Source organism: Pseudomonas peli (genome assembly GCF_900099645.1).
GTDB lineage: Bacteria > Pseudomonadota > Gammaproteobacteria > Pseudomonadales > Pseudomonadaceae > Aquipseudomonas > Aquipseudomonas peli.
This window is the reverse complement of record NZ_FMTL01000003.1, coordinates 1-115,343: the sequence shown is the minus strand read 5'-3', so window position 1 is coordinate 115,343 and position 115,343 is coordinate 1. Positions and strand designations below refer to the sequence as shown.

Here is a 115,343-nt window from a genome sequence, read left to right as displayed (position 1 = left end):
CTTGAAACAAATACAGCGCCATCAGATCAACGGCGTTGCCGTTATTCGCGCAGTAAACCCCTGTTTCAGTGGGCTGCAGCGGTGTTTGTGTGCAAAAAATGCAACACCCTGTACCTGCTGTAGGCAGCGAAAGTGTAGCCATCCAGATAGCTGACTACGGGGTCAACATGCATCCGGCGCGCACTCTAGACGGCCGGTCTCGGGAGGTAACGTATTTTACGACCAGTTGCCGCCGAAGCCTTGACGGTCTTTTTCGCCAACAACCTGACAGGCTGTTGTCTATTTCAGGCCATGGGTCAAAGCATAAGCGTGTGCCTCGCGCACCAGCCAATCCCGCAAGAGCATAAGGGCTGCTGACTCCAACTTGCGCTCCGGAATCATCAGGTAATACGCCTTGTCCGTCGGCAGACTGAGTGGCGCAGCAATCACCAAGCGCCCCTCATCCAACTCACGGCGAATCAGAAACGGCGGTATCAGCGCCACACCCATCTCATGCATGGCCGCCTGGGCCAACATGGAGAACAGCTCATAACGCGGCCCGGTCATATCGCGCACGTTACTCACCCCCTGGGCATTGAACCACTGGCGCCAAGCGTAGGGCCGCGTGGTCTGCTGCAGCAGCGGCAGACTGGCGATCTGCTCGACACTGAGCGCCGCCTGCCCCGCCAGCAAGGCAGGGCTGCACACCGGCATCGGGTTTTCGCTCATCAGCAGGTGGGCCTGGGTACCGGACCAATCGCCATCACCGAAGTACACCGCCGCGTCGAACTCGGTATCGGCAAACAGAAAGGGCCGCGTGCGGTTGGTCAGGTTGACCGTGATCTCGGGATGCAGGCGCTGAAAATCCTTCAAACGCGGTAGCAACCATTGCGTGCCGAAGGTCGGCACCACCGCCAGTTCGATGCTCATCGCGCCCTGCTGGCCCATCACCGCCAGGGTGTCGCGCTCCACGGCATCAAGCTGACCGGCCACGCGCCGCGCATAGGACTGCCCCGCCTCCGTCAGCACCACGCCACGGCGCGAACGGCGGAACAGCTCGATGTTAAGGAAAGCCTCCAGCGCGGCTATCTGCCGGCACACAGCGCCCTGAGTCAGGCTCAGTTCCTGCGCCGCCTTGGTAAAACTCTGGTGCCGAGCAGCGGACTCGAACGCGATAAGGGCGGCGGTGCTGGGAATCTTGCGGCGCATCTGTGCGTCACCCTCACTTTGATCGGTTAAATAGGCCGACTAAAGCTATCCTGAAGTGAGCAAATTGCACAACTGCGTGCGCAATACTCGTTTGCCTGCCTGCCACAAGCGGCCTAGGATCAATCCACTCACCGGCGAGCGCAGCGCGGCTGCGCAGATACCCGCCCTATCACTGTCTGATTTCGAGGTTTTCGCGATGGCCAAGGCAAGCTTCAACTGGATCGACCCGCTGCTGCTCGACCAGCAACTGACCGAAGAAGAGCGCATGGTGCGTGACAGCGCCCAGCAGTTTGCCGCCGACAAGCTGGCCCCGCGCGTACTTGAAGCCTTCCGCCATGAGCAGACCGACCCGAAAATCTTCCGTGAAATGGGCGATACCGGCCTGCTCGGCGCCACCATCCCCGCTGAGTACGGCGGCAGCGGCCTGAACTACGTGTGCTACGGCCTGATTGCCCGCGAAGTCGAGCGCATCGACTCCGGCTACCGCTCGATGATGAGCGTGCAGTCGTCGCTGGTGATGGTGCCGATCTATGAATTCGGCAACGAAGCGACCAAGCAGAAGTACCTGCCCAAACTGGCCAGCGGCGAATACATCGGCTGCTTCGGCCTCACCGAGCCGGATCACGGCTCCGACCCAGGCTCAATGATCACCCGCGCGAAGAAGGTCGACGGCGGCTACCGCCTGACCGGCGCGAAGATGTGGATCACCAACAGCCCAATCGCCGATGTGTTTGTGGTCTGGGCCAAGGATGACGCGGGCGAGATTCGCGGCTTTGTCCTGGAAAAAGGCTGGCAGGGCCTGAGCACTCCGGCGATTCACGGCAAGGTTGGCCTGCGTGCGTCGATCACCGGTGAAATCGTCATGGACAACGTGTTCTGCCCGGAAGAAAACGCCTTCCCCGACGTGCGTGGCCTGAAAGGCCCGTTCACCTGCCTCAACTCCGCCCGTTACGGCATCAGCTGGGGCGCGCTGGGTGCGGCCGAGTTCTGCTGGCACACCGCCCGTCAGTACACCCTCGACCGCAAGCAGTTCGGCCGCCCGCTGGCGCAAACCCAGCTGATCCAGAAGAAACTCGCCGACATGCAGACCGAGATCACCATGGCCCTGCAAGGCTGCCTGCGCCTGGGCCGGATGAAGGACGAAGGCACCGCTGCGGTGGAAATCACCTCGATGATGAAACGCAACAGCTGCGGCAAGTCCCTGGATATCGCGCGCATGGCCCGCGACATGCTCGGCGGCAACGGCATCAGCGACGAGTACGGCGTGGCCCGCCACCTGGTCAACCTGGAAGTGGTCAACACCTATGAAGGCACCCACGACGTCCACGCGCTGATCCTCGGCCGCGCGCAGACCGGCCTGCAGGCGTTCTTCTAAACCGCTTCGGAGGATGGGTTAACCGCGCAGCGGCGTAACCCATCACTCGGCCGATGGGTATCGCTGCGCTCAACCTGCACGGCCCGACCCATCCTACGTTTCCACTTTCGAGATATCCCTATGCCCGGCGCACTCTCGCATATCCGCGTACTCGACCTGTCCCGCGTACTCGCCGGGCCCTGGGCCGGGCAGATTCTCGGTGACCTCGGTGCCGAGGTGATCAAGGTCGAGCGCCCCGGCAGCGGCGACGACACCCGCCATTGGGGCCCGCCCTATGTGAAAGATGCCGAAGGCAATGACTCGCGCGAGGCGGCCTACTTCCAGAGCGCCAACCGTAACAAACAGTCGGTGACCCTGGATTTCACCCAGCCCGAAGGCCAGCGCCTGGTGCGTGAGCTGGTGCAGAACTGCGACGTGCTGCTGGAGAACTTCAAGGTCGGTGGCCTGGCGGCTTACGGTCTCGATTACACCTCACTGAAAGCCATCAACCCACGGCTGATCTACTGCTCCATCACAGGCTTCGGGCAAAACGGGCCCTACGCCAAGCGAGCAGGTTATGACTTTATGATCCAGGGCCTCGGCGGGCTGATGAGCCTGACCGGCAAGCCCGACGGCGAGGAGGGCGCCGGCCCCATAAAGGTCGGCGTCGCCCTCACCGATATTCTCACCGGCCTGTACGCCACGGTCGGCGTGCTGGCGGCACTCAACCAACGTGAACAATCCGGCCTCGGTCAGCATATCGACGTCGCACTGCTCGACGTGCAGGTGGCCTGCCTGGCCAATCAGGCGATGAACTACCTGAACACCGGCGTCGCGCCCAAACGCCTGGGCAACGCTCACCCGAATATCGTGCCTTATCAGGATTTCCCCTCGGCCGACGGCAACTTCATTATCGCCGTGGGTAACGACGGACAATTCCGCAAGCTGTGCGAGGTTGCCGGCCTGACGGCGCTGGCCGATGACCCGCGTTTTTCTTCAAACAAGGCGCGTGTCGCCCATCGCGTCGAGCTGATCCCACTGCTGCGTCAGGCCACGGTGTTCAAGACCACTGCCGAATGGGTGACGCTGCTGGAAGCCGCCGGCGTACCGTGTGGGCCGATCAACGACCTGGCCCAGGTATTCGCCGACCCACAAGTACAAGCGCGCGGCCTACGCCTCGACCTGCCCAACAGCCTGGGCAGCAGCACCCCGCAGGTCGCCAGCCCGCTGCGCCTGTCCGAGACCCCGGTGGAATACCGCAACGCACCACCCCTGCTCGGCGAACATACCGAGCAGGTACTCACCCGACACCTGGGCCTAAGCCCGGAACAGATAGCCACCTTGCGTGAAGCTGGGGTGCTGTAGAGCGCGCTAACCCGGCTGCCCATCCACGCGCGAAGTGCAGAACATCACCGCGTAGTAGCGTACGAACAGGGCAAAGGCCGCGATCCACAACAGGCTGGAAAGCCCCAGTCCAGCAGCGGGCGCAAACGGCACCAGCAGCACCCGTGCCAAAACCGCCAGCTGAAGACTGGCAAACGCCCAGCCCATCGCGACCGGCGGCTGCAACGGCCGACCGGTATGCCCAAGGCTGACCCGCGCCAGCATCGCCAGAATCGCCCCGCCGACCGTGCCTAATGCCATGGCGTGATAGGCCAAGCTGGCATTGCTCAGCCAGCCGGCATGCCAGGTCGCCAGGGCCAGTAACGCCAGCGGCAACCAGGCATAGGCCAGATGCAATGACCAGAGCAGCGGTACGCGCCAGATCCCGGCGTCGTACCAGTGCCATAAACGCACACCATGCAGCGCAACCAGAGCCAGCAACAGCGGCAGCAGCCATAGCGACGGTTGCAATGCCAAGCCGCTGGCAAACAGCAGCGCCAGGCTTAGCGACAACAGCAGCACCAGCAGATCCAGGCGCGGCCGCGGTGCAGCAGGCTCCGCTCGATTAAGGCCACGTTGGGTAAAGAACGGAATCACCCGCCCACCGATGATGCTCACCAGCGCAGCAATCAGCCACAACCCGGCCAATGCACCGCGCCGCTGCACAGCGTCTTCACCCAGCGCCAGCCCATACAGCAGCAGCCACTCGCAGCTAGCCATCAGCAACAGCACAACCACCAGCGGGTAGTTGCGCCACTGGCGCACCGTCCATAGTTGCCGTCCCAGCAACAACGCCAGCAGCGGTAGAAAGGGCAATTGCAGCGCCAGCAACAGTGGCAACGGCGCACCGAACAGCCAGGCCAGTCGCGCCAGCAACCACAAGCCGAACAACGCCGCCAGCGGCCAACCGCTCAGGCCTGGCCGCCCCGTCCAGTTCTGCACGGCGGTGAGCAGAAAGCCGGCAATGATCGCCACTGCAAAACCGAACGGCAGTTCATGCCGATGCCAAGCCAAGCTACCGCCCACCGGCTGCCAACCCGGCAGATAGCCCAGTAATGCCGCCGCCCACAGACCGATTGCCAGCACGGCAAACAGCGCGCCACCGAGAAAGAACGGGCGAAAACCCAGCCGCCACAGTGGCGCAATGGCCAGTTCCTGCTGGCGATCACGCAACTGCACAGCAGGGCTCCTGTTGCGTGCGCAGATGTTGCTGCGCGGCCAGGCGCAGCACATAACCGAGCTTAAGCAGGCCTGGGCCAATGATCGTCAGCGCGTGCGCCGTAACCAGGCTGCCCATGCTCAGCTGCGCCTCCAGGCCATAGGCGCCCAGCAGGCCGCTAAGCAAAAGCAGCACGCCGGCCAGCAGCATGCGGTTCGCCAGTTGCAATGCCCGCGATGGGCAGGATAGATACGCCAACATAATCACCTCCTAGGCCGCGTTATTAACTGTCCAGCGCGCTGGCCGGACCAAAGAACTCGTAATGACTCTGCGCCGCCGGCACGCCGAGGCTGTGCAGATGCCGTTTGACCTGTGCCATAAACGGCTTGGGGCCGAGGAAGTAGGCATCCAGATCACGCTGCTCAGGCAGCCATTGCTCCAACTGCTCGAGGCTGAGCAAGCCTTCGGCATCACCCTGATCGCCTGCACGCGGCTCGCTATAGCACACGTAATGGCGCAGCTGCGGACGCTCAGCACGCTGCGCATCGACCCAGTCACGGAAGGCATGCACACCGGCGTGACGCGCGCAGTGGATAAAGTGAATATCGCGGCCCGTGTCGCGCGCCGCTTCCAGCATGCTCAGCGCCGGAGTGATACCGACGCCAGCGGTGATCAGCACCAGCGGCTTGGCCGACTCGCGCAGGACGAAATTCCCCGCTGGGGCGAACAGCTCCAGGCTGTCGCCGACCTGCAGCTGGTCATGCAGGTAATTGGAGACCTTGCCGCCGACCTCGCGCTTCACGCTGATGCGGTACTCGCGGCCATTGCTCAAGGCCGACAGCGAGTAGTTGCGGCGCTGCTCGCCACCGTCCAGCAGCAGGCGCAGGCCGATGTACTGGCCGGGCTGGAATGCCGCCAGCGCGCCACCGTCGGCCGGCACCAGGTACAGCGAGACGATCTCCTCGCTCTCCTGCACCTTGCGGCTCAGGCGGAAACTGCGCGCCCCGCGCCAGCCACCCTCGGCAGTGGCGTTGGCGCTATACGCGGCCTCTTCGGCACCGATGAGGATGTCCGCCAGTTGCCCATAAGCCACGGCCCAGGCCTCGATCACCGCATCGGTGGCGATCTCTTCACCAAGCACTTCACGAATCGCCCGCAACAGGCAGCTGCCGACAATCGGGTAATGCTCGGGCAGGATCTGCAGCGACACATGCTTGTTGACGATCTGCCCAACCAACGGCCCCAGCGCCTCCAACCGGTCGATATGCCGGGCGTACATCAGCACCGCATTGGCCAGGGCCCGCTGTTGGCCGCCGCTGGCCTGGTGCGCCTGATTGAACAGCGCGCGCACCTCGGGGTACTCGCTCAGCATCATCTGGTAGAAGTGCCGAGTCAGTGCTTCACCGCCACTTTCCAGCAGCGGTACGGTGGCTTTGATCAGGGCGTTTTGGGCAGGGGTCAACATAGGGCTTCCTCGTCAGGGCGACACGCTGCACTTGCGCAGCGCTTCGGTTCATATCACCCTGACTACTACAGGAAGCGTGCCAATTATTTTTAATATATAAATCATAGACTTATAAATACTTGTGTCTTTATGACAGCAAGCATTCCGAGTCTTAATGACAACTAGTGTGTCCTTATGACAGCAAATCCACTGCTTACCGCCCTGATTCCCCTGGTCGCCGATCTGTCCCGCGAACTGCCAGAAGCCGAGCGCTATCGCCGCCTGCTACAGGCGCTGCGGCAGCTGCTGCCGTGCGACGCCGTGGCGCTGCTCAAGCTCGACGGCGATGTGCTGATTCCGCTGGCCGTTGAAGGGCTGAGCGCCGACACTCTCGGCCGGCGCTTCAAGCTCGACGAACACCCGCGCCTGCAGGCGCTGCTGGCGCAACGCGGGCCGACCCGCTTTGCCACCGACTGCGAGATGCCCGATCCCTATGACGGTCTGGTCGACGGCCATCGCGGCCACCTGCCCGTGCATGACTGCCTCGGCTGTCCGCTGTATGTGCAGGACCAGCCCTGGGGTCTGCTGACCCTCGACTCGCTCGATCCGGCGAGCTTCGGCCGGGTCGATCTCGACAACCTGCAGGCTTTCGCCAGCCTGGCCGCTGCTACCGTGATGGCCAGCGAACGGATCAACGCACTGCTGCAACGCGCTGAGGATCAGCACCAGTTGGCCGAGGCTTATAAGCAGGCCGCCGTCCAGCAACGCCCGCGTGAACTGATCGGCCAGAGCGCCGTGCACAAACGACTGGCGGCGGAGATTACGCTGGTCGGCAACAGTGAACTGAGCGTGCTGATCAGCGGTGAAACTGGGGTCGGCAAGGAGCTAGTTGCCGAAGCCCTGCACGCCGCATCCCCGCGCGCAGCCAAGCCGCTGATCAGCCTCAACTGCGCGGCGCTGCCCGATAACCTGGTGGAAAGCGAACTGTTCGGCCACGTGCGCGGGTCCTTTACCGGCGCGCACAACGAGCGCCGCGGCAAGTTCGAACTGGCCGATGGCGGCAGCCTGTTTCTCGATGAAATCGGCGAGCTGCCGCTGGCCGCGCAAGCCAAGCTGCTGCGCGTGCTGCAGAGCGGCCAGCTGCAACGGGTCGGTGCCGATCAGGAGCAGCGGGTCAACGTACGCGTGCTGGCCGCCAGCAACCGCGACCTGGCCGAGGAGGTGCGCGCCGGGCGTTTTCGCGCCGACCTCTACCACCGCCTCAGCGTCTACCCGCTGAAAGTGCCGGCGCTGCGCGAACGCGGCCGTGATGTACTGCTGCTGGCCGGCTACTTCCTCGAAGAAAACCGTGCCCGCCTGGGCCTACGCAGCCTGCGCCTGACGGCCGACGCTCAGGCCAGCCTGCTGGCGTACAACTGGCCGGGTAACGTGCGCGAACTCGAACACCTGATCGGCCGCGCCGCGCTCAAGGCACTGGCCGGCTGCAGCGAGCGCCCACGCATCCTCAGCATTGACAGCACCCATCTGGACTTGCCGAGCAGCCAGCCAACAGCAGCACCTGCGACTCAACGCACAGCAGAGCCACACAGCCAACTGCTGCTGCGCGAAGCCCTCGACGCCTACCAGAAACAGCTGATCAGCCAGGCGCTGGAGCGCCATCAACACAAATGGGCCCCCGCCGCCCGCGAGCTGGGCATCGACCGCGCCAACCTGATCCGCCTGGCCAAGCGCCTGGGCCTGTCCCATTAATCGCCCAGCAGCCGTCAGTGAGTCCCACAACGGCCGTTTGGTGGCTAATCTTGAGGGAGTGGCACACGTTCAGCACGCTGATGCTGCAACCCAGCGCCATCAATAGGTAAATGCAATTTGCTGCCCACACACCACGGGTAGCTAATGGCCAGTATTTAGCGACTTCCTTTGGAAAGCCCCATGGCCGACGAAGCCAAACCAGACCGTATCAAAGTTGACGCTGCGCAACTGACCATCGGCATGTACGTGGTGGAGCTGGACCGGCCCTGGACAGACACCACCTTCCTCTTTCAAGGCTTTCGCATCCGCCAGCAGCTGGACATACGCCTGCTGCAGGAAGTCTGCAGCTACGTCTGGGTGGATGCTCGGCAATCTGTAACGGTACACGATCAGGTCACGGCCAATATCGCCCAGCCCGAAGCCCTGCAACCGGCCATCGCCAAGGTCGATTTCAACCTGGAAATGCTCCAGGCCGCTCCCACCTGGAGCGCTGCACGCGACGAGTCGTTGCGAATTCTGCAAGCGGTCAAGCTCGGCCAGGAGCTGGATGTTGAAGCGGTCAAAGCTGTCATCAAAGACTGTGTTGAAAGCATCCTGCGCAACCCGGCGGCGATGCTCTGGCTGGCGCGCATCAAGAACAGCGACGAATACACCGCCGAGCACTCGCTGCGTGTGTCCATCCTTTCGATTGCCCTGGCCAAGGAACTGGGTCTGCCGGTCTATCAGCTTGAGCAAATCGGCGTATGCGGCATGCTCCACGATGTCGGCAAGATCAAGGTGCCCAACGAAATCCTCAACAAACCCGGCGCGCTGACCGCCGAAGAGCTGTGCATCATGCAGAGCCATGCCGCCGAGGGCCGCAAACTGCTGATGAGTAACCAGCAGGTCACTGCCGCCACCGTCGACGTCGCCTACTCGCACCATGAACGCCTGGATGGACAGGGTTACCCACGCGGCCTGGATGCCAGCAAGATCCCTTATTTCGCCAAGATCATCGCGGTGGCCGACAGCTATGACGCGATCAACAGCGACCGCGTGTACAGCAAGGGCAAATCCAGCCTGGAGTCACTGCGCATCCTGCTGGAAGCGGTCAACAGCCATTTCGACGAAGAGATTGTGGGCTGCTTTATCCGCATGGTCGGCATCTACCCGCCAGGGGAAATCGTCGAGCTGACCAATGGCGAAGTCGGCATCATCATCGGCTGCCCACCTGGCAACAAACTCAAACCCAGGGTACTGCGCGTGCTCGACGGGCAGAAGCAACCCTGCAAGGAAAGCATCATAGACCTGGGCAAAACCGCCAAGGACCCCAGCGGCAAACCCTACCGCATCCATGAGGTGCATAGCAGCGGCGCCTTTGGCATTGATATAGAGGCATACCGACGCAAAGGCTTGGTGATCCCAAACACACTCTGAGAGTCGCCACGGTATCGCCGGGCGTCGCTCATCACAGCCACTGAGCAACTGCTGCCTGCGGCTCGACAGTTCTTCGTGCATGTTCTAGCGTCGCAGCTTCCACACTCTGCCAATGGTTTCTATGCGCCCGATTCTGCTCGCTATGTTTGCCCTCTTGCTGCCGATGATGGCGGCCGCCACTGAACCCACAAACGTCATCTACCTGACGGCTTTCGCGGTGGACAATCCGGCAGACAGCCAACAGCGTGAGCGTGCGGCGCAGTTAGATGAGGCGCTCCTTCGGGCGCTGCAGGCTCGCCAGATTCAGGTCAAGCCCGTCAGCCAGCAGGCGGCATTGCCGACCCACGGCTGGTTAGTGCAAGGGCAAGTGTCCAGCGAAGCCGGTCGGCGCCTGGTACGCACGGTTGTTGGCTTCGGCGCAGGTGCCAGCAATGTTGAAGCGCATGTCTGGATCAGTGACCTTGCCGCCGAAAAACAGCAGCAACTGGCAGCCCAGGACCGCTCCAAACGCCTGCCGGGTGCGCTGGTTACGCGCAACCCTCAGCTGGCAGCGGCAAAATTCCTGCTGGAACGTCGTGCACTGAACCGCAACATTGATGAAGTGGCGGCCGATCTGGCGGACGACATCAACAAAGCATTGGCCAACGCGCACTGAGTGGCAGGCCCAGGGCGGTTCTGCCAACAAGCCTCTGCAAACGGCCTCAGCTCTCGAAGCACTGAACGCCTGTGGTGCCTGGATTCAGCACATCGACAGAACGCGCGCCACATCAGGCAATGGCGTGCAGCGATTGAGCAGACGGATCGATATGGCCAAACAATGAACCGATCTTTCAACATCGGATCACTGGCAGGGCTCAAAAGACGGCAGCGCGCATAATCGTTCAGGCAAAAAAAGGGCCTAGGTTTTCACCTAAGCCCTTGCTTTATATGGCGCACCAGGCGGGATTCGAACCCACGACCCCTGCCTTCGGAGGGCAGTACTCTATCCAGCTGAGCTACTGGTGCAGCGCGGGCGCAATCATACGCATGTCGCTGGCGGGCGTCCATGCTGCTGCCTTGTTCGTGATTCTGCACGCTAAGCGACCGCCAGCTGTTAATTCGTATAAATCCCTTGAATAAGGGCAATATTCCGTTAATTTTTTCGAACAGGCTATTGCCCTTTACCCCTCTTGACCCTAGGATTCGTTTGAGATTTCAAACGCTCTTGCTGAAATTGTGCGCGGCGCACCCCATGCCCGCCCACGGCCAGCACCAGCCCTACAGATTAGGCCCAGCTGCGCTGCAGTACGGCACATTCGATGACACGTACCGATGCCAGGGTGTCGGAATTTAGGAGACTGCCATGCAACTGAAAGACACCCAGCTGTTCCGTCAGCAGGCTTATATCGACGGCACTTGGCTGGACGCCGACAACGGCCAGACCATCAAGGTCAACAACCCGGCCACCGGCGAAATCATCGGTACCGTACCGAAAATGGGCGCAGCGGAAACCCGTCGCGCCATCGAAGCCGCCGACCGTGCGCTGCCAGCCTGGCGTGCCCTGACCGCCAAAGAACGCTCGAATAAACTGCGCCGCTGGTTTGAACTGCTGATCGAGAACCAGGACGACCTCGGCCGCCTGATGACTCTGGAGCAGGGCAAGCCGCTGGCCGAAGCCAAGGGCGAGATTGCCTACGCTGCATCCTTTATTGAGTGGTTCGCCGAAGAAGCCAAGCGCGTGTATGGCGACGTGATCCCTGGCCACCAGCCGGACAAGCGCCTGATCGTGATCAAGCAGCCGATCGGCGTCACTGCCGCCATCACCCCGTGGAACTTCCCGGCGGCGATGATCACCCGTAAAGCCGGCCCGGCCCTGGCCGCCGGTTGCACCATGGTGATCAAGCCGGCCTCGCAGACGCCGTTCTCCGCCCTGGCCCTGGTTGAACTGGCGCACCGCGCCGGCATCCCGAAAGGCGTATTGAGCGTGGTCACCGGCAGTGCCGGCGAAGTCGGCGGCGAGCTGACCAGCAACCCGATCGTGCGCAAGCTGAGTTTTACCGGCTCGACCGAAATCGGTCGCCAGCTGATGGCCGAATGCGCCAAGGACATCAAGAAGGTCTCGCTGGAACTGGGCGGCAACGCGCCGTTTATCGTGTTCGACGACGCCGACCTGGATAAAGCCGTCGAAGGCGCGCTGATTTCCAAATATCGCAACAACGGTCAGACCTGCGTCTGCGCCAACCGCCTGTACATTCAGGACGGCGTGTACGACGCCTTCGCCGAGAAACTGGCCGCCGCCGTGGCCAAGCTGCAGATCGGCAACGGTCTGGATGAAGGCACCACCACTGGCCCGCTGATCGACGAAAAGGCCATGGCCAAGGTTCAGGAACACATTGAGGACGCCGTCAGCAAAGGTGCGCGCCTGCTCGCCGGCGGCAAGCCACACGCTCTGGGTGGCAGCTTCTTCGAGCCGACCATTCTGGTCGACGTGCCGAAGAACGCCGCCGTGGCCAAGGAAGAAACCTTCGGCCCGCTGGCGCCGCTGTTCCGCTTCAAGGACGAGGCCGAAGTGATCGCCATGTCCAACGACACCGAATTCGGCCTGGCCTCGTATTTCTATGCCCGCGACCTGGGTCGCGTGTTCCGTGTGGCGGAAGCCCTGGAATACGGTATGGTCGGCGTCAACACCGGGTTGATCTCCAATGAAGTCGCGCCATTCGGTGGCGTGAAAGCCTCGGGCCTCGGCCGCGAAGGCTCGAAGTACGGCATTGAGGATTACCTGGAAATCAAATACCTCTGCCTGGGCATCTAACCCGGCGAAGTAACCCCGCAGAGGCGCACGAGAGCGCTGCGCCTTCTGCGTTTATATGGACATAGCTGTGCCCGGGCGTACTGTGGCAGTCGATCATCGAATACTGCCAAGCCGCACCGGTGACACATCCTTGAACCACGCCGAGATTAACCGGCGAATGAGGACATCATGAGCAAGACCAACGAATCTTTGATGCAACGCCGCACCGCTGCAGTTCCACGTGGCGTGGGCCAGATCCACCCGATCTTTGCCGAGTCGGCGAAGAACGCCACCGTGACCGACGTTGAGGGCCGCGAGTTTATCGACTTCGCCGGCGGCATCGCGGTGCTCAACACCGGACACCTGCACCCAAAAGTGGTGGCGGCGGTGCAAGAGCAACTGACCAAACTGACCCACACCTGCTTCCAGGTGCTGGCGTACGAACCGTACGTTGAACTGTGCGAGAAAGTTAACGCACGCGTGCCAGGCGACTTCGCCAAGAAGACTCTGCTGGTCACCACCGGCTCCGAAGCCGTGGAAAACTCGATCAAAATCGCCCGTGCTGCCACCGGCCGTGCCGGCGTGATCGCCTTCACCGGCGGTTACCACGGCCGCACCATGATGACCCTGGGTCTGACCGGTAAAGTCGTGCCGTACTCGGCCGGCATGGGCCTGATGCCCGGCGGTATCTTCCGCGCCCAGTACCCGTGTGAACTGCACGGCGTGAGCACCGATGACGCCATCGCCAGCATCGAGCGCATCTTCAAGAACGATGCTGAGCCGCGCGACATCGCCGCGATCATCATCGAGCCAGTGCAGGGCGAGGGCGGTTTCTACGTCGCGCCAAAAGATTTCATGCTGCGCCTGCGCGCCTTGTGTGATCAGCACGGCATCCTGCTGATTGCCGACGAAGTGCAGACCGGTGCCGGGCGTACCGGCACCTTCTTCGCCATGGAACAGATGGGCGTTGCAGCCGACCTGACCACCTTTGCCAAATCCATCGCCGGCGGTTTCCCGGTGGCGGGCGTGTGCGGCAAAGCGGAATACATGGACGCCATCGCTCCAGGCGGCCTCGGCGGCACCTACGCCGGCAGCCCGATTGCCTGCGCCGCGGCCCTGGCCGTCATGGAGGTGTTCGAGGAAGAGCAACTGCTGGATCGCTGTAAAGCAGTGGGCGAGCGTCTGGTCACTGGCCTCAAAGCCATTCAAGCCAAGCACAACAGCATCGGCGAAGTGCGTGCCCTGGGCGCGATGATCGCCATGGAACTGTGCGAAGGCGGCGACGTGCACAAACCCAACGCCGCGCTGACTGGGCAGATTGTTGCCAAAGCGCGCGAGAAGGGTTTGATCCTGCTGTCGTGTGGTACTTACGGCAACGTCTTGCGCGTGCTGGTGCCGTTGACCGCTGAAGATGCGCTGCTCGACCGTGGTCTGGCGATCATCGCCGAGTGCTTCGACGAACTGGCGTAAGCCCGCAGCGCTCACACAAAAGACCCGCCTCGGCGGGTCTTTTGCGTTCTGCATCTGCCCCGGTGATCAAACAGTCAGCACGGCGCTATTCGCCAGTGCACAAGCACCCCAGGCAGCATCCCTCCTTTACTGTCCCTGAAGCATTTAAAAAGCGCCTTGTAGGACAACCAGACCGCTCTATTGCGGTATTTTCAGGCAAACTTACAAAGTTGACTAAAGACTCAGCATTTCGTCGGGCGACGCTGGTTTTAAAGTAACCAACCCGTACACTGCGCGCCGCCATATCGATGGCGCCATTATTTTGCCATCACGCTTTTCCCTGAGGTTTTCATGACTGCCCTGGCCAACGCTCCGGAGATTCTGATCGCCGAAGCAGACCCCTGGACTGCCGATCTGCTCGTGCAACTGGTACTCGATGTACGCGCCGATGCGCGAGTTATAAGAGTCACCGACGGTGAGGCAGCGCTGGCCAAATGCAAACGCCGTCTGCCGGCGCTGGTGATTGCCGATGGCGACCTGCCGGGCCTGGATGGTCTGGAATTGCTGCGCCAGTTGCGCCGCCATCCACGCACTCCGGCGCTGCCGTTTATCCTGATCAGCAGTCGCCTGGATGCCAGCAGCGTGCGCGCTGCGCGGCCACTGGCACCGGCGGCCTACCTGGCCAAGCCGTTTAATGCCGAACAACTGCGCCAGCGCCTGCTCGGCATTCTTGGCAGCGCCGCCGCCAGCGCAACAGCGATAGCGGCACCCTTGCTGGTCGACAGCCTGGATGATTACCTCAATGCGGTGCGCGAAGAAGGTCAGGGCGCGCCGTTGCTGGCCTCGGTACGCGACTCGGTGAGCCAGTGCCTCAATGGTGACGACAGCGATCTGCGTGAGCTGGAAGAGGTGTTTGCCCGTGATCCGCAGATCACCGCGCGGCTGATCGCCGCCGCCAATAGCGCTGCCCAGCACCAGGGCGCACCCTGCCAGACCCTCAGCCAGGCACTGCCGCGTCTGGGCCTGGCGCGTACGCTGAATCTGGTATTGGGCATGGCCGTACAACGCAATGCACTGCTCAGTGATCCGCGCCTCGCAGAGCTGGCCAGCAGCGCCTGGGACAGCGCACAACGCAGCGCCGAACTGGCGCGCTGGCTGGCAGATGAGCTGCAACTGGATGCCGAGCTGTGCTTTACCGTCGCGCTGCTGCACAACATCGGCGAGCTGGCCCTGCTGCGCAGCCTGCAGGATTGGCAGGACGCTGGCGGCGTATTGCGCGATGAGGATATTCACCAGAGCTTCCAGCAACGCGCCGCCAGCTTCGGCTCGGCGCTGCGCATCCGCTGGCGTCTGCCGTTTGGCCTGCGTGAGCTGATCGCGGCGTTCTACAACCTCGGCAGCGGAGTGTTTAGCCGCGAGGCGCTGGTGCTCAATCTGGTCTGCCAGGTGCTGCGCCTGCGCAGTAACCAGTCACCGAAAGAGCTACGCGATGAACGTTGTGTGCGCATGCTGCGCTTGGACCTCAGCCTGCTGGAACGCATGCCTCTGGCTGCCGCTGCCTGACAGCAGTCGTCGCGATCACGGATCAAGCCAGGATCTCGGCCAGCAGGTCAAAGACGATACGAATGCGCCGCGCAGTGCGCAGCTCGCGGTGGGTAACCAGCCAGATTGGCAGCGGGAAGCCGGCGACATCCTCCAATACATGAACCATGCCCGGGGTTTCCCGCGCGATCTCCTCCATGATTGCGCCAATGCCCAGGCCCTGGCGGACCATTTCCCAGTAGGTCACGGAATTATCTGCATAACTGCGAAAGTTCGCGCTGCTCAGCTGCAGGCCTTTAGAACGCATGTGCTGCAGGTAATGGCCGGCGCGGTCCATGCCAATAAAGTCGTGTTGTACCGCCTCCTCGGCGGTACGCGGCAGGCCATGTTCGCGCACCCAGCTTTCGGACGCGTAGAAGCAGGCGGAACTCTGCCGGACCAACCGACCAATCAGCTCCGGTTGCTCGGGGCGCACATGGCGGATGGCGATATCGGCCTCGCGGCGCAGCAGGTCGCTGAAACCGTCAGAAGCCACCACCTCGACCTGGATGCCGGGTGCCGCCTGACGGATCTGCAGGAGAATCTTTGGCATCAGGTACGCCGCCACCGCGTCACTGGTGGCCACGGACACCACACCCTCCACCTCTTCCGAGCGCCCGGCCGCGGCCAGGCCCAGTTCATGTGCCGCCGCGCCCATTACGCGCGCATGGCCCAACAGCTCCTGTCCCGTGGTGGTCAGCGCCATGGTTTTGCCAACCCGCTCAAACAGCGTCACGCCCAGCGCCAGCTCCAGGGCTGCGACCTGGCGACTGAGGGTCGGTTGCGACTGCCCGAGTTTACGCGCGGCCGCCGACAACGAGCCGGTTTCCGCCGTCTCGAGAAAGGCGCGCAACTGGTTCCAGTCGACCTTATCCATACGTAAATGCATATGTTGTCTGCAATTTATCGCAATACCCCGTGATGATGCGCAAGGATAGCATCAGCACTGTGTTGGCTTTCGCCTTACATCCATGCACAGGACGCGCACCATGCACTCACCCATCACCACAGCCGTCGACCCTTGCTCTGCAGCTGCAGCACAGGCTGCCATGGCCGAAAAGGCACGCTTCTGGAACCGGATTGCGCGTAAATACGCGAACGATCCAATTGCGGATCAGGCCGGTTACGAGCGGACGTTGCAGCGCGTACAAGCCTTGCTGTCTAGGGAGCATGAGGTGCTGGAAATCGGTTGTGGCACGGGCACCACCGCTCTGCGTCTGGCGCCTGCTACGCGGCGGCTGGTGGCCACCGATGTCGCCGAACAGATGATTGCCATTGCAGGCGAGAAGCTCGCCAGCCAACCCATGCCACAGCTGCACTTCAAAGTAGCCGACGCCGACGCACCTGCGGCCGAACAGGGCACCTACGACGCCGTGCTGGCGTTCAACCTGCTGCATCTCGTGGCAGACCTGCCGCAGGCGCTGAGTTCAGCCATCAACGCCTTGAAACCAGGCGGCTTACTGATCTCGAAGACACCCTGCCTGAATGAAATGAACCCACTGATCCCCAAGCTGGCCCTGCCGCTGCTGCGCGCCATCGGCAAAGCGCCGCCAGTGCTGTGCTTCGACGCCCGCCAGCTCCAGGCGGCCATGACTCAGCAAGGCCTGGAAATTCTGTCCGTCGAGCGCCATGGCAGCAAGAGCAAGGATTGGCGGGTATTTATCATGGCGCGCAAGCCACGATTATAAAAGTAAGTGCGCGGCATATTTAGTTCCATGAACAAAGTAGGCTGATTCACGGGCTCATATATATAAGTCATCTCAGAAGTTTCAATGCAGCCTAGTTGGCGGCCTGTACTTTTGACGTTGAACTGTTGCCAATAATTAGGAATTTTATTATGAAAAACTATGCTTTAGTTTTCCTTTTTGGTTCCCATCTTGCTTTGAGTGGCTGCGCAACTACAAGTAGCCAGCTCGGCCATAGCGCAGTTGCAACTCAATCTCCGCAGCCCTCTCAGGCAGGCGCAGACTACAGTGCCTCAGCGGAGAGTTCCGATGCTGGCTTAACAACACGAGGCGCGGTTGAAACAGCTCAAGATATTACACAGACTGCTCGCGAAGCCAAATCTACTGTGTATGAAGTTAAGCGAACCATAAATGAACTTAAAGGCTTAATGGAGGGATGGTAATTTAATCGCCGGCTCCGCCTCATTATTTACTGTGCTCGCCATATATATGGCGCCTCCTTTAATTCCTAGGCGCGTCAGTGCGCATAGGACGCTTGCTTGGGAGAACACTATTAATACAGTGAAAGAATTTAGTTACAAACCTGGACCTGCTGGTCCGTCCCTCTGTTGCACCCATAAAAAACATTGGAGCTTGCTATGTACCTTCGCTCAATCACCGCACTAACCACCGCGTTCCTACTGTCCGGCTGCGCCGCCACCATCAACCAAAGCGGCCTGGAACAACGCACGGCCCAGGCCATCGGCCAACCCGTCGGGCAGTTCAGCATCACCGAGCGCACCGAGGAAACCGGCGGGCGCATCAACTACAACGTCAGCACCAAGAACGGCGGTACTTATCGCTGCTACATGTATTCCGCCACCGGTTTTCAGAAGGCCATGAGCTTTGGCATGACGCCACATTCGGACGCTATCTGCACGCCTATGGCCGGTACGCCAGCCATTAGCGGGCAACGCAGCAACAGCTCCGGCAGCACCTGCAACGCCCTGCTGCAAGCGGCAGGTCGCTGCTGATTGCTCAGATTTCCCGCTGAGCGCTGGCGCAGTCGAGCGCTCAGCGGGAAGTGCACTCGCTCGTAGTTATGATTTGAGCGGTCAACCATTTGGATGTTGATGCCATGAAAGAACGGTTCGCTTATCTGCCTCTACTGTTAGCCGTGCTGATACAGGCAGAGGCCCGCGCAGAAGGGCGCTGCCCGGATGGCTATTTCCCGATTGGTGGCGGTAGCGCCGGCTGGGAAGGTTGCGCACCGATGGGGCCTGGAGCCGATGGCGCGCAAGAACCGGAACCCCAGCTGGAAACACGCTGGGGCGCGGTCGCGACAGCTGATGGAGCCTTAGGTGTTGCAGCCGGTCAGGAATCCCAAGAAAGCGCCGAGCAGCATGCGCTGGCTCATTGCCAAACCCACTCCGAGGGCAAGGTCTGTAAGGTTCTTATCGCCTACTACAACCAGTGCGTCGCAGTCGCCTGGGGCGATGGCGGCAGTCTTTGGGCACGCTCGCCTGATGTTTATGATGCGGAAGATATGGCGCTAAGTAATTGCCAGCAGAAAACCACTAACTGCGATATCTACTACTCAGCCTGCAGTTATGCCGAACGCATCCAGTGATACGACTCACTTCACGTCGCCTGTTGATACTGCAGAACGTATGGGTAACGCGGCGTGTTATGGGCCATTGTTTAATCAAGGCGCCAGTGTCGTATTTCACCCCAGCAGACCGGCTTTTGAGCGGCTTACCCAAGCAGGAGCAAATCATTTGAAAGCACTCGCAACCCTGCTCTCCATTGCCGTGTCGCTGCCACTCACGGCTATGGCCTGCCCGATTGGCATGCAGTACGACGGTTATGGCTGCAGCCCGCCGTATCAATACAGCATGGACGACTGGATTCGCGAGAGAAACGATTACCTGGATTCACTAGGGCCGAAGAACCCTGCACCGGTAGTCTCTATGAGCGCCGAAGAAGTAGCCGAGATGCAAAGACTGCAAGCCGAAAAGGAGCAGCGCGATGCGGCAATGGCTCAGGAACTTGCTCAGGGGGTCTGGTTTTCCACGTCCAGTGACACACCTGAAGGCAAACTTTGCGTGGCAACCTTTGCCAAATTCACCCGCGCAGACAATGGCAAAAGCGGAGGCATGGTCAGCATTCTCGGCTTTCAACAACCCAAACCGGATGCCTGGCTGATCTTTTACGGCAGCGGCCTGCCCACCCCAAAAAAGGTAAAGAAGATAACGCTCACGCTGCAGCAAGACGATGAACCGGCGCAGACCGTAGAGGTGTTCAGTTACAGGTATGAAAGAAAGATTGGCGCGATCGCGCTTGCCGTACCTGGCTTGCCCGCAGCGCTGGAAGGCATGCGTGACAAACAGCGCTTTGTATTATCGATAGACGGCGAAACCTTGATGACCCTGGCGTGGGCAGATGCGGCACCTGTCATTCAGCAACTTCAGCAATGCGCGCAATAACTCAGCCAAAAGACAGGACTGAAGAATGAAATTACGAGCCCTGGCAATAGGTGTGCTGACCATCCTCACCCTTGCTGGCTGCGCCAGCGGCCAAAATGTCCATCTGTACACGCCGGAAGAACAAGCGGGGATGACCGCAGATGGCGCTATTGCCACGATGCTGACGCCATCCGAGTTGCAGGAATACTTCAGCCATGCGGGTAAAGCGGCCAAACCCACAGGCCATGTGTCCTACTGCAATGCCGGTGCACTGAGTGGTTCCGCCAGAAGCAACGCACTCAAAACCGTGGACGGGGTTTGTGGTGGCACAGGGCAATACACCATTGTTCGCGCTGTACCAATGCTCGATGCCGTAAGCACTGCCGTGGGCACCAGCTGCACGCGCTCGGAGATGATCATTTTCAGGTGCGACGGCCAGCAACCCAGTGGCAAGTAGCATGAGTGTGGCCGGCAGCACGCTGTAAATGCTCTCAACGACGGTCGAGGGCCAGCTGCATCTGCACATCGCCCTGAGTGCTGTCGCTGAGCTGGGTCAGCGGTTGTGGATGACCAATGCAGTAGCCCTGGGCATAGTCGAGCCCCAACGCTTGCACGCAGTCTAACGTGGCCTGGGTCTCGACAAACTCGGCCACCGTACTCAAGCCCAGCTGGCTGGCGATCTGCTGCATCGAACCGACCATGGCTTGGTTGATCGGGTCACTCTCGATACCGCGGATAAAACTGCCGTCGATCTTGACGATATCCAGCGGCAGATGGCGCAGGTAAGCGTAGGAGGCAAAGCCGCTGCCGAAGTCATCCAGCGCTACTTTCAGGCCCAGGCTGCGCAACTGCTTGATCCACTGCGCAGACACCCCCAGCTCGCCCAACGCGACCATCTCGGTCACTTCGATGCACAGCTTGTGCGCCGGCAAGTTGTGCCGCAGCAGCTCGCTGTGGAGCATCTCGTGGAAGTGCGCGTTGAGCAGCGAGCTGGCAGTCAGGTTGAAATTCACCTGAGCCAATTGCTGCACATGCCGTGGGTTGTCCGCCAGCCATTGCAGCAGGCGCATCACCACCCAGCGGTCGATGGCACCGAGAAAGCCGTAGCGCTCGGCGGCACCGAGAAACTGCCCCGGGCTGATCCACTCACCACTGTGCGGGTCGTGGTAGCGCAGCAGCACTTCATAGCGCAGGCCATCGCTGGCGTTCTGCAGCGCCATTACCGGCTGATAGAACAGCTCGAAATGGCCCAGTTCGATGGCCTCACGCAGGCGGGTGATCCATTGCAGCTGGCGCTGATGCTCCAGCAGCACGCCATCGGCCGGGTTGAACTGCTGCACGCGGTTGCGACCGAGGTGCTTGGCCAGCTGGCTGGCGCTGTCGGCCCAGTTCAATGCGGTTTCCCAGTCGCTGACGCCGCTGTCCAGCTCCAGCAGGCCGATGCTGGACTGCACGCGGAATGGTCGGCCCTGCCAGCTGAAGACGAATTGCTCAACGCAGTGGCGCAGATTTTCTGCATGTTCCAGAGCGGCCTCGTTGTTGATTTCACGCAACAGCACCGCGAATTCATCGCCCCCAATGCGCGCCAGTTCGGCATGCCGCGGCAGTTGGTGTCGTAAGTGGCCAGACAGTTGGCGCAGCAGCTGATCACCCGCCGAATGCCCGCACAGGTCATTGACCTGCTTGAACTGATCCAGGTCCAGGCACAACAAATGGCTGTAGCGCGGCGTGCTCTGGCCTTTGAGGCTTTCACGCAGCAGGCGCTCCAACTCGCGGCGGTTGAGCAGGCCGGTCAGCGAGTCATGTGCAGCCAGGTACTGCAGGCGCTCTTCCAGCGCGCGGCGCTCACTGAGGTCGACCACGATGCCTTCGATGCAATCCTGGGTCGGGCGCAGGTGCAACGACAGGTATACCCAATGGCTCTGCCCGTCGAGGCCATGAATCTGACATTCCTGGCTGGTGGCCGGTTGCTCGTTGTGCAGTTGCGCCACGTACTCGGCCCACTGTTCGGTGCCCAACAGCTGCTGCATGGACAGCTCGCGGCTGTCCTGTGCCAGCCCCAATAGCGCGGTAAAACTGGGGTTGGCTTCAATCAGGGCGCCGCTGCGGGTGCACCGGAAAATGCCCTCACCACTGCTGCTGAACAACGCCTGGTACTGCTCCAGATTGCCCAGCGCCTGAGCCTTGCTTTGCAACAAGGCACGGCGGATATGCTCCAGTTGCTTATCGAGGATGGCGCCAAACAGCAGCATGCTCAGCACTGGCAGGTAGGCATGCATGTAGTTAAACCCCGGCGGCAAGGGAATCACTCCCGTGCGGCCGAGGGGCACCAACAGCATCAGCAACAGGGCCGAACTCCAGCACAGCAGGTAACCGATGGCATAAGGCCGCCGCTGGTACACGCCGAGAATCAACAAGAGCAGCTGGAACATGCCGTTAAACAGGATCAGCACATTCAGTGCCTGGTAGGAGCGGAAGTGGCCATAGCTGACGATGGTCCAACCGCACACCAGCAGGGTCACAGCAAATAGCACGTTGCGCAGATGGCGCACACGGCCCAACTCCAGTTTCAGCGAGCTGGCGAGAAACAGGCTGCTGAAGATCAACATGCCAGGGTTGGCCAAATTGGCCATCTGAGCCGACAACCACACCCACTGCGGCGCCAGCAGGCTGATGATGCCGTGCATGCTGGCGTTGTACAGCGCCACGCTGGCCACCGTCAGGCAGAACCACACCAGCTGCGTTTCGCGCAACGCGCTGTATTTCACCAGGAAGAACAGGGTCAGGCTGAGCAGCGCACCCAATAGCAAGCCGCTGCGCATCCAGTGTTCGGCCAGCAATAGCGGGCTTTGTTCGGCCGCCACCAGCTGCATCGGCACACTCACCGCCGAACCGCTTTGCACCCGCAGTAACAAGGTATGAGGACCTTCGCCAAGACGCGGCAGGTTGAGCAGAAAATGTGGTGAGGGCGCGCCACGCAAAAGAAAATCGCGGTGGTCACCGCTGTAGAAGGGCGCGATCAACCGCTCACGGTCGTATAGCCAGACTTCGATGTCGTCGAGAAAAGGCCGGTCGATCATCAGGTCAAGACGTTCGGCCACCGGTGCATCAAGGCGAAACGCCAACCACCAGGCGCTGGCGGAGTAACCCAGGCGCGGCACGCCATCCATTCGCGTGCCTTCGCGGTCAATTCGCTGCTGCACTTCGGCCGCGGTCAAATTGCCACTGGGGTCTTCCAGCACCAAACTGGCGGGCACTTCTACCGGCCGCGTGAGCTGTTCGTTGCTCAGCACCAACAATGGCAGCTCAGCAAACGCCGAAGCGCTGCCCAGTGCAAAGCAGAGCAATGCAGCCAGCAAAGGAAGGTTGAGCAAACGGAGCATCCTGGCGCCTCAATAAACTGCGAGGTGCGCCAAGGCTCAGGGTGAACACAGCTCGCCGGCTAGAGCGAGTTGACGCTCGTGAATTCTAGCTGAGAACTGGCGATTTGATTGCGCTGACGGTCTCACTCAGCTCCAGTAGCAGCCCGGTAATTTGCTCGGCACTCATGTTGAAGGGGTCAAAACGGTCGCTGGAGGAATATTTCAGAAACAGCTCGCGGTTGGCCTGCTTCGCACCAGCCCAGCCCATGCTCCAGTTGCCGTAACGGCGCATGCTGATTTCCGCGTAATCGAGGATGGTCAGGTCCTTGTGCCGACTGTCATCTGCCAATCGGTTGTACAGGGCGTTCACCTCTGCACGCGGGCCTTCCAGCGCCTGCAGGAAGATATCCGCATTGCAACAGAGGATGCCGGTCAGTCCTTTGCCTGGATTGTTGCGCTGTGAACTGTCGAGAATCTCGCGGATCAGCTCGGAAGAAACGCCGTGACTGGCACGGCTGGCGTAGGTGAGGCGCACAAGCATGGTGATCTCCTTTAGCGCGGAAGCAGGGTCCGGGCCAGAATCAGGGTGCCCACGCCCCAGGTGGCGTTGAGCAGAAAGCCAATCAAAAAGCGGCCCGGCAACTGCGCCGGATCAACCCCCATACCCTTGAGCGGAAACACCACCAGCAGGGCAACAGTAGTCAGGGCGATACCACCAAACAGCAGGGCCTTGATCCAGGGTTGTGGCTTGTGTGCATCCCAGCGCAACACCAGCAGCATCACCACCGCCCAGACACCGCCCCAGAAGGATGCCGAAAGCAATGACGGCACTCCCAGCGGCGCCGTTGGAGTCAAGTTGAACGGCGCAAACGGCACCACAGCCAAGGCATGCAACACGCCCAAAACCGGCTGATGAAAAAACGGCACGGCCAAGAAACCCGCTACAAAGAACAAGCTAAGACGTAGCATCGACACATCCCTTGCTGAGAACTATCAGCCGATACTGCCCTATCTGTATAAGATTTGTATAACTAATTGCGTAACATTCTTCTGCCTACACGCGTAACAAAAGCCCTCGGGCACTCTCTATAGTGGCTACTTAGCGGCTGACATAATCAACCGACGCATCAGCATCAAGGAAACAGACACCGTGCATGCCATGCTTCCCTTGCTCGACCAACTGGCGTTTCCGGCCATCCGCCGTGGCCAGCTGGAAGCACTGCAGATCAACCTGACCTACCGCTGCAACCAGCGCTGCCTGCATTGCCACGTCAATGCCGGGCCGACCCGCACCGAGGCCATGACCGATGAAAGCCTGGCCCTGCTGCATCAGGTGATCGACGCCCACCCTGTGCACACCCTAGACCTCACCGGAGGCGCGCCGGAGATGCACCCGCGTTTTCGCGAGATCGTCAGCCACGCGCGCCGCGAAGGCCTGCGGGTGATCGATCGCTGCAACCTGACCATCCTCAGTGAACCGGGCTATGAAGACCTGGCGCAGTTTCTCGCCGACCAGGGCGTGGAAATCAGTGCTTCGCTGCCTTGTTACTCACGCGATAACGTCGACAAGCAGCGCGGCGATGGTGTGTTCGATGCCAGCATCAAGGGCCTGCAGCAACTCAATGCCCTAGGCTACGGCCAGCCGGGTAGCGGCCTGATCCTCAACCTGGTGTACAACCCGCAAGGGCCGAGCCTGCCGCCACCGCAAGCGGCGCTGGAAGCCGATTACAAACGCCACCTGGTCGAGGACTTCGGCATCGTCTTCAACCACCTGCTGACCATCACCAACCAGCCGATTGCGCGCTTTGGCAGCACCCTGGTCAGCAAGGGCCAGTTCAACGGCTATATGCAGCTGCTGCGCGACAGCTACCGGCCGGAAAACCTCGAACCCTTGATGTGCCGCAGCCTGGTCAGCGTCGATTGGCAGGGCTACCTGTACGACTGCGATTTCAACCAGATGCTCGATCTGCCGCTGCAACTGCCAGAGGTGATCGGCCGTGATCGGCCGCACCTGCGCGATCTGCTCGATGCAACGCTGGCCGGCAACCCCATCGTGACCCGTGATCATTGTTATGCCTGCACCGCCGGCCAGGGCTCCAGCTGCGGCGGCTCGTTAACTTCCTAAGGATCAATCCATGCAACCAACCAGTCTCACCGGGCTGTTCTTCTGGGGTTTTCTGCTGGTCTATGGCGCGCTGATGCTGGCCTTGTCGCCACGCGCCGTAACCCTGGGCGGGTTCTTTAATGGCGAGGACAACCAAGGCCGCAGCGCCAGCCCGTGGTTGATCACCTCCAGCATCTTTATCAGCTGGATCTTCGCCAAATCGGTGACCAATGCCGCTAATCTGGGTGCCACTTATGGCCTGGTCGGCGGCTTGGCCTATGCCATGTACTGGCTGTCAATTCCGCTCACTGGCTTTGTCATCTACCGCCTGCGTCGGCGCTTTGCGGCGACCGGCCTGGTCAGCTTCCTGAGCAGTCACTACGGCCGTGGCGCAGCGCTGGCGTTTTCCGCCGCGATTCTGATTCGTCTATTTAACGAGGTGTGGAGCAACACCGCTGTGGTCGGCGGTTATTACGGTGACTCCGGCAGCTTCGAGTTTATTGCCTCGGCCTTGCTGTTTACCGCCGTGACCCTGGCGTACAGCCTGCGCGGCGGGCTGCGCAGCTCGATCCTTACCGACGCGGCGCAAGCGGCGATCTTCGTGATTGCCCTGGTCTGGGTGCTCGGCCTGGTGCTGCCGCAGCATTCGCCGACTGAGCTGGCCAGCACCAGCAATTGGGCGCTGAATGCCGGGGTCGACCTGCTGCTGGTCGCCAGTCTGCAGGCCTTCAGCTACGGCTTCCATGATCCGGTACTGACAGATAGGGGCTTTATCAGCGAAGAGAAGGCCATGCGCCGCTCCTTCGTGATTGCCGGGGTGCTGGGTTTTATCGCCATCCTCGCCTTCAGCCTAATCGGCGTGCACGCCCAACTTACCGGCCTGGCCGCCTCCGACAACGTACCCGCCGCCCTGGCCAAGAGCCTGGGCATCGGCGCGCTGCTGGTGATGACCGTGGTGATGGTTTCCGCTGCTGGTTCGACCCTGGATTCGACCTTCTCCAGTCTGGCCAAACTGGCCGGGCGCGAGTTGCCGAAGCTGGCCGGGCGCGACCTCGGACAGAAAGCCATTGGCGTCGGCATGGCGGTGATGGTGGTGTTCGCACTGCTCGGTAACCTGCCAATGATCGCAGGCACCGATATTCTCAAGGCCACCACCATCAGCGGCACCATGGTCATCGGCCTGGCCCCGGTATTCGTCCTGCACGGCCTGACCACTCCGACGCGGCTGGGCTTTCACCTGAGCTTCTGGACCGGCCTGGGCCTGGGCGTCGCCCTGACCCTGAACTGGATTCCACAGAGCTGGGCCATCGGCGACGGCAAATATGCGTTGCTGCTCGGCACCAACCTGTATGGCCTTGGGCTGTGTGTACTCGGCTATCTGCTGCCCGGTTGGTTGCTGCAGCGCAAAGCAGGCAAAGCCTGATGCGCGCCGGCCGCGACTGCCCGCTGGACTATCGCCTGACGCGGGATGCCTTTAGCGGTGAGCCGCTATTCGAGTGCGACACCCTCTATGTGGTCGGCGGCCTGTATGGCAATCGCCAGGCCCTGGCCGCCCTGCAACGGCGCCTAGCCGCCGAACCACAGGCGCGTGTGGTGTTTAACGGCGACGCGCACTGGTTTGACCGCGACCCGCAGATTTTCCAGCAGATTGAGCAGGGCATCAGCGCCCATCTGGCCCTGCGCGGCAATGTCGAAACCGAACTCGGTCGTGCCGACGACAGCGGTGCCGGCTGCGGCTGCGCCTACCCGATGACAGTGGATGAGGCAGTGGTCGAGCGCTCCAATGCCATCCAGCTGGAATTGAACAGAACCGTGCAGGGTTTGCCCGGTATGGCCGGACGCCTGGCTGCAAGGCCGAGCACAGCGTTGGTCAGCGTGGCCGGCCAGCGCGTAGCGATCAGCCATGGCGACGAGCAATCCCTGGCCGGTTGGAGCTGCTCGCGGGAATCGCTCAGCGAGCCGGAGCGTCAGCAGCAACTGGATGCCTGGTTTACCGCCAACAGGGTGCAGGTGCTCGCCACCAGCCATACCTGCTCGGCGGTGGCCTTGAACCTGGAGCATGGCGCGCTGATCAATAACGGCGCGGCCGGACTGCCGAACTTTGCCGGCGGCCGCTATGGCCTGCTCAGTCGCATCGCCACCACGCCACACCCGGCGGCCCTTTACCGTTGCCAGCGTGACGGCCTGTTTATCGAAGCGCTGCCGCTGAACTACGACCACACTTCTTTTCTCGCCGACTTCGACCGCCAGTGGCCTGCCCATAGCCCGGCGGTGTTGTCCTATCGTTCGCGGGTGCTCGGCCAACTGACCGACCGCCCAGAGACTGCTCTGCTGGCCGGTTTTAGCCTGTGCCAAAGCCTGTGCGCCTTGGAGGCGCTGACTGATGGATAGCCGCAAACTCGCCCTGATGGGCCTGATCCTCGCGCTGCTGGGCAGCTTCTTTGTCTTCGATATCGGCCAGTACCTCAACCTGGAAGCACTCAAGGCGCAGCAAGCGGCGCTGAATGCTCGAGTGGCCGCGCAGCCCTGGCTAGCGGCGGGGCTGTTCTTTATCGCTTACGTCGCGGTCACGGCGCTGTCGCTGCCCGGCGCGGCTTTGATGACCTTGCTGGCCGGCGCACTGTTCGGTCTGCTCGAAGGCTTTGTGCTGGTGTCATTCGCCTCGACGATGGGCGCGACCTTGGCCATGCTCAGCAGCCGTTTCCTGCTGCGCGATTGGGTGCAAAGCCGCTTCGGCCAGCGCCTGGCAGGTATTGATGCGGGCATCGAACGTGAAGGCGCGTTCTACCTGTTCGCTCTGCGCCTGGTGCCGCTGTTTCCGTTCTTTCTGATCAACCTGGCCATGGGCCTGACCCGCCTGCCGGCGCGCACCTACTGGTGGGTCAGCCAGCTCGGCATGCTGCCGGGCACACTGGTGTTCGTAAATGCCGGCCGCGAACTGGGCCAGCTGGACTCCCTGGCGGGCATCCTCTCGCCGGGGCTGCTGGGTGCCTTCGTGCTGCTCGGGGTATTCCCGCTGATCGCGCGCAAGCTGCTCGGCCTGATCCAGGCGCGGCGAGTGTATGCCGGCTGGCAAAAACCCAAGACCTTCGACCGCAACCTGCTGGTGATCGGCGCCGGTGCCGGTGGCCTGGTCAGCGCCTATATCGCCGCGGCGGTTAAGGCCAAAGTCAGCCTGATCGAAAAACACCAGATGGGCGGCGACTGCCTGAACACCGGCTGTGTGCCATCCAAGGCGCTGCTGCGTTCGGCCAAGCTGGCCAATGAACTGAAAAAGGGCTCGGCATTGGGCTTTACCGGCGTGCAGGGCACGGTGGATTTCCCGGCCGTGATGCAGCGCATCCAGCGGGTGATTGCCGACATCGAACCGCATGATTCGGTGGAGCGCTACACCGGCCTGGGCGTCGAAGTGATTCAGGGCGAAGCGAAGATCCTCTCGCCCTGGAGCGTGGAAGTGAATGGCCAGACCCTGACCAGCCGCAACCTGATCATCGCTGCCGGGGCGCGGCCGCTGGTGCCGAAGATTCCTGGCCTGGAGCAGGTGCAGAGTTACACATCGGACAGCATCTGGAGCCTGCGTGAACAGCCGCGTTGGCTACTGGTGCTCGGCGGCGGGCCGATTGGCTGCGAGCTGGCCCAGGCCTTCCAGCGCCTCGGCAGCCAGGTGATTCAGGTGGAGCTGGCCGAACGCCTGCTGCCGCGCGAGGATGCCGACGCCAGCGAGTTGGTACTGAATAGCCTGCGTGCCGACGGCGTGGATGTGCGCCTGCAACACCGCGCCGAACGCTTTGAAGTGGTGAATGGCGAACAACGCATGGTCGCCCGCCGCGTGGACACCGGCGAGGAGGTGACCATCGCCTTCGACGGTCTGCTGCTGGCCCTCGGCCGGGTGGCCAATGTCAGCGGCTACGGCGTCGAGGAACTGGGCCTAACGGTGCGGCCTAACGGCACCCTGGAAACCGACGAATACCTGGCGACACGCTTCCCCAATATCTATGCGGTGGGCGATGTCACCGGGCCGTACCAGTTCACCCATGTGGCGGCGCACCAAGCCTGGTATGCGGCGGTCAATGCGCTGTTCTCAGGTTTCAAGCGCTTCAAGGTGGATTACCGGGTGATTCCTGCCTGCACCTTTACCGACCCCGAAGTCGCCCGCGTCGGCCTCTCCGAAGGCGAAGCCAAGGCGCAGAACATTGCCTACGAGGTGACCCGCTACGGCATCGACGACCTCGACCGGGCCATCGCCGACGAGGCTGCCCACGGCTTTGTCAAAGTGCTGACCGTGCCGGGCAAGGACCAGATTCTCGGGGTGACCATCGTCGGCGAGCACGCCGGGGAGCTGCTTGCCGAATACGTGCTGGCGATGAAGCATGGCCTGGGCCTGAACAAGATTCTCGGCACCATTCACACCTACCCGACCATGGCTGAAGCCAACAAATACGCAGCCGGCGAATGGAAGCGCGCCCATGCTCCGCAAGGCCTGCTGCGCCTGGTCGAGCGTTTCCATACCTGGCGCCGCAGCTGATGCGTAGGTTACTGCTGGCCCTGCTGATGCTGACGCCGCTGGCGCAAGCCGAAAACCAACTGACGCCCTGGACGGCTGGCCCGCCCAACGGCGAATGGTCAGCGCCCTGGCGCCTGGCGGATATTCCCAAGCTCAAACCGTCCGCGCGTACGCTGGTCGAGCAGGACGGTCAGCAGGTGCTGCGCATCCAGGCCGATGCCGCCGCCGGTGGCCTGTTGCACCCGCTGGATTTGCCCGGCGATCAGCCCTGGCAACTGAGCTGGCAGTGGCGCACCGAGCGCAAACTGGAACAGGCGCGCTTCGCCACACGTGAAGGTGACGACTACGCCGCGCGGGTTTATGTGCTGCTGGATTACCCGTTGGATTCGTTGAGCTTTGTCACTCGGCAGAAGCTGCGCCTGGCGCGTACGTTCTTTGATCCCGACCTGCCGGCGGCAACCCTCAGCTATGTCTGGGACAACCGCGCGACACCCGGCACCCACGCGCGCAGCGCCTACACCGAGACGGTGGAAATGCACGTGCTGCGTGGCCCGGAAGCGCCACTGGGGCAATGGCTCAGCGAGTCCCGCGACCTGAATGCCGATGCCACCGCTGCCTTTGGCAGCGCACCGCGCAGGATTCTTGGTGTGGTGTTTGCCGCCGACAGCGACAATACCGGCGAATCCGCCGAGAGCTATTTCGCCGTGCCGCAGTTGCAGCGCTAACGGGCCGCGGCGCAAGCCCGTACCATTAGCGCACACCGATTACCTGACGGACGTCCGCGTGTGAGCACTCATTACGACCTTCTATTGATCGGCGCCGGCCACGCCCACCTCGGCGTGCTGCGGCGCTGGGCCCTGGTCGAGCGGCCGCCGGGGCGCATTGCGCTGCTCAGTGCCGGTCCGGTGGCCTGGTATTCCGGCATGCTACCGGGGCTGCTGGCTGGGCGGCATCGGCCAGAGGATTGCCAGGTCGAGCTGCAGGCACTGTGCCGCGCGGCAAAGGTCGAGTTGATTGTCAGCCCGCTGGAAAGCCTGTCCGCCGCACAGCAACAGGTGCAACTGGCCAATGGGCAGACCTTGAATGGCAGCTGGCTGTCGCTGAATGTCGGCGCGCAGGTCTCTGCACCTGCGCAGCACGGTGATGCCATGCAGGTGCTGGCAGTAAAACCCTTCGCGGCATTTCTTGATGGTTGGCAACGCTGGCAGGCCGAGCCTCAGCCCTTGGCGATTCTCGGCGGCGGCGCGGCGGGAGTTGAACTGGCGCTGGCCTTGGCCGGGAAGGTGCCGCAACTGGCGCTGTTCTGTGCCGGCCATCTGCTCGATGGTTTGTCTGCTGGCGTGCGTCTGCGTGCCCTCGGCCATCTGCGTCAGCGTGGTGTGTGGGTGCGCGAGGATTGCCCAATCAGCCGCATCGAGGACGACTGCCTGTTCAGCGGCGACGAACCGGTCTGGCGCGGTCAACGGCTGCTGTTGGCCAGCGGCGCCCAGGCTTTTGCCTGGCCGGCGCACAGCGGGCTGGGCTGCGATGAGCAGGGCTTTGTATTGATTGCGCCGACGCTGCAGAGCTACACCCACCCGACGATTTTCGCCGTGGGCGACTGCGCCAGCCTGCCCGGCGCACGCAAAAGCGGGGTGTACGCGGTGCGCCAGGGGCCGGTGCTGGCGAACAACCTCAGCGCCGCCTTGCGCGGCCTGCCCCTCAAACGCTACCGGCCGCAACGGCAGAGCTTAGCGCTGCTGGCGACCGGTGACGGCGGTGCCCTGTTGGACTGGCATGGACACAGTGCCGGCGGGCGTTTCTACGGGCGCTGGAAGGATTTTCTCGACAAGGGTTTTATTCAGCGCCATCGCCTGTAAGGACTGATCCACCTGCGACCAAAGTGCCATGGCCCTGAACCGCCACGGGTGCTCGAATCATCCTCCCAGCAAAGGTTGGCCGCAGGGAGCGACACCCGCTATGGTCTATAGATTCGCTGACAGCGGCCGATTGCCTACCCAGGCATCTCCAGCTGCACGCACTCCCATTTCAGCAGGCATGGCCCGTCCACTTCATGGTGGCGTGCCGCAGGCAGTTTCTGGTCGTGGGTCGACCAGAATAAAAATAACGAGGTTTGTCATGCGTTCTGCGTTTATTACCTACCCCAAGGCCTGCCTGCTGCATGCCATCGGGCTAGCCGGGTTGATGGTGACGTACCAGCAGATCCAGCTGCCCTGGTTTATAAGCATTCCGTCCTATCTGCTGCTGGCCCTGTGGCCGTGGCTGGGGCCCTGGCAGCGCCAGCATGAAGAGCTGCCCGTATCCGCCGAGACGCCACATGATGCGTTCAGCACCCTGAGCCAGAACCTGTCGCGGCACACCTGCCACAACGCCCTGGCCGCCGCTGAAGTGGCGCATGCGGCGCAGCAGCTGGCCGGCAAACTGCAATCGCAACTGAGCGCAACCGAACAGATCAACCAGGCGGCCGAGGCCATCACCCACACCGAACAGGACAGTGCCCAGCGCGCCGAACAGACCCTGATTGCCGCGCAGAGCGTGCGGCAAGACAGCAGCAGCGGGCAGCAGGAGCTGCGTCAGGCAATCGATGCCATGCAGCACCTGAGTGCGCAGACCGCCACCAGCCGCGAACTGATTGACGGCCTGAGCAGCCGCACCGAGCAGATCGAGAAAGTCACCCAGGTCATCCAGTCGATTGCCAGCCAGACCAACCTGCTGGCGCTCAATGCGGCCATCGAGGCGGCACGCGCCGGTGAACTCGGCCGCGGCTTTGCGGTGGTCGCCGATGAGGTGCGTAACCTGGCCGGCCGCACCAGTAGCGCCACCGAGGAGGTCGGGCAGATCGTCAGCGATATCCGCCAACAGAGCGCAGCAGTGGTCAGCCATATGCAGCAGCAGGCCGAACAACTGACCCTGGCCGCGCAGCAGGTCGAGCACACCGGCGCGCAACTGCAAGGCATTGCCGGATTGGCGGCAAATGTAGAGGATCAGGTCAGCCAGATCGACAGCGGCACCCGGCAGAACCACGAACGCCTGGCTGAACTGTCTGTGGCGGTCGGCCAGCTGCGCGGCGATGTCAGCGACAGCGAAGGGCAGACGCGTCAACTCAGCAGCGCCGCCGAGCGGTTAGTCGCGCAGGCCGAAAGCGTCAGCGAACAGCTCGCCGAAGTTGGCCTGGATGACTACCACCAGCGTATCTACGACCTCGCGCGCAGCGCCGCGGCGCAAATTGCCGCGCAGTTTGAAGCAGACATGCAAAGCGGACGGATCAGCGCCAGTGACCTGTTCGACCGTCACTATCAACCGATTGCCGGCAGCTTCCCGGCCAAGTACAAAACGCGCTTTGACGGCTATGCCGATCAGGTGCTGCCGGCCATTCAGGAACCCCTGCTCAGCCAGCACGAAGGCCTGGTGTTCGCCATCGCCTGCACCGCCGAAGGCTACGTGCCAACGCACAACAATGCCTTCAACCACCCACCATGCGGGGACCGCGCGGTGGACACGCTGAAGAGTCGCAGCAAGCGCCTGTTCAACGACCGCACCGGCATCCGCTGTGGCAGCCATCAGAAACCGGTGCTGCTGCAGACCTATATGCGCGACACCGGTGAGCTGATGCATGACCTGTCGGTGCCGATTATGGTCAACGGCCGGCATTGGGGCGGCATTCGCCTCGGATACAAGCCCGAACCCTGATCGGCGCTGTATGCCTGCACGTAATAGGCACCATTAAGCCGTTTAAATTATCGCCAGCGACTAACGCGCGTAAGCTGCATGCCTCTTTGCTCATCAGGGCCTGCGCCCCAAGGAATACCCATGAAGATCCTGCTGGTACTGACTTCTCACGACCAACTGGGCAACACCGGGCAGAAGACCGGCTTCTGGCTGGAGGAATTCGCCTCGCCGTACTACGTGTTCAAGGATGCCGGCGCGCAACTGACCCTGGCCTCGCCCAAAGGCGGCCAGCCACCTTTGGACCCTAAGAGCGACGCCCCTGATGCACAGACAGCCGCTACCGAGCGCTTCCGTGCTGATCCGGCAGCGCAACAGGCGCTGGCCAACACCGTGCCGCTGAGCCAGGTGAAGGCCGATGATTTCGACGCCGTGTTCTATCCAGGCGGCCATGGCCCACTGTGGGATTTGGCCGAAGACCGCACCTCCATCGCACTGATCGAACACTTCCAGGCGCAGAACAAACCGGTAGCGGCGGTCTGTCACGCTCCGGGTGTGCTGCGTCATGTCAAAGCGGCCAACGGTCTGCCGCTGGTCAGCGGCAAGAAAGTCACCGGCTTTAGCAACAGCGAAGAGGCTGCGGTGCAGCTAACCGACGTGGTGCCATTCCTGGTGCAGGATATGCTCATCGCTAACGGTGGCCATTACACCAGCACGAACGATTGGCAGAGCCATGTAGCCGTAGATGGTCTGCTGATCACAGGGCAAAACCCGGCCTCATCGGATGCCACCGCAGACGCGTTGATACACCTGCTCAAGCAGGCCTGAATCAGACGGAGTGAAGGGGGCGACCATGCAACTGAATGCCGACTTTAGTCAGCGCGCCTTGATCCGTCCGGCCGACAGCCCCTGGGTGGCTTCACCCATGCCAGGGGTGGAGCGGCGCATGCTGGACCGCATCGGCGAGGAGGTGGCTCGCGCCACCAGCATCGTGCGCTACGCGGCAGGTTCGCGCTTCAGCGAGCATCACCACCCCGGCGGCGAGGAGTTTCTCGTGCTCGACGGGGTGTTCTCCGATGAGCGCGGCGATTACCCCGCCGGCACTTACGTACGTAACCCCATCGGCAGCCATCACGCTCCCTTCAGCCGCGAAGGCTGCACGATCTTCGTCAAACTGATGCAGTTCGATGAAGCTGATGATCAGCCCGTGGTGATCGACAGCACCCAGGCGCAGTGGCGACCCGGCCTGGTACCGGGTCTGCAGGTGTTGCCGTTGCACCAGCACGGTACCGAGCACGTGGCGCTGGTGCGTTGGGCCCCCGGCACCTACTTCAATGCACACCGGCATTGGGGCGGCGAAGAAATCCTGGTGCTCGAAGGCACCTTTCAGGACGAGTTCGGCGACTACCCGGCCGGCAGCTGGCTGCGCAGCCCACACCTGTCACAGCACACACCGTTCAGCGAAGCAGGCTGCCTGATTTGGGTCAAAACCGGGCATTTGCCCGATTAACCCGCTGCCATCAGGCGTTTGTAGTGGCGGGTACGTCGCGCGCTTTTCAGCTGTTCCAACAACAGCGCGCGTAGCGGCGAGACCCCAGCGTGGGTGTGCTTGCCCAGGCTGAGCTGGCGCAGTTGATACTTCACCACGGCCATGTATGCCAGGGAGGCAAACGCCTTGTTCTTCCAGCGAATAGGCGGCAATTCGGCGCTGCTGAGCTGCCCGGCCTGCCAGTGTTTCGGCAGCGCCGGGTTGATCGCCAGGGCCGTGGCTATCCCAGCCATGGCCACGCCGCTGGCCAGCACCTGCTCGACCACTGGTAAACGGCGAATGCCGCCAGTGACCATCACCGGCATGCTCGCCACAGCGGCAATCTCACCGGCAAACTCCAGGAAGTAGGCTTCGCGCGCCAGGGTACGGCCGTCGCGGGCATCGCCCTGCATGGCGGGCGCTTCATAGCTGCCGCCGGACAACTCGACCAGATCGACCGCCAGCTCATTGAGCAACTGCACCACCTGCTTGGCATCGGCCGCGTCGAAGCCGCCACGCTGGAAGTCCGCCGAGTTGAGTTTGACTGCTACGCAGAAGCTGGGGGCCACGACAGCCCGTACCGCCTTGACCACCTCAAGCAGAAAGCGCGCACGGTTTTCCAGCGGACCACCCCAGCGATCGGTGCGCTTGTTGCTGAGCGGCGAGAGGAATTGGCTGAGCAGATAACCGTGCGCCGCATGGATCTGCACGCCCGTAAAGCCGGCCTGTTCGGCCAACTGTGCGGTGCGCGCATAGCGCTGAATCAGAGTTTGGATTTCTGCGTCATCCAGCGCCTTGGGCACGGGGAACATTTTCGACAGGCCACCCAGCTCCAGCGCGACCGCTGACGGCGCGACGGTCTGCTGGCCAAGGTTGGCCTGCATTTGCCGACCAGGGTGGTTGATCTGCATCCAGACCTGCCCGCCTTGAGCGCGGCTGATCCGGGCCCACTCGCGGAATTTATCCAGCTGGCGCTCATCCTCCAGCACCACGCCGCCGGGGCCGGTCATGGCGCGGCGGTCGACCATCACGTTACCGGTGATCAGCAACCCGGCACCACCCTCGGCCCAGGCCTGGTAAAGGCGCAGCAATTCAGCTGACGGGCCTTGGCTGGCGTCCGCCAAGTTCTCTTCCATGGCCGCCTTGGCAATGCGGTTGGGGATGACAGTACCGTTGGGTAGGTGCAGCGGTTGAAAGGCAGTCATGGCGTACTCCGAGGTAGCAGGTGGAGCAAGGCTAAGGTTAAAGTCAACTTTAAGGTCAATAGCCCGGAGTAGTTAGGATGAAAATCGGTGAACTGGCCAGCCGTACCGGGCTGGCGGCGTCGCGCATTCGCTTCTATGAGGCCAGTGGGTTGATCAGCGCCCAACGTCAGGCCAACGGCTACCGCCGCTACCCGGAACAGGCGGTGCAGACCCTGGGCATCATCAGCTGCGCGCAGCAAGCCGGATTCAGCCTCGACGAAATCCGCCGGCTGCTGCCGCAAGGCGACTCACAGGGCCTGGCGCACGCGGAGCTGCTGGCCAGCCTGCAGCGCAAGGTCGGTGAAATCGAGGCCATGCAGCAACGGCTGGCGCAGAACAAGGCGCAACTGCTGGGCATCATCGCCAGCATCGAAAGCAAACCCGAGGGCATGCCCTGCGCCGAGAATGCCGAGCGGGTGATGGCGCAGTTACGCGGTGGCTGAGGAACGCGCGTAATGTTTAGCCCAACAGCAACCAAGCATGTAAAAAACCGCATTTAACCAACGCATGGCCCTGTGTGAACCTTGTGGCCATGCGCTCTTCTCATGTGTTTTCCCCCGTTCCCCTGCACGCAGCCGCGCCGCGTGACCAGGTCAAACTGCCGCATACCCTGGCGTTCTGGGCGTTGTGGCATTGCCGCCACGCGCGCCCGCCGGATGACTGGACCGCTCAGCCCTGACCCTCTGTCCATTCCCGTCGTCTACCAGGAAGCTGCTTATGAATGCCGCCCTCAAACCTGCAACGCCCGCCGCTGTGCGCTGCCCGTCCTACTACAGCGCCACCCTCAATGAAGAAACCGATTACCCGACCCTGCAAGGCGAGGTCAACGTCGATGTGGTGATCATCGGCGGCGGTTTTACCGGCGTGGCGTCTGCCGTGGAGCTGGCCGAGCGCGGCCTCAAGGTGGCGATTGTCGAAGCCAACAAGATCGGCTGGGGTGCGACCGGGCGCAACGGCGGCCAGGTCACTGGCAGCCTGTCGGGCGATGCGGCAATGACCAAGCAGATGCGCAACACCCTCGGTGAGGAAGTCGAAGACTTTATCTGGCACCTGCGCTGGCGCGGTCACGAGATCATCAAGAATCGCGTGGAAAAGTACGGCATCCAATGCGACCTCAAGCACGGCCACCTGCACGCGGCGATGAAGCCCACGCACATGCAGGAGCTGGAAGCCACCTACGCCGAAGCGCAGCGTCGCGGCATGGGCGCTGACGTGACCCTGCTCGACCGCGCCGGCGTGCGCAGCCACCTGGCCAGCGACCTGTACAGCGGCGCGCTGAAGAACACCCGCAATATGCACCTGCACCCGCTCAACCTGTGCATCGGGGAGGCCAAGGCCGCCGCCAGCCTGGGCGCGCTGATTTTCGAGCACTCTGAAGTGCTGGAGATTGTCCACGGCGCCAAGCCGGCGGTGTTCACCGCCCAAGGCCGAATCAACGCCAAGCAGGTGCTGCTGGCCGGCGACGTGTACCACAAGCTGGAGCCGAAAAAGCTCAAGGGCATGATCTTCCCGGCCATGGGCGGCATCGTCACTACCGCGCCACTGGGTGAGCTGGCGAAAGAAATCAATCCGCAGGACCTGGCCGTGTACGACTGCCGTTTCGTCCTCGACTACTACCGCATGACCGCCGACGGACGCCTGCTGTTCGGCGGTGGCTGCAACTACTCCGGGCGCGACTCGCGGGATATCGCCGCCGAGCTGCGCCCCGGCATCGAGCAGACCTTCCCGCAGCTCAAGGGCGTCGACATCGACTTCCAGTGGAGCTGCGCCATGGGCATCGTGATCAACCGCATCCCGCAGCTGGGCAAGCTCTCGGACAACGTCTGGTACTGCCAGGGTTACTCCGGCCACGGCATCGCCACCACCCACATCATGGGCGAGATCATGGCCAACGCGCTGACCGGCACCCTGGGTCACTACGACACCTTCGCCGCCTGCAAACACATCAAAGTGCCGTTGGGGGATGTGTTCGGCAACCCGATGCTGGCCGCCGGCATGTGGTACTACCAGATGCTGGAAAAGCTGCGTTAAGAACACTGCGGCGCTGACGCGTGAGCGCCGTCCGCTGATCAGCTGCCGGGGCACACGTCACCGGCAGCATTGAGTTTTTAATAATAATAATTATCATGTGCGCCTGAGTAGCCATCCGGCTGACCGGAGCTCACTGTGCCCGCCTCTGAATTTGACCTGTCTACCGACCTCGAAACGCTCTACCGCCAGCACCACGGCTGGCTGGAAGGCTGGTTGCGGCGCAAGCTGAACGACACCTTTGCTGCCGCAGACCTGGCCCAGGACACCTTCGTCAGCGTCATTCATTCCGGTCAGGCCAGTGAGATTCGCGAGCCCCGGCCCTTTCTGGCGACCATTGCGCGCCGGCTGATTGCCCATCGCCATCGCCGCCAGCGCCTGGAAGACGCCTACCTTGAAGTGCTCGCCAGCCTGCCGGAAGCGGTTTATCCCTCGCCGGAAGAACAGCTGCAGGCACTGGAAACCCTGCGCCAGATCGACAGCGCCCTCGACGGTCTGCCGGCCCAGGTCAAGGAAGCCTTCCTGCTCGCCCACCTGGAAGAACTTAGCTATGCCGAGATCGCCGAACGCCTGGGCGTGTCCAGCAGCTCGGTGAAGCAGTACCTGATGCGCGCCAACCGCCAATACCTGTTTGCCCTGGCCAGCTGACATGAACGGACAGCACAGCGCGGTTTACCCCAACACACCCGCCAGGCTCTTGGCCGAAGGCCAGCCTATCAGCGCAGCCGTGGCCGACCAGGCAGTGGAATGGCTGACATTGCTGATGTCCGGCGCAACCAGCGCGCAGGAGCAGCTGGCTTGGCAGACCTGGCGCGCGGCCAGCCCTGAGCACGAACGCGCCTGGCGGCATATCGAGGCCATGACCGGACGGCTCAAGGCATTGCCGGCCAAGAGTGCCTACCAGACGCTCTCGCCCTATGCCCGCCAAACCGCTCAGGCCAGCCGCCGCACGCTGCTGCGCTCGCTGTTCTGGGGTGGGTTGCTGGCCGGCTCTGGGCTGCTGGCCAGCCGCACCAACACCTGGCAGGAACAGCTGGCCGAACACCGCACCGGCACGGGCGAGCAACGCCGCGTGACCCTCAGCGACGGCACCCGCGTCACGCTCAACACCGCCACGGCGCTCGATTTGCAGTTCGATGCGCAGACCCGCCTGCTGCACCTGCGCGCGGGCGAAATCATGGTCGTCACCGCTGCGGCTCAAGGCCTGCAGCCTGTCGATCCACGTCCGTTGGAGGTGCAGACCGCACAAGGGCGCATCCGTGCGCTGGGCACGCGTTTCAGCGTGCGCCAGGACGACGGCCACACCCAGGTGGCCGTGCAGGAAAGTGCCGTACAGCTCCACCCGATCCGCAGTGACCGTGTGCAGGTGCTGCTGGCTGGGCAACGCACCGGCTTCAGCCGCACCCATATCGACCCGCTGCGCCCATTGCATGAGGCTGACCTGGCCTGGACCCGCGGGCAGATCATTGCCGACGACATGCCCCTGGGCGAATTTATCGCCGAGCTTGATCGTTACCGTCCCGGGATGCTGCGCTGCGATCCGCACGTGGCCGGGTTGCGCCTGTCCGGGGTGTTCCCGGTGCACGACAGCGATCGCATTCTCGCCACCCTGCCCAGCGTGCTGCCGGTGCAGGTGCGCACGCGCAGCCGCTACTGGGTGCTGATCGAAAAGGCCGTTTGAACCCACGCCCCTGATGCTGATTGAGCGCGGCGAAAAATAATTCAGCCACGCACTGCCCGATTGCGATTCTCGCGGCACCTACACAGCAAGAATTTTATTCGCTTTCTGTGCCAGGAGCCCCCATGCACCGTGTCAATCGCCCCGTGACGCCGCCGCGTCACACCGCGCGCAACCTCCAACAGCGGCCGAGTGGCCGCCTGCTCTTGGCCCTGGCCTGCAGCCTGGCCCTCCAGCAACTGCCGGGCGTGGCCTTGGCCGCAGACAGCGCGCCGGCCCAACAGCAAGCGCAGCAGGCCTTCGCGATTGCCGCCGGGCCTTTGGCACCGGCGCTGCGCAGCCTGTCAAGCAGCGCCAACCTGTTGCTCAGCTTTACCGCCGAGCAAACGGCCGACAAGGTAACCGCAGGTCTTCAAGGCCACTACACCGTGCCCGAAGCCCTGGCGGCGCTGCTGGCCGGTACCGGCTTGCAGGCTGTGCAGGTAGAGGCCGGTGGTTATGTGCTGCGGCCCGCACCCGCGCAAACGAACAACGCAGCGGCCCGCACCGAACTGCCCGCGATGACCATTTCCGGCAAGGCCAGCCGTTACCAGAGCAGCGTGCCGGTGAGCAGCGCCACCCGCTCCGATGCCGACTCGCTGGATGTACCGCAGACGGTCGATGCGGTGCCAGCCACTGTGCTGCGTGATCGCGGCGCGCGTTCGATCAAAGAAGCCCTGGCCTACACCCCAGGCGTGACCAGCAGCACCGGTGAAGGCATTCGTGAGCAGTTCGTCATCCGTGGCTTCTCGGCTATTTCTGATACCTATGTGGACGGCATGCGCGATGGCGGCAACAGCTTCCGCGACACCTTCAACCTGGAGCAGGTCGAAGTGGTCAAAGGCCCCAGCGGCGTGCTCTACGGCCGGGGCTCGGCCGGTGGCTTGATCAACCTGGTGAGCAAGCGCCCGCACTCGCAGGCGCAGACTGACCTGGCCGCCAGCCTGGGTTCCTACGACGCCCGGCGCCTGACCCTCGACGTCAACCAGCCGCTGAACGAAGCGGTGCAGGTGCGCATCAATGCCATGGCCGATGAGGGCGACTCGTACCGCGACGAGGTCTGGTACAAGAAGCACGGCGTGGCGCTGGCTTCCACCCTGCGTGTCAACGATGACGTGACCCTCGACCTGCGCGCCCAGCACCTGGCCGATGAGCGCGTGTTTGATGCCGGTATTCCCGGCATCAACGGCAAGCCGGCGGATGTCTCGCGCTCGACCTATTACGGCTCGGCCAACCCCGGCGACAACGACAGCGGCACCAGCGCTGACAGCACCTTCCAGGCCGACCTCAAGGTGGACCTGAGCGACAGCCTGCAACTGCGCAACACCCTGAGCTACCGCACCCTGGACCTTGAACGTAACCAGACCACCGTCAACCGCCTGCTGCTCAACACCGCCACGCCCACCGTGCGCCTGTCGCGCAGCAACTTCGACAGCCAGCAGACCGACCTGGCCAACAAGCTGGAGCTGAGCAAGCAGGTCGAGTGGCTGGGCATCCAGCACGAGCTGATGGTCGGTGCCGAATACGCCATCGAGGAACGTGACACCCTGTCACGCGGCGGCGACCTGCCGGCCGCCTACAACCTGTCGGTGTACAACCCGGTGCTCAAGAGCGTGCCCTACAGCGCGGCCTCCGTGCGCCGCGATGGCATCTACGAAACCCACACCGCCGGCTACTACATCCAGGACCTGATGCGCTTCAACGAGCACTGGGTGATGCTGCTGGGCCTGCGCGAAGATCAGCTGGAGCGCGACTTCGACAACCGCGTCGGCAGTGATTACAGCCGTGAGGACGATTACCGCAGCCCGCGTGCCGGCCTGGTCTATCAGCCCAATGACTGGTCGTCCTACTACCTGTCCGCCTCACGTTCTTACCAGCCTGGCAGCGCCACCGGAGTAATCGATCCGGGCAACGCCATCCAGCCGCCGGAGATCACCACCAGCTATGAGCTGGGCAGCAAGCTGCGCCTGAACGACGGTGCTTTGGAGCTGGGCCTGAGCCTGTTCCAGATCATCAAGGAAAACGTACCGACCCGTGACCCCAGCGACCCCAACGGCCCGTCGCTGTATATCGGTGAAATCACCGCCGAAGGCGTCGAGCTGTCGGCCCTCGGCGATCTCGGCCACGGCCTGAGCCTGCAGGGCGGGCTCACCTACCTGGATGCACGGGTGACCCAGTCAAACAACACCACGGCACCGGCGATCACCCCGACGCAGCCGGCCACCCCGCTGGAAGGCAAACGGGCGGCCAACGCCCCACGCTTTAGCGCCACCCTGTGGGGCGTCAAAGAGCTGGGTAACGGCTGGCGCGTCGGCCTCGGTGTGCGCCATCAGGGCGATTCCTTCGCCTCGACCACCAACGCCGTCACCCTGCCGGCGTACACCGTGCTGGATGCCGGGCTGTTCCATGAACGCGGCCCCTGGGCGTTTGCCCTCAACGCCCGCAACCTGGGCAACAAGACCTACTACGAGTCGGCCACCAATGACCTCGGCATCCTGCCGGGCGAACCGCGTTCGCTGCAATTCAGCACCAGCTACCGCTTCGAGTGAGGCCGTCATGCACCTGCGCGATGTTATCCAACCGGCCGCGACGGCTACCCACGTTGTCGGCCTGTGTGCGCTGGCCTATTTCGCCAGCGCACAACTAGTCGGTCTGAGCGGCCTGCTGGCCTGGTGGGCCGGTATGAGTCAGGGCGATGCGGTGATGCTGGCGCTCATGCTCGGCTTCATTTACCTGCTGGTGTTGCTGCTCTGGGGCTTTTCCTGCGAGCGCCGGCGTAACGCCTGGTTGTTGCTCGGCGGGCTGAGCCTGCTGGCCTGGGGCACGCCCCTGCTGCTGCAGGGGCACCCATGAAAACAGGATTCAGAAGCCGCATGGGCGAGCTGCACACCTGGGCCGGCGTGGTGCTCGGCGTCTTGCTGTTCGCCGTATTCTGGACCGGCAGCCTGTCGGTGTTCGATAAGGAAATCGACCGCTGGATGATGCCCAGCACCCGCCTGCACTGGGATGACAGCATGCAGCGGCCGTCGCTGGACCGTGACATTCGCCTACTGCTGGAACAACGCGCCGCCAACGCGCCCGTCTGGACCATCATCCTGCCCCTGGAACGCACACCGTTTCTGACCCTCACTTACGGCAGCGAAGAGTCGCGCAAGAGCAGCCGCGACCTGTTCAACCCAATCACTCTTGAGCCGCTGGCCAAGCCGTTGACCCTGGGGGCCAGTGGCTTTATCTACCCCTTCCACCACAACCTGACGCTGCGCTACAAAAACATCGGTGCCTGGCTGGTGGGCATCGCCGGCATGGCCATGCTCTGCCTGCTGGTGTCCGGCGTGGTCATCCACCGCAAGCTGTTCAGCGAGTTCTTCACCCTGCGTCTGCACCGCGCCTTCGGCCGCAGCACCCTGGATGTGCATAACGTAGCCGGCGTGGCGCTACTGCCGTTCCACCTGCTGATCACCCTGTCCGGGCTGATCGTCGCGTTCGCCATTTACTACCCCGATGCGCCGCAACACACCTACCGCGAGCAGGTGCAAAGCGGCGTCAGCGCCGAACGCGCCTTCCTCGGTGAAGCACTCGGCCGCATCCGCCTGCGGGCCGCCAAACAGCCGGGCGAACTGGCACCGTTGGAGCCCATGGTGACCAAGGCCGAACAATATTGGGGGCCGGGCTCGGTGTACCTGCTGCGGGTTAACAATCCCAAGGATGCCAACGGCAATGTGCTGCTGCGCCGCACCAGCCACAGCAGCGTGACCAAGGACATCGACAACTTCCGCTTTGCCAGTGTCAGCGGTGAGGTCATAGGTCGCTTCCAGGCCTCAGCCACGGTGAACACCTGGAACTTCATCGCCGGCCTGCACTACATCCAATTCCGCCACGACGCCCTGCGCTGGCTGTATTTCCTCGGCGGGCTAGGCGGTTGTGTGGTGATCGCCACCGGGCTGTTCTTCTGGACCCAGGCCCGGCGCAAGAAGCAGCAGCGCCACGGTCATCTCGGCGTCTCGCTGCTGGATACGCTGAGTGTTGCCGGCGTGTGCGGGGTGATTCTCGCCACCCTGGCGTTTCTGCTCGCCAACCGCTGGCTGCCCATGCAAGAGCAGCTATTTGGCCTGGGCCGCGCGCGTGTCGAAATCCTGAGCTTCTATGCCCTGTGGCTCGTGGCGAGCGCCCATGCCGTATGGCGCGTGATGCAGGACCCGCGCCTCGGTTACCTGCACGCCTGGCGCGAGCAATGCACAGCGATTGCGCTGCTGGCCGTGCTGGCCGTTCTGGCCAACTGGCTGACCACCGGCGATCACCTGCTGGCCACCTTGCGCAGCGGCAACGGCCCGGTGGCCGGCACCGACCTGTGCCTGCTCGCTGCAGCCGCACTCGCCCTGCTGGCCGCGCACAAGCTGCGCCGCCGCGTACCGCAGGAAGAAACGCTGGAGGTCGCCCATGTCTGACGCCGCTCTGTACTCGCTGTTGGCCCTGCTGCTGGCGGTGCTGGGCTTTGCCTGGCTCGCCCTGGCCTTGCCCAACCATTGGCGTCAGGTGCATCAAGGCGTGCAACAGACGGCGTCACGGCAAGTCGCCCTGCGCAGCGGCGCAAGCCTGATGCTCGGGCTGTCATTGGTGTGCAGCCTGGCGGGCGATTCGCCGGCCATGGCCATCCTGCTGTGGCTGATGCTGCTGGGCGTCGCCACGCTGCTCGTCGCATTGACCTTAAGCTGGCGCGCGCAATGGCTGGCCCCGCTCTGGCCCGCGCGGTCTCAGGCTGAGCGATCTGCCGACTGAGTTGCTGCGCGGCGGGCAGGCGCCGTGCTCGGTGCGTTATCACGATCATCGACAAACGCCACCGCGGGCGAGCCATCGGCATTCAGCTGGTAGATCGCGCTCGGCTGGCCGTTGTCGTTGAACCACACCTGACCGAGCCCCGCCCCATTCCACAGGCGTTCGCCGGCCTTGCTGCGCGAGGGGATGCGCGGTTTGACCTGCATGCGCCGGCGGGTGGTCAACCAGTTGAGTGGCGACCAGGGTGCGTAGAGCCAGCGGTTGAGGCGGTCGAACCAATCAAGCAGGCGCGGCGGGAATTCGTTTTTCAGGCCGCTGCTGGTGATCTGCCAGAGCTGCGGGCCGCGTTTGCGCTGGCGGATCAGCACCTCGTAGACAAACGAGTAATGCACATCGCCGGAGAGAATCACGTAGTTACCCGGCGTGCGCGAGTGGCGGAAGATGTTCAGCATCACCTGCGCCGCACCACGGTGGGCCATCCAGTTTTCCGCATCGACCATCAGCGGATGGCCGGCCCAGCTGAAGACCTTCTGGATGGTCTCGATCAGCTTGACGCCGAATATCGGCGCAGGGGAGACGATGATCGCCGACGGATGATCAAGCAGCTCCTGCTGAAATTCGCACAGCGCTTCCCAATCCAGCAAACCGGACGGCCGCTTGAGGTTGCGCTCGCTGCGCCAGCGTCGGGTGCGCGTGTCGAGCACCACCAGCGCCGGGCTGCTCGGCAGGACGAATTGCCACTGGTGAAAGCTCAGCAAGGTGTCGGTCAGCGCATCCTGCGGCTCACTGTCCATGTGGTTGGCAGCATCGCGGCCCTCGGTCATCGCACGGATCATCTGCAGCGGCTCAGCAAACACATCGGGGTTATTGCCCCAGCCCTGGCACAGCAGGTAGGCGATCAGCGCATTGCCGATGATGCGTTTGGAAAACGGGTGGCCGTAGGCCGTCTCTTCCCACTGCGCGGAGAGGTTCCAGTCATCGGTGATGTCGTGATCATCGAAGATCATCAGCGTCGGCAAGTGGGCGAGGGCACGGGCGACCTGGCCCAGACCGCAGCGAAACGCTTCAATGCGCTCACGCTCGGCTTGATAACGCGGCACTTCCTCGGCGCTGAGCGCCGGCATTTCCGCATCCAGCAACGTCCATGGCGTCGGCGACCAGACCAGCAGGTACATGGCCAACACTTCGGCGCAGGTCACCAGGTGGTTGTCGGCGCTGCTGGTGGTGAACACCGGTTTTTCCACGCCGCCGAAGAAGCGCTCGCGCAGGGTTTCGTTGCTCTTCAGCGCAGGCAACAGCTCGGCGCGCTGGTAGTAGCTGGCGGGGTGCTGGTACAGCGCCGTGCTGTCATCGACCACCGCACCTTGCAAATGCTCGCCAAACAAACCCAGGCGCTCAATCACCTGATGAATCGCCCGCAGCATCGGCCCGCTGACATCATCGGCGTAGATCTGATCGCCACTCATCAGCAGCAAGGCCGGGCGCTGCTCGGGGGCATGTGCTTCGGCCAGCAGACGGTCGGCGCAGAGCAAGCCGTCAGCCGCCGGGTGATGCGGCTTGCGGCAAGAGCCGTGCAGGAGATGATCCAGCTGTGCGCGCAGGACGAAATTAGCCTGGATCGCGCCGTCGTACAGCAAGTGCGGCGCCCAGTCGGCGATACCCAGCACGGCCTGATCCGGCTGTTCGATCAGCAGGTCGTAATCAATCTGCACATCGCAGGGCAGCGGCGCTTCCAGCGTGAGGTCAATCAGGTGGATAAATGCCTGTTCGCCAATCTGGATAACCTGGCAGCTGTCACCGTGCAGCGGCAAGCGCTGTGGCTCGGGGGCATCACCATGGCTCAGCTGCAGGGTTAGCGATAAGGGCCGGCTGCCAACCAGCCAGAGCACCAGGCGCTGCGCTTCCATGCGGCGCAGCAGCGGGCCGGCCAGCACCTGGGGCAGGTCAGCGTGGACGGCAGGGGGTGTCTCAGCGGTTATCGGCATCAGTACATCGGGCTCTGGCGGCAAACAGGTCGGCAATAGAGCGCCATTCTGCGCCAGAGGTTCAGTCTTTGCAGCCGCTGCCTACTGCGCCGCCTGACGTAAGCGCGGCAGATCGAGGAGTTCGATCTCGCCATAGGTCAGGCGCAGAATGCCCTGGGCCTCCAACTCCTTGAGTATCTGGTTGGTGGTCTGCCGGGAAATCGCCAGCATCAGCGCCAGTTGCTCCTGCGGCAGGTGCAGCACCCGGCGCGGCTCGCCTTCGCCGTAGTTCTCGGCAATCAGCAGCAGGCGCCGGGCCAGACGTGGGGCGGCGGGCAGCAGGCTCATTTCTTCCAGGGCGATAAACGCCAGGCGCAGTTTATGGCTCATCAGCAGGGCGAAATCACGCCAGTACTGCGGTTGCTGTTCGAGCAGCGCCAGCAACCGCGCTTGCGGCACCAGCAGCAAGGTGGCGGGGCCTTCGGCAAAGGCATCATGGGTGCGCGGTTGGCCGTCAAACAGGGAAATCTCGCCAAACCAGTAGGGTGGCTCCACCAAGGTGAGCAACGCTTCCTTGCCGGTGGCACTGACCGCGCCAATGCGCATGCCGCCCTCGACCACCGCATACAGGCCACAGGGTTTGTCGCCCCGACGAAACAGCACCTGACCGGGCGCCAGTTGCTGCACCTGAGCAGCCGCCAGCAGCGCCTCTTGCAGGGCAACGGGCAGGGCACTGAACCAGTGGCCTTGGCGCAGACGAGCCTGATAGCGGTGCTCGCTGTTCATCGACGGTTCCAAGCGGTTTGTCGGCTAGCTGACAGAGCGCTGCGTGGGCGTGGGTTCATGCTGGCCACCTGTCTTGCATGAGGAAAATAATAATGAAAACCCTGGTTGATCATCTGGCTCAATACGCGGCCTATCACCGCGACCAACGCAATATTCTCAGCCACTTTATCGGTATTCCACTGATCGTTGTGGCGGTTACCGTGTTGTTGTCACGCCCTGGCTTCGAACTGCTCGGCCTGTGGCTGTCCCCCGCGCTGCTGGTGGCCTTGGCGGCAGGGGTGTTCTACCTGCGCCTGGACCTGCGCTTCGGCCTGCTGATGGCGCTGCTGTTGCTGCTCAGCCTGTGGGCAGCGGCGGGCCTGGCCGTGCAATCAACGGCGGTGTGGCTGAGCAGCGGCATCGGCCTGTTTGTGATCGGCTGGATTATTCAGTTTGTCGGCCATTACTACGAAGGGCGCAAACCGGCGTTTGTCGATGACGTGATGGGCCTGGTGATCGGCCCCCTGTTCGTCGCCGCCGAAGCGGCCTTCCTGCTGGGCCTGCGCAAAGAGGTCGAACAGGCCATCGTCGAGCGAGCCGGCCCGACCTGTATTAGCGAGAAGAAAGCCACTGCTTGAAACTGCTAGGCCGCCATCGGCGGCCTGCTAGAACCGATCCGGATCTCGCGAGCTAGAGCGAGACAAGGCGCTACGTTAGTAACAGCCTTCGGCAGGTCAAAATGGCCGAGGGCGCGGAGTTTACGACTCCAAATGAGCTGCCCGAGGCCATTTTTAACGCAGTATCGCCGACGCGCAGCAGATCCATGACAGACCTCAGTACATCGCCATCCATTGCGTGGTCAGTGAACGGGTATGGCGATACACGGTGATCGGTGCAAATGGCCGACCCGAGGCGCTCTGCAGGGCGCTGCTCTGGCTGTTGAGGTCGACCAGCGCGGCCTTGAGGTAATCCCAGCGGGTTTTCAGCTTGCCCACCTGCGGGTCGGCTTTGCCATCCAGTGCCGCCAGCTGCGCATCCACTGACGGCACGATCTTGCGTTCATCCTGGCCGAGGTAGGTGTCGGGCTGCTCGCGGGCGGTTTCGAAATTGCCGAAGTAGGCGCGGCTGAGGTACTGCACCGAGAGGTATTCGAGCTTGGCGGACAGTTCGCTATCAGCCGGGCCGGCCAGCTTGCGGGTTTCCTCAAGCACGCCGAGCAGGGCTTTGCTGAGGTCCTCGGGGTAGCGCCAGGGCATGTCATCTTCACTCGGGCCAAAGGCCACGCCACGGTGAATCTGCACCACCAGTTCCTGATGGGCACTGCGCAGGGCATCGCTGCTTTGCGGCAGGCTCTGCACGGCGGCGGCCAGGGCCTGTAGATCAGTTTCCAGGGCGTCCTGGTGTTTCTTTTGGAAACCCTCACCGCGTAACAGCATCAAGCTGCTGGTAACCCGGCTGGCCTGCACTTGAACCTGTTCCTGGGGGGTAACGGCCTGGGCAAAGGTCAGCGGCGAGAGGCCGGCCAACAACCCGATAACCGCGAGCAATAGCGAGCGAGACAGCGTTATAGAACGCATACGTGGTGTGCTCCTTATTATTTTTGTGAGCAGTGCTGAACGAGGTCAGCTTATACAATCGCGCGCAACAGGGTACTGCACTGAATACGGGATAAAAGCAGCCTAAAGAGTGATTTCGTCGGAAAGATGCGTCGATTCGGCCAAGTCACGCAGGTACTGCGCGCTGAAGGCATCGGCCGGAAAGAAGGTTTCCAGCGCCAGTTCCGCCAGGGTGATGTCATTGGCGGTGCCAAACACCGTGGTGGTGCCGATCAGGCTGATCACGCCCTGCTCGCTGGCAAACTGCAACGGCATCAGCACTGTGTCGCTGTCGAATTGCGCGGGCGCCGCCGGCCCTGGATAGGCGTTCAGCTCATCCCACAGCGCGTGCAACTGAGCATCGCCGCTGGCCTGAAAATCGCGCTGCAGCCGCGCCAACAGGTAGGCGCGCCAGGCGCCCAGGTTGACGATACGCGGTGCCAGCCCTTGCGGGTGCAGGCTCAGGCGCATGACGTTGATCGGCGGCGTCAGCAGCTCAGGCGCAATGCCCTGCAGAAAGGGCGCGAGGGCACTGTTGGCCGCCAGCAGGTTCCAGTGACGGTCGATGGTCAGTGCCGGGTAGGGCTCGTGGGCCTTGAGCAGCAGGTCGATGGCGCTGCGCGCGGCCGCCATGGCTGGCTCGGACAGCGCATGCTGAGTAAACAGCGGTGCATAGCCAGCGGCGCTGAGCAGACGATTGCGTTCGCGCAGCGGAATCTCCAGCTGCTCGGCGAGCAACAGCAGCATCTCGCGGCTGGGCTGGGCGCGCCCGGTTTCAACAAAGCTCAGGTGGCGGGTGGAAATATCGGCCTCACAAGCGAGGTCGAGCTGACTCAGACGACGATGCTGGCGCCACTGGCGCAGCAGGGCCCCGACGGGCTGGATTTGGCTGTTCATGGGCATCGACGATAGACCAGCAAGGTCATTGCAGCCATTACCTGCGAGGTAATCGACGCGGCGCGTGGATCGGCGAAATCTAAGAGCAAGCCGCCATTTCGACGGTTCTTTATGGAGACTTCGCCATGACCACCTTGCAACCTTCGCTGTTACTGCGCCGTGCCCTGCTCGCCGATGGCCTGGTGGGCGTGATCACCACGGCGCAACTCCTGCTGCTGGCTGACTGGCTCAGCAGTCTGTTGGCCCTGCCGGGTGCATTCCTCTTCGGCGTTGGCGTGGTGCTGATTCCGCTGGTGGCCTTTCTGCTCTGGCTATCGCGCCGTGAAAGCATGGCGCGGGCAGCGGTCTACACGGTGATCGGCCTGAATGCGCTATGGGTGGTGCTCAGCCTGCTGGTGCTGCTCAGCGGCTGGTTCACACCGAACGCGCTGGGCTACGCCTTCGTGATCGTCCAGGCTGTTGTGGTAGTGGTGTTTATCGAGTTGGAGTGGCTGGGGCTGAAGCGCTCGCAGGTCATCCCCGGCGCGTTTGCCCAGACATCAGTGAGTGCTCAGTAACGACACCGACTTGACCTGCGCCCACAGCAACTGCTCGCGCTGGATCTGCAGGCGGTCGAAGGAGTAACGGGTGATGCGGGCAATCAGTTGCTCGCCGCCCACCTGCACACGCACCAGCACATGGGCTTGTTCGGCGACGTTGATCCAGTCCACTACTCGCGCTGGCAACAGGTTGAGCACGCTGCTGTCCTCGGCCTGTTGCAGGCTCAGACTGACATCCCGCGCCTTGACCTTGATCCGCACCGACTGACCCAACGGCAGCGGCCCGTGGGGCAAGCGCAAGTTGATCTGGCTATCCGGCAATTGCAGGGAGAGCAGCCCGTAAGCCTGGTCATGGGCGGTAACTACGCCGTCGACCACCGCCTCGGCATCGTCCTCGAAGACAAACGGCAGGTCGGCGCGCAGCAGGGTTTCCTTGAGTGGACCGCTGGCGCTGACCTTACCGTCCTCCAGTAGCACCAGATGATCGGCCAGACGCGCCACTTCATCCGGCGAGTGGCTGACGTAGACAATCGGAATTTCCAGCTCCTGATGCAGGCGCTCCAGATAGGGCAACACCTCCTGCTTGCGTTTGAGGTCGAGGGACGCCAACGGCTCGTCCAGCAGCAACAGGCGTGGGCTGGTCAGCAGGGCGCGGGCAATGCCTACGCGCTGCTGTTCGCCGCCAGACAGCTTGCCTGGCAAGCGCTCCAGCAGATGCTCTATACCGAGCAATTCCACCGCCTGCTCCAGGGCAATCCGCCGCTGGGCTGCGGGAATGCGCTTCAAGCCGTACTGCAGATTGCGCCGCACGGTAAGGTGGGCAAACAGGTTGGCATCCTGAAACACGTAACCCACGGCACGTTGATGTGCCGGCACGAAGACGCCCTGGGCGCTGTCCTGCCACAGCTCGCCGTTGACCTGCAGGTAGCCTGCGCTCGGCTGATCCAGCCCGGCAAAACAGCGCAGGCAGCTGGTCTTGCCCGAGCCAGAATGGCCGAACAGCGCGCTGACGCCGCGACCGGGCAGGTTCAGCTCAACATCCAGGGTGAAACCGGCATGCTCCACCTTGAAACGCGCCTGGATTTCACCCGCCCCGGCGACTGTACGAATCGCCGGATTGCGCCGCGCCAAAGGCCAGATCATTGCCACACCCGCGTACTGCTGCGCCCGCTGCTTCGACCAGAGTAGAGCGCCAGCAGCACGATAAAGGAGAACAGCACCATACCGCCGGCCAGCCAATGGGCTTGGGCGTACTGCATGGTTTCCACGTGGTTGTAGATCTGCACGGAGGCCACCTGGGTCTTACCGGGGATATTGCCGCCAATCATCAGCACCACGCCGAACTCGCCCACGGTATGGGCAAAACCAAGAATCGCTGCGGTGACAAACCCCGGCTTGGCCAGCGGCAACACCACCGTGAAGAACGCATCCCAAGGCCCGGCGCGCAGCGTCGCCGCCGCCTCCAGCGGGGCACGACCAATCGCCTCGAAGGCGTTCTGCAGTGGCTGCACGACAAAGGGCAGGGAATAGAACACCGAACCGATCACCAGCCCAGCAAAGGTAAACGTCAGGGTGCCAAGGCCGAGGCTCTGGGTCAGCTGACCGATAACGCCATGCGGCCCCATGCTCACCAGCAGGTAGAAGCCAATCACCGTTGGCGGCAGCACCAGCGGCAGGGCGACGATGGCACCAATCGGCTGCTTCCAGCGCGAATCAGTGCGCGCCAGCCACCAGGCAATCGGCGTCCCGATCAGCAGCAGCAACAGGGTAGTCAGCGATGCCAGCTCGAACGTCAGCAGGACCGCTGCGAAATCGGCTTTAGTCAGTGGCATCGCAACGCTCCTCTAACGCGTGTAGCCGTAGGACGTGATGATTGCGGCCACTTTTTCGCTTTTCAAATACTCGACCAAGGCCATAGCGGCTGGATTGTGCTCACCCTTTTTGAGGATCAGCGCGTCCTGACGAATTGGAGTATGCAATTCAGCAGGCACCTTCCAGGCCGAGCCGCTGGTGAGCAGACCGTCCTTGTACACCTGCGACAGCGCGACAAAGCCCAGTTCGGCATTGCCACTGGCAACAAACTGAACGGTCTGGGCAATGCTCTGCCCTTCGACCAGCTTGGGCGCCACGGCCTGGCTCAGCCCCAGCTTGGCTAGCACCTGGGCGGCAGCCAGGCCATAAGGAGCGGTTTTCGGGTTGGCAATGGCCAGGTGCTGAAACTTATTGGCCTTGAGCACGGCGCCGCGCTCGTCGACATAGCCGACCTGCGCCGACCACAGCGCCAGGGCGCCAATGGCATAGGTAAAACGTGAGCCGGCAACCGCCTCACCTTCGCTTTCCAACTTGGCCGGGGTTAGCTCATCGGCAGCGAGGAATACTTCGAAGGGTGCACCGTTCTTGATCTGCGCGTAGAGCTGTCCGGTAGCGCCGTAAGCCGTCACCAGCCGATGCCCTGTGGCCTCCTCGAAGCCGCGGGCGATGGCCGGAATGGGTGCGCTGAAGTTGGCAGCCACTGCCAACTGAACATCCCCGGCCTGGGTAACGGCGATGCAGCTCAGGCTGATGCAGAGCGTAAACAGGGCCTGGCTAAGTCGGCGGTGCATGCACGGGGTTCCTTCGCTTATTAATTACCGGCAGTGCAGGTTTTGCCGTGCCGCAGCATGGCCATCCTATACGGACGGCCATTGAACGACAAAGCCCGCGAGCAACACCGGGCAAGGGTGCTGTTCGCGGGCTGGTCGATGTTTACTGAACGTTGGCTTTAGCTCAGACCAATTTCCACCCGGTCGCCCTGCAAGCGCACCGGCCAGGTACGCAGTTGCTGCTCGGGGTATTCCAGGCAGCTGCCGTCTTCCAGGCGGTAGTGCTGTTTGTACAGTGGCGCGGCGATCACCAGGTCGCCGGCCAGGCTGCCGACAATGCCGCGTCCAATCACGTTGGCACCGGACTTCGGGTCGCGGTTATCGACGGCATACAGCTGTTTGCCGCGGGTCTCGTCAGGCAGATAGAACAGCGCCACCTGGGCGCCATCGACCCAGGCGACCACGCCGGAGTTGGCAACCAGATCGGCTCGGCTGCACAGGGCGCGCCATTGCACGCTGGTTTGTTCGACTGTTGCGGTTGCGCTGGACTGGCTCATCAGACCACCTCCTCGAATAGCGGAATAAGGGCAAGCTCGTCAGCGCGCACCGGGCGGCGCTGGCCACGTTCTTCGACAAACTGGATGTCCGGATCGCCGCCTTGCTGGTTGACGAAGGTGCGGAAGCGTTTGAGCTTCTCCGGGTCCTTCAGGGTGTTGGCCCATTCGCACTCGTAGCGGTCGATCACCAGCTGCATCTGCGCTTCCAGCTCGGCGGCGAGATTGAGGCTGTCGTGAATGATCACTTCCTTGAGGTAATCCAGGCCGCCGTCTAGCGACTCGCGCCACACCGAAGTGCGTTGCAGGCGGTCGGCGGTGCGCACGTAGAACATCAGGAAGCGGTCGATGTAGCGGATCAGGGTTTCGTCATCCAGATCGGTGGCGAACAGCTCGGCGTGGCGTGGACGCATGCCGCCGTTGCCGGCCACGTAGAGGTTCCAGCCGTTCTCGGTGGCGATCACGCCCACATCCTTGCTCTGCGCCTCGGCACATTCGCGGGTGCAGCCGGAGACGGCGAACTTGATCTTGTGCGGCGAGCGCAGGCCCTTGTAGCGATCCTCCAGCAGCAGCGCCATGCCGACGCTGTCCTGCACGCCGTAGCGGCACCAGGTGCTGCCGACGCAGCTCTTCACCGTGCGCAGCGACTTGCCGTAGGCGTGGCCGGTCTCGAAGCCGGCGGCGATCAGCTCGGCCCAGATATCTGGCAGTTCATGCAGCTGCGCGCCGAACAGGTCGATGCGCTGGCCGCCGGTGATCTTGGTGTAGAGGTCGTACTTCTTCGCCACCGCGCCGATGGCCAGCAGGCCGTCCGGGGTGATTTCGCCACCGGGAATACGCGGTACCACCGAGTAGGTGCCGTTCTTCTGCATGTTGGCCATGAAGGTGTCGTTGGTGTCCTGCAGCGGCACCAGCGCCGGGTCGGTGATCGAGCGGTTCCAGCAGGAGGCGAGGATCGAGCCCACCGCCGGCTTGCAGATGTCGCAGCCGACATGACCACGGCCGTGCTTGGCCAGCAGCGCCTCGAAGCTCTCGATGCCTTCCACGCGAACGATGCCGTACAGCTCCTGGCGGGTGTAGGCGAAGTGTTCACACAGGCTCTTATCCACCACCACGCCGCGGGCAGTCAGCTCGTGCTCGAACACCTGCTTGAGCAGCGCCGAGCAGCCGCCGCAGCCGGTAGCGGCGCGGGTAGCAGACTTGAGCCCGGCCAGGTCGCCGCAGCCGCCGTCGATGGCAGCGCAGATCGCGCCCTTGCTGACGTTGTGACAGGAGCAGATGGTCGCGGTGTCCGGCAGGGCATCGGCACCCAGCGCCGGGGCGCCTTCGCCTTGCGGCAGGATCAGGCAGGACGGATCGGCCGGCAGCTTGATGCCGTTCTGCACGTACTGCAGCAGGGTGTCGTAGTAGCTGTTGTCGCCCACCAGCACGGCACCGATGGCCTGTTTGCCATCGGCGGAGACCACCAGGCGGCGGTAGCTGGAAGTGGCTTCATCGATAAAGCGGTAGCTGCGCGAACCAGCGGTGGCGCCGTGGGCATCACCGATGGAGCCGACGTCGACGCCGAGCAGCTTGAGCTTGGTCGACATGTCCGCGCCCATGAACGGCTCGCTGTCCTCGCCGCATAGCTGGGTGGCGACGCTGCGGGCCATCTGGTAGCCCGGTGCGACCAGGCCGAAGATGCCGCCGTTCCACGCCGCGCACTCACCGATTGCGTAGATCGCCGGGTCGCTGGTGCGGCACTGGCTGTCGATGGCCACGCCGCCGCGCGGGCCGAGTTCCAGGCCGCACTGTTTGGCAATAGCGTCCTGCGGGCGGATGCCGGCGGAGAATACGATCAGGTCGGTTTCCAGGAACTCCTCGCCAGCAAAGTTCATCCGGTAGCGGTACTCGCTGCCCGGGGTGACCGACTGGGTGCCGCGCGACAGGTGCACGCTGACGCCCAGGGCTTCGATCTGCGCCTTCAGCGCCAGGCCGCCGTGATCATCCAGCTGCACTGGCATCAGGCGCGGGGCGAATTCCACCACATGGGCTTCCAGGCCCAGGGACTTCAGCGCGTTGGCCGCTTCCAGGCCGAGCAGGCCACCACCGACCACCACACCACGGCGCGCGCTCTTGGCGGCGGCCTGAATGGTGTCGAGATCGGCCAAGGTGCGGTAGACCAGGCGCGAATCGCCTTCGGCGCCTTCAATCGGCGGCACGAACGGGTAGGAGCCGCTGGCCAGCACCAGCTGGTCGTAGGGGAAGCTGCCTTCGGCAGTGATCACTTCGCGGCGTTCGCGGTCGATCTCCAGCACCGGCACGCCCAGGTGCAGGGTCACGCCCGGCGTCTGGTACAACTCGGCACCGCTGAGGGCCAGGGATTCGGCATCGCGGCCGGTGAAATACTCGGAGAGGTGCACGCGGTCATAGGCGCGCAGCGGCTCTTCGCTGAACACATGCACGCGGTACTGCGCCAGCGCGCCACGCTCGATCAGTTGCTCGACGCAATGATGGCCGACCATGCCGTTGCCGATGATGATCAGCCGTTGCTGGTCTGTGGAGGTATCTGTGCTGTTCATGGCGTTTCCCGGCCGAAGCTCATCAGGTTTTTCTGCGGCAATAAAAAAAGCGCCTGAAACCTTGCGGTTTCAGGCGCCTTTGCCTGTTCTGTGCGGTGCCTGCGAGTGGCACCTGATTACCCATTGCCTGTTCAGGCTGGCGATCGCCATTGATCGAATGGGCGGCCCGGATATGGCGGGCTCGCTGGGGCTCATGCAGCGCCTGTGCCAGTTTCCCGGCAGCGGCCTGTGGCCCGCATTGCAGCAGGCTGCAGGCGCAGTTGCAGGCTCACCTGCCCGACGCGATACAGACCCAAAAAGAGGCGAGCAGAGCAGCCTGCGCCCCATTATGAGTCGCGCAAAAACCGGCCAGCGGCCCAGCACACACCTCGCCAGGCCTTGCTACGCGGGCATTCAAGCCGCCCTGGCGAACCCTGGCGCGTGCCTTGCTATAGACCAACCCAGGTAATCAACGCTGATTGCCCATCCACGACAAAGACGCCGTGCCACTCCCGTTTCGACGGAGGGTTGCATGGCGTTTTGCGTTTCAGGTGCAGGAGAGGGGTGTGGCGAACAAAACCGTGCGAAGTGTCTGTCCCTATTGCGGCGTCGGCTGCGGCATCGTCATGCAGGTGGAAAACGGCAAGATCGCCAAGGTCAGCGGTGACCAACAGCATCCGAGCAACTTCGGCCGCCTGTGCACCAAGGGCAGCACCTGCGCCCAGCCGCTGAACGAATCCGGCCGCATGCAGCACGCCTACCTGCGCAGCGAACGTAACCGCGACCCAGGGCAAATCGCCATGGATGCCGCGATCAACGCCGCCGCCGCCCGCCTGCGCGCAATTCTCGACGAACACGGCCCGGACGCCATCGCCCTGTATGTCTCCGGGCAGATGTCGCTGGAGGCGCAGTACCTGGCCAACAAGCTGGTCAAGGGTTACCTGGGCAGCAACCAGATCGAATCCAACTCGCGCCTGTGCATGGCCAGCGCCGGCAGCGGCTACAAGCTGTCGCTGGGTGCCGACGGCCCGCCCGGCTCGTACCAGGACTTCGACCGCGCGGATGTACTGCTGGTGATCGGCGCGAATATGGCGGACTGTCACCCGATCCTGTTTCTACGGCTGATGGCGCGGGTCAAGGCCGGCGCCAAGCTGATTGTCGTCGACCCCCGGCGCAACGCCACGGCGGACAAAGCCGACCTGTTTCTGCAGATCAAACCGGGCAGCGACCTGCTGCTGCTCAACGGATTGCTGCACCTGCTGCACAAGAACGGCCACACCGATCCGGCCTTTATTGCCGAGTTCACCGAAGGCTGGGAGGTCATGCCGGACTTCCTGGAGAGCTACACCCCCGAATACGTCGCCGCTCACACAGGGCTCAGCGAAGCAGCGATCCGCCAGGCCGCACGCTGGATCGGCGAAGCCGGCGAGTGGATGAGCTGCTGGACCATGGGCCTCAACCAGAGCACCCACGGCACCTGGAACACCAACGCCCTGTGCAACCTGCACCTGGCCACCGGCAAGATCTGCCGTCCCGGCAGCGGGCCGTTCTCTCTCACCGGCCAGCCCAACGCCATGGGCGGCCGCGAGATGGGCTATATGGGCCCCGGCCTGCCGGGCCAGCGCAGTGTGCTGGTGGATGAGGACCGCGCCTTTGTTGAGCAAATCTGGGGCGTGCCGGCCGGCACCCTGCACACCCGCCTGGGCGGCGGCAGCGTGACGCTGTTCGAGGACCTGGCGGCCGGCAAGGTCAAGGCCTGCTGGATCATCTGCACCAATCCGGTGGCGAGCATGGCCAACCGCAGCAAAGTGATCGAAGGGCTGAAGGCCGCCGAACTGGTGATCGCCCAGGACGCCTTCCTCGACACCGAAACCAATCGCTACGCCGACATCCTCCTGCCCGGCGCACTGTGGGCCGAAGCCGAAGGGGTGATGATCAACTCCGAGCGCAACCTGACCCTGATGCCGCAAGCCGTCGAGCCGCCCGGCGAGGCCATGGCCGATTGGCGCATCATCGCCAAGGTGGCCTGCGCCATGGGCTTTGCCGACGGCTTCAGCTACAGCTCGGCCGAGCAGGTGTTCGAGGAAATCAAACGCTTCCACAACCCAAAAACCGGTTATGACCTGCGCGGCGCCAGCTACCCACGCCTGCGCCAAACGCCGCTGCAATGGCCCTGCGCCAGCGAGGCGGGCGACGGGCGTATGCCGCTGCGCTACATCAACGACGGAATCAGCCAGCATCTGTACATTCGCGCAGACGGCAGCACGCCGCGCCTGGCGTTTGCCACGCCCAGCGGCAAGGCGCAGTTCTTCCCGCGCCCGCACCTCGACCCGGCGGAAATGCCCGATGCCGACTTCCCCTTCGTACTCAACACCGGGCGCCTGCAGCACCAGTGGCACACCCTGACCAAGACCGGCAAGGTCGCCACGCTGAACAAGCTCAACCCCGGCCCCTTTATCGAAGTGCACCCGCAGGACGCCGCCGCACTCGGCGTGCGCGACCGCGACCAGCTGGAAGTCCGCTCACGGCGTGGCCATGCCGTGCTGCCGGTGCAGATCAGCGACCGCGTGCTGCCCGGCGGCTGCTTTGCGCCGTTCCACTGGAACGATGTGTACGGCGACAACCTGGCGATCAACGCGGTGACCAGCGACGCCATCGACCCCATCTCGCAGCAGCCGGAATTCAAGTTCTGCGCCGTCAGCCTGCGGCGTATCGAGTTGATCGCCCATCAACGTCTCGATACGCCAGCCGCCGAGGCAGTCAACAGCACTCGCCTATCTCACCAGCCTGAGGAACTCACGATGTCGAGTATCGAAACCTTTGCGGCGCTGGTCGGCGTAGATTGCAGCGCGCCGCCGCCCCTCAGCGAAAGCGAGCGCAGCTATATGGCCGGCTATATCAGCGGCCTGCGCAGCAACCCCGGCGGCGGTGTGCCGAGCATGCCAAGCCAGGCGCCCCTGGCCGAACCGACCCGCCTGTGGCTCGACGGCATGCTCGCCGGAATATTCAGCCGCGTCGCGCCAGCGTCACTGGCAGCGAACCCTGCTGTGACCCTGCTATGGGCCTCGCAAACCGGTAATGCCGAGGCACTGGCCGAACGCCTGGCCGCGCACCTGAGCGAAGCCGGGGTTGCCGTGGCGCTCAGCTGCATGGCCGATTACCCGCCGCAGCAACTGGCCAGCGCCGGCTCGGTGCTGCTGCTCAGCAGCACCTTCGGCGACGGTGATGCGCCGGACAACGGCCAGGCCTTCTGGAGCGCACTGCAAACCAGCGAGATGCGCCTGGAAAATCTGCGTTATGCGGTACTGGCGCTGGGTGACCCCAACTACGAGCAGTTCTGCCAGCACGGCAAAAACCTCGACCGGCGTATGGCCGAACTCGGCGCCACGCCGCTGCGGCCCTGCCTGGATTGCGACAGCGACTTCGACGACGCAGCAGCGGCCTGGCTAAGCGAGTTACTGCCCTTGCTGCGCCCGGCCGCAACGCCGGCTCCCGCACACAGCACAGCCGCAACTGAGCCCGTCAGCACAGAGTTAGTCAGCAAGACCCAGCCGCTGCCTGCGCGTCTGGCACTGAATCTGCGCCTGAACGCAGCAGGCGCGAGCAAGGACACCCGCCAGTTTGCTTTCGCCCTGGGCGATTCCGGCCTGACCTACGAAGCCGGCGATGCCCTCGGCGTATGGCCGCGCAACTGCCCGGAGCTGGTCGAGGAAGTGCTCGAACTGGCGCGCCTGGGCGGCGAACAACGGGTCAACGTGGCCAAGGTCGGCGAGCTGCCGCTGCGCGAGGCGCTTAGCAGTCATTTTGAAATTGCCCGGCCAAGCAACGAAGCCCTCGCCCTGGTCGCCGAACGCAGCGCCAGCAACGAGCTGCGCAGCCTGCTTGGCGAGCGCAAGGCCGAGCTGAAGGACTGGCTGTGGGGCCGCCAACTGGCAGACGTGCTGCAGGCCTATCCAGCCGAGCATTCGGCTGGCGAACTGCTGGGCAGCCTCAAGCGTTTGCAACCGCGCCTGTATTCCATCTCATCAAGCCCCAAGGCGCATGCCGGCGAAGTGCACCTGACTGTGTCCGCCGTGCGCTACGGCAAGCGCAAGGGCGTGGCCTCAACCTTTCTCGCCGACCGTGCGGATAACGCCGAAGTACCGCTGTTTGTGCAGAGCAACAAATACTTCCGCGTGCCGCGCGATGGCGACGTGCCGATGATCATGATCGGTCCCGGCACCGGCGTGGCGCCGTTTCGCGGCTTCCTCCACGAACGCCGCGCGCGCGGCGATACCGGCAAGAACTGGCTGTTCTTCGGCGAGCAGCATGCGGCCAGCGACTTCTACTACCGCGACGAGCTGACGGCGATGCAGCAGGACGGTCTGCTGACCAACCTCAGCCTGGCCTTCTCCCGCGATCAGGCGCAAAAGATCTACGTGCAGGATCGTATTCGTGAACAGGGCGGCGAGCTGTGGCGTTGGCTGGAGGAGGGTGCGCAGCTATACGTCTGCGGCGACGCCAACCGCATGGCCAAGGATGTCGAACAGGCGCTACGGGATGTGGCGCGCGAGCACGGTGGTTTGAGCGAGGAAAAAGCCGCCGAACATATCCGCCGTCTGGCCGAACAGAAGCGTTATCTGCGCGACGTGTACTGAAGGCTCAACGTTTGCGCCAGACACTGGCCAGCCAGGGCTGCTGGTCACGCGGCAAACCCGCGGGGCGGTAGTAATGCTGCAGTTCGCTAAAGCCGGCGGCGTTAAGCAGTACGCGCCAGTTGGCCAGATCGTGATAGGCGCCGTAGCGCTCGCCATTCCAGCCTTCCTGGTTCTCACCACGGGGGTTGGAGCTGAACAGCACGCCGCCGGGTTTAAGGGTGGCATGCAGCTGCTTCAGCACCCGCGGCAGTTCCTGGCGGGGAATATGAAACAGCGAGGCGTTGGCGAACACCCCGTCGAAGCGCTCAGGCGGCAGATCGAGGGCGAGAAAGTCCTGCTGCCAGGCTTCGCAGCCACTGTCGGCGCGAGCCATTTCGACAAAGCGCGCGCAGCCATCCAAACCGACGGCGATGTGGCCCATGGCACTAAAGGTGCGCAGATCGCGCCCCGGCCCGCAGCCGAAATCTAGAATCTGGTAGGGCGCAGTGGCCTGGATATGCGCGAGCAGGGCGGCGATATTCTGGCTGACATCGTGATCGCGGGTGCCCTCGCGAAAGTCTTCGGCGCAGTCCTGATAATGGCGCAGGGTCAGCGCGCTGATCTGCGCCAGTTCAGTCGGGCTCAGCGACATAAGCGCTTAACCCTCGGCCAGCAGGCGGCGCAGTTCGGCCAACACCGGGGCGCTGGCTGGACGCACATCGCGCCACAGGGCAAAGGCTTCAGCGGCTTGCTCGACCAGCATGCCCAGGCCATCCAGAGTGCGCGCTGCGCCGTGCTCGGTGGCCCAGCGGTTAAAGGCGGTCAATTCCTTGCTGTACATCATGTCGTAGCACAGGGTATGGCCGGGCTGGATCAGGCTTGGGGCAATCGGCGGCAACTCGCCGGCCAGGCTGGCCGAGGTGCCGTTGATGATCAGGTCCACTGGCGCATCAATCCAGTCATAACCGCTGGCAACCACTGGGCCCAAATCGGCAAATTCGCGGGCCAGCTGCTCGGCCTTTTCCACCGTGCGGTTGGCAATCACCAGCGCCGCCGGCTGCTCGGCCAACAATGGCTCCAGCACCCCGCGCACCGCACCACCAGCGCCGAGCAGAAGAATGCGTTTGCCCTTGAGGTTTACCACGGCATTCACCGTCAGATCACGCACCAGGCCGGCGCCGTCGGTGTTGTCGCCAAGCAGGCTACCGTCGGCAAGCTTCTTTAGGGTATTGACCGCGCCAGCGCGTTGAGCACGGGCGCTGAGCTGATCGGTGAGAGCAAACGCCTGCTCCTTAAACGGCACCGTGACATTGGCACCCAAACCATCGGCAAAGAACGCGCGGGCAAATCCGGGGAAGTCGTCCAGCGGCGCGAGCAGGGCTTCATAACTCAGCTGCTCGCCAGTCTGCTGAGCAAACAGGCGATGAATCAGCGGCGACTTGCTGTGGCCAATGGGGTTGCCGAATACGCCGTAGCGGTCCATCAGCGGCCCGCCTCATTCAGCCAGTCACGATCTGTCAGGAAATACTCTGTCAGGCGCGCCTCTTCACTGCCCGGCTCTGGCTTCCAGTCGTAGCCCCAGCGTACGTGCGGCGGCAGCGACATCAGGATCGACTCGGTACGCCCGCCGGACTGCAGGCCGAACAGCGTGCCGCGGTCGAACACAAGGTTGAACTCGACATAGCGGCCACGGCGGAAGGCCTGGAATTCACGCTCGCGCTCGCCATAGGGGGTCAGCTTGCGGCGCTGCACAATGGGCAGATAGGCCGCGATATAGGCATCGCCGATGGCGCGCATAAAGGCGAAGCTGGTGTCGAAGTCCCACTGATTGAGGTCATCGAAGAACAGCCCGCCAATGCCGCGCGGCTCGCCACGATGCTTGAGGTGGAAGTAGCGATCACACCACTCCTTGAACTTCGGATAGACCTCGGCACCGAAGGGCGCACAGGCGTCATGGGCGACTTGGTGCCAGTGCCGGCAGTCTTCTTCATTGCCGTAGTAAGGCGTCAGGTCGAAGCCGCCGCCAAACCACCAGACCGGCTCTTCACCTTCTTTCTCGGCGCTGAAGAAGCGCACGTTGGCGTGGGAGGTCGGCACATAGGGGTTTTCCGGGTGGATCACCAGTGACACGCCAAGGGCCTCGAAGCCACGCCCAGCCAGTTCCGGACGATGCGCGCTGGCCGAGGGAGGGAGGCTGTCGCCGAACACATGGGAGAAATTCACCCCGCCCTTTTCGATCAGCGCGCCGTTCTCCATCACCCGCGTGCGCCCGCCACCGCCGGCTGGCCGCTGCCAGGCATCTTCGAAGAATTCGGCACCGCCATCTTCGGCTTGCAGGGCAGTGCAGATACGGTCTTGCAGATCCAGCAGGTAGGCTTTGACGGCCTCAGTACGGTCACTCACGGCGGCACCTTGAAAACGGGTAAGGCCAGGCGGCACGTGGCCGCGGGGAAAATGGGCGGCCAGCATAACACCAGCCACCCCACGGCCGCAGTTGACGACGGTCAATGCAGACGATTGGATAACGGCACGTTTCTGCCCGTGCGGGCATCATCCAGGCATTCAATCGCGGAAGACTCTGAAAATGGCCATGCGTATCCAGTTCAACCGTCACGGCGGCCCGGACGTTCTCGAGTACAGCGACTACAGCCCCGCCGCCCCAGGCCCTAATGAAGTGCGGGTGCAGAACCAGGCGATTGGCCTGAATTTTATCGACACCTATTTCCGCAGCGGCCTGTATGCGCCGCCGGCCCTGCCGTCCAGCCTGGGCACCGAGGGTGCGGGGATCGTCGAAGCAGTAGGCTCGGCAGTCAGCGGCTTTCAGGTGGGTGACCGCGTGGCCTATGCCACTGGGCCGCTGGGCGCCTACAGCGAGCTGCATGTGCTGCCAGCCGAAAAGCTGGTAAAGCTGCCGGATGCGATCAGCTTCGAGCAGGCCGCCGCAGTGATGCTCAAGGGCCTGACGGTGCAGTATCTGCTGCGCCAAACGTTCCCTCTGCAAGGTGGCGAAACCATTCTGTTTCATGCCGCCGCCGGCGGGGTCGGCTCCTTCGCCTGCCAGTGGGCCAAAGCGCTTGGGGTCAAGCTGATCGGTACCGTCAGCTCCGCCGAAAAAGCGGCGCGGGCCTTAGAGCAGGGCGCCTGGGCGACCATCGACTACAGCCATGAGAACGTCGCCCAGCGCGTGCTGGAACTGACCGATGGCAAGAAGTGCCCGGTGGTCTACGACGGCGTCGGCAAGGACACCTGGGAAACCTCGCTGGATTGCGTGGCGCCGCGCGGCCTGCTGGTTAGCTTCGGTAATGCGTCGGGCGCCGTAACCGGCGTCAACCTGGGCATCCTCGCGCAAAAAGGTTCGCTGTTCGTCACCCGCCCAACCCTGGCCGGTTACGCCGATACGCCTTCCCGGCTGCAGGCGATGGCTGACGAACTGTTCGCCATGATTGCCAGCGGCCAACTGCAGGTGGAAATCAGCAACCGCTATGCACTTAAGGACGCCGCGCTGGCGCAAACTGCGCTGAGCGCGCGGCAAACCACCGGTTCGAGCATTCTGCTGCCCTAGACGGTTTGGCTGTGATCAGGACGGTCTGATCACATCACCGCTGATCAAGTCGCGAATCAGACTCGGGTTCTTGCGGCCGCCCAACGCTCCACCAAGCACCGCATCCAGCTGACCAGGGAAGTACTGCTCGACACGCAAACGACTGCGCGCGGACGGGCGGCCTGCCGGATTAGCTGAGGTCGAGACCAGCGGCCCGGTCAGGCGGCAGAGCGCGCGCACCTGCGGATGATCACTAACGCGCAGGGCTACGCTGTCATGCTGGCCACTGATCCATTCGGGCAAGCGGTTCTGATGCGGCACCAGCCAGGTGTTCGGGCCTGGCCAGCTGCCGGCCAGGCGCGCCAGCCAGATTTCCGGGAGGTCTTCGAGCAGAAAGTCGAACTGTTCGATATCGGCGGCCACCAGAATCAGCCCCTTGTGCACGGGACGATCCTTCAGCGCCAGCAAGCGCTCCACCGCCTCGTCATGCCAGGGATCACAGCCCAACCCCCATACCGCTTCGGTCGGATAGGCAATCACCCCACCATTGCGCACCACCCGTGCAGCTTGCTGTATCTGCCAGTTGCTGACCATTCACTGCTCTCCACTAAGGCCTGGCTGGCAGTGTATCCAAGCTAAAGCGCGCGGCCCACCCAGCGGCCGTTTTCGCAGGCAACACGGCCGTCTAGCTCGAGCTCGGTCAGCGCAGCCAACACTTCGGCCAAGGGCAAACCACTGGCCACCACCAACGCTTCGCTGCTATGCGGCGCAGCATGCAACAGGGCCAGTAATGGGTGACTGGGCGGTTCTGGCCTGCGCGCGGCGTTGGTGGATGGCTGCGCCTGCCAGCCACGCAATGCCTGCAGAATGTCTTCGATACTTTCAACCAGTGTCGCCCCTTCGCGAATCAACTGATGGCAGCCACGCGCGCCTGGATGATGAATCGAGCCAGGAATCGCATAGACCTCACGACCCTGTTCAGCGGCCAGACGTGCAGTGATCAGAGAACCGCTGGAGGGGCTGGCTTCCACCACCAGCACGCCAACTGATAGACCGCTGATGATGCGATTACGCCGGGGAAAGTTGCTCGCCTGAGGCGGGCAATCCAGCGGTAACTCGGAGACCAGTGCACCACCACGGGCAACGATATCCGCTGCGAGTTTCTTGTGCCGCGCCGGATATAAACACTGCAAGCCGGTGCCGAGCACAGCGACCGTCTTACCACCGGCATCCAGTGCGCCCTGATGGGCCGCGCCATCAATACCCAAGGCCAAGCCGCTGGTAATCACAAAGCCGCCGCCCGCCAGGCTGCGAGCAAAACTCTGCGCAGTATCCAACCCTGGCCGCGATGCACGCCGGCTGCCGACCATGGCCAGTTGCGGCTGCTCCAGCAAAGTCGGGTCACCTGCAACAAACAGCAACGGCGGTGCATCCGCCAACTCAGCCAGCAGACCTGGATAAATCGCGTCATCCCACATCAACAAATGATGCGTATCGACGTCCAACCAGGCCAGGCTCCGCGCCGCACGCTCACGCACCTCAGTGCTACGTCGCGCCTCACTGCATGCCTGCGGCAGACCCAGAGAACGCCAGGCACTAGCAGGCGCGCTGAGCGCAGCTGAAGCACTGTCGAAGGCCCTGAGGAGTTTGCGAAAGCGGCGAGGACCCAGCTCCGGCAAGCAGTGCAAACGCAGACGCGCTTCCAGTTCAGCGGGAGAGATAGCAGGGGAAATAGCAGAAGACTGCGACATGCGGATCATCCTTGATCGGTCGCGCCGCGCGGGCGGCAGGAAATTCAGACGGGAATAAAAAAGCCCCGCGTTTGCGGGGCTTTCGGTGTTACGGGTTACGTACTTTGTCCATGATCGCCAGCGAGCGAGAAGCTCCCAGCACCAGGCCATAGCTGAGCTTGTCATAGGTGCGGAACACCATCAGCAAGCCCGAACGCTCGTCCGGAATTTTCACCGACTCACCGGTTACCCGGTCGCGTACGGTTTCACCAGTTTTATATACAGCTAAAACATTACCTTCGCTCAGACCGTCACGGGCACCCTTGTTAATGGTCACCACATCGAACTGACCGATCTGCGTAACACCACGCGGCACATCGAGGATCACTCCGCTGATTTCGCCAGCAGGCTCACTCGGCATAAAGGTCGAATTAATGGCCCGCTCTTCGGTTGGGAACAACCGGTCGCCAAGGCGAACTTCCTGAGTCGAGCGGCTCAACACCATAGTGCCGACATCGCCTTCCTCAGCCACGATCTCACCCGAGCCGATGTCATCGGCGTTAATGCCGAGGAATTCCTGGGTTTCCGGATCCACGTAGGTTTTGCCCTGGCGGAAGATGCCATAAGCCGGCGCCGACTCGTCGAAGCGGCCACGGGCATAGACACGATCACCGGCACCACTGACCACGCGCTCGGCGTTGCCGGCCACGATGTAGGGCGCGCCCTGGAACTGCTCAGGGGTATCAACAATACGGTTGCTCAGCAGGAAGCTATTGATTGCCTCCAGCGGAATCGCCGGAATGGCTTCAGCCATCGGCGTGCTGCGCACCTGCGGCGACAGCTTGATGGTGCCGCGCGACTCGCCGCGATTGAGCATCAACCGTGGCTGACCATCGATATACACCAGACTGAGTTGATCGCCTGGATAAATCAAATGGGGGTTTTCCACCTGTGGGTTGGCATGCCAGATTTCAGGCCACTTCCACGGTTGACTTAGAAATTTGCCAGAGATATCCCAGAGGGTATCGCCCTTGACCACGGTATAACGGTCTGGGTGACCGTCCTTGAGTTGCACGGCGGCCTGGGCCAAGCCACTTGCCGCAACCAGCAGCAGGGCGAGTAGTGATTTCCTCATGCGGTGAATCCCTTTATTATGTGTCTTCACGTGGAGCGCCCTAGCGCCGCGACATAACCCAGTCGTGCTGCGGCGTGAAGCCGTTTTTCAATGCTGCTCATCATCTTAGCAGCGGATTTTGACTTTATTCCACAAGTGCATCACAAACGCATATGGCGATCCTGAATATCCTCGAATTTCCCGATCCGCGCCTGCGCACCATCGCCAAACCGGTGGACGTGGTCGATGACGCCTTGCGTCAACTGATCGATGACATGTTTGAAACCATGTACGACGCACCGGGTATCGGCCTGGCCGCGACGCAGGTCAACGTGCACAAACGTCTGGTGGTGATGGACCTGTCCGAAGACAAATCCGAGCCACGGGTGTTTATCAACCCCGAGTTCGAGCCGCTGACCGAGGAAATGGATCAGTACCAGGAAGGTTGCCTGTCAGTGCCAGGCTTCTACGAAAACGTCGACCGCCCGCAGAAGGTCAAGATCAAGGCGCTAGACCGCGATGGCCAGCCCTACGAGCTGATCGCAGAGGGCCTGCTTGCCGTGTGCATCCAGCATGAATGCGACCACCTCAATGGCAAGCTGTTTGTCGATTACCTGTCTAATCTCAAACGCGACCGCATCAAGAAGAAGCTGGAAAAGCAGCACCGCCAGCAGGCTTAAGCCACACCTTTCAAAGGCTTGCTACGGCAAGCCTTTTTCTTTCTAGCAGTGAGAACCCATGTCTGAGTCTTTGCGTATTGTCTTTGCCGGCACCCCGGAATTCGCCGCCGAACACCTCAAGGCCTTGCTCGACACGCCACACCAGATCATTGCCGTCTACAGTCAGCCTGATCGCCCGGCCGGCCGTGGACAGAAACTCACCCCCAGCCCAGTCAAGCAGCTCGCCCTGCAGCACGATATTCCGGTTTACCAGCCGCAGACCCTGCGCGATCCCGCAGCCCAAGCCGAGCTAGCGGCACTCAAGCCCGATCTGATGGTGGTGGTGGCTTACGGCCTGATCCTGCCGCAAGTGGTGCTGGATATCCCGCGCCTGGGCTGTATCAACAGTCACGCCTCGCTGCTGCCACGCTGGCGTGGCGCCGCACCGATCCAGCGCGCGGTAGAGGCCGGTGATGCTGAGTCCGGCGTTACCGTGATGCAGATGGAAGCCGGCCTGGACACAGGGCCGATGCTGCTCAAGGTCAGCACGCCCATTTCTGCCGAAGATACCGGTGGCAGCCTGCACGACCGGCTCGCCAGTCTCGGCCCGCAGGCGGTGATTCAGGCAATCAGCGGCTTGGCCAGCGGTAGTCTGGTTGGTGAAGTGCAGGACGACAGCCTGGCCACCTACGCACACAAACTGAACAAGGATGAAGCGCGCCTGGACTGGAGCCGACCGGCCATTGAGCTGGAACGCTTGGTACGCGCTTTTCACCCGTGGCCTATCTGCCATAGCACGCTAGGTGGCGAAGCCATCAAGGTGCACGCCGCAGCACTGGGCGAAGGGCAGGGCCAACCCGGCAGCATCCTCGCCGCCGATAAATCCGGCCTGACCGTGGCCTGCGGCGAAGGCGCGCTGCGTCTGACCCGCCTGCAACTGCCCGGCGGTAAGGCGCTGAACTTCAGTGACCTGTATAACAGCCGCCGCGAGCAGTTCGCCCTGGGCCTGGTGCTCGGTCAATGAACCCGCGTCTCGCAGCCGCCCGCGCCCTGGCCGTGGTGCTCAATGGCAAGGCTTCGCTGGGTAGCAGCCTGCCGCCGTTGCTGGATAAGGTCGAGCAGCGCGACCGTGGCCTGGCTCAGGACCTGGCCTTTGGCACCGCACGCTGGCAGCCACGCCTGGCCCTGATTGCCGAGAAGCTGCTGCAGAAACCCTTCAAAGCCGTCGACCGCGATGTCGAAGCGCTGCTGCTGATTGGTCTCTATCAGCTGTTCTACACGCGCATTCCGGCGCATGCGGCCATCGGCGAGACCGTGGCCTGTGTCGACAAGCTGAAGAAGCCTTCACTCAAGGGCCTACTGAATGCCGTGCTGCGCAATGCCCAACGCGAGCATGAGTCGCTGCTGGCCGAGCTGGATCGCGATCCGGTGCTGCATACCGCTCACCCGCGCTGGCTGCAGAAGGCCCTGAAAGCTCAGTGGCCGGAACACTGGGAGGCCATCTGCGTGGCCAACAACGCCCACCCGCCGCTGATTCTGCGGGTCAACCGCCGCCTCGGCAGTCGCGATGACTACCTGGCCGAACTGCACCGCGTAGGCTTTGAGGCGGAGCCTTGCACGTTTAGCCGTGACGGCATTCGCCTGCTGCAGGCATGCGATGTCACCACCCTGCCGGGGTTTGCCGAAGGCCGCGTCAGCGTGCAGGACGAAGCGGCGCAGCTGGCTGCCGAACTGCTCGACCTAGCGCCCGGCCAACACGTGCTAGACGCCTGTGCCGCGCCAGGCGGTAAGACCTGCCATCTGCTGGAAGCCGAGCCCTCACTGGCCGGCGTTGTGGCGGTGGACCTGGAAGAAAAACGCCTGGTGCGCGTACGCGAGAACCTCAAACGTCTGGGCCTGGAGGCCGAGCTGATCGCCGCCGATGGCCGTGACCTGGCCGCCTGGTGGGACGGCAAGCCGTTCCAGCGCATCCTGCTCGACGCGCCCTGCTCGGCCACCGGGGTGATCCGCCGTCACCCGGATATCAAACTGACCCGTCAGGCCGATGACATTCCCGCGCTGGCCAAGCTGCAGGGCGAGCTGCTGGATAGCCTGTGGCAGACTCTGGAAGTCGGCGGCATCCTGCTTTACGCCACCTGTTCGGTGATGCCGGCGGAAAACAGCGAGAATATTGCTGCCTTCCTGGCGCGCACGCCGGGCGCCCGTGAGCTGGATATTGCCGGAGCGTTCGGCCATAAAACCGCCCACGGTCGCCAGCTATTCCCGCAAGTCGACGGCCACGACGGCTTTTACTATGCCAAGCTGATGAAAATCGCTGCCGCTCCGCGCGGCTGAGGAACAGACTGCATGAAGATCATCATTCTCGGTGCAGGCCAGGTTGGCGGCACCCTGGCGGAACACCTGGCCAGCGAAGCCAACGACATCACCGTGGTCGACACCGACGGTGACCGTCTGCGCGACCTCGGCGACCGCCTGGATATTCGTACCGTACAAGGTCGTGGTTCGTTTCCCACGGTGCTGCGCCAGGCCGGCGCGGACGACGCCGACATGCTGGTGGCAGTGACCAACAGCGATGAAATCAACATGATCGCCTGCCAGGTCGCCTACAGCCTGTTCCACACCCCGACCAAGATTGCCCGTGTACGTGAAGCGGCTTACCTGACCCGGAGCGGCCTGTTCAGCAACGAATCGATCCCGGTCGACGTACTGATCAGCCCCGAGCAGGTGGTCACCAACTACATCAAGCGCCTGATCGAATACCCCGGTGCCCTGCAGGTGATCGACTTCGCTGAAGGCAAGGCCCAGCTGGTGGCGGTCAAGGCCTACTACGGCGGCCCACTGGTCGGTCAGCAGCTGCGTCAATTGCGCGAGCACATGCCGAATGTCGACACCCGGGTGGCCGCGATCTTCCGCCGCAACCGGGCGATCATGCCGCAAGGCGATACAGTGATCGAAGCCGATGACGAAGTATTCTTTATCGCCGCCAAGGCGCATATCCGCGCGGTGATGAGCGAAATGCGCCGCATGGAAGACAGCTACAAGAAGGTGGTGATCGCCGGCGGCGGGCATATCGGCGAACGTCTGGCCGAGGCCATCGAGAGCCGCTACCAGGTGAAGATCATCGAGATGAACCCGGCGCGCTGCCGTTACCTCTCGGAAACCCTCGACAGCACCATCGTGCTACAAGGCAGCGCCTCGGACCGCGACTTGCTGGTGGAAGAAAACATCAGCGACGCTGACATCTTCCTGGCCCTGACCAACGACGACGAAGCCAACATCATGTCCTCCTTGCTGGCTAAGCGTTTGGGCGCGCGTAAGGTAATGACCATCATCAACAACCCGGCTTACGTTGACCTAGTGCAGGGCGGCGAAATCGACATCGCCATCAGCCCGCAGCTGGCCACCATCGGTACCCTGCTGACCCACGTGCGCCGTGGTGATATCGAAAGCGTGCACTCCCTGCGCCGCGGTGCAGCCGAAGCCATTGAGGCGATTGCCCATGGTGATGCTAAATCGAGCAAGGTAGTCGGCCGCGCCATCGCTGATATCGCGTTGCCGCCGGGCACCACCATCGGGGCGATCATCCGCAACGAAGAGGTGTTGATCGCTCACGACAACACGGTGATCGAGACGGGCGACCATGTGATCCTGTTCCTTGTCGACAAAAAGTACATCCGCGATGCCGAGCGTCTGTTCCAGGTCGGCCTGACCTTCTTTTAGGAATCGACCATGAGCACCGAAGCCCTGGAGAAGATGCTGGCCAAAGGCATGGACAATGCCGTGCTGCGTTTTGGTCTGGGTAAGGGCTATCTGGATGCGGCGGAGTTCGCCCAGGCGGCGGAGCATTTACAGCGCTGCGTTGAGTTCGATGCGCAGTATTCAGCCGCCTGGAAGCTGCTCGGCCAGGCGCTGAACAAGCAGGGACTGCACGACGAGGCGCGCGCGGCCTGGCAGCAGGGCTTGCGTGTGGCAGAAGAGAAGGGTGACAAGCAGGCAGGCAAGGAAATCAGCGTATTTCTCAAACGCCTGGATAAGCCCGCTCGGTAACTCAGGAAATAGCCTGAACTATTCCTCGGTTTGCACAAAGCGCAGGCCAACGCCCAGGGCTTCGACACGTACCACTTCGAGCGTGAGGATCGGCGCTTCCATCGGCAAGCCCTGCACTTGGCCTTGCACTTGCTCACCCATGCTGAGCATATTTTGCGCCTGGTCCATCAGCACATAGACGCCGCATTCGGAAATATCCCGCGTGGTGACCATCAGCTCACCGTGCACCGGATGGTCGATACGCAGGCGTACCTTCAGGGGTGTGCGGACATTCTTTCGACTATTGCTCATGCGCCGTCCGTCAGAGTGGGTTCCCCCAGCCTAGTCGAGAGCAGGCTTCGCCTGCAACTCAGACCCATTCAATACCACTTGGCTTCGCCGGCAGGGCGCTTCTTGAAGCGCTTCATGCTCCACATGTACTGGCTCGGGTAGCTGCGTACATAACGCTCGATAACCTTGCTCATCGCCGCCACGGCGGTGGCCGTATCAGTGCTGTACATCGCTTCGGGCGCGGCTTCCAAAATGACCTTAAAGCCCGAACCATCCGGCAGACGCAGCGCATGCAGAAATACCCCGCAGGCCTTGCCACCGCTCAACATACCGGCAACAAACTTGCTGGTCAGCGCCTCGGTACCGAGAAAGGGCACGAATACCCCGGAAGACAGGCTCGGCTCGGGATCGGCCGGAATGCCCACCGCACCGCCTTTGCGCACTTCCTTGATCACGCTGAGGATGCCTTCCTTGGTCGACGGCGCAACGCGGTTCCCCAGCTGCACACGCTGCTGGCGCAGCAGATCGTCAACGGCTTTGAGCTTGGGTGGACGGTAGAAGATGATCGGTTTGCACTGCGCGCAGTAAAAGTGGTTAAGCACTTCCCAGTTGCCGAGGTGGCTGGTGATGCCGACTACGCCCTTACCGCTGGCCAATGCCTGCTGCAGGACTTCCAGGCCCTCGACTTCACGCACCAGGCCGATGGATTTCTGCGCCGGCCAGATCCAGGCACAGGCGCTTTCGGTCAGGGTTCTGCCGATATCCATCAGCGATTGGCCCAGCAGACGCTGGTGCGCGGCTTCATCCAGTTCGGGAAAGCACTTGCGCAGGTTGATGCTGGCCACTTCGCGCGAGCCATTCGGCAGCTTCCACATCAGCCAGCCAATCGCTGCGCCCACGCCCTGTACGGCGCGCCACGGCAGCAAGGCAAACAAACGCAGAAAGCCCACCACCAGGGCACCTTTGAGCTTTTCCACAGGCAACTCCAGCCGATCAAAAGGCGCTTATTGTAACCACCCGAGCTAGCGAGTGGTCAGTTGCGCGTAACGGTCACAGTCGCTGGTGTGATCCATGACCATCCCCGTGGCCTGCATATAGGCGTAGCAGATGGTCGGGCCGACAAAGGTAAAGCCGGCCTTTTTCAGCGCCTTGCTCATCGCCTCGGCCTCGGCGGTTACTGCCGGCACCTGGCCGCGCTCGCTGAAGTGATTGATCTTCGGCGCGCCGCCAACAAACGACCAGAGCAGCGTCACCGGGTCTTCCAGCTTGAGCCAGGCCTGAGCGTTTTTGCGCACAGCCTTGAGCTTGAGGCGGTTACGAATGATGCCGGCGTCCTGCATCAGGGTGTCTTCGATGTACTCGTCGGTGAGCATGGCCAGACGCTGCACATCAAACCCGAACAGCACCTTGCGATAGTGCTCGCGCTTCTTCAGCACGGTGATCCACGACAGACCTGCCTGAAAACCCTCCAGCAGCAGTAACTCGAACAGCACCTGGGGGTCGCGTTGCGGCACGCCCCATTCTTGATCGTGGTACGCCTGATACAGCGGATCGTCATTGCACCAGAAACAGCGTGGCATGCGGGTTTTCCTGAGCTTCGGTATACTCGCGGACTTTCTGAAGCCGCCAAAGTACGGGTGAAATTTGTGAGCCAGACTACGCCTGCCGTGCGCACCTTCCAAGACTTGATCCTCGCCCTGCAACAGTACTGGGCCGAACAGGGCTGTGTGGTGTTGCAGCCCTACGATATGGAAGTTGGCGCGGGCACCTTCCACACCGCCACGTTTCTCCGTGCCATCGGTCCTGAGACCTGGAACGCCGCCTATGTGCAGCCTTCCCGTCGTCCGGCTGACGGCCGCTACGGCGAGAACCCTAACCGTCTGCAGCATTACTACCAGTTCCAGGTGGTCTTGAAGCCGAACCCGGAAAACTTCCAGGAGCTGTACTTAGGCTCACTGAAAGCCATCGGCATCGACCCGCTGGTGCACGACATTCGCTTCGTCGAAGACAACTGGGAATCGCCGACCCTCGGCGCCTGGGGTCTGGGCTGGGAAATCTGGCTGAACGGCATGGAAGTCACCCAGTTCACCTACTTCCAGCAAGTCGGCGGCATCGAGTGCTACCCGGTGACCGGTGAGATCACTTACGGCCTCGAGCGCCTGGCCATGTACCTGCAGGGCGTCGATTCGGTGTACGACCTGGTGTGGACCGACGGCCAGTTCGGCAAGGTCACCTATGGCGATGTGTTCCACCAGAACGAAGTGGAGCAGTCGACCTATAACTTCGAACACGCCAACGTCGAGAAACTCTTCGAGCTGTTCGACTTCTATGAAAGCGAAGCCAACCGCCTGATCGAGCTGGAGCTGCCGCTGCCAACCTACGAGATGGTGCTCAAGGCCTCGCACACCTTCAACCTGCTGGATGCGCGCCGCGCCATCTCGGTAACCGCGCGTCAGCAGTACATCCTGCGCGTGCGCGCCCTGGCCCGTTCGGTGGCGCAGAGCTACCTGCAAGCGCGGCGCAAACTCGGCTTCCCGCTCGCCACCCCCGACCTGCGTGATGAAGTTTTAGCCAAGCTGGAGGCAGCAGAATGAGTGCGCGTGATTTCCTGGTAGAACTGGGCACCGAAGAGCTGCCACCGAAAGCCCTGAAAACCCTCGGTGAAGCCTTCCTCGCTGGTATCGAGAAAGGCCTGAAAAGCGCCGGCCTGAGCTATGGCCAAGTGCGCTATTACGCTGCACCACGCCGTCTGGCCGTGTTGATCGAGCAGCTTGAAGAACAGCAAGCCGATCGCACCCAGAACCTCGATGGCCCGCCCATCCAGGCAGCCTTCGACAAGGACGGCAACCCGACTCAAGCGGCCCTGGGCTTTGCCAAGAAGTGCGGCGTCGAGCTGAGCCAAATCGACCAGAGCGGCCCTAAGCTCAAGTTCAGCCAGAGCATCCCAGGCCAAGCCGCTGCCGGTCTGCTGCCCGCTATCGTCGAAACCTCGCTAAACGAGCTGCCTATCCCTAAGCGTATGCGCTGGGGCGCGCGCAAGACCGAATTCGTCCGCCCGAGCCAGTGGCTGGTGATGCTGTTCGGTGACGAGGTGATCGACTGCGAAATCCTCGCCCAGCAAGCCGGCCGCGTCTCCCGTGGCCATCGCTTCCACGCCAACCACGAAGTGCGCATCAGCGCGCCGGCCAACTACGCCGAAGACCTGCGCAGCGCCTATGTGATTGCCGACTTCGCCGAGCGCCGCGCGCAGATCGCCGCCCGCGTCGACCAGCTGGCGGCCGAGCAGCAGGGCACCGCCATCGTACCGCCGGCGCTGCTGGATGAAGTCAGCGCCCTGGTCGAATGGCCGGTGCCGCTGGTCTGCTCCTTCGAGGAACGCTTCCTTGAAGTGCCGCAGGAAGCGCTGATCACCACCATGCAGGACAACCAGAAGTACTTCTGCCTGCTGGACGCCAACGGCAAGCTGCTGCCGCGCTTTATCACCGTGGCCAACGTTGAGAGCAAAGACCCGGCGCAGATCATTTCCGGCAACGAGAAGGTGGTGCGTCCACGTTTGACTGACGCCGAGTTCTTCTTCAAGCAGGACAAGAAGCAGAAGCTGGAAAGCTTCAACCAGCGCCTGGCCAACGTGGTGTTCCAGGCCCAGCTCGGCTCGGTCTATGACAAAGCCCAGCGGGTTTCCGCCCTGGCTGGTTTTATTGCCCAGCGCATCGGTGGGGACGCCACCCGCGCGGCGCGTGCCGGCATCCTCTGCAAGTGCGACCTGGCCAGCGAGATGGTCGGCGAATTCCCGGAAATGCAGGGCATCGCCGGTTACTACTACGCCAAGCACGACGGCGAAGCCGAAGACGTGGCCCTGGCGCTGAACGAGCAATATATGCCGCGCGGCGCCGGTGCCGAACTGCCAAGCACCCTCACAGGTGCCGCCGTGGCCCTGGCCGACAAGCTGGATACCCTGGTCGGCATCTTCGGCATCGGCATGCTGCCCACCGGCAGCAAGGACCCCTACGCCCTGCGTCGCGCGGCCCTCGGTGTGCTGCGCATCCTGATCGAGAAGCAGCTGGATCTGGATCTGGCCGAAGCCGTCGCCTTCTCCATCAAGCAGTTCGGCGACAAGATCAAGGCCGACGGCCTGGCCCCCCAGGTGCAGGACTTTATCTTCGACCGTCTGCGCGCCCGTTATGAGGACGAAGGCGTCGAAGTAGCCGTGTACCAGGCCGTACGTGCGGTCAGCCCGACCTCGCCGCTGGACTTCGACCAACGTGTGCAGGCCGTGCAGGCCTTCCGTGCACTGCCGCAGGCGGCAGCTCTGGCGGCAGCAAACAAGCGCGTGTCCAATCTGCTGAGCAAGGCCGAAGGCCAGGTGGCTGCCAGCGTGCAGGCCCACCACTTCGACAACCCCAGCGAGTTCGCCCTCAACGCCGCCATCCAGCAGGCCGAGCATGCTGTGCAGCCGCTGGCCGCAGCGCGTCAGTACAACCTGGCGCTAAGCCAGCTGGCCAACCTGCGCGAGCCGGTGGACGCCTTCTTCGAGGCGGTACTGGTCAACGCCGAAGACCCTGCCGTGCGGGCTAACCGCTATGCGCTTCTGGCCAAGCTGCGTGGCCTGTTCCTCGGCGTGGCTGATATCTCGGTACTCGGCTAAGTCGATCGTAGGATGGGTGGAGCACAGCGCTACCCATCATCACCTTTACCGGCTGGCGGCCATCACCGCCAGCCGGTTACGGATTACCGCATGAAACTGCTGATTCTCGACCGCGACGGCGTGATCAATTACGACTCCGACGCCTATATCAAAAGCGTCGCCGAATGGATGCCGTTGCCCGGCGCCATCGAAGCCATCGCGCGCCTGTCGCAAGCCGGCTGGACGATCGCGGTGGCCACCAATCAATCCGGGGTCGCCCGCGGCTATTACGACCTGGCCACACTGGAAGCCATGCACGCGCGCCTACGTGAACTGGTGACGGCGCAGGGCGGCGACCTGGGCCTGATCGTGCACTGCATCCACGGCCCGGATGAGGGCTGCGCATGTCGCAAACCGAAACCCGGCATGCTCGAGCAGATTGCTGCGTACTATGGCGTAGCACTTAAGGGCGTGTGGTTTGTCGGAGACAGCAGCGGTGACCTGACAGCGGCCGGCGCCGTCGATTGTCAGCCAGTTTTGGTAAAGACCGGCAAGGGCGAACGCACCCTGGCGAAAGGATTGCCAGCGGGCACCCTGGTATTCGATGATCTGGCGGCGGTTGCCGCACAGCTTCTCCACTTATAAAGCAGGCGCTGCCTGCGACGGTAAAAGCTCCCATGTCGATAGTGCAGACCCTCAGAACCGTTCTCTTCTATCTGTTGTTGTCTTCCAGCGCCTTTGTCTGGTGCACCCTCAGCGTCTTCGTTGCACCCTTCCTACCGTTTCGCGCGCGCTATCGCTTTGTTATCCAGAACTGGTGCCGCTGCGCCACCTGGCTGGCCAAGGTGGTAGCCGGCATCAACTATGAGATCAAGGGCCTGGAGAATATCCCCGAACAGCCCTGCGTGATCCTCGCCAAGCACCAAAGCACCTGGGAGACCTTCTTTCTATGCGGCTACTTTGAGCCGCTCAGCCAAGTGGTCAAGCGCGAGCTGCTGTATGTACCGTTCTTCGGTTGGGCCATGGCCATGCTCAAACCTATCGCCATCGACCGCAGCAACCCCAAGGCGGCGCTCAAGCAGCTGGCCAAGCTTGGCCACAAACGCCTGGGGCAGGGCGCCTGGGTGCTGGTATTCCCGGAAGGCACGCGTATTCCACCGGGCCAGATCGGCAAGTTCAGCCGTGGCGGCGCCTCCCTCGCAGTGAATGCCAACCTGCCGGTGTTGCCGATTGCCCACAACGCCGGCGAGTTCTGGCCCAAGTTGGGATGGCGTAAAACCCCAGGTACCGTTCAAGTAGTGATTGGCCCACTGATGCACGCTGAAGGTAGCGGTCCGCGCGCCATCGCCGAGCTCAATGATCGTGCGTTTGCCTGGGTCAGCCAGGCGCAACGCGATATCGGCTCACTGGATGCACAGAGCCAGCCTCTGGAAGCCCAGGAGCCGGCCTAGCCCAATTGTGGATAACCTGTGCGCGAAATACCGGCAGAGTGCTATTAAGCCTTTCAAGGTAATGATTTATAAGCAGTTTTAATGTGCATCTAACCAACTGCTTTTCGTGCATAAGTTTTCCGACGTAACCTCAAGCCGGCCTCAGTGTCGGCTTTTTTATCGCTCAAATTTGCTCGGGTACGGATGTGCGCTGCATGCCTGCGGCTATGTTCCATGTGGAACAAAAAAGCCCCTGCTGAAGTTAATCAGCAGGGGCTTTTTCTAGACAGAAACCAGCGTGTGTCTGGCGTCCTCCGGCTGTTTTAGAAGTCCAGGTTGGACACAGCCAGCGCGTTGGTCTCGATAAAGTCCCGACGCGGTTCAACGGCATCACCCATCAGGGTGTTGAAGATCTGATCGGCAGCAATCGCGTCTTCGATACGCACCTTGAGCATGCGGCGTACTTCCGGGTCCATGGTGGTTTCCCAGAGTTGATCCGGATTCATTTCACCGAGACCCTTATAGCGCTGAATGCTGTGGCGTTTGGTGCTTTCGGCCATCAGCCAGGCTAGAGCATCCTTGAACGTGCTGACGTGCTTCTTGCGCTCGCCGCGCTGCACAAAGGCACCTTCTTCCAGCAGGCTGTTGAGCTGATCGCCCAGGGTAGTAACGGTCTTGTAGTCGTTACTGGCGAAGAAGTCGCGGTTGAAGATGATGTAGCTGGAAACCCCATGGGAAACCAGTTCCACCTGCGGCAACCAGAGGTGACGCTCCTGGTCTTCGCGCAGACTGGTTTTGTACACCAGACCGGACTTCTCCATACCCTTGAGGCGCGCATCAAGCAGGCCCAGCCATTGCTCCATAGCTGCCTTGTCCGCCAGTTGCTCGGTTTCCACGCGCGGGATGTAGACGAAGTGCTCGGTGAGCTCTAACGGGTACAGACGCGACAAACGGTTAAGAGTCTTCATCACCAGACGGTAATCGTTGACCAGACGCTCCAGCGCCTCGCCAGACAGACCTGGCGCGCTTTCGTTGACGTGCAGGCTGGCGTCTTCCAGAGCCGACTGGGTCATGTACTCATCCATGGCCTCGTCGTCCTTGATGTACTGCTCCTGCTTGCCCTTCTTGACCTTGTACAGCGGCGGCTGAGCGATATAGATGTACCCACGCTCAACCAGCTCCGGCAGCTGACGGAAGAAGAAGGTCAGCAGCAGGGTACGGATGTGCGAACCGTCGACGTCGGCGTCGGTCATGATGATGATGTTGTGGTAACGCAGCTTGTCGATGTTGTACTCATCGCGGCCGATACCACAGCCCAGGGCGGTGATCAGGGTACCGACTTCCTGGGAGGAAATCATCTTGTCGAAACGCGCTTTCTCGACGTTGAGGATCTTGCCCTTGAGCGGCAGGATCGCCTGGGTCTTGCGGTTACGGCCCTGCTTGGCAGAACCGCCCGCGGAGTCCCCTTCCACGATATAGAGTTCGGAAAGGGCAGGGTCTTTCTCCTGGCAGTCGGCCAGTTTTCCCGGCAGCCCGGCGATATCCAGCGCGCCTTTACGGCGGGTCATTTCACGAGCTTTACGCGCTGCTTCACGGGCGCGCGCAGCGTCGATCATCTTGCCGACTACGGCCTTGGCCTCGTTGGGGTTTTCCAACAGGAAGTCGGAGAAGTACTTGCCCATTTCCTGCTCGACCGCAGTTTTCACTTCGCTGGAAACCAGCTTGTCTTTGGTCTGCGAGCTGAACTTCGGGTCCGGTACTTTTACCGAAATAATCGCGGTCAGGCCTTCACGGGCATCGTCACCGGTGGTGGCAATCTTGTGCTTCTTGGCCAGACCTTCCTGCTCAATATAGGCATTCAGGTTACGCGTCAGCGCCGAGCGGAAGCCGGCCAGGTGGGTACCACCGTCACGCTGAGGAATGTTGTTGGTGAAGCACAACAGGTTCTCGTTGAAGCTGTCGTTCCACTGCAGGGCAACTTCTACACCGACACCGTCGTCACGCTGCACGGTGAAGTGGAATACCTGGTTGACCGGGGTTTTGTTGTGGTTGAGGTATTCAACGAAGGCACGCAGACCGCCTTCGTACTTGAACAGCTCTTCCTTGCCGCTGCGTTCATCCTTGAGCAGGATGCCCACGCCAGAGTTGAGGAACGACAGTTCGCGCAGACGCTTGGCAAGAATGTCCCAGCTGAAATGGATATTGGCGAAGGTGTCTTCGGACGGCTTGAAGTGGATCTGCGTACCGGTAACATCGCTGTCGCCAACCGCGGCGATCGGTGCCTGAGGCACGCCGTGGATGTACGTCTGTTCCCAGATCTTGCCGCTACGGCGGATGGTCAGAATCAGTTCCTTGGACAGGGCGTTAACCACTGAAACGCCTACGCCGTGCAGACCACCGGAAACCTTGTAGCTGTTGTCATCGAACTTACCGCCTGCGTGCAGGACGGTCATGATCACCTCAGCAGCGGAAACGCCTTCTTCCTTGTGCATATCGACCGGAATACCACGGCCGTTATCGCGCACGCTGATCGACTCATCCGGGTGGATGGTGATGGTGATTTCGCTGCAATGCCCAGCCAACGCCTCATCAATCGAGTTGTCGACCACCTCGAACACCATGTGGTGCAGACCGCTGCCATCGTCGGTATCGCCGATGTACATGCCAGGCCGCTTGCGTACGGCATCCAGGCCCTTGAGGACCTTAATGTTATTGGAGTCGTACGTTTGGTTTTCGCTCATGCCTTCACTCCCGGTGGTCGTGGGTCTGGGTAATGCCACCATGTTCCACGTGGAACATGGCAACTGGCGTATCCGTGCGCCAGCCTTCCCTCAACAATTCATGGTCTACACAGGTGATAAACACCTGGCAGTGCAAGTCTTCCAACAATCGGCACAACGCACGGCGATGCTGTTCATCCAGTTCTGACGGCAGGTCATCCACCAGATAGATGCATTGGCCGTGCTTGGCCTGATTGACTAAATGGCCCTGCGCAATGCGCAGTGCACATACAACTAATTTTTGCTGGCCGCGCGAGAGTATCTCGGCAGCATTATGTGACCCTAAACGCAGCCTTAAATCGGCGCGCTGCGGACCTGCCTGGGTGTGACCGAGTTGCTGATCGCGGGTGAGGGTAGAGGCAAGTACCGTATTGAGCTCGCGCTCTTTATCCCAACCGCGGTAGTAACTGAGGGTCAAACCTTGCAGCTCAACCAGCTCATTCAGGGTGCGCTCGAAAACCGGTTTCAGGGCCTGGATATAGGCACGCCGATAACCGTCTATTTCGTCGCTGGCCAGGCACAACTCTCGGTCCCAGGCCGCCTGCGAAGCGGCGTCAAGTGTACCATGCCGCAGCCATGAGTTCCGCTGACGCAGGGCCTTCTGCAGGCGCTGCCAGGCCGGCAGAAAACGAGGTTCCACGTGGAACACCCCCCAATCGAGAAACTGCCTTCGAATCTTCGGCGCGCCTTCGAGCAGACGAAAGCTGTCCGGGTTGATCAGTTGCAGCGGCAAGGTCTCGGCCAGTTGCGCAGCACTGCGCGCATTCTGCCCATCGATACGAATCTGAAATTCACCCTGACGATCCCGCGAAATACCCAGATTGCTTTGCCGACCATCAGACATCTGTACCTGACCGAAAATCGTGCAGGCGAGCTGATCGTACTGAATAACCGGAAGCAAGCGAGTGCTGCGAAAGGAGCGAGCCAGACCCAGCAAATGAATGGCTTCGAGCAGGCTGGTTTTGCCGCTGCCATTGTCGCCGGAAAGGATGTTGATACGCGGAGAGGGGGAGAGGGTCACCGGGTGCAGATTACGCACCGCGGTGACGGTAAAGCGAGTAAGGGACATTTAACTAACAGACCGTTGTAGAACGTAGCGAGCAAAGGTCAAGCAAGGCGGGATCAGTTGAGGAAGCGGAGTGTACGGGTAGTACATGAGCATTCCGAAACTGACCCCAACGCGGCATGGCCGAGCGTAGTAGTTATTCAACGGTCTGTCGGTTACAGACGCATCGGCATAACCACATAAGAGGAGTCGTCGTTGTCAGCTTCTTGCACCAGGGCACTGCTGTTGGCATCGGAGAGAATCAGACGCACCTGGTCGGTGGTCATCACGCTCAGCACGTCGAGCAGGTAGCTGACGTTAAAACCGATTTCCAACGAGCTGCCGTTGTAGTCCACGGCGATCTCTTCTTCCGCTTCTTCCTGCTCCGGGTTGTTGGCCTGAATTTTCAGCAAGCCAGATTCCAGTTGCAGGCGAATACCGCGGTACTTCTCGTTTGACAGAATCGCGGTACGGCTAAACGCTTCACGCAGGCCCTGACGATCAGCAACCACCAGCTTGTCACCACCACGCGGCAACACACGCTCGTAATCAGGGAACTTGCCGTCGACTAGTTTCGAGGTGAAGGTAAACTCGCCGGTGGTAGCGCGGATGTGGTGCTGACCGAGAACGATGCTCACGCTTCCATCTTGTTCAGTCAGCAGACGAGCCAGTTCGAGAATACCTTTGCGCGGCACGATGACCTGGTGGCGTTCAACCTGCTCAATCGCCGCTTCCATCGAACACATTGCCAGACGGTGACCGTCTGTGGCAACGGCGCGGAGGATGCCGGTCTGCACTTCCAGCAGCATGCCGTTGAGGTAATAGCGCACGTCCTGCTGGGCCATGGCAAAGCTGGTGCGTTCGATCAGGCGGCGCAGTCTGCTTTGTACCAGGCTGAAGGTCAGCGAGCCTGGACCTTCTTCAACAGTGGGAAAATCATTGGCAGGCAGGGTGGACAGGCTGAAACGGCTGCGGCCGGCTTTGACCAGCAGCTTCTGCTCGTCGATACGGATATCGATCAGGGCATCAGCCGGCAGGCTTTTGCAGATGTCCATCAGTTTGCGCGCCGGCACGGTGATCTCACCGGACTCCGCTGGCTCTTCCAGGGTGACACGACCAACCAGCTCGACTTCCAGGTCGGTACCGGTCAGCGAAAGCTGCTGGCCTTCGACCACCAGCAGCACGTTAGAGAGAACCGGCAAGGTCTGACGGCGTTCCACGACGCCGGCGACCAGTTGCAGAGGTTTCAACAAGGCTTCGCGTTGAATGGTGAAATGCATGGTCTAGTCCCTTGCCTAGTGGAGTTGCGTATTAGGTTGTAAGCGTACGCAGCAAATTCTTATAGTCCTCGCGGATGTCCGCGTCGGATTCCTTAAGTTCAGCAATCTTACGGCATGCATGCAATACCGTTGTGTGATCGCGGCCGCCGAAGGCATCACCAATTTCCGGCAGGCTGTGGTTGGTCAGCTCTTTCGACAAGGCCATGGCCACCTGACGCGGGCGCGCGACTGAACGTGAGCGGCGCTTGGACAGCAGATCAGAAATCTTGATCTTGTAGTACTCAGCAACCGTGCGCTGAATATTGTCGATGCTGACCAGCTTGTCCTGCAGGGCCAATAGGTCCTTAAGCGATTCGCGGATCAGCTCGATGGTAATGTCACGGCCCATGAAGTGCGAGTGGGCGATAACGCGCTTCAACGCACCTTCCAGCTCACGCACGTTGGAACGAATACGCTGGGCAATAAAGAAGGCAGCATCATGCGGCAGGTCGACTTTGGCCTGATCAGCCTTCTTCATCAGAATCGCCACGCGGGTTTCCAGTTCAGGCGGCTCGACGGCTACCGTCAGACCCCAACCGAAACGTGACTTGAGGCGTTCTTCCAGGCCTTCGATTTCTTTCGGGTAACGGTCGCTGGTGAGAATCACCTGCTGGCCGCCTTCAAGCAAAGCGTTGAAGGTGTGGAAGAACTCTTCCTGGGAACGCTCTTTCTTGGCGAAGAATTGAATGTCATCGATTAGCAATGCGTCTACCGAACGGTAGAAGCGCTTAAACTCGTTGATGGCGTTCAGCTGCAAGGCCTTGACCATGTCCGCGACGAAACGCTCGGAATGCAGGTACACCACCTTGGCATTCGGGTTCTTCGCCAGCAGATGGTTACCCACTGCATGCATTAAGTGAGTCTTACCCAAGCCCACGCCGCCATAAAGGAACAGCGGGTTGTAACCGTGCTTTGGGTTGTCCGCAACCTGCCAGGCCGCTGCGCGGGCCAGCTGGTTGGATTTACCTTCGACGAAGTTATCAAAGGTAAAGGTGCGATTCAGGTAACTGGTGTGTTTCAACCCGCCTTCAACCTGCACCGAACGCTCAGTACGCGCTGGAGCCTGCTGGCTGGCGGCACCGGCCATAGGGTCAAAGCTCGCGCGCGAGGGTTCTGCCTGCGCGGTAGTAGTTGCTGCTGTGTTGACTGCAGCAGGTGCTGGCGTGCTCGGCGCAGCTGACGGGGTACTTACGGCTGCCGCGCGCGGTGTCGAGCTGCGTTTGCTACCTATTAATAAGGAGAGCGCCGGAACCAGACCGTTGGTCCGTTCGGTGAGTAACTCGAGCAAACGGCTGAGGTACTTCTCATTAACCCAGTCGAGGACAAAACGATTCGGCGCATAGACGCGGAGCTCATCGCCTTCGGCTTCGACCTGCAGTGGACGGATCCAGGTGTTGAATTGCTGAGCAGGCAGCTCATCGCGCAGAAGCTCGACGCACTGCTGCCAAAGTTCCACGGACACGGACATCCCCTAAATCGCAAGGCGCGAGGCAAAAAACAGCCATCATTGTAGCCGCCGAGGCTTGAGTTATCCACATGTAAGCTTGCTTATGCGCAAGGAAAATCAACGTGTTAATAGCGATCAAGGCTTATAAGGAAGGTGGGATAAGGGCTGTGGATAACCACCCGCAAGCTCATTGGATAAACCAGGGTAAAACCCGGTGGAAAACCCTGCTGTGGGTAAAATGGCATTCCATCCTCAGCTTGTGCGCTGCTTCCACACAGTTGCAGCACGCCTTTTCGACAGACTTACTCTTGGCTGAACAGCTCTAATCTGTTGGCCTTCAGGTACTTATGCACAGATCAATGGCCAGCTAATAGCTACTAACATTACTAAACATCTTTAAATATTCTCTTCTTTATATTTCTTTATGCAGGAAAAGACTGGTTGGAAATTGACCTGACCCTCGGGTTTCTCTAGAATTGCCGGTCTCTTAAAACGGGGGCCATTCCGGCCCGTAGTCGACCACCCAGGTACCGCACCATGAAACGTACTTTCCAACCCAGCACTATCAAACGCGCTCGCACCCACGGTTTCCGTGCTCGTATGGCCACCAAGAACGGCCGTGCTGTCCTGTCGCGTCGCCGCGCCAAGGGCCGTAAGCGTCTCGCCGTCTAAATTTCGGTCTTGTGGTGAGTCGAGACTTCAGTCGGGAAAAGCGTCTGCTAACCCCCCGACAATTCAAGGCAGTCTTCGACTCCCCTAGCGGCAAAGCTCCGGGCAAAAATGTCCTGCTGCTCGCGCGCAACAACGAACTTGATCACCCCCGTCTGGGATTGGTGATCGGCAAGAAGAGCGTAAAGCTCTCGGTTGAGCGCAATCGCCTGAAGCGCCAAATCCGCGAATCGTTCCGTCTCAATCAGGACAACCTGGTGGGATGGGACATCGTGGTCGTTGCGCGTAAAGGCCTTGGTGATCTGGAAAATATCGAACTGGCTCGCCAGTTTGGCAAACTCTGGAAACGCCTCGAACGCAGCAAGCCAAGCCCGGAAACCGTCGCAACACCCGGGGTGAACGACAGTCCCCATGCGTAAACTGGCTTTGCTTCCCATCCAGTTCTACCGCTACGCCATCAGCCCCTTGATGGCCAGTCACTGTCGTTTCTACCCAAGCTGTTCTTGCTACGCGCTTGAAGCCATTGAACATCATGGCGTCATGCGCGGTGGCTGGCTGACCCTGCGTCGGCTTGGCCGCTGTCACCCGTGGAATCCCGGTGGCTACGACCCGGTTCCCTGCGTGAAAACCTCCCGTTCCTCTTCGATGGCCGAATAATCATGGATATTCAACGCTCGATCCTGATCGTCGCCCTGGCAATCGTGTCCTATATGATGGTTCTCCAGTGGAACCAGGACTACGGTCAAGCTGCCCTGCCGACAGAAATTGCTGCGACCAGCAGCACTGTACCCGGCTTGCCGGATACCACTGCCGCGACCTCAACCCCAGCAGGCGGCGATGATATTCCGAGCGCCACCACTGCCGTTGAGCCCAGCGCCATCAGTGCCGCACCTGCTGCTGCCAGTGATGAGCTGATTCGCGTGAAGACCGATGTACTGGATCTGGCCATCGACCCGCGCGGTGGTGATGTGGTGCAACTGCGTTTGCCGCAATACCCACGTCGTCAGGATCGTCCGGATGTACCTTTCCAGTTGTTCGACAACGGCGGCGAGCGTACCTACCTGGCGCAGAGCGGTTTGATCGGCAGCAATGCACCGGACAAATCCAGCGGTCGTGCCCTGTGGAGCAGCGAGCAGAAGAGCTATGAACTGGCCGACGGTCAGGATCAGCTGCAGGTTGACCTCAAACTCAGCGAAGACGGCGTCAACTACATCAAGCGCTTCACCTTCAAGCGTGGTCTGAACGCTGAATGTGCGGCCAAAGACCAACAGCAGAAGAAACCCGGCTGCGTTGATCCTGCGTCCTATCAGGTGACTGTCAGCTACCTGATCGACAACCAGAGTGGTCAGGCCTGGAGCGGCAACATGTTTGCCCAGCTCAAGCGTGATGGCAGCGACGATCCGTCCTCCACCACCGCGACCGGCACTGCGACCTACCTCGGTGGCGCACTGTGGACTAGCGAAGAGCCGTACAAAAAAGTGTCGATGAAAGACATCGACAAACAAGCCTTCAAAGAAACCGTTCAAGGAGGCTGGGTTGCCTGGCTACAGCATTACTTCGTCACTGCCTGGATTCCAAGCAAAGACAGCACTAACCAAGTACAGACCCGTAAAGACAGCCAAGGCAACTACATTGTCGGCTTTACCGGCCCGGCCATTCAGGTTGCTGCCGGCGCTCAAGGTGAAACCAGTGCAGTTCTGTATGCCGGCCCGAAGCTACAAGGCCATCTGAAGACGCTGTCTCCAGGTCTTGAGCTGACTGTCGACTACGGCATTCTGTGGTTCTTGGCTCAGCCGATCTTCTGGCTGCTGGAAGTTATCCACAACCTGCTGGGTAACTGGGGCTGGTCGATCATCATGTTGACCGTGATCATCAAGCTGATCTTCTTCCCGTTGTCTGCTGCCAGCTACAAATCCATGGCGCGCATGCGTGCCGTGGCACCGAAACTCGCTCAGCTGAAAGAGCAGTTCGGTGACGATCGCCAGAAGATGTCTCAGGCGATGATGGAGCTGTACAAGAAAGAGAAGATCAATCCGCTGGGCGGTTGCTTGCCGATCCTGGTGCAGATGCCGGTATTCCTTGCGCTCTACTGGGTGCTGCTGGAATCCGTGGAAATGCGCCAAGCACCATGGCTGCTGTGGATAACCGACCTGGCGATCAAGGACCCGTACTTCATCCTGCCGATCATCATGGGCGCGACCATGTTTATCCAGCAGCAGCTCAACCCAACGCCGCCGGACCCGATGCAAGCCAAGGTACTGAAAATGATGCCGATCATTTTCACCTTCTTCTTCCTCTGGTTCCCGGCTGGTCTGGTGCTGTACTGGGTGGTGAACAACGTCTTGTCCATCGCCCAGCAGTGGTACATTACCCGCAAGATCGAAGCCGCAGCCAAGGCCGCAGACGCCTAAGCAGTGATTGCTTCTAAGCTGTAACAAACGCCCCTTTTCAGGGGCGTTTTGCTATGTCGTATTCAGGAGAAGCGCATGCCCCCCGTTGTTGAAACCATTGCCGCCGTCGCCACCGCCCAGGGCCGGGGTGGCGTTGGCATCGTGCGTGTTTCCGGGCCGCTGGCCGGCACATTGGCGCAGGCGATCTGCCAACGCGAGTTGCAACCACGCTACGCCCATTATGGGCCGTTCTTCGCCGACGCCAAGCAAGTGCTGGATGAAGGCCTGGCCCTGTACTTCCCTGGCCCCAACTCCTTTACCGGTGAAGATGTGCTGGAACTGCAGGGCCATGGCGGACCGGTGGTGCTCGATCTGCTGCTGCGCCGCTGTGTACAACTCGGCGCACGCCTGGCGCGTCCTGGTGAATTCAGCGAGCGCGCGTTTCTCAATGACAAACTCGACCTGGCACAGGCTGAGGCGATTGCCGACCTGATCGAAGCCAGCTCCGAGCAGGCCGCTCGCAATGCCCTGCGCTCGCTGCAAGGCGAGTTCTCGCGTCGCGTGCATGGCCTGACCGAGCGGTTGATCAGCCTGCGTATCTATGTAGAAGCGGCCATCGACTTCCCCGAAGAGGAAATCGACTTTCTCGCCGATGGCCATGTACTCAGCCTGCTCGATGGCGTGCGTGCCGAACTAGCGGGGGTGCTGCGTGAGGCCGGCCAAGGGGCTCTGCTGCGCGACGGCATGACGGTGGTGATCGCCGGTCGCCCCAATGCGGGTAAGTCCAGCCTGCTCAACGCCCTGGCCGGTCGCGAGGCAGCGATCGTCACCGAGATAGCCGGCACCACTCGCGACGTGCTGCGCGAACATATCCACATCGATGGCATGCCGTTGCACGTGGTGGATACTGCCGGCCTGCGTGATACCGAGGATCAGGTCGAGCGCATCGGCGTCGAGCGTGCGCTGAAAGCCATTGGTGAAGCAGACCGCATCCTGCTGGTGGTGGATGCCACAGCCCCCGAAGCCGATGACCCCTTTGCCCTGTGGCCGGAGTTTCTCGACCAACGCCCTGATCCGTCCAAGGTCACCCTGATCCGCAACAAGGCTGACCTATCCGGCGAGTCAGTGGTGCTGGAAGTCTGCAATGACGGCCACGTCACCATCAGCCTGTCCGCCAAATCCACCGAGGGCCTGGACCTGCTGAGGGAACACCTCAAGGCCTGTATGGGTTATGAACAGACCTCAGAGAGCAGCTTTAGTGCGCGCCGACGCCACCTGGAAGCGCTACGCCAGGCCTCTACACATCTGGAACACGGCCATGCTCAGCTGACCCTGGCCGGCGCTGGCGAACTGCTAGCTGAAGACCTGCGCATGGCTCAGCAAGCCTTGGGTGAAATCACCGGGGCGTTCAGTTCCGATGACCTGCTGGGGCGGATCTTTTCCAGTTTCTGCATCGGTAAATAGGCTGGGCGGCACACGCCGTCTCACCTGCCAACGCATCGCCTAATCCATCAGCTGCACACTATTTCTGATGGATTAGGCGCACCGAATCGTCCGCTGAATCTGCAATTACTCTCTACGCCACCCCATCCGACGTCCTGAAATTCCAACTTATGCCATTCAGGCAGGCCTCCGCTTGGATGCAATAACTACGTCCAGCCACTTATTTATCCACCTAAGCCCTGTGGAAAACCCGGCCTAAGCCCTGCCTATAACCCGGTGATAAAACAGAGGATAACTGCCACTGTGGATAACCATGCATTTCATCCACAGCTTGCGTACGGCAACTGAACAGGCAGATGGCAGGATCAGCACAGACTTTTTAAACGCTGTAAGCATTGAATCCATTGACCTGTAGCGATCTATCCACAGAAAAGCCGTTGCTAAGTAATAAACATATAAACAAGGCTTTATAAAAATTCTCTCTTTTATTCTTTATTAACCGACACACCCGAACAGCGTCCGAGCAAGCTGGCTATTTTTTGTGCAAAAGGCTTCTTTCACACCGGCTAAATCCCTATACTTGCCGCCTTTCCCGCTTTTCAACCCAAAAAGCCCCCCATTTCTCAACAGGCACGAGGTGCGTGGTGGATTTCCCTTCCCGTTTTCAGGTGATCGTCATCGGCGGCGGTCATGCCGGTACCGAAGCTGCATTGGCAGCTGCACGCATGGGGGTAAAAACCCTGCTGCTGACCCATAACGTGGAAACACTCGGGCAGATGAGCTGCAACCCTGCGATTGGCGGGATCGGCAAGAGTCATCTAGTCAAGGAAATCGACGCCCTCGGCGGCGCCATGGCTGAAGCCACCGACAAAGGTGGTATCCAGTTCCGTGTTCTGAACAGCCGCAAGGGCCCAGCAGTACGCGCCACTCGCGCCCAGGCTGATCGCGTGCTGTACAAAGCCGCGATTCGCGAAACATTGGAAAACCAGGCCAACCTGTGGATATTTCAGCAGGCAGCTGATGACCTGATCGTAGAAAACGACGAAGTCAAAGGCGTAGTCACCCAGATGGGCCTGCGTTTCCTTGCAGATTCCGTGGTGTTAACCACTGGCACCTTCCTCGGTGGACTTATCCACATAGGCCTGCAGAATTACTCCGGCGGCCGCGCTGGCGACCCACCTTCGATTGCCTTGGCACAACGTCTACGCGAGCTGCCGCTGCGCGTCGGTCGCCTGAAAACCGGCACGCCGCCACGCATCGACGGCCGTTCGGTGGATTTCTCGGTGATGACCGAGCAGCCAGGGGATACGCCAACGCCGCTGATGTCCTTCCTCGGTCGCGCGGAACAGCAACCGCGCCAGGTCAGCTGCTGGATCACTCACACCAACGCGCGTACCCACGAAATCATTGCGGCCAACCTCGACCGTTCGCCGATGTATTCGGGCGTGATCGAAGGTGTCGGCCCGCGCTATTGCCCGTCGATCGAAGACAAGATCCACCGCTTCGCCGACAAAGACAGCCATCAGGTATTTATCGAGCCCGAAGGCCTGAATACCCATGAGCTGTATCCGAATGGCATCTCCACCTCGTTGCCGTTCGATGTGCAATTGCAGATCGTGCGCAGCATCCGTGGCATGGAGAACGCGCATATCGTGCGTCCCGGCTACGCCATCGAGTACGACTACTTCGACCCGCGTGATCTGAAATACAGCCTGGAAACCAAGGTGATTGCCGGGCTGTTCTTCGCCGGCCAGATCAATGGCACCACCGGTTACGAAGAAGCCGGTGCGCAAGGTTTGCTCGCGGGTTGCAACGCCGCATTGCGCGCCCAGGGCAAGGACAGCTGGTGCCCGCGTCGCGACGAGGCCTACATCGGCGTGCTGGTCGACGACCTGATTACCTTGGGTACCCAGGAGCCGTACCGCATGTTCACTTCGCGCGCCGAATACCGGCTGATCCTGCGTGAAGACAACGCCGACCTGCGCCTGACCGAGAAAGGCCGCGAGCTGGGTCTGGTCGATGATGTGCGCTGGGCCGCGTTCGAAACCAAGCGCGAAGCCATCGTGCAGGAAGAACAGCGCCTGAAAAGCACCTGGGTACGCCCGGGTACGACTCAAGGCGATGCGATTGCCGCCCACTTCGGCACGCCGCTGACCCACGAATACAACCTGCTCAACCTGCTGGCCCGCCCGGAAATCGATTACGCCGGGCTGGTGACCATCACCGGCGGTGGCGCGCAGGACCCGCAGGTGGCCGAGCAGGTCGAGATCAAGACCAAGTACGCCGGTTATATCGACCGCCAGCAGGACGAAATCGCCCGCCTGCGCGCCAGTGAAGACACCAAGCTGCCGCTCGATATCGACTACGCCGGGATTTCCGGCTTGTCCAAGGAAATCCAGCACAAACTTGGTAACAACCGCCCGGAAACCCTTGGCCAGGCCTCGCGGATTCCCGGCGTCACCCCGGCAGCGATTTCCCTGCTGCTGATCCACCTGAAAAAGCGCACTGCCGGTCAGCAGTTGGAGCACAGCGCCTGATGTCGTTGGTAACCGCACGTCACGCCGAAGAATTGAGTCAGGGCGCTCTTGAGCTGGGTGTTGAACTCAGCCTACAGCAGCACGAGCAGTTGCTGGCCTACCTGGCCCTGCTGATCAAGTGGAATAAGGCTTACAACCTCACCGCAGTACGCGATCCCAATGAAATGGTTTCGCGCCATTTGCTCGACAGCCTGTCAGTAGTGCCTTTTGTCACCGAGGCTGGGGATAACTGGCTGGACGTCGGCAGCGGCGGCGGCATGCCCGGTATTCCCCTGGCCATCCTGTTTCCTGAGCGGCAGTTCACCCTGCTGGATTCCAACGGCAAGAAAACCCGCTTCCTGACTCAGGTGAAGCTGGAGTTGAAACTGGCCAACGTGCAAGTTATCCACAGCCGTGTCGAAGAGTTCACCCCGGCTGTGCCGTTCAGCGGTATTTGCTCACGGGCGTTCAGCTCGCTGGAAGACTTCAGCAACTGGACCCGGCACCTAGGAAACGGCGATACGCGGTGGCTGGCGATGAAAGGCGTACACCCGGATGACGAGCTGCAGGCCCTGCCAGCGGACTTTCGTCTCACCGCCACCCATGTACTCAAGGTTCCCGGTTGCCAAGGTCAGCGCCATCTGCTGATACTGCGTCGCTCGGCTTAGGGGGAACGGCAGCATGGCTAAGGTATTCGCAATCGCTAACCAGAAAGGCGGCGTGGGCAAAACCACCACCTGCATCAATCTGGCTGCCTCGCTGGTGGCAACCAAGCGCCGTGTGCTGCTGATCGACCTCGACCCCCAGGGCAACGCGACCATGGGCAGTGGTGTGGATAAACACGGCCTTGAGCATTCGATCTACGACGTGCTGATCGGCGAATGCAACCTGGTCGATGCCATGCAGTTCTCCGAGCACGGCGGCTATCAGCTGCTGCCGGCCAACCGGGACCTGACCGCCGCCGAAGTCTCCCTGCTGGAAATGAAAATGAAGGAAAGCCGCCTGCGTTATGCGTTGGCGCCAATCCGCGAGAATTACGATTACATCCTCATCGACTGCCCACCGGCACTGTCGATGTTGACGATCAACGCCCTGGTGGCCGCTGATGGGGTGATCATCCCTATGCAATGCGAGTACTACGCGCTGGAAGGCTTGAGTGATTTGGTCAACAGCATTCAGCGCATCGCCGAGATCCTTAATCCCAAGCTGAAGATCGAGGGCTTGCTGCGCACCATGTATGACCCGCGCATCAGCCTGACCAACGATGTGTCGGCGCAGCTCAAGCAGCATTTCCCTGACCAGCTCTACGACGTGGTCATCCCGCGTAACGTGCGTCTGGCCGAGGCGCCAAGCTTTGGCATGCCGGCGCTGGTGTATGACAAGCAATCCCGTGGTGCCATTGCCTACCTGGCGCTGGCCGGCGAATTGGTCCGCCGCCAGCGCGCAAGTGCCCACACCGCAACCGCATAAGGAAATACCCATGGCTGTGAAAAAACGAGGACTGGGACGCGGTCTGGATGCCCTGCTGGGCGGCACCAGTGTCAGCGCCTTGCAGGAAGAGGCCGCGCAGGTCGACAGCCGTGAACTGCAATACGTGCCCCTGGACCTGATCCAGCGCGGCAAATACCAGCCGCGCCGCGACATGGACGCCACAGCCCTAGAAGAACTGGCGCAGTCGATCAAGGCCCACGGCGTGATGCAGCCGATTGTGGTGCGGCCGATTGGCGAAGGACGTTTCGAGATCGTTGCCGGTGAACGCCGCTGGCGTGCCAGTCAGCAAGCTGGTCTGGACAAGATCCCGGCCATGGTTCGCGAGCTGCCGGATGAAGCCGCCATTGCCATGGCCCTGATTGAGAACATCCAGCGTGAAGACCTCAACCCCATCGAAGAAGCCATGGCGTTGCAGCGTCTGCAGCAAGAGTTCCAGCTGACTCAACAGCAGGTCGCCGATGCTGTGGGTAAATCGCGGGTCACCATCAGCAACCTGCTGCGGCTGATTGCCTTGCCGGAAGAGATCAAAACCCTGCTGTCCCATGGCGATCTGGAAATGGGTCATGCCCGTGCGTTGCTCGGCCTACCCGCTGAACAGCAGACTGAAGGTGCGCGACATGTTGTCGCACGCGGCCTCACTGTGCGCCAAACCGAAGCACTGGTGCGTCAGTGGTTGAACAGCAAAGAGAAGCCAGCAGCAGTGGCTAAAGTTGATCCGGACATCACCCGTCTAGAACAGCGCCTGGCTGAGCGCCTGGGCTCGCCAGTGCAGATCAAGCACGGGCAGAAAGGCAAAGGCCAGCTGGTGATCAGCTACAGCTCGCTGGACGAACTGCAGGGCGTACTCGCCCACATTCGCTGAAACAATTGAGCGTGTAGCGACTAGTCGGAAATCACTACCCGACAGTTGAATGGGGGGGGAAGCACCCCTATACTCTGCGCGCATTTCGTCGGCACAAAGTATGCCAAGTTATTGATTTCAGGTGCCGACGCCCGAGTTCAGCTTTCAGGAAAACAAGATGGACGTTCGCACGCCGAATCGCCTGCCCTTCCATCGTTTAGCTGTTTTCCCGGTATTGCTGGTGCAACTGCTGGTACTGCTGTTGCTGGCCCTGGTGTTGTGGCAGTGGCAAAGCCCAGTAGCAGGCTACTCCGGGTTGTGTGGTGGCCTGATTGCCTGGCTGCCGAATCTGTACTTTGCCCACAAGGCGTTCCGTTTCAGTGGAGCGCGGGCTGCTCAAGCCATCGTCCGGTCTTTTTATGCCGGTGAGGCGGGCAAACTGGTTTTAACGGCAGTGCTGTTTGCACTGACTTTTGCAGGTGTGAAACCTCTGGAACCGCTGGCTGTATTTGGCGTGTTCGTCCTGACCCAGTTGGTCAATTGGTTTTCGCCTTTGCTGATGAAAACAAGATTTTTAAGACCTTAGCGCTCGAGGGATATATGGCAGCAGCAGAAACCGCTTCGGGTTATATCCAGCACCACTTGACCAACCTGACCTATGGTCAGCACCCGGTCAACGGCTGGAGTTTCGCCCACAACGCAAAAGAAGCTCAGGAAATGGGCTTCTGGGCATTTCACGTCGACACCCTAGCGGTGTCTGTCGTGTTGGGCCTGTTCTTCATCCTGCTGTTCTGTGCCGCTGCTAAACGCGCCACTTCCGGGCAACCAGGCAAGCTGCAGAACTTCGTTGAAGTCCTGGTCGAGTTCGTTGACGGCAGCGTCAAGGACACCTTCCACGGCCGCAACGCGCTGATCGCACCGCTGGGTCTGACCATCTTCGTCTGGGTTTTCCTGATGAACTTTATGGACTTGATCCCGGTAGATTGGTTGCCAATGCTGGCGGCAAAAATTTCCGGCGACCCGCACCTGTACTTCCGCGTCGTACCGACCACTGATCCAAACGCTACCCTGGGCTTGGCCCTGTCGGTATTTGCCCTGATTCTGTACTACAGCATCAAGGTCAAAGGCATTGGTGGTTTCATCGGCGAGCTGACCCTGCACCCGTTCGGCAGCAAGAACGTGTTCGTTCAAGCCCTGCTGATTCCGGTCAACTTCCTGCTTGAATTCGTGACCCTGATCGCCAAGCCGATTTCCCTGGCACTGCGTCTGTTCGGCAACCTGTATGCCGGCGAGTTGATCTTTATCCTCATCGCGATCATGTTTGGCGGCGGTTTGCTGCTGGGCGCGCTGGGTATTGCCCTGCAGTGGGCGTGGGCTGTGTTCCACATCCTGATCATCGTGCTGCAGGCGTTCATCTTCATGATGCTGACCATCGTCTACCTGTCGATGGCGCACGAAGACAACCACTAAGAGCGCTTAGGCGCTCGCAGTGGACGCCCGCAAGGGCAACCAGAAGTACCGATTTTGCTTTACCGCTTTACCTTAGAAAACCTTAACCAATACGACATAAAAAGTCGGGAGGAAAGATGGAAACTGTAGTTGGTCTGACCGCTATCGCTGTAGCACTGCTGATTGGCCTGGGTGCCCTGGGTACCGCCATTGGTTTCGGCCTGCTGGGCGGCAAGTTCCTGGAAGGCGCTGCGCGTCAGCCAGAAATGGTTCCGATGCTGCAAGTGAAAATGTTCATCGTCGCCGGTCTGCTCGACGCCGTGACCATGATCGGTGTTGGTATCGCACTGTTCTTCACCTTCGCGAACCCTTTCGTTGGTCAAATCGCAGGCTAATTCACTCGTTTTGAGTGAATTGGTTTGATGGACAACGAACGAGCGAGGTGTTGGCGTGAACATTAATGCAACCCTGATTGGCCAGTCCGTTGCCTTCTTCATCTTCGTGCTGTTCTGCATGAAGTACGTGTGGCCTCCGGTCATTACGGCTTTGCAAGAACGTCAGAAGAAGATCGCAGACGGCCTGGACGCTGCTAGCCGTGCGGCTCGTGACCTGGAGTTGGCCCAAGAGAAAGTGGGTCAGCAACTGCGCGAAGCCAAAGGCCAAGCAGCCGAGATCATTGAGCAAGCCAAGAAACGCGGTACCCAGATCGTCGACGAAGCCCGTGAACAGGCCCGCGTTGAAGCTGACCGTGTGAAGGCCCAGGCTCTGGCTGAGATCGAGCAGGAACTGAATGGTGTCAAAGACGCGCTGCGTGCCCAACTGGGTAGCCTGGCCGTTAGCGGTGCCGAGAAGATCCTGGGCGCATCTATCGACCAAAACGCGCATGCGGAGCTGGTTTCCAAACTGGCAGCCGAAATTTAAGCGAGGGGCGCGATCATGGCAGAACTGACCACGCTGGCCCGACCTTACGCTAAGGCTGCTTTTGAGCACGCCCAGGCCCACCAGCAGCTGGCCAATTGGTCAGCCATGCTCGGCCTGGCTGCAGCGGTGTCGCAAGACGACACCATGCAACGCGTGCTTAAGACTCCGCGTTTGACGAGTACAGACAAGGCCACCACGTTCATTGACGTGTGTGGTGACAAGTTCGACGCCCAGGTACGCAATTTCATTCATATCGTCGCTGAAAACGATCGTCTGGCTTTATTGCCACAGATCGTTGAACTGTTCGAGCTGTACAAAGCCGAGCAGGAAAAGTCGATCGACGTGGACGTTACCAGTGCCTTCGCATTGAGCGATGAACAGCAAGACAAACTCGCCAAGGTTCTCAGTGCACGGCTCGGCCGAGAAGTGCGTCTGCACGCCGCGGAGGATGCCACCCTTATCGGTGGTGTCGTGATCCGCGCCGGCGACCTGGTTATCGATGGCTCAGTTCGCGGCAAAATCGCGAAGCTGGCCGAAGCATTGAAATCTTGAGTTTGAAGGGGCAGCAGAGCTATGCAGCAACTCAATCCTTCCGAAATAAGTGAAATCATCAAGGGGCGTATCGAGAATCTCGATGTCGCCTCTCAAGCCCGTAACGAAGGCACTGTCGTCAGCGTATCTGACGGTATCGTGCGTATTCACGGTCTCGCCGACGTAATGTACGGCGAAATGATCGAGTTCCCGGGCGGCGTCTACGGTATGGCACTGAACCTGGAGCAAGACTCCGTTGGTGCTGTTGTGCTGGGTGCTTACACCAGCCTTGCCGAAGGCATGAGCGCCAAGTGCACCGGCCGTATCCTCGAAGTTCCGGTTGGTCCGGAACTGCTGGGTCGCGTTGTCGATGCACTGGGTAACCCAATTGACGGCAAAGGCCCGCTGAACAACGTCGCTACCGACGCTGTTGAAAAGGTTGCGCCTGGCGTGATCTGGCGTAAGTCGGTCGACCAGCCGGTGCAAACCGGTTACAAGTCGGTCGATGCCATGATCCCGGTTGGCCGTGGCCAGCGTGAGCTGATCATCGGTGACCGTCAGATCGGTAAAACCGCTCTGGCCATCGACGCCATCATCAACCAGAAGAACAGCGGCATTAAGTGCGTCTACGTAGCCATTGGTCAGAAGCAATCGACCATCGCCAACGTGGTACGCAAGCTGGAAGAAAACGGCGCGTTGGCTAACACCATCGTTGTCGCGGCTTCCGCTTCCGAATCCGCTGCTCTGCAGTTCATTGCACCGTACGCCGGTTGCACCATGGGCGAATACTTCCGCGACCGCGGTGAAGACGCGCTGATCGTTTATGACGATCTGTCCAAGCAAGCAGTGGCTTATCGCCAGATTTCCCTGCTGCTGCGCCGTCCGCCAGGCCGTGAAGCCTACCCAGGCGACGTGTTCTATCTCCACAGCCGTCTGCTGGAGCGCGCTTCCCGCGTTTCCGAAGAGTACGTTGAGAAGTTCACCAATGGCGCAGTGACTGGCAAAACCGGTTCCCTGACCGCTCTGCCGATCATTGAAACCCAGGCGGGCGACGTTTCCGCGTTCGTTCCGACCAACGTGATCTCGATCACCGACGGTCAGATCTTCCTGGAATCGGCCATGTTCAACTCGGGTATCCGTCCTGCGGTCAACGCCGGTATTTCGGTATCCCGCGTGGGTGGTGCTGCACAGACCAAGATCATCAAGAAGCTTTCCGGTGGTATCCGTACCGCTCTGGCTCAGTACCGTGAACTGGCAGCATTCGCCCAGTTTGCTTCTGACCTGGACGAAGCCACTCGTAAGCAACTTGAGCACGGTCAGCGCGTTACTGAGCTGATGAAGCAGAAGCAATATGCGCCAATGTCGATCGCTGACATGTCGCTGTCGCTGTATGCCGCCGAGCGTGGTTTCCTGGTCGATATCGAAGTCGCCAAGATTGGTGCATTCGAGCAGGCCCTGATTGCTTACTTCAACCGGGATCACGCCGCACTGCTGGCGAAGATCAACGAGAAGGGTGACTTTAACGACGAAATCGACGCTGGCCTGAAAGCCGGTATCGAGAAGTTCAAGGCCACCCAAACCTGGTAAGCCGCAGCGGGGGCCGTGAGGTCCCCGCTTGCTAACCCGATAGGTGTCAAATGGCAGGCGCAAAAGAGATTCGCAGCAAGATTGCGAGCATCAAAAGCACGCAGAAGATCACCAGCGCCATGGAAAAGGTGGCGGTCAGCAAAATGCGCAGAGCACAAATGCGCATGGCTGCTAGCCGTCCCTACGCGGAGCGTATCCGCCAGGTGATTGGTCATCTGGCCAACGCCAACCCGGAATACCGTCACCCGTTCATGATCGAGCGCGAAGTTAAGCGCGTAGGTTATATCGTGGTGAGCTCGGACCGTGGTCTGTGTGGTGGTCTGAACACCAACCTGTTCAAGGCTCTGGTCAAAGACATGGCGAGCAATCGCGAGCAAGGCGTGGAGATTGATCTCTGCGTAGTTGGCAGCAAAGGCGCGGCGTTCTTCCGCAACTTTGGTGGCAACATCGTTGCTGCGATCAGCCACCTGGGCGAAGAACCGTCGATCAATGATCTGATTGGTAGCGTCAAGGTAATGCTCGATGCCTACCTCGATGGTCGCATCGATCGTTTGTCCGTGGTCTCGAACAAGTTCATCAATACCATGACGCAAAAGCCGACAGTGGAGCAGTTGATTCCGCTGGTGGCCGATCCGGATAAAGAACTCAAGCACCACTGGGATTACCTGTACGAACCCGACGCCAAAGAGCTGCTCGACGGCTTGATGGTGCGTTATGTGGAGTCGCAGGTTTACCAGGCAGTGGTTGAGAACAACGCGGCTGAACAAGCGGCCCGGATGATCGCAATGAAGAACGCCACCGACAACGCTGGCGATATCATCAAAGACCTGCAGTTGGTTTACAACAAGGCTCGTCAGGCAGCGATCACCCAGGAAATTTCGGAAATCGTCGGCGGCGCTGCCGCGGTTTAAGCACGGTTCAAATATTCAGAGGAACCAAAGATGAGTAGCGGACGTATCGTTCAAATCATCGGCGCCGTTATCGACGTGGAATTCCCGCGTGATCAAGTGCCGAGTGTTTATGAAGCGCTGAAAGTAGTCGGCGCCGAAACCACCCTGGAAGTTCAGCAGCAGCTGGGCGACGGTGTGGTACGTACCATTGCGATGGGTTCGACCGAAGGCCTCAAGCGTGGCCTGAACGTCGGCAGCACTGGCGCAGGTATCCAGGTACCGGTTGGGGTGAAAACCCTGGGCCGTATCATGGACGTGCTGGGCAACCCAATCGACGAAGCTGGCCCGATTGGCGAAGAAGAGCGTTGGGGCATTCACCGTGCCGCACCGACCTACGCCGAACAAGCTGGCTCCAACGAGCTGCTGGAAACCGGCATCAAGGTTATCGACCTGGTTTGCCCGTTCGCCAAGGGCGGTAAAGTTGGTCTGTTCGGTGGTGCCGGTGTAGGCAAAACCGTAAACATGATGGAACTGATCCGTAACATCGCCATCGAGCACAGCGGTTATTCCGTGTTCGCCGGTGTGGGTGAGCGTACTCGTGAGGGTAACGACTTCTACCACGAGATGAAGGACTCCAACGTTCTCGACAAGGTAGCCCTGGTTTACGGTCAGATGAACGAGCCACCAGGCAACCGTCTGCGCGTAGCACTGACCGGCCTGACCATGGCCGAGAAGTTCCGTGACGAAGGCCGTGATGTTCTGTTCTTCGTGGACAACATCTACCGTTACACCCTGGCCGGTACCGAAGTATCCGCACTGCTCGGCCGTATGCCTTCCGCGGTGGGTTACCAGCCGACCCTGGCCGAAGAAATGGGCGTTCTGCAAGAGCGTATTACTTCGACCAAGACCGGTTCGATCACCTCGATCCAGGCCGTATACGTACCTGCGGACGACCTGACCGACCCAAGCCCGGCGACCACCTTCGCCCACTTGGACGCCACCGTTGTACTGTCCCGTGACATCGCTTCCCTGGGTATCTACCCAGCGGTCGATCCACTCGACTCGACGTCGCGCCAGCTGGATCCGATGGTTATCGGCCAGGAGCACTACGACACCGCTCGTGGCGTGCAGTACGTACTGCAGCGCTACAAAGAGCTGAAGGACATCATCGCGATTCTGGGTATGGACGAACTGTCCGAAGCAGACAAGCAGCTGGTATCCCGTGCTCGTAAGATCCAGCGCTTCCTGTCCCAGCCGTTCTTCGTGGCCGAAGTCTTCACCGGTTCGCCAGGCAAGTACGTTTCCCTGAAGGACACCATTGCCGGCTTCAGCGGCATTCTGAAAGGTGACTACGATCACCTGCCAGAGCAGGCGTTCTACATGGTTGGCAGCATCGAAGAAGCTGTTGAGAAAGCGAAGAAACTGTAATCACCCGTGCGCCCGGCAACGGGCGCTTACGGTCTGTTTATTCACGTAGTAGTGGTTAAACAGATCGATACGTGAGGTTAGACATGGCTATGACAGTCCATTGCGACATCGTCAGCGCAGAAGGCGAGATCTTCTCCGGTCTGGTCGAGATGGTGATTGCGCACGGCAACTTGGGTGATATCGGTATCGCTCCAGGCCACGCGCCGCTGATCACCGACCTCAAACCGGGTCCGATTCGTCTGGTCAAGCTGGGTGGCGAAACCGAGGTGTTCTACATCTCCGGTGGCTTCCTCGAAGTTCAGCCGAGTGTGGTGAAAGTTCTCGCCGATACCGTGCAGCGTGCTGCCGATATCGATGAAGCTGCTGCTCAGGAAGCCCTCCGGGCTGCCGAGAATGCCTTGAATGAGAAGGGTGCGGAGTTCGATTACGGTTCCGCAGCCGCTCACCTGGCTGAGGTCGCGGCTCAGCTGCGTACCGTTCAGCAGTTGCGCAAGAAGTTCGGCGGTTAATTCCGACGCTTCATCGCAAATGAGTAAAAGGGTAGCCTTGGCTACCCTTTTTCTTTGCCTGCTGTTTTTACCTTTTCAGTTGGCCGGGCTAGGGATTTAGCCCGCCTTCGTCTGCCTGGAATCCGCTCTTATGTCGCTCGATATCGTTATCCTCGCCGCCGGCCAAGGCACCCGCATGCGTTCCGCCTTGCCGAAAGTGCTGCACCCGGTTGCTGGCAAAGCCATGCTTGGCCATGTGATCGACACCGCCCGCCTGCTGAAACCGCAAGGCATTCATGTGGTGATCGGCCATGGCGCGGAATTGGTGCGCGAGCGACTGGCGGCGGATGACCTGAATTTCGTGCTGCAGAGCGAACAACTGGGCACCGGTCATGCCGTAGCTCAAGCGCTGCCGGCGTTGAGCGCCGAGCGCGTGCTGATTCTCTACGGTGATGTGCCGCTGATCGAAGTGGAAACCCTGCAGCGTCTGTTACAGCAGGTCAGCGAACAGCAACTCGGCTTGCTCACGGTCAATCTGAACGACCCAACGGGCTACGGCCGCATCGTGCGCGATGAGCAGGGTGTGGTGAAGGCCATCGTCGAGCACAAGGACGCCAGCACCGAGCAGCGCCTGATCCGTGAAGGCAACACCGGTATTCTCGCCGTACCGGGCAAAAAACTCGGCGACTGGCTCGGGCGGCTGTCCAACAGTAATGCGCAGGGCGAGTACTACCTGACTGACGTAATCGCCATGGCCGTAACCGATGGCCTGGTGGTCGCCACCGAACAGGCGGCTGACGAGATGGAAGTGCTGGGAGCCAACGATCGCATCCAACTTTCGCAGCTGGAGCGCCACTATCAGTACCGCGCCGCGCGCCGCTTGATGGTGCAGGGCGTAACCCTGATCGACCCGGCGCGTTTCGACCTGCGCGGTGAAGCCACGGTAGGTCGTGATGTGTCGATCGATATCAACGTAATCCTCGAAGGCCAGGTGGTGATCGAAGATGGCGTGCAGATCGGGCCGAACTGCGTGATCAAAAACTCGATCCTGCGCAAAGGTGCCATCGTTAAAGCTAACAGCCATCTGGAAGGTGCCGAAGTGGGTGAGGGTGCCGATTGCGGTCCATTCGCCCGCCTGCGTCCGGGTTCGGTGCTGGGCGCCAAAGCCCATGTGGGTAACTTCGTCGAGCTGAAGAACGCCAAGTTGGGGGAAGGCGCCAAGGCCGGCCATTTGAGCTACCTGGGCGACGCCGAAATCGGTGCACGGAGCAATATCGGCGCGGGCACCATCACCTGCAATTACGACGGCGCCAACAAGTTCAAGACCGTACTGGGTGAGGACGTGTTTATTGGCTCAAACAGCGCCCTGGTCGCCCCGGTGACGCTGGGCGACCGCGCCACCACCGGCGCCGGCTCGGTGATTACCGGCGATGTGCCGGATAACACCCTGGCCGTCGGCCGCGCGAAGCAGCGCAATATCGAAGGTTGGAAGCGCCCGGTGAAAATCACCAAGTAGGCTGCTTTGGCTGCTGTGTGAGCAACAACACAAAAGGTGGCTCTGCCGCCTTTTGTCGTTTTCAGGCTTGACGGAAAAGCTTCATTAGGTTTTGATTCGCGCCAATATCTTTCGAATCGAAACTTAGTATGTCGAAACGCAACACTCCGCAGCGTCGCCACACCATTCTTGCCCTGCTCGCCGAGCAAGGCGAAGTGAGTGTGGACGAGTTGTCGAAAGCGTTCGCCACCTCGGAAGTGACCATTCGCAAAGACCTCGCCGCCCTCGAAAAGAGCGGTCTGCTGCTGCGCCGTTACGGCGGTGCCATACCCATGCCGCAGGAGCTGATCAGCGATATCCAGCCGATCTCTCAGTACAAGCAGGCCATCGCCCGCGCCGGTGTGGCGCGCATTCGCGAACATGCACGGATCATTATCGACAGCGGCACCACCACCGCGGCGATGATCCCGCAGCTTGGCCACAAGCCCGGCCTGGTGGTGATGACCAACTCGCTCAACGTGGCCCGCGCCATCAGCGAACTGGAGCATGAGCCGGTGCTGCTGATGACCGGCGGCACCTGGGATCCGCATTCCGAGTCCTTCCAGGGCCAGGTCGCGGAGCAGGTGCTGCGCTCTTACGATTTCGACCAGTTGTTTATTGGCGCCGATGGCATCGACCTGAACCGTGGCACCACCACTTTCAATGAATTGCTCGGGCTAAGCCGAGTGATGGCGGATGTGGCGCGTGAAGTGGTGGTGATGGTCGAGAGCGACAAGATCGGCCGCAAGATTCCTAACCTGGAGCTGCCCTGGAGCGGTATCCATACCCTGATAACCGACGAACGCCTCAGCCCTGAGGCGCGTGAACAATTGACCGAGCGCGGCATCAAGCTGATCTGCGCGGCTGTTGAAGCTTAAGGAGAAGATTATGTGTGGCATCGTAGGCGCAGTCGCCGAACGCAATATCACCGCTGTGCTGGTTGAAGGCCTCAAGCGCCTGGAATACCGCGGCTACGACAGCGCCGGCGTGGCGCTGCTGACGGATAAAGGCGACCTCGACCGTCGCCGCCGCGTGGGCAAGGTCAGTGAGCTGGAAAGCGCACTAAGTGCCGAGCCGTTGGCCGGTCGCCTGGGCATCGCGCACACCCGCTGGGCCACCCACGGTGCGCCAAGCGAGCGCAATGCCCACCCACACTTCTCTGGCCATGATCTGGCCGTGGTGCACAACGGCATCATCGAGAACCACGAAGAACTGCGTGCCCAGCTCAAGGGCATGGGCTACGTGTTCAGCTCCGATACAGACACCGAAGTGATTGTGCACCTGCTCGACCACAAGCTGAAAACTCAGCCGGATTTGACCGCAGCACTGAAAGAGGCGGTCAAGGAATTGCACGGTGCCTATGGTCTGGCGGTGATCAGCGCCAAGCAGCCGGATCGTCTGCTCGCCGCCCGCAGTGGCAGCCCGCTGGTGATCGGCCTGGGCCTGGGTGAGAACTTCCTCGCCTCCGACCAGCTGGCTCTGCGTCAGGTCACCGACCGTTTTATGTACTTGGAAGAAGGCGATATCGCGGAAATCCAGCGCGACAGCGTGCAGATCTGGGATGTATCCGGCCAGCCGGTGGTACGCGAGAGCGTGCAATACCACGAAGGTGCGGAAGCGGCTGACAAGGGTGAGTACCGCCACTTTATGCTCAAGGAAATCCATGAGCAGCCCAAGGTCGTACAGCGCACCCTGGAAGGCCGTCTGGGTTCCGATCACGTGCTGGTTCAGGCTTTCGGTCCGCAAGCCGCTGAGCTGTTCGCCAAGGTGCGCAACGTGCAGATCGTTGCCTGCGGCACCAGTTATCACGCCGGTATGGTCGCCCGTTACTGGCTGGAAGGCCTGGCTGGGATTCCTTGCCAGATCGAAGTGGCCAGCGAGTTCCGCTACCGCAAGGTGGTGGTACAGCCGGACACCCTGTTTGTCAGCATCTCCCAGTCCGGCGAAACCGCCGACACCCTGGCCGCGCTGCGTAATGCCAAGGAGTATGCGCCTGGCCAGGGCGGCTACTTGGCCAGCCTGGCGATTTGCAACGTTGGCATCAGCTCGCTGGTGCGTGAATCCGACCTGACCCTGCTGACCCAGGCCGGCCCGGAAATCGGTGTAGCCTCAACCAAAGCCTTCACCACCCAGCTGGTCGCGCTGATGCTGCTGACTCTTTCCCTTGGCCAGGTGCGTGGCACCTTGGATAAGGCTCTTGAAGCCGAGCTGGTGGACGAACTGCGCCGCCTGCCAACCCGTCTGGGCGAAGCCCTGGCCATGGACAGCGTGGTCGAGAAAGTCTCCGAATTGTTCGCCGAGAAGCACCACAGCCTGTTCCTCGGTCGCGGCGCGCAGTACCCGGTGGCGATGGAAGGCGCGCTCAAGCTCAAGGAAATTTCCTATATCCACGCCGAAGCCTACCCGGCTGGCGAGCTTAAGCACGGCCCGCTGGCGTTGGTCGACAGCGATATGCCGGTGGTCACCGTGGCGCCGAACAACGAGCTGTTGGAAAAGCTCAAATCCAACCTGCAGGAAGTGCGCGCCCGTGGCGGCGAGCTGCTGGTGTTTGCCGACGAGCAGGCCGGCATGAGCAATGGCGAGGGCACCCATGTGGTGAACATGCCGCACATCCACGACGCCCTGGCGCCGATCCTCTACACCATTCCGCTGCAGCTGCTGTCCTACTACGTCGCTGTGCTCAAGGGCACCGACGTCGACCAGCCGCGTAACCTGGCCAAGAGCGTAACGGTTGAGTAAGCAGGAGCCAGCTGATGCGGCGTGATGTGGGATGAAAATAAAGATTCATCCATAATAATAAAGTGTCATCCATTAAAATAAAGTTTCATCCAAAACCGGCATGCGCTATGTTGAAATCATCGATGCGGATGCTGGTTTGCTTATGGCTGGGACATTTAAGGGCCTGACTCAGGCCCAAATCGACAAAAGGTTCAAGGAAGGTCGTGGTCAAGGCCAGGGGGCAGACTACAAACCGTTCATCTACACCAGGGATGTGTCCTCGCTGGGGCGCTCCCATCGCCTGCTCGGCAGCAAATCTCGCCGTCTGCACCATTTCCTCTCTGATCTTGAGCTGGCAATTTTCCTGACTTTGGACTGGTCTCCCCGTGTCACCGATATCCGGGAGCAATTTCCGATGATGGTCGTGGACACTGTTCGAATCGCCGAGGAGATCGGTCTTGCCCATGGTCGCTACCAAGGCATTCCACAAGTGCTGACCAGTGACTTCCTTGTGGATTTCGATGACCAACAACGGCCGACAGTTGCGATTCAGGCCAAGTACAGCGCCGACCTGCAGAAGCCTGAAGTCATCGAGAGACTTGAGCTAGAACGACGCTACTGGCTCGAGAAAGGAATTCCTTGGGTCATCGTCACGGAACGAGAGGTGCCAAAGGAGGCAATTGCCAATATTCAATGGCTCTACCCTGCCCAATCAGAAGACGATATTTCTGCGGATGAACTTGAACACTACCGGCAACTGTTCCTGTATGAATTTCGGCGTGATCCTGATCGGAGGCTGACGGCCATTGCTCAAGGACTGGATGTGTCTGGCGAACTGGAGCCGGGCCAGGCGCTTTATTGGCTTCGCCAATTGCTGGCCAGGCACTGTTTCCTGTTCGACATTGGTAAACCTTACCGGGAACTCAGTACGAAAGACCTTGCAGTCAATCCTCACTACGAGTTGCAGGGGCTGAGCAGTGCTGCCCGTTAACCAGGTTTTTAGCATGGGGGAGTTGCGCAAGCGCCTGATTTGGTCGGATGCCGCGATGGCCGTCTGGATCGACATTGATGCGGACACTGCTTTGCCCGAACCGATAAAGGTTGTAGAGCTGGAACGTCTGCTGATGGACGGGGAACTAGTGTGTATCGTTGACCCATTCGAGGAGGCGGTTCTGCGGGAGGTGGAGGAAGGCTCTCTTGATCAGCAGAAGCGCGATGCTGCCTGGGAAATGCTTGCGGATGTCGCTCAAGACCCTGGGTTGTTCATTCGCAAATCAAGAGGGCAAATCCTCATAGGTATCATGGAACGCCATGGTGTTACTAAGCAGACGGCATACAGGTTGTTGAGGCGCTATTGGCAGCGGGGTATGTGCAGGAACGCTTTATTGCCGGACTACGTCAATTCGGGCGCGCTCGGAAAACGACGAAAACCAAGCCAAGCCAAGCTGGGCAGACCCAGGGTTGTGAGAGAGGGGAGGGGGAGCAACGTCACACCGGACGTGGAACGTATTTTCCGTCGAGTCATCGATGAGCGCTTACTAAAGCAAAAACATCCGTCCATCCCAGACGCTTACGCATCCGGGTTGAATCTGCTCCACGCAGTCTTACCGATGCGGTCTGTCGCCGAGCTGCCGACTTTGGAGCAGTTCCGCTACTTCTACAAACGTGAATACCACTTCACGGAAACGTTACCAAACAGGATGTCCGCCGTTGATTTCGCCAAGGACATCCGTCCGATCACAAGTACATCGACGGCCGAAGTTCTGGGCCCTGGGTACCGCTATCAGATCGACGCCACCGTAGCTGACATCTATCTGATTTCAGAGCAGGATCGCAGCCGCATCGTCGGTAGGCCCGTCGTGTATATGGTGATCGACGTGTTCAGCCGCATGGTTGTTGGCATGTACGTCGGTTTCGAGGGACCTTCCTGGGTTAGTGCAATGGTGGCTTTGGCCAACACGGTCACCGACAAGGTCGAGTACTGCCGCCAGTATGGCGTGGATATCGATGTTGGCGATTGGCCGGTTAAGGGCTTGCCGGATGCGCTTCTGGCCGACAAGGGCGAACTAAACGGCACCAAGGTCGAAGCATTTTCCAAAGCTTTCGGTGTTCGTATCGAGAATGCGCCGGCCAGGCGCGGGGATGCCAAGGGTATCGTCGAGCGCTATTTCCGGACGGTACAGGAGAATTTCAAGCCCTATGCCAGCGGCGTGGTCGGAGATACCACAAGTCGGAAAAGAGGTGGCCACGACTACAGGCTCGATGCCAGTCTGACGCTAGGCGAGTTCACTCGAATCATCATCGCAGGCGTACTCTGGCATAACAACTTTCATACGCTGGGCAAGTACGACAGAGCTGCTGGTATGCCGGGCGGTCTGCCGGCTATACCTGCCATGCTGTGGAGTTGGGGGCTGGCCAACCTAACTGGTCGGTTGCGCACTGCACCTGAAGATCTGGTCCGGATCAACCTTTTACCTCATGATCAGGCCACGATTTCGGAGCTGGGAATCAGGCTGTTCGGCTGCTTCTACACCTGCCAGGAAGCAATCAAGGAGGGTTGGTTTCACCGAGGCCAGGGGCGTAGGCCGACAGGGGTGACGGTCGCATACGATCCGCGTAGCGCCGACCACATCTATCTGCGGCCATCTAATAGCCTCAAGGATTACTGGATTTGCGATCTTGCTGACCGTAGTCGACGTTTCAGGGGGGTGACCTTCTGGGATGTCTGGCTGTTGTCCAGAGAGGAACGTCGTAGCGATGCAAACGCGGCGGCGGAGGCCTTAATGGAGAGAGGCAAGCTTCTGGAGCGGATCGAGTCCATTGTTGCCCAGGCAGAGGATGCTAGTCCGGTCAAAACGGGTATGACCAAGAAGGATCTGGGAACCCAGATCCGTGAGAACAAGCAGCAGGAAAAGCGTCAGGAACGCCAGAAAACAGCATTCAAACCGGCGAAAGTGCAGCAAGAAATACCTGCCGAAGTTATCCCGCTGCGAGGCGAAAAGCAGGAAGACTATGCCTTCCCAGATCTCAGTGACCTGATATTCAAGGAGGAAGGCGATGACTGAAGAAATCCGGCGCGGAGTTATCCCCCCGGCTAGTTACCATGAGCAGCAGCTTCCCGAATATCAGGAAAATCCACTCATCAGCGCATTGCCCCCGATACCTGATCTGCAGGAGGTGGTCGGCTTGTTGCAGAAGCTTCCCAGTTTCGAGCCGCAGGAGGTACTTCTGGATGGTCGGCTCAGGGCTCATGCCATCGCCCGCTTGTTGCACGGTTTCTTCCAGCCGCTCAGCCACCACTTGGAGCTGGAGAGCAAGATCAGCCTGATGATCCGTCAGGGCTACATCGGTCGGAATCCGGCCCGCGGCGCTTGGTATGCTCACTTGCAGAATGGCTATCGCCGGATCGAGGAGGAGAATCTGGATGCGGTGGTTTACCAGAGTGTCTCCTCCACGGCCAACAGCTTGTCGCTATTCGGCTGCTCAGGTTGCGGGAAAACGCGCACTCTTGAGCGGATTCTGGGCATGTACCCCCAGGCTCTTCATCACCCAGATTACAACATCACCCAGCTGGTCTACCTGAAGGTCGACTGTCCCATCGACGGTGACCTGGATGAGTTGTGCCTGAGTTTCTTCAACGAGGTAGACAAGATTCTTGGTACGACCTATAGCCGCAGCCATGGTCGCAAGAAACTGGGCACCAAGCGCTTGATGGCATCCATGTGCCAGGTGGCCAACCTGCACGCGCTTGGTGTGCTGATCATCGACGAGGTTCAGAACCTCAACGAGGCCCGCTCCGGTGGTGCCGAGAAAATGCACAATTTCTTCGTGTCGCTAGTGAATACCATCGGCGTTCCGATCATTCAGGTCGGTACCCACCGAGCCAGTAAGTTCTTTCAGCGCACATTTCGAGCCGCGCGTCGGGTCTCCGGGTTGGGCAGCATTCGCTGGGACAGGTTGCCTCGGGATGAGCACTGGAAGCGCCTTTTGAAGCGGCTCTGGAAGTACCAGTGGCTGCGAAATGCGACGCCGCTGGACGACGAGTTGGAATCGACTATGTACGACCTCACACAGGGGGTTATGGACATTGTCATCAAGCTGTTCGCGCTGGCGCAGATCCGGGCGATAGTGACTAGCGTCGAATGCATCAAGCCACTGTTACTACGCAAGGTTTTCGAGGACGAGTTCAAACCAGTTCATCCGATGCTGGCCGCCTTACGGAGCGGTAGACCCGAACTGATCGCTAAATATGACGACCTGCTGATGCCTGAGATCGAGGGACGGTTGCTGACATTGACGCGCTCTCTGGATAACGTCGCCCAACCGAAACCGCCGACACCATCGGCTGATGACAAAGCGAAGCGACTGGCCGCCCTGCTCGAAGAGATGGATATCCCTATGGATATCGCTATTCCCATGGCTGACGAATTATTGGCAATGAATCCGGGTATCCCGATGGCGGCCCTGATACACAAGGCCACGGCCTACCTCGTGCAGGAGATCCCCAAGAAGCCCAGTATTTCCAGGTTAAAGCGGACAGATTGGGGATACCTATCCGAGGAGGATTTGCGCAGGCGTTATGCTGACGGGCCTGAGAGTGAGGTCTACGACAGATTTAAACAGGCCGGCCTTATCCTCGATCTACGGCCTTTATTGAAGGCGAGCTAACATGTATTTCCCCAGGCTTTATCCGGACGAGCTGCTCTACAGCGGCATAGCTCGGTGCCGGGTACATCTGGGGATAGGTAGTCATAAAACGCTGCTGCACATGCTGTTCGGTGACAGTAAGGTAGCCGCTATAACCGACCTGCCCACGCACTTGGCCGTTCTGGCGAACAATACTGGGCTGGATACGGCAAACGTGATCATGCATCACACGCTATTTCCGCTCTATGCCCCCTTCATTCCACAGGCCCGTCGTACTGACCTTTTCCAGGCCATGCTCGCTGCCGATCGGTCGACCATCGGTCTGGCTGGGGCTTCGACGGCCATGGTCAAGTGGCCCGAGTGGCTGCGTTACTGCCCTGCCTGTTTCGAGGACATGGCCGCCTGTTTTGGTGAGCCCTACTGGCGGCGTAGCTGGCAAATGCAAGGAATAGACGTTTGTCCTGAGCATGGCTGTCAGCTCTTGGATTCACCCATTCCGTTCCGTCGAGCGCAGCGACACGAGTTTCACCCAGCCTCTCCACTGTTTTTGTCCCGTAATGTTCGCGCTAGCCTCGCAAGCGAAGAGGAAATTAGGCTCGCCAAGGCCGCTACGCAACTTCTGGCGCTCGAAGAGGCTCAATCACCCGGCTACGACCGCTGGACCAATCTGTACCGGTACATGGCAGCAGAGTGCGGTGCCAGGCGCGGCCGACAGGTCAGAGCCGAGGTCTTATGGGAGAAGATCCTTGCATCTCATCATAGGGATTGGCTTGTTGTGAACGGTTTGCTGGCAAGCGGGGAACCTCCACCCTGGCTGTTGGCGATGTTCAGGAAGCATCGCAAGGGATTTAGTGCACTGCAGCATCTGATCATTTGGACCAGCCTGCGCCCTGACCAGCATGCTCGCGATCTGATCGACGAGGCGAAGACTCGCCAGGTCGATCTTTCCACCGAACATTCAGTGCAGTTGCTCTCCGACGAGTTTGAGCAAAAGCAGCAGTACCGAGCTGTTTGGCTGCAGGCACTGGATAAGAACGGTGCAGCCAAGGCAGCCAGACAAAACGGAGGGAAGGCATGTTACGCCTGGCTTTATCGTCATGACCGACGTTGGTTGATAGCTTCGAACAAGGCTAGGCAGCTTCGACAGGGCAACAACAGCCACATAGACTGGCTAGCACGCGACAGGAAGTTGGTGCGCCTGCTGATCCAGATTGGCAGAAACAGCGAGGAAGACCTGAGTCTTCCGCGCAGGAGCCGCAACTGGTTCCTGCAGCAGCTACCACATCGGGCATCAGTCGAGCACCATCTCGACCAACTGCCTACGTGCCGCACCTTCCTAGATCGCTATGCCGAATCCGTCGGTGAGTATCAGATCCGTCGCCTGACTGTAGCTGTACAGGAGGATGTAATGGATGGTATGCCGATGCCGTCTAGGTGCTGGAAGCTAGAAAAGCGTTGTGGGTTGGAAAAAAGCAGGGAGGCACCGCTGACTACTGAGTTCATTCGATTGATAGGACGATGGATTGAATAGGACCTTTTTCCGTCAGATTCAGACCGGATCTAAGCTGCTGGCTATTGGAAACTTCTATAGAGCATTCTCCCCGGAAGCTCAGTGGCGCCTGGCTGCACTGTTTCAGTGCGATGGTCAGTCGCAGTTTAAGCGGCTTTCATTGGAAATGTCCTGTGTCCTCGCGACTGGTCGCGAGTTTCTTGAGGAAGACGGGGTTCCTTTCCGCCCCAGTGGTTTCAAGAAAGCGGTGGTGCTGCCTGCAATCGATACCTGGCGGGAAAGACAGTTGGGCGAGTGTCCACGTCTGGCCAGAAGGCTGGCAGCAAATCCTGAGATATCTGCACAGCGATGCTTTGTATTCGAGGTCGATGGCCTGACAGTCTGGCTACCGAAATTTGAGCTTGCGCGAAAACTATACTTTCACGCGGCTTTTATAGTCCGTGCAGCCTTCGCACCGAGTGGCCTAGACATGGTCTTCACGATCTACAGAGAGGGCGATGTTGTTCATATTCATACTCCCCCGAAGACGGGTGCGCCAAGTCAGCTTCTTAAAATCAAGGGGTACAGAGACCATTTAAGTTGGCTGCTGCTGAATCAGGATGTGAAGCGATCCTTCGAGTCAATCTGGCAAAGCCTCAACCGAGCGCAAGAGCAGGTGTCCCAAAAGTCGGACTATGCCAGATGGCAGTTCGACTTCCAGGCACCTCCTTCTCTCGCGGGTACCATGATGGATGTGCGAGGCCCCTTTGACCCAGAAAACAACGAGTTGCTGGTCTGGGAGATCGAAACGCTTCAGGGACTCCGGTTTAGCCATCATGGAGAAATTTTTTTCCATCACCCTGCTCTCAAGTTAACAGCCAGGGGAGAGGGCTCCGGCTGCGAAACTGTGCCATCGGGGGCTGAAGAAGTTGAGGTGGATGCTGAAGATGATCCCACTGCCGCGAAGGAGCCAAGTTTGATTCATTTGCCTGTTGAGGGAATCAAATTTGATGCTCAGATGAACACGATGATTGCCTTCAACGGGGAGCATGCCAGCGGTCATGGCAAGGAGGTCGACGATGAGCAGTCTCCGGGCAAAGAAAGCAAGCTCCTCGGTGTTGCTGATCCCGTGAGCGACGGCAGCACAGCTCCAGGGGAGTTCCAGAAGCTGGGAGAGAGAGAGGGCAAGGACGAAGACAAGGACAAGGACAAGGACAAGGACAAGGAGCATGATCGGTTTGTCGGTCGCTTCTCGCTGCTCCGTGAAATCATTGAGCAGATCCCCCACGAGTCCGATATTGCGCTGGTATCACTGGATGTGAAGCCGCTGCCTCCTGTTCCGCGCTGCAGCTACCATATGTTTGATCACGAAAAGCCACGCTGCTATTTGATGGCAATGTTCAAGCTGAAAAACGGTAATCAACGCTACCTTCTAGAAATAGATACCTCAGACAATCGGAAGACCATGTCAACGCGAGTCATGGGCTTCAAAGCAGATGTTGAGGTAGAGAAATGCATAGGCCGGATCTTGAAAAAGACAGTGAAGGGCTCGTTGCGCTGGCCAAGCAATATGGCGGACTTCTGTGAGCCTTTGCACTCTGTACATCACCCGAAAGAAAGCCAATCTGGCACCAACCATGCCAGGGTGAACGACTGGAAGCAGCGTATACGTGATGTCCTGAAGTGATTGCAGAAATCTGCTAGAGGTATCGCAAGCTGATCAAACCTGGGAAAGGTACTGCTGAGAACCCACAAACGCTTTCCGTAGCCGAGTTGTCACTCTGACACTGGAGGCAGGAGGGACGCTGGATCACAAGCGAGCTCGCCTGCGATGCGGTATAGCTTCTCGACGGTAATATTGACCTCGCCACGCTCGATTCGCCCTACGTAGCTGCGGTCGATATTGCACGCCAGCGCCAGCCCATCCTGGGAAATCCGGCAGACCTTCCTCTGCATTCGGATGCGTTCCCCTAACGCTTTCGCCAACTTATCCATGACCGTCTCAATTCAACTTGAGGCGGCACTATCGTGCGTTTGCGGACGCACGGGCCACGGACTATAATCCGCATTAATTTAGTGCTAGCTCTTCTAGGGCCTCAATGAAGTCGGCCTTCCTTACATTCGACAGATCCCTGTATGAGCTGCTTCAGGAACGAGGACGTTTAACGGTTACGGACCGTGACTGCACGATGCCGATGCTGCTCCCCTGAATGGCGTGAATTGATGCTGGCCTCCTCTGCCAGAGTGCAGCAGCGTACGAATTGCGTGTGATAGTCCGAGAAATTGGTTGGCCAAATTATCGGATGCAGCATGTGTATCAAATCGCAGGTAACAGTAACCGTGGTTAGAGTTCGGAGGTCACTAAATGGCGGACGCAAATATTGAAAAAATAAGTGATTTTCTATCAAGTGAAGGCGAGGCAATACCAAGCGCCTGTGACGATGAAGTGGCTGGCATCGCGCTGGCTCAGAAGCTGTACCCAGGCAAACCGTACTGCTCAGTAAGGCAATGGGTTCTCGTCGATCTCGATATTTCAGATGACAAGAAGGCGTTGGTTGCAGAGCAAGGTTTTCGGCCAATTCTTCTCTATGCCCATGCCGTAGTAAACGACAGTGCTTGCCGATTTTCACCAGGCGATTGGGTCAGAAGCACCCTCCTGGTTGATCTAAAGAGTAATTGTCTTTTTGAAACCAGAAATAGCGTTTACATCCTTCTAGGCGCAGGAAGTCGGAAGACAGTAGAACCAGCTGTCGTGACCGGCATATTTTAATGGGCTGCGGAGAGTTGCAGGATGACAATGCCCCACGAGCGTTCGCGTTCAATTGTGCAAACTCAGGAGTTCTTGGACCTCATTACGAGCAACTTTCCGTCTCTCAGGGCTATCGCGCGATGCCTACACTCCCTACATCTGTCCACCGACCGGCGAGCATCAGGCAAGGAAGCCGGTCTGATGAGCAGTGTCTGCTTTTTGCCAAGGGTGCCATGGAACACTTGATCAAAAAACTGGATTGTCTGGTCACTGTGGCGATTTAGAGCGCTGGTAGTGCCAGCCAGCATCGGGCAGGCGTGTTCTCCTTGGGCTTGGACATATCTTCAACCTTTCCACGGCGGCAAGGTCAAGCGTTTTTCTTTCAGTTAACTAACACTCTGCATATCAAGCTCTGCAGTGCCGCACAGTGTGGGCGAGGCTGCGATGTTGGATCTTCCTTGATCCAAGCGCGTCCTGCGTCTCCTCAATGAACGTGATTACAACAGTGGAAGTGTGTAGCTGACGATCAGGCGGTTCTCATCAACGTCGTTGCCGAAGTTGGTTGAACGTAGTGTGGCGTTGCGCCATTTCACGCCCAGGTTTTTCAGTACGCCGTCCTGGAAGACATAGGCGATGTCAGTGTTGCGCTCCCACTCCTTACCATCGGCTTTGCCTGCGCCTAGATCAATATTGTCACCAGTCAGGTAACGGGTCATGAACGTCAAGCCAGGGATGCCAACGCTGGCAAAGTTGAAGTCATAGCGGGCCTGCCATGAAGTTTCGTCTTTGTTAGCGAAGTCGCCGATCTGTACATAGTTGACCAGGAACGGATCGGTGCCGTTGATGTAGGCGTAACCGGTGTCTCCGCTCATGCTCTGGTAGCCAACGCCGAGGGCGTGGCCACCAAAGGCGTAGGTAAACATTGCACCGAATGCCTTGTTGTCGACGTTGCTGTT

The 115,343-nt window shown here is 60.9% G+C and carries 105 protein-coding genes and 1 tRNA gene; 72 read left to right on the top strand and 34 right to left on the bottom strand.

Annotated elements, in window-relative coordinates; all coding sequences use genetic code 11:
- Positions 1-279: 279 nt before the first annotated feature.
- Positions 280-1,188 (bottom strand): LysR family transcriptional regulator, encoded by a 909-nt coding sequence (locus BLO50_RS15070; RefSeq protein ID WP_090254352.1) that lies wholly within the window; start codon positions 1,186-1,188, stop codon positions 280-282.
- A gap of 196 nt (positions 1,189-1,384) precedes the next feature.
- On the opposite strand from BLO50_RS15070, the gene BLO50_RS15065 reads away from it, so the two are divergent.
- Both BLO50_RS15065 and BLO50_RS15060 read left to right on the top strand, forming a co-directional pair.
- A complete protein-coding gene (locus BLO50_RS15065) occupies positions 1,385-2,563 on the top strand; it encodes an acyl-CoA dehydrogenase (RefSeq protein WP_090254350.1) in 1,179 nt (392 codons plus the stop codon).
- Between the two features lie 120 nt (positions 2,564-2,683).
- Positions 2,684-3,907: a CaiB/BaiF CoA transferase family protein gene (locus BLO50_RS15060; RefSeq protein WP_090254349.1), complete on the top strand. Its 1,224-nt coding sequence runs from the start codon at positions 2,684-2,686 to the stop codon at positions 3,905-3,907.
- 6 nt (positions 3,908-3,913) lie between these two features.
- Here BLO50_RS15060 and BLO50_RS15055 read toward each other — a convergent pair whose 3' ends face one another.
- The 3 genes from BLO50_RS15055 to hmpA are packed head-to-tail and all read right to left on the bottom strand — an operon-like array spanning position 3,914 to position 6,549.
- A complete protein-coding gene (locus tag BLO50_RS15055) occupies positions 3,914-5,104 on the bottom strand; it encodes an NnrS family protein (RefSeq protein WP_090254347.1) in 1,191 nt (396 codons plus the stop codon).
- Positions 5,091-5,345 carry a hypothetical protein gene (locus tag BLO50_RS15050; RefSeq protein WP_090254345.1) on the bottom strand — a complete coding sequence of 85 codons (255 nt, stop codon included), beginning with the start codon at positions 5,343-5,345 and terminating at the stop codon, positions 5,091-5,093. The genes BLO50_RS15055 and BLO50_RS15050 overlap by 14 nt, the downstream gene beginning before the upstream one ends.
- A gap of 22 nt (positions 5,346-5,367) precedes the next feature.
- The gene (gene hmpA / locus BLO50_RS15045) at positions 5,368-6,549 is read right to left on the bottom strand and encodes an NO-inducible flavohemoprotein (RefSeq protein WP_090254343.1); all 1,182 of its coding nucleotides are present in this window, start codon (positions 6,547-6,549) and stop codon (positions 5,368-5,370) included.
- Between the two features lie 174 nt (positions 6,550-6,723).
- On the opposite strand from hmpA, the gene norR reads away from it, so the two are divergent.
- The 3 genes from norR to BLO50_RS15030 all read left to right on the top strand — a co-directional run bounded on the left by norR (position 6,724) and on the right by BLO50_RS15030 (position 10,348).
- The gene (norR, locus tag BLO50_RS15040) at positions 6,724-8,277 is read left to right on the top strand and encodes a nitric oxide reductase transcriptional regulator NorR (protein WP_090254340.1); all 1,554 of its coding nucleotides are present in this window, start codon (positions 6,724-6,726) and stop codon (positions 8,275-8,277) included.
- A 180-nt stretch (positions 8,278-8,457) separates the two neighbouring features.
- The gene (locus BLO50_RS15035) at positions 8,458-9,693 is read left to right on the top strand and encodes an HD-GYP domain-containing protein (RefSeq protein ID WP_090254338.1); all 1,236 of its coding nucleotides are present in this window, start codon (positions 8,458-8,460) and stop codon (positions 9,691-9,693) included.
- A gap of 142 nt (positions 9,694-9,835) precedes the next feature.
- A complete protein-coding gene (locus BLO50_RS15030; RefSeq protein ID WP_208597438.1) occupies positions 9,836-10,348 on the top strand; it encodes a DUF4410 domain-containing protein in 513 nt (170 codons plus the stop codon).
- Between the two features lie 273 nt (positions 10,349-10,621).
- Here BLO50_RS15030 and BLO50_RS15025 read toward each other — a convergent pair.
- Positions 10,622-10,698: transfer RNA gene (locus BLO50_RS15025), tRNA-Arg, on the bottom strand.
- A 337-nt stretch (positions 10,699-11,035) separates the two neighbouring features.
- Here BLO50_RS15025 and gabD point away from each other — a divergent pair.
- The 3 genes from gabD (at position 11,036) to BLO50_RS15010 (ending at position 15,475) form a co-directional block, all read left to right on the top strand.
- Complete coding sequence (gene gabD / locus BLO50_RS15020; protein ID WP_090254334.1) at positions 11,036-12,484, top strand: NADP-dependent succinate-semialdehyde dehydrogenase; 1,449 nt, start codon at positions 11,036-11,038, stop codon at positions 12,482-12,484.
- A gap of 168 nt (positions 12,485-12,652) precedes the next feature.
- Positions 12,653-13,933, top strand: coding sequence for a 4-aminobutyrate--2-oxoglutarate transaminase (gene gabT / locus BLO50_RS15015; protein ID WP_090254332.1), 1,281 nt, complete (start codon positions 12,653-12,655; stop codon positions 13,931-13,933).
- A gap of 330 nt (positions 13,934-14,263) precedes the next feature.
- Positions 14,264-15,475, top strand: coding sequence for an HDOD domain-containing protein (locus BLO50_RS15010; protein ID WP_090254330.1), 1,212 nt, complete (start codon positions 14,264-14,266; stop codon positions 15,473-15,475).
- A gap of 22 nt (positions 15,476-15,497) precedes the next feature.
- Here the strand turns inward: BLO50_RS15010 and BLO50_RS15005 are convergent, their stop codons facing one another.
- Positions 15,498-16,382 (bottom strand): LysR family transcriptional regulator, encoded by an 885-nt coding sequence (locus BLO50_RS15005; RefSeq protein ID WP_208597437.1) that lies wholly within the window; start codon positions 16,380-16,382, stop codon positions 15,498-15,500.
- Between the two features lie 100 nt (positions 16,383-16,482).
- Here BLO50_RS15005 and BLO50_RS15000 point away from each other — a divergent pair, with 100 nt between their 5' ends.
- From BLO50_RS15000 to BLO50_RS14980, 6 genes are all read left to right on the top strand, one after another.
- Entirely contained in the window at positions 16,483-17,181 is a 699-nt protein-coding gene (locus BLO50_RS15000) for a class I SAM-dependent methyltransferase (protein ID WP_090254327.1), read from the top strand.
- Positions 17,182-17,330: 149 nt separating this feature from the next.
- Positions 17,331-17,621, top strand: a complete 291-nt coding sequence (locus tag BLO50_RS21680) for a YajG family lipoprotein (protein WP_143003830.1) — start codon at positions 17,331-17,333, stop codon at positions 17,619-17,621.
- Positions 17,622-17,816: 195 nt separating this feature from the next.
- Positions 17,817-18,191 carry a hypothetical protein gene (locus BLO50_RS14995; protein ID WP_090254325.1) on the top strand — a complete coding sequence of 125 codons (375 nt, stop codon included), beginning with the start codon at positions 17,817-17,819 and terminating at the stop codon, positions 18,189-18,191.
- A gap of 104 nt (positions 18,192-18,295) precedes the next feature.
- Positions 18,296-18,787 carry a DUF4189 domain-containing protein gene (locus BLO50_RS14990; protein ID WP_090254323.1) on the top strand — a complete coding sequence of 164 codons (492 nt, stop codon included), beginning with the start codon at positions 18,296-18,298 and terminating at the stop codon, positions 18,785-18,787.
- A gap of 148 nt (positions 18,788-18,935) precedes the next feature.
- The gene (locus BLO50_RS14985) at positions 18,936-19,643 is read left to right on the top strand and encodes a hypothetical protein (RefSeq protein ID WP_090254321.1); all 708 of its coding nucleotides are present in this window, start codon (positions 18,936-18,938) and stop codon (positions 19,641-19,643) included.
- A 25-nt stretch (positions 19,644-19,668) separates the two neighbouring features.
- On the top strand, positions 19,669-20,079 hold the full coding sequence (locus BLO50_RS14980) for a hypothetical protein (RefSeq protein ID WP_090254319.1): 411 nt from the start codon (positions 19,669-19,671) through the stop codon (positions 20,077-20,079).
- Between the two features lie 34 nt (positions 20,080-20,113).
- Here BLO50_RS14980 and BLO50_RS14975 read toward each other — a convergent pair whose 3' ends face one another.
- The 3 genes from BLO50_RS14975 to BLO50_RS14965 all read right to left on the bottom strand — a co-directional run bounded on the left by BLO50_RS14975 (position 20,114) and on the right by BLO50_RS14965 (position 23,953).
- Positions 20,114-23,005: an EAL domain-containing protein gene (locus BLO50_RS14975; protein WP_090254317.1), complete on the bottom strand. Its 2,892-nt coding sequence runs from the start codon at positions 23,003-23,005 to the stop codon at positions 20,114-20,116.
- A gap of 85 nt (positions 23,006-23,090) precedes the next feature.
- Positions 23,091-23,525: a BLUF domain-containing protein gene (locus tag BLO50_RS14970; protein WP_090254315.1), complete on the bottom strand. Its 435-nt coding sequence runs from the start codon at positions 23,523-23,525 to the stop codon at positions 23,091-23,093.
- An 11-nt stretch (positions 23,526-23,536) separates the two neighbouring features.
- Entirely contained in the window at positions 23,537-23,953 is a 417-nt protein-coding gene (locus BLO50_RS14965) for a hypothetical protein (RefSeq protein WP_090254313.1), read from the bottom strand.
- A gap of 190 nt (positions 23,954-24,143) precedes the next feature.
- On the opposite strand from BLO50_RS14965, the gene arsS reads away from it, so the two are divergent.
- The 9 genes from arsS to BLO50_RS14920 all read left to right on the top strand — a co-directional run bounded on the left by arsS (position 24,144) and on the right by BLO50_RS14920 (position 34,768).
- A complete protein-coding gene (gene arsS / locus BLO50_RS14960) occupies positions 24,144-25,109 on the top strand; it encodes an arsenosugar biosynthesis radical SAM (seleno)protein ArsS (RefSeq protein WP_186343828.1) in 966 nt (321 codons plus the stop codon).
- 10 nt (positions 25,110-25,119) lie between these two features.
- A complete protein-coding gene (locus tag BLO50_RS14955) occupies positions 25,120-26,511 on the top strand; it encodes a sodium:solute symporter family transporter (protein WP_090254309.1) in 1,392 nt (463 codons plus the stop codon).
- Positions 26,511-27,479, top strand: a complete 969-nt coding sequence (locus BLO50_RS14950) for a hypothetical protein (protein WP_090254307.1) — start codon at positions 26,511-26,513, stop codon at positions 27,477-27,479. Before BLO50_RS14955 ends, BLO50_RS14950 begins: the two co-directional genes overlap by 1 nt.
- Positions 27,472-29,613: an FAD-dependent oxidoreductase gene (locus BLO50_RS14945; RefSeq protein WP_090254305.1), complete on the top strand. Its 2,142-nt coding sequence runs from the start codon at positions 27,472-27,474 to the stop codon at positions 29,611-29,613. Before BLO50_RS14950 ends, BLO50_RS14945 begins: the two co-directional genes overlap by 8 nt.
- Positions 29,613-30,317, top strand: a complete 705-nt coding sequence (locus tag BLO50_RS14940; protein ID WP_167354471.1) for a DUF3047 domain-containing protein — start codon at positions 29,613-29,615, stop codon at positions 30,315-30,317. Before BLO50_RS14945 ends, BLO50_RS14940 begins: the two co-directional genes overlap by 1 nt.
- A gap of 60 nt (positions 30,318-30,377) precedes the next feature.
- The gene (locus tag BLO50_RS14935; protein WP_090254301.1) at positions 30,378-31,451 is read left to right on the top strand and encodes an FAD-dependent oxidoreductase; all 1,074 of its coding nucleotides are present in this window, start codon (positions 30,378-30,380) and stop codon (positions 31,449-31,451) included.
- Between the two features lie 28 nt (positions 31,452-31,479).
- Positions 31,480-33,282, top strand: a complete 1,803-nt coding sequence (locus BLO50_RS14930) for a methyl-accepting chemotaxis protein (protein ID WP_425262271.1) — start codon at positions 31,480-31,482, stop codon at positions 33,280-33,282.
- Positions 33,283-33,402: 120 nt separating this feature from the next.
- A complete protein-coding gene (locus BLO50_RS14925; protein WP_090254298.1) occupies positions 33,403-34,086 on the top strand; it encodes a type 1 glutamine amidotransferase domain-containing protein in 684 nt (227 codons plus the stop codon).
- Positions 34,087-34,111: 25 nt separating this feature from the next.
- Entirely contained in the window at positions 34,112-34,768 is a 657-nt protein-coding gene (locus BLO50_RS14920; protein ID WP_090254295.1) for a cupin domain-containing protein, read from the top strand.
- Here the strand turns inward: BLO50_RS14920 and BLO50_RS14915 are convergent.
- On the bottom strand, positions 34,765-35,991 hold the full coding sequence (locus tag BLO50_RS14915) for an NADH:flavin oxidoreductase/NADH oxidase family protein (protein ID WP_090254293.1): 1,227 nt from the start codon (positions 35,989-35,991) through the stop codon (positions 34,765-34,767). The genes BLO50_RS14920 and BLO50_RS14915 overlap by 4 nt on opposite strands.
- A gap of 77 nt (positions 35,992-36,068) precedes the next feature.
- Between BLO50_RS14915 and BLO50_RS14910 the strand changes: the two genes are divergently transcribed.
- The 8 genes from BLO50_RS14910 to BLO50_RS14875 all read left to right on the top strand — a co-directional run bounded on the left by BLO50_RS14910 (position 36,069) and on the right by BLO50_RS14875 (position 44,551).
- A complete protein-coding gene (locus BLO50_RS14910) occupies positions 36,069-36,473 on the top strand; it encodes a MerR family transcriptional regulator (protein ID WP_090254290.1) in 405 nt (134 codons plus the stop codon).
- A gap of 274 nt (positions 36,474-36,747) precedes the next feature.
- Complete coding sequence (locus BLO50_RS14905) at positions 36,748-38,061, top strand: NAD(P)/FAD-dependent oxidoreductase (protein ID WP_090254288.1); 1,314 nt, start codon at positions 36,748-36,750, stop codon at positions 38,059-38,061.
- Positions 38,062-38,196: 135 nt separating this feature from the next.
- A complete protein-coding gene (locus BLO50_RS14900) occupies positions 38,197-38,706 on the top strand; it encodes a sigma-70 family RNA polymerase sigma factor (RefSeq protein ID WP_090254285.1) in 510 nt (169 codons plus the stop codon).
- Between the two features lies 1 nt (position 38,707).
- Positions 38,708-39,739: a FecR domain-containing protein gene (locus tag BLO50_RS14895; RefSeq protein ID WP_090254284.1), complete on the top strand. Its 1,032-nt coding sequence runs from the start codon at positions 38,708-38,710 to the stop codon at positions 39,737-39,739.
- A gap of 122 nt (positions 39,740-39,861) precedes the next feature.
- The gene (locus BLO50_RS14890; RefSeq protein ID WP_090254282.1) at positions 39,862-42,324 is read left to right on the top strand and encodes a TonB-dependent siderophore receptor; all 2,463 of its coding nucleotides are present in this window, start codon (positions 39,862-39,864) and stop codon (positions 42,322-42,324) included.
- Positions 42,325-42,331: 7 nt separating this feature from the next.
- Positions 42,332-42,628, top strand: a complete 297-nt coding sequence (locus tag BLO50_RS14885; protein ID WP_090254279.1) for a hypothetical protein — start codon at positions 42,332-42,334, stop codon at positions 42,626-42,628.
- On the top strand, positions 42,625-44,220 hold the full coding sequence (locus tag BLO50_RS14880; protein WP_090254277.1) for a PepSY-associated TM helix domain-containing protein: 1,596 nt from the start codon (positions 42,625-42,627) through the stop codon (positions 44,218-44,220). The genes BLO50_RS14885 and BLO50_RS14880 overlap by 4 nt, the downstream gene beginning before the upstream one ends.
- Positions 44,213-44,551, top strand: coding sequence for a DUF3325 domain-containing protein (locus BLO50_RS14875; RefSeq protein ID WP_090254275.1), 339 nt, complete (start codon positions 44,213-44,215; stop codon positions 44,549-44,551). The genes BLO50_RS14880 and BLO50_RS14875 overlap by 8 nt, the downstream gene beginning before the upstream one ends.
- Here BLO50_RS14875 and BLO50_RS14870 read toward each other — a convergent pair.
- Together BLO50_RS14870 and BLO50_RS14865 are read right to left on the bottom strand one after the other, a co-directional pair.
- Entirely contained in the window at positions 44,527-46,533 is a 2,007-nt protein-coding gene (locus tag BLO50_RS14870; RefSeq protein ID WP_090254273.1) for an alkaline phosphatase D family protein, read from the bottom strand. The genes BLO50_RS14875 and BLO50_RS14870 overlap by 25 nt on opposite strands.
- 81 nt (positions 46,534-46,614) lie before the next feature.
- The gene (locus BLO50_RS14865) at positions 46,615-47,298 is read right to left on the bottom strand and encodes a Crp/Fnr family transcriptional regulator (protein ID WP_090254270.1); all 684 of its coding nucleotides are present in this window, start codon (positions 47,296-47,298) and stop codon (positions 46,615-46,617) included.
- A gap of 92 nt (positions 47,299-47,390) precedes the next feature.
- Between BLO50_RS14865 and BLO50_RS14860 the strand changes: the two genes are divergently transcribed.
- On the top strand, positions 47,391-47,915 hold the full coding sequence (locus tag BLO50_RS14860; RefSeq protein ID WP_090254268.1) for an Mpo1 family 2-hydroxy fatty acid dioxygenase: 525 nt from the start codon (positions 47,391-47,393) through the stop codon (positions 47,913-47,915).
- Positions 47,916-48,110: 195 nt separating this feature from the next.
- Here BLO50_RS14860 and BLO50_RS14855 read toward each other — a convergent pair whose 3' ends face one another.
- Entirely contained in the window at positions 48,111-48,854 is a 744-nt protein-coding gene (locus BLO50_RS14855; RefSeq protein ID WP_090254266.1) for a hypothetical protein, read from the bottom strand.
- 102 nt (positions 48,855-48,956) lie between these two features.
- The gene (locus BLO50_RS14850; protein WP_090254264.1) at positions 48,957-49,769 is read right to left on the bottom strand and encodes a helix-turn-helix domain-containing protein; all 813 of its coding nucleotides are present in this window, start codon (positions 49,767-49,769) and stop codon (positions 48,957-48,959) included.
- 125 nt (positions 49,770-49,894) lie between these two features.
- On the opposite strand from BLO50_RS14850, the gene BLO50_RS14845 reads away from it, so the two are divergent.
- Positions 49,895-50,326 carry a hypothetical protein gene (locus BLO50_RS14845; RefSeq protein ID WP_090254260.1) on the top strand — a complete coding sequence of 144 codons (432 nt, stop codon included), beginning with the start codon at positions 49,895-49,897 and terminating at the stop codon, positions 50,324-50,326.
- On the opposite strand, the gene modC is transcribed toward BLO50_RS14845, so the two are convergent.
- The 5 genes from modC to nirB form a co-directional block, all read right to left on the bottom strand.
- Positions 50,309-51,451, bottom strand: a complete 1,143-nt coding sequence (gene modC / locus BLO50_RS14840; protein ID WP_090254258.1) for a molybdenum ABC transporter ATP-binding protein — start codon at positions 51,449-51,451, stop codon at positions 50,309-50,311. The two genes, BLO50_RS14845 and modC, sit on opposite strands and share 18 nt — an antisense overlap.
- The gene (gene modB / locus BLO50_RS14835) at positions 51,448-52,140 is read right to left on the bottom strand and encodes a molybdate ABC transporter permease subunit (protein WP_090254255.1); all 693 of its coding nucleotides are present in this window, start codon (positions 52,138-52,140) and stop codon (positions 51,448-51,450) included. Before modB ends, modC begins: the two co-directional genes overlap by 4 nt.
- 12 nt (positions 52,141-52,152) lie before the next feature.
- A complete protein-coding gene (gene modA / locus BLO50_RS14830) occupies positions 52,153-52,911 on the bottom strand; it encodes a molybdate ABC transporter substrate-binding protein (protein ID WP_090254253.1) in 759 nt (252 codons plus the stop codon).
- 158 nt (positions 52,912-53,069) lie between these two features.
- Entirely contained in the window at positions 53,070-53,447 is a 378-nt protein-coding gene (nirD, locus tag BLO50_RS14825; protein ID WP_090254251.1) for a nitrite reductase small subunit NirD, read from the bottom strand.
- The gene (nirB, locus tag BLO50_RS14820; protein ID WP_090254249.1) at positions 53,447-56,005 is read right to left on the bottom strand and encodes a nitrite reductase large subunit NirB; all 2,559 of its coding nucleotides are present in this window, start codon (positions 56,003-56,005) and stop codon (positions 53,447-53,449) included. Before nirB ends, nirD begins: the two co-directional genes overlap by 1 nt.
- Here nirB and BLO50_RS14815 point away from each other — a divergent pair.
- Both BLO50_RS14815 and BLO50_RS14810 read left to right on the top strand, forming a co-directional pair.
- On the top strand, positions 55,995-56,453 hold the full coding sequence (locus tag BLO50_RS14815; protein WP_090254247.1) for a hypothetical protein: 459 nt from the start codon (positions 55,995-55,997) through the stop codon (positions 56,451-56,453). The genes nirB and BLO50_RS14815 overlap by 11 nt on opposite strands.
- A 97-nt stretch (positions 56,454-56,550) precedes the next feature.
- Positions 56,551-60,621: a bifunctional nitrate reductase/sulfite reductase flavoprotein subunit alpha gene (locus BLO50_RS14810; RefSeq protein WP_090254245.1), complete on the top strand. Its 4,071-nt coding sequence runs from the start codon at positions 56,551-56,553 to the stop codon at positions 60,619-60,621.
- Positions 60,622-60,625: 4 nt separating this feature from the next.
- Here the strand turns inward: BLO50_RS14810 and BLO50_RS14805 are convergent, their stop codons facing one another.
- The 3 genes from BLO50_RS14805 to hemF are packed head-to-tail and all read right to left on the bottom strand — an operon-like array spanning position 60,626 to position 63,003.
- Entirely contained in the window at positions 60,626-61,252 is a 627-nt protein-coding gene (locus BLO50_RS14805) for a class I SAM-dependent methyltransferase (RefSeq protein ID WP_090254243.1), read from the bottom strand.
- Between the two features lie 6 nt (positions 61,253-61,258).
- A complete protein-coding gene (aroE, locus tag BLO50_RS14800; protein WP_090254242.1) occupies positions 61,259-62,083 on the bottom strand; it encodes a shikimate dehydrogenase in 825 nt (274 codons plus the stop codon).
- The gene (hemF, locus tag BLO50_RS14795) at positions 62,083-63,003 is read right to left on the bottom strand and encodes an oxygen-dependent coproporphyrinogen oxidase (protein WP_090255153.1); all 921 of its coding nucleotides are present in this window, start codon (positions 63,001-63,003) and stop codon (positions 62,083-62,085) included. Before hemF ends, aroE begins: the two co-directional genes overlap by 1 nt.
- Positions 63,004-63,184: 181 nt before the next feature.
- Between hemF and BLO50_RS14790 the strand changes: the two genes are divergently transcribed.
- Positions 63,185-64,162, top strand: coding sequence for an NADPH:quinone reductase (locus BLO50_RS14790; RefSeq protein WP_090254240.1), 978 nt, complete (start codon positions 63,185-63,187; stop codon positions 64,160-64,162).
- 15 nt (positions 64,163-64,177) lie between these two features.
- Here the strand turns inward: BLO50_RS14790 and tsaC are convergent, their stop codons facing one another.
- The 3 genes from tsaC to BLO50_RS14775 all read right to left on the bottom strand — a co-directional run bounded on the left by tsaC (position 64,178) and on the right by BLO50_RS14775 (position 67,006).
- Positions 64,178-64,735: an L-threonylcarbamoyladenylate synthase type 1 TsaC gene (gene tsaC, locus BLO50_RS14785; protein ID WP_090254238.1), complete on the bottom strand. Its 558-nt coding sequence runs from the start codon at positions 64,733-64,735 to the stop codon at positions 64,178-64,180.
- 41 nt (positions 64,736-64,776) lie between these two features.
- On the bottom strand, positions 64,777-65,892 hold the full coding sequence (dprA, locus tag BLO50_RS14780; protein WP_090254237.1) for a DNA-processing protein DprA: 1,116 nt from the start codon (positions 65,890-65,892) through the stop codon (positions 64,777-64,779).
- Positions 65,893-65,980: 88 nt separating this feature from the next.
- Positions 65,981-67,006, bottom strand: coding sequence for a LysM peptidoglycan-binding domain-containing protein (locus tag BLO50_RS14775; protein ID WP_090254235.1), 1,026 nt, complete (start codon positions 67,004-67,006; stop codon positions 65,981-65,983).
- Between the two features lie 152 nt (positions 67,007-67,158).
- Here BLO50_RS14775 and def point away from each other — a divergent pair, with 152 nt between their 5' ends.
- The 5 genes from def to BLO50_RS14750 are packed head-to-tail and all read left to right on the top strand — an operon-like array spanning position 67,159 to position 71,691.
- Positions 67,159-67,665: a peptide deformylase gene (gene def, locus BLO50_RS14770; RefSeq protein ID WP_090254233.1), complete on the top strand. Its 507-nt coding sequence runs from the start codon at positions 67,159-67,161 to the stop codon at positions 67,663-67,665.
- A gap of 58 nt (positions 67,666-67,723) precedes the next feature.
- The gene (fmt, locus tag BLO50_RS14765) at positions 67,724-68,668 is read left to right on the top strand and encodes a methionyl-tRNA formyltransferase (RefSeq protein ID WP_090254231.1); all 945 of its coding nucleotides are present in this window, start codon (positions 67,724-67,726) and stop codon (positions 68,666-68,668) included.
- Entirely contained in the window at positions 68,665-69,978 is a 1,314-nt protein-coding gene (gene rsmB, locus BLO50_RS14760) for a 16S rRNA (cytosine(967)-C(5))-methyltransferase RsmB (protein WP_090254229.1), read from the top strand. Before fmt ends, rsmB begins: the two co-directional genes overlap by 4 nt.
- Positions 69,979-69,990: 12 nt before the next feature.
- Positions 69,991-71,364, top strand: coding sequence for a Trk system potassium transporter TrkA (gene trkA, locus BLO50_RS14755; protein WP_090254226.1), 1,374 nt, complete (start codon positions 69,991-69,993; stop codon positions 71,362-71,364).
- Positions 71,365-71,373: 9 nt separating this feature from the next.
- Positions 71,374-71,691 carry a hypothetical protein gene (locus BLO50_RS14750; protein ID WP_090254225.1) on the top strand — a complete coding sequence of 106 codons (318 nt, stop codon included), beginning with the start codon at positions 71,374-71,376 and terminating at the stop codon, positions 71,689-71,691.
- Positions 71,692-71,709: 18 nt separating this feature from the next.
- Here BLO50_RS14750 and BLO50_RS14745 read toward each other — a convergent pair whose 3' ends face one another.
- The 3 genes from BLO50_RS14745 to BLO50_RS14735 form a co-directional block, all read right to left on the bottom strand.
- Complete coding sequence (locus BLO50_RS14745; protein ID WP_090254223.1) at positions 71,710-71,982, bottom strand: PilZ domain-containing protein; 273 nt, start codon at positions 71,980-71,982, stop codon at positions 71,710-71,712.
- A 68-nt stretch (positions 71,983-72,050) separates the two neighbouring features.
- The gene (locus tag BLO50_RS14740) at positions 72,051-72,938 is read right to left on the bottom strand and encodes a lysophospholipid acyltransferase (RefSeq protein WP_090254221.1); all 888 of its coding nucleotides are present in this window, start codon (positions 72,936-72,938) and stop codon (positions 72,051-72,053) included.
- 45 nt (positions 72,939-72,983) lie between these two features.
- Complete coding sequence (locus BLO50_RS14735) at positions 72,984-73,541, bottom strand: DNA-3-methyladenine glycosylase I (RefSeq protein WP_090254219.1); 558 nt, start codon at positions 73,539-73,541, stop codon at positions 72,984-72,986.
- A gap of 66 nt (positions 73,542-73,607) precedes the next feature.
- On the opposite strand from BLO50_RS14735, the gene glyQ reads away from it, so the two are divergent.
- The 4 genes from glyQ (at position 73,608) to BLO50_RS14715 (ending at position 78,036) form a co-directional block, all read left to right on the top strand.
- Positions 73,608-74,555, top strand: coding sequence for a glycine--tRNA ligase subunit alpha (gene glyQ / locus BLO50_RS14730; RefSeq protein WP_090255151.1), 948 nt, complete (start codon positions 73,608-73,610; stop codon positions 74,553-74,555).
- Entirely contained in the window at positions 74,552-76,606 is a 2,055-nt protein-coding gene (gene glyS / locus BLO50_RS14725) for a glycine--tRNA ligase subunit beta (RefSeq protein WP_090254217.1), read from the top strand. The genes glyQ and glyS overlap by 4 nt, the downstream gene beginning before the upstream one ends.
- Positions 76,607-76,696: 90 nt before the next feature.
- A complete protein-coding gene (gene gmhB, locus BLO50_RS14720; protein ID WP_090254214.1) occupies positions 76,697-77,230 on the top strand; it encodes a D-glycero-beta-D-manno-heptose 1,7-bisphosphate 7-phosphatase in 534 nt (177 codons plus the stop codon).
- Positions 77,231-77,262: 32 nt separating this feature from the next.
- Positions 77,263-78,036: a lysophospholipid acyltransferase family protein gene (locus BLO50_RS14715; RefSeq protein ID WP_090254212.1), complete on the top strand. Its 774-nt coding sequence runs from the start codon at positions 77,263-77,265 to the stop codon at positions 78,034-78,036.
- A gap of 302 nt (positions 78,037-78,338) precedes the next feature.
- On the opposite strand, the gene gyrB is transcribed toward BLO50_RS14715, so the two are convergent.
- The 4 genes from gyrB to dnaA all read right to left on the bottom strand — a co-directional run bounded on the left by gyrB (position 78,339) and on the right by dnaA (position 84,621).
- Positions 78,339-80,756 carry a DNA topoisomerase (ATP-hydrolyzing) subunit B gene (gyrB, locus tag BLO50_RS14710; RefSeq protein ID WP_090254210.1) on the bottom strand — a complete coding sequence of 806 codons (2,418 nt, stop codon included), beginning with the start codon at positions 80,754-80,756 and terminating at the stop codon, positions 78,339-78,341.
- A 4-nt stretch (positions 80,757-80,760) separates the two neighbouring features.
- Positions 80,761-81,864 (bottom strand): DNA replication/repair protein RecF, encoded by a 1,104-nt coding sequence (gene recF, locus BLO50_RS14705; RefSeq protein ID WP_090254208.1) that lies wholly within the window; start codon positions 81,862-81,864, stop codon positions 80,761-80,763.
- Positions 81,865-82,016: 152 nt separating this feature from the next.
- Complete coding sequence (dnaN, locus tag BLO50_RS14700; protein ID WP_090254206.1) at positions 82,017-83,120, bottom strand: DNA polymerase III subunit beta; 1,104 nt, start codon at positions 83,118-83,120, stop codon at positions 82,017-82,019.
- A 31-nt stretch (positions 83,121-83,151) separates the two neighbouring features.
- Positions 83,152-84,621 (bottom strand): chromosomal replication initiator protein DnaA, encoded by a 1,470-nt coding sequence (dnaA, locus tag BLO50_RS14695; protein WP_090255149.1) that lies wholly within the window; start codon positions 84,619-84,621, stop codon positions 83,152-83,154.
- Positions 84,622-85,143: 522 nt separating this feature from the next.
- Between dnaA and rpmH the strand changes: the two genes are divergently transcribed.
- From rpmH to BLO50_RS14560, 26 genes are all read left to right on the top strand, one after another.
- Positions 85,144-85,278, top strand: coding sequence for a 50S ribosomal protein L34 (gene rpmH / locus BLO50_RS14685; RefSeq protein ID WP_002551315.1), 135 nt, complete (start codon positions 85,144-85,146; stop codon positions 85,276-85,278).
- 11 nt (positions 85,279-85,289) lie between these two features.
- A complete protein-coding gene (gene rnpA / locus BLO50_RS14680; RefSeq protein WP_167354470.1) occupies positions 85,290-85,694 on the top strand; it encodes a ribonuclease P protein component in 405 nt (134 codons plus the stop codon).
- Complete coding sequence (gene yidD / locus BLO50_RS14675) at positions 85,687-85,932, top strand: membrane protein insertion efficiency factor YidD (protein ID WP_090254202.1); 246 nt, start codon at positions 85,687-85,689, stop codon at positions 85,930-85,932. Before rnpA ends, yidD begins: the two co-directional genes overlap by 8 nt.
- A 2-nt stretch (positions 85,933-85,934) precedes the next feature.
- A complete protein-coding gene (gene yidC / locus BLO50_RS14670) occupies positions 85,935-87,686 on the top strand; it encodes a membrane protein insertase YidC (RefSeq protein ID WP_090254199.1) in 1,752 nt (583 codons plus the stop codon).
- Between the two features lie 75 nt (positions 87,687-87,761).
- Positions 87,762-89,129, top strand: a complete 1,368-nt coding sequence (mnmE, locus tag BLO50_RS14665; RefSeq protein WP_090254198.1) for a tRNA uridine-5-carboxymethylaminomethyl(34) synthesis GTPase MnmE — start codon at positions 87,762-87,764, stop codon at positions 89,127-89,129.
- 623 nt (positions 89,130-89,752) lie between these two features.
- Positions 89,753-91,645: a tRNA uridine-5-carboxymethylaminomethyl(34) synthesis enzyme MnmG gene (mnmG, locus tag BLO50_RS14660; RefSeq protein ID WP_090254195.1), complete on the top strand. Its 1,893-nt coding sequence runs from the start codon at positions 89,753-89,755 to the stop codon at positions 91,643-91,645.
- Positions 91,645-92,292, top strand: coding sequence for a 16S rRNA (guanine(527)-N(7))-methyltransferase RsmG (gene rsmG, locus BLO50_RS14655; RefSeq protein ID WP_090254193.1), 648 nt, complete (start codon positions 91,645-91,647; stop codon positions 92,290-92,292). Before mnmG ends, rsmG begins: the two co-directional genes overlap by 1 nt.
- 13 nt (positions 92,293-92,305) lie before the next feature.
- Positions 92,306-93,094, top strand: coding sequence for a ParA family protein (locus BLO50_RS14650; RefSeq protein WP_090254191.1), 789 nt, complete (start codon positions 92,306-92,308; stop codon positions 93,092-93,094).
- Between the two features lie 10 nt (positions 93,095-93,104).
- Positions 93,105-93,977 (top strand): ParB/RepB/Spo0J family partition protein, encoded by an 873-nt coding sequence (locus BLO50_RS14645; protein ID WP_090254189.1) that lies wholly within the window; start codon positions 93,105-93,107, stop codon positions 93,975-93,977.
- Positions 93,978-94,134: 157 nt separating this feature from the next.
- Positions 94,135-94,542, top strand: a complete 408-nt coding sequence (locus BLO50_RS14640) for a F0F1 ATP synthase subunit I (protein ID WP_090254187.1) — start codon at positions 94,135-94,137, stop codon at positions 94,540-94,542.
- A 14-nt stretch (positions 94,543-94,556) separates the two neighbouring features.
- Positions 94,557-95,426 carry a F0F1 ATP synthase subunit A gene (atpB, locus tag BLO50_RS14635; RefSeq protein WP_090254185.1) on the top strand — a complete coding sequence of 290 codons (870 nt, stop codon included), beginning with the start codon at positions 94,557-94,559 and terminating at the stop codon, positions 95,424-95,426.
- A 116-nt stretch (positions 95,427-95,542) separates the two neighbouring features.
- A complete protein-coding gene (atpE, locus tag BLO50_RS14630) occupies positions 95,543-95,800 on the top strand; it encodes a F0F1 ATP synthase subunit C (RefSeq protein WP_003097235.1) in 258 nt (85 codons plus the stop codon).
- A 55-nt stretch (positions 95,801-95,855) separates the two neighbouring features.
- On the top strand, positions 95,856-96,326 hold the full coding sequence (locus tag BLO50_RS14625; RefSeq protein ID WP_090254183.1) for a F0F1 ATP synthase subunit B: 471 nt from the start codon (positions 95,856-95,858) through the stop codon (positions 96,324-96,326).
- 15 nt (positions 96,327-96,341) lie between these two features.
- On the top strand, positions 96,342-96,878 hold the full coding sequence (locus tag BLO50_RS14620) for a F0F1 ATP synthase subunit delta (protein ID WP_090254181.1): 537 nt from the start codon (positions 96,342-96,344) through the stop codon (positions 96,876-96,878).
- A 21-nt stretch (positions 96,879-96,899) separates the two neighbouring features.
- Positions 96,900-98,444, top strand: a complete 1,545-nt coding sequence (atpA, locus tag BLO50_RS14615; RefSeq protein ID WP_090254179.1) for a F0F1 ATP synthase subunit alpha — start codon at positions 96,900-96,902, stop codon at positions 98,442-98,444.
- A gap of 50 nt (positions 98,445-98,494) precedes the next feature.
- Positions 98,495-99,355: a F0F1 ATP synthase subunit gamma gene (gene atpG / locus BLO50_RS14610; RefSeq protein WP_090254176.1), complete on the top strand. Its 861-nt coding sequence runs from the start codon at positions 98,495-98,497 to the stop codon at positions 99,353-99,355.
- A gap of 30 nt (positions 99,356-99,385) precedes the next feature.
- Positions 99,386-100,762 (top strand): F0F1 ATP synthase subunit beta, encoded by a 1,377-nt coding sequence (gene atpD, locus BLO50_RS14605; protein WP_090254174.1) that lies wholly within the window; start codon positions 99,386-99,388, stop codon positions 100,760-100,762.
- A gap of 83 nt (positions 100,763-100,845) precedes the next feature.
- Positions 100,846-101,271 (top strand): F0F1 ATP synthase subunit epsilon, encoded by a 426-nt coding sequence (locus BLO50_RS14600; protein WP_090254171.1) that lies wholly within the window; start codon positions 100,846-100,848, stop codon positions 101,269-101,271.
- Between the two features lie 130 nt (positions 101,272-101,401).
- A complete protein-coding gene (gene glmU, locus BLO50_RS14595; protein WP_090254169.1) occupies positions 101,402-102,766 on the top strand; it encodes a bifunctional UDP-N-acetylglucosamine diphosphorylase/glucosamine-1-phosphate N-acetyltransferase GlmU in 1,365 nt (454 codons plus the stop codon).
- 128 nt (positions 102,767-102,894) lie between these two features.
- The gene (locus tag BLO50_RS14590) at positions 102,895-103,662 is read left to right on the top strand and encodes a DeoR/GlpR family DNA-binding transcription regulator (RefSeq protein ID WP_090254167.1); all 768 of its coding nucleotides are present in this window, start codon (positions 102,895-102,897) and stop codon (positions 103,660-103,662) included.
- A gap of 10 nt (positions 103,663-103,672) precedes the next feature.
- Positions 103,673-105,523: a glutamine--fructose-6-phosphate transaminase (isomerizing) gene (gene glmS / locus BLO50_RS14585; protein WP_090254165.1), complete on the top strand. Its 1,851-nt coding sequence runs from the start codon at positions 103,673-103,675 to the stop codon at positions 105,521-105,523.
- 100 nt (positions 105,524-105,623) lie between these two features.
- On the top strand, positions 105,624-106,493 hold the full coding sequence (locus BLO50_RS14580; protein ID WP_244152897.1) for a TnsA endonuclease C-terminal domain-containing protein: 870 nt from the start codon (positions 105,624-105,626) through the stop codon (positions 106,491-106,493).
- 13 nt (positions 106,494-106,506) lie between these two features.
- Positions 106,507-108,567: a Mu transposase C-terminal domain-containing protein gene (locus BLO50_RS14575; RefSeq protein ID WP_090255144.1), complete on the top strand. Its 2,061-nt coding sequence runs from the start codon at positions 106,507-106,509 to the stop codon at positions 108,565-108,567.
- Complete coding sequence (locus BLO50_RS14570; protein ID WP_090254163.1) at positions 108,560-110,170, top strand: ATP-binding protein; 1,611 nt, start codon at positions 108,560-108,562, stop codon at positions 110,168-110,170. Before BLO50_RS14575 ends, BLO50_RS14570 begins: the two co-directional genes overlap by 8 nt.
- Position 110,171: 1 nt before the next feature.
- Entirely contained in the window at positions 110,172-111,680 is a 1,509-nt protein-coding gene (locus tag BLO50_RS14565) for a TnsD family Tn7-like transposition protein (protein WP_090254161.1), read from the top strand.
- The gene (locus BLO50_RS14560; RefSeq protein ID WP_090254159.1) at positions 111,673-113,325 is read left to right on the top strand and encodes a Tn7-like element transposition protein TnsE; all 1,653 of its coding nucleotides are present in this window, start codon (positions 111,673-111,675) and stop codon (positions 113,323-113,325) included. The genes BLO50_RS14565 and BLO50_RS14560 overlap by 8 nt, the downstream gene beginning before the upstream one ends.
- Positions 113,326-113,414: 89 nt before the next feature.
- On the opposite strand, the gene BLO50_RS14555 is transcribed toward BLO50_RS14560, so the two are convergent.
- Complete coding sequence (locus BLO50_RS14555; protein ID WP_090254157.1) at positions 113,415-113,633, bottom strand: helix-turn-helix domain-containing protein; 219 nt, start codon at positions 113,631-113,633, stop codon at positions 113,415-113,417.
- A gap of 370 nt (positions 113,634-114,003) precedes the next feature.
- Here BLO50_RS14555 and BLO50_RS14550 point away from each other — a divergent pair, with 370 nt between their 5' ends.
- On the top strand, positions 114,004-114,408 hold the full coding sequence (locus tag BLO50_RS14550; protein WP_090254154.1) for a DUF6957 family protein: 405 nt from the start codon (positions 114,004-114,006) through the stop codon (positions 114,406-114,408).
- A gap of 476 nt (positions 114,409-114,884) precedes the next feature.
- On the opposite strand, the gene BLO50_RS14540 is transcribed toward BLO50_RS14550, so the two are convergent.
- A partial coding sequence (locus tag BLO50_RS14540) for an OprD family outer membrane porin (protein ID WP_143003829.1) occupies positions 114,885-115,343 on the bottom strand: 459 nt, incomplete at its 5' end.

Bases quoted from the DNA above. Each gene is read 5' to 3' on its own strand.
- BLO50_RS14895 (WP_090254284.1), top strand. From the start codon at position 38,708: ATGAACGGACAGCACAGCGCGGTTTACCCCAACACACCCGCCAGGCTC.
- BLO50_RS14750 (WP_090254225.1), top strand. From the start codon at position 71,374: ATGAGCACCGAAGCCCTGGAGAAGATGCTGGCCAAAGGCATGGACAAT.
- BLO50_RS14890 (WP_090254282.1), top strand. From the start codon at position 39,862: ATGCACCGTGTCAATCGCCCCGTGACGCCGCCGCGTCACACCGCGCGC.
- BLO50_RS14910 (WP_090254290.1), top strand. From the start codon at position 36,069: ATGAAAATCGGTGAACTGGCCAGCCGTACCGGGCTGGCGGCGTCGCGC.
- modB (WP_090254255.1), bottom strand. From the start codon at position 52,140: ATGCCACTGACTAAAGCCGATTTCGCAGCGGTCCTGCTGACGTTCGAG.
- BLO50_RS15030 (WP_208597438.1), top strand. From the start codon at position 9,836: ATGTTTGCCCTCTTGCTGCCGATGATGGCGGCCGCCACTGAACCCACA.
- norR (WP_090254340.1), top strand. From the start codon at position 6,724: ATGACAGCAAATCCACTGCTTACCGCCCTGATTCCCCTGGTCGCCGAT.
- mnmE (WP_090254198.1), top strand. From the start codon at position 87,762: ATGCCCCCCGTTGTTGAAACCATTGCCGCCGTCGCCACCGCCCAGGGC.
- BLO50_RS14990 (WP_090254323.1), top strand. From the start codon at position 18,296: ATGAAAGAACGGTTCGCTTATCTGCCTCTACTGTTAGCCGTGCTGATA.
- BLO50_RS14920 (WP_090254295.1), top strand. From the start codon at position 34,112: ATGCAACTGAATGCCGACTTTAGTCAGCGCGCCTTGATCCGTCCGGCC.
- recF (WP_090254208.1), bottom strand. From the start codon at position 81,864: ATGTCCCTTACTCGCTTTACCGTCACCGCGGTGCGTAATCTGCACCCG.
- BLO50_RS14995 (WP_090254325.1), top strand. From the start codon at position 17,817: ATGTACCTTCGCTCAATCACCGCACTAACCACCGCGTTCCTACTGTCC.
- BLO50_RS15035 (WP_090254338.1), top strand. From the start codon at position 8,458: ATGGCCGACGAAGCCAAACCAGACCGTATCAAAGTTGACGCTGCGCAA.
- atpG (WP_090254176.1), top strand. From the start codon at position 98,495: ATGGCAGGCGCAAAAGAGATTCGCAGCAAGATTGCGAGCATCAAAAGC.
- BLO50_RS14850 (WP_090254264.1), bottom strand. From the start codon at position 49,769: ATGAACAGCCAAATCCAGCCCGTCGGGGCCCTGCTGCGCCAGTGGCGC.
- BLO50_RS14745 (WP_090254223.1), bottom strand. From the start codon at position 71,982: ATGAGCAATAGTCGAAAGAATGTCCGCACACCCCTGAAGGTACGCCTG.
- yidD (WP_090254202.1), top strand. From the start codon at position 85,687: ATGCGTAAACTGGCTTTGCTTCCCATCCAGTTCTACCGCTACGCCATC.
- BLO50_RS14955 (WP_090254309.1), top strand. From the start codon at position 25,120: ATGCAACCAACCAGTCTCACCGGGCTGTTCTTCTGGGGTTTTCTGCTG.
- BLO50_RS14580 (WP_244152897.1), top strand. From the start codon at position 105,624: ATGCGCTATGTTGAAATCATCGATGCGGATGCTGGTTTGCTTATGGCT.
- BLO50_RS14970 (WP_090254315.1), bottom strand. From the start codon at position 23,525: ATGCTTGTGCGCCTCACCTACGCCAGCCGTGCCAGTCACGGCGTTTCT.
- BLO50_RS14880 (WP_090254277.1), top strand. From the start codon at position 42,625: ATGAAAACAGGATTCAGAAGCCGCATGGGCGAGCTGCACACCTGGGCC.
- trkA (WP_090254226.1), top strand. From the start codon at position 69,991: ATGAAGATCATCATTCTCGGTGCAGGCCAGGTTGGCGGCACCCTGGCG.
- BLO50_RS14905 (WP_090254288.1), top strand. From the start codon at position 36,748: ATGAATGCCGCCCTCAAACCTGCAACGCCCGCCGCTGTGCGCTGCCCG.
- BLO50_RS15000 (WP_090254327.1), top strand. From the start codon at position 16,483: ATGCACTCACCCATCACCACAGCCGTCGACCCTTGCTCTGCAGCTGCA.
- glyS (WP_090254217.1), top strand. From the start codon at position 74,552: ATGAGTGCGCGTGATTTCCTGGTAGAACTGGGCACCGAAGAGCTGCCA.
- glmU (WP_090254169.1), top strand. From the start codon at position 101,402: ATGTCGCTCGATATCGTTATCCTCGCCGCCGGCCAAGGCACCCGCATG.
- BLO50_RS14790 (WP_090254240.1), top strand. From the start codon at position 63,185: ATGGCCATGCGTATCCAGTTCAACCGTCACGGCGGCCCGGACGTTCTC.
- modA (WP_090254253.1), bottom strand. From the start codon at position 52,911: ATGCACCGCCGACTTAGCCAGGCCCTGTTTACGCTCTGCATCAGCCTG.
- BLO50_RS14925 (WP_090254298.1), top strand. From the start codon at position 33,403: ATGAAGATCCTGCTGGTACTGACTTCTCACGACCAACTGGGCAACACC.
- nirB (WP_090254249.1), bottom strand. From the start codon at position 56,005: ATGAACAGCACAGATACCTCCACAGACCAGCAACGGCTGATCATCATC.
- arsS (WP_186343828.1), top strand. From the start codon at position 24,144: ATGCTTCCCTTGCTCGACCAACTGGCGTTTCCGGCCATCCGCCGTGGC.
- BLO50_RS15060 (WP_090254349.1), top strand. From the start codon at position 2,684: ATGCCCGGCGCACTCTCGCATATCCGCGTACTCGACCTGTCCCGCGTA.
- BLO50_RS14645 (WP_090254189.1), top strand. From the start codon at position 93,105: ATGGCTGTGAAAAAACGAGGACTGGGACGCGGTCTGGATGCCCTGCTG.
- BLO50_RS14885 (WP_090254279.1), top strand. From the start codon at position 42,332: ATGCACCTGCGCGATGTTATCCAACCGGCCGCGACGGCTACCCACGTT.
- BLO50_RS15070 (WP_090254352.1), bottom strand. From the start codon at position 1,188: ATGCGCCGCAAGATTCCCAGCACCGCCGCCCTTATCGCGTTCGAGTCC.
- gmhB (WP_090254214.1), top strand. From the start codon at position 76,697: ATGAAACTGCTGATTCTCGACCGCGACGGCGTGATCAATTACGACTCC.
- BLO50_RS14640 (WP_090254187.1), top strand. From the start codon at position 94,135: ATGGACGTTCGCACGCCGAATCGCCTGCCCTTCCATCGTTTAGCTGTT.
- BLO50_RS14940 (WP_167354471.1), top strand. From the start codon at position 29,613: ATGCGTAGGTTACTGCTGGCCCTGCTGATGCTGACGCCGCTGGCGCAA.
- yidC (WP_090254199.1), top strand. From the start codon at position 85,935: ATGGATATTCAACGCTCGATCCTGATCGTCGCCCTGGCAATCGTGTCC.
- dnaN (WP_090254206.1), bottom strand. From the start codon at position 83,120: ATGCATTTCACCATTCAACGCGAAGCCTTGTTGAAACCTCTGCAACTG.
- BLO50_RS14865 (WP_090254270.1), bottom strand. From the start codon at position 47,298: ATGAACAGCGAGCACCGCTATCAGGCTCGTCTGCGCCAAGGCCACTGG.
- BLO50_RS14870 (WP_090254273.1), bottom strand. From the start codon at position 46,533: ATGCCGATAACCGCTGAGACACCCCCTGCCGTCCACGCTGACCTGCCC.
- rsmG (WP_090254193.1), top strand. From the start codon at position 91,645: ATGTCGTTGGTAACCGCACGTCACGCCGAAGAATTGAGTCAGGGCGCT.
- BLO50_RS14600 (WP_090254171.1), top strand. From the start codon at position 100,846: ATGGCTATGACAGTCCATTGCGACATCGTCAGCGCAGAAGGCGAGATC.
- rsmB (WP_090254229.1), top strand. From the start codon at position 68,665: ATGAACCCGCGTCTCGCAGCCGCCCGCGCCCTGGCCGTGGTGCTCAAT.
- BLO50_RS14855 (WP_090254266.1), bottom strand. From the start codon at position 48,854: ATGCGTTCTATAACGCTGTCTCGCTCGCTATTGCTCGCGGTTATCGGG.
- atpD (WP_090254174.1), top strand. From the start codon at position 99,386: ATGAGTAGCGGACGTATCGTTCAAATCATCGGCGCCGTTATCGACGTG.
- fmt (WP_090254231.1), top strand. From the start codon at position 67,724: ATGTCTGAGTCTTTGCGTATTGTCTTTGCCGGCACCCCGGAATTCGCC.
- glmS (WP_090254165.1), top strand. From the start codon at position 103,673: ATGTGTGGCATCGTAGGCGCAGTCGCCGAACGCAATATCACCGCTGTG.
- BLO50_RS14980 (WP_090254319.1), top strand. From the start codon at position 19,669: ATGAAATTACGAGCCCTGGCAATAGGTGTGCTGACCATCCTCACCCTT.
- gabD (WP_090254334.1), top strand. From the start codon at position 11,036: ATGCAACTGAAAGACACCCAGCTGTTCCGTCAGCAGGCTTATATCGAC.
- atpB (WP_090254185.1), top strand. From the start codon at position 94,557: ATGGCAGCAGCAGAAACCGCTTCGGGTTATATCCAGCACCACTTGACC.
- hmpA (WP_090254343.1), bottom strand. From the start codon at position 6,549: ATGTTGACCCCTGCCCAAAACGCCCTGATCAAAGCCACCGTACCGCTG.
- BLO50_RS15065 (WP_090254350.1), top strand. From the start codon at position 1,385: ATGGCCAAGGCAAGCTTCAACTGGATCGACCCGCTGCTGCTCGACCAG.
- atpE (WP_003097235.1), top strand. From the start codon at position 95,543: ATGGAAACTGTAGTTGGTCTGACCGCTATCGCTGTAGCACTGCTGATT.
- gabT (WP_090254332.1), top strand. From the start codon at position 12,653: ATGAGCAAGACCAACGAATCTTTGATGCAACGCCGCACCGCTGCAGTT.
- gyrB (WP_090254210.1), bottom strand. From the start codon at position 80,756: ATGAGCGAAAACCAAACGTACGACTCCAATAACATTAAGGTCCTCAAG.
- BLO50_RS14930 (WP_425262271.1), top strand. From the start codon at position 31,480: ATGGCCCTGAACCGCCACGGGTGCTCGAATCATCCTCCCAGCAAAGGT.
- BLO50_RS14715 (WP_090254212.1), top strand. From the start codon at position 77,263: ATGTCGATAGTGCAGACCCTCAGAACCGTTCTCTTCTATCTGTTGTTG.
- modC (WP_090254258.1), bottom strand. From the start codon at position 51,451: ATGATCTGGCCTTTGGCGCGGCGCAATCCGGCGATTCGTACAGTCGCC.
- tsaC (WP_090254238.1), bottom strand. From the start codon at position 64,735: ATGGTCAGCAACTGGCAGATACAGCAAGCTGCACGGGTGGTGCGCAAT.
- BLO50_RS14975 (WP_090254317.1), bottom strand. From the start codon at position 23,005: ATGCTCCGTTTGCTCAACCTTCCTTTGCTGGCTGCATTGCTCTGCTTT.
- rpmH (WP_002551315.1), top strand. From the start codon at position 85,144: ATGAAACGTACTTTCCAACCCAGCACTATCAAACGCGCTCGCACCCAC.
- nirD (WP_090254251.1), bottom strand. From the start codon at position 53,447: ATGAGCCAGTCCAGCGCAACCGCAACAGTCGAACAAACCAGCGTGCAA.
- BLO50_RS14860 (WP_090254268.1), top strand. From the start codon at position 47,391: ATGAAAACCCTGGTTGATCATCTGGCTCAATACGCGGCCTATCACCGC.
- BLO50_RS14735 (WP_090254219.1), bottom strand. From the start codon at position 73,541: ATGCCACGCTGTTTCTGGTGCAATGACGATCCGCTGTATCAGGCGTAC.
- BLO50_RS14965 (WP_090254313.1), bottom strand. From the start codon at position 23,953: ATGCTACGTCTTAGCTTGTTCTTTGTAGCGGGTTTCTTGGCCGTGCCG.
- BLO50_RS14575 (WP_090255144.1), top strand. From the start codon at position 106,507: ATGGGGGAGTTGCGCAAGCGCCTGATTTGGTCGGATGCCGCGATGGCC.
- BLO50_RS14915 (WP_090254293.1), bottom strand. From the start codon at position 35,991: ATGACTGCCTTTCAACCGCTGCACCTACCCAACGGTACTGTCATCCCC.
- BLO50_RS15010 (WP_090254330.1), top strand. From the start codon at position 14,264: ATGACTGCCCTGGCCAACGCTCCGGAGATTCTGATCGCCGAAGCAGAC.
- BLO50_RS15050 (WP_090254345.1), bottom strand. From the start codon at position 5,345: ATGTTGGCGTATCTATCCTGCCCATCGCGGGCATTGCAACTGGCGAAC.
- BLO50_RS14590 (WP_090254167.1), top strand. From the start codon at position 102,895: ATGTCGAAACGCAACACTCCGCAGCGTCGCCACACCATTCTTGCCCTG.
- BLO50_RS14565 (WP_090254161.1), top strand. From the start codon at position 110,172: ATGTATTTCCCCAGGCTTTATCCGGACGAGCTGCTCTACAGCGGCATA.
- BLO50_RS15005 (WP_208597437.1), bottom strand. From the start codon at position 16,382: ATGCATTTACGTATGGATAAGGTCGACTGGAACCAGTTGCGCGCCTTT.
- BLO50_RS14775 (WP_090254235.1), bottom strand. From the start codon at position 67,006: ATGAGGAAATCACTACTCGCCCTGCTGCTGGTTGCGGCAAGTGGCTTG.
- BLO50_RS14555 (WP_090254157.1), bottom strand. From the start codon at position 113,633: ATGGATAAGTTGGCGAAAGCGTTAGGGGAACGCATCCGAATGCAGAGG.
- BLO50_RS14650 (WP_090254191.1), top strand. From the start codon at position 92,306: ATGGCTAAGGTATTCGCAATCGCTAACCAGAAAGGCGGCGTGGGCAAA.
- BLO50_RS14550 (WP_090254154.1), top strand. From the start codon at position 114,004: ATGGCGGACGCAAATATTGAAAAAATAAGTGATTTTCTATCAAGTGAA.
- BLO50_RS21680 (WP_143003830.1), top strand. From the start codon at position 17,331: ATGAAAAACTATGCTTTAGTTTTCCTTTTTGGTTCCCATCTTGCTTTG.
- BLO50_RS14945 (WP_090254305.1), top strand. From the start codon at position 27,472: ATGGATAGCCGCAAACTCGCCCTGATGGGCCTGATCCTCGCGCTGCTG.
- dprA (WP_090254237.1), bottom strand. From the start codon at position 65,892: ATGTCGCAGTCTTCTGCTATTTCCCCTGCTATCTCTCCCGCTGAACTG.
- aroE (WP_090254242.1), bottom strand. From the start codon at position 62,083: ATGGACCGCTACGGCGTATTCGGCAACCCCATTGGCCACAGCAAGTCG.
- def (WP_090254233.1), top strand. From the start codon at position 67,159: ATGGCGATCCTGAATATCCTCGAATTTCCCGATCCGCGCCTGCGCACC.
- BLO50_RS14805 (WP_090254243.1), bottom strand. From the start codon at position 61,252: ATGTCGCTGAGCCCGACTGAACTGGCGCAGATCAGCGCGCTGACCCTG.
- atpA (WP_090254179.1), top strand. From the start codon at position 96,900: ATGCAGCAACTCAATCCTTCCGAAATAAGTGAAATCATCAAGGGGCGT.
- BLO50_RS14845 (WP_090254260.1), top strand. From the start codon at position 49,895: ATGACCACCTTGCAACCTTCGCTGTTACTGCGCCGTGCCCTGCTCGCC.
- BLO50_RS14570 (WP_090254163.1), top strand. From the start codon at position 108,560: ATGACTGAAGAAATCCGGCGCGGAGTTATCCCCCCGGCTAGTTACCAT.
- BLO50_RS14875 (WP_090254275.1), top strand. From the start codon at position 44,213: ATGTCTGACGCCGCTCTGTACTCGCTGTTGGCCCTGCTGCTGGCGGTG.
- BLO50_RS14620 (WP_090254181.1), top strand. From the start codon at position 96,342: ATGGCAGAACTGACCACGCTGGCCCGACCTTACGCTAAGGCTGCTTTT.
- BLO50_RS14950 (WP_090254307.1), top strand. From the start codon at position 26,511: ATGCGCGCCGGCCGCGACTGCCCGCTGGACTATCGCCTGACGCGGGAT.